The sequence below is a fragment of the Luteimonas endophytica genome (genome assembly GCF_029887875.1).
In the GTDB taxonomy this organism is placed as follows: domain Bacteria; phylum Pseudomonadota; class Gammaproteobacteria; order Xanthomonadales; family Xanthomonadaceae; genus Luteimonas; species Luteimonas endophytica.
On the sequence record NZ_JARXRM010000035.1, the window covers coordinates 109,608 to 221,951 of the forward strand.

The window sequence follows — 112,344 nt, forward strand, 5'->3', positions numbered from 1 at the left end:
ACTACGCCAAGCTGGCGGGACCGTCCGCGGGTTCGGTCGGCGCGCAGTTTCTGCCCGGCGCGGCGCGCGCGCTGTTCGGCGTGGCGGCGGGCGAACTGGCCGGGCGGCACGTCCCGCTGGAGGCGCTGTGCGGCGCCGCCGCCGCAGGCCTGCGCGCGCGGCTGATCGAGGAAGCGTGCCCGCAGCGCCGGCTGGAACTGCTCGAAGCGTTCCTGGCCGCGCGCCTGCCGCGCGCGCGCGGGCTGCACCCGGCCGTGGCCGAAGCGCTCGCCGGCCTTGCCGGCGGCGGTTCGGTGGCCGAGCTGGTCGCCTCCAGCGGCTACAGCCACCGGCATCTCACGGCGGCGTTCCGCGACGCGGTCGGGCTGACGCCGCAGCGGTTCCGCCGCGTGCTGCGGTTCCAGGTGGCGCTGGCGGCGCACCGCCGCGAACCGGGCATGCCGTGGGTGCGCGTGGCCCATCTGGCCGGCTACAGCGACCAGGCGCATTTCGTGCGCGAGTTCCGCGCCTTCACCGGGGTGAGGCCGGGCGACTACCGCCGTGCGGCCCCGGTGGCGCGACATCACCTGCCGGTCGACGCGGATCGGGTCGATTCCATTCAAGACGCCGGTCGCGCGCCCGGCTAACGTGCCGCATCGACCTACCGAGACACTCACGCATGGCCATCCACGAACTCTTCGCCTACCTCTGCGTCGCCGACACCGACGCCGCGATCCGCTTCTACTCCCGCGCCTTCGGCGCCACCGAGAAGTTCCGCCTCACCGAGCCCGGCGGACGCATCGGGCATGCCGAAATGGACTTCGGCGGCTGGACGGTGATGCTGTGCGACGAGTATCCCGAGTACGGGATTCGCGCGCCGGCCGCCGGCGCCCCGGCGGGCGTCACCCTGCACCTGCACGTCGACGACGCCGACGCCACGATCGCGCAGGCCCTGGCGGCGGGCGCGACGCTGGAGCGCCCGGCCACCGATGCCTTCTACGGCGAGCGCAGCGGCAGCGTGCACGACCCGTTCGGGCACCGCTGGCTGATCGGCCACAGCATCGAGGAGGTGGCGGTGGAGGAGATGCAGCGCCGCTACGACGCACTGATGCGGGCAGGGGGCGGCCCCTGCGCCGGCGAGGGCAGCGATTGAGGCTCAGCGCCGCGGCGGCCGCGCCAGCCAGTGGCGCAGCGCCGCGTTGGCCTGTCGCGTGACCTCGTCGATCCCCGGCGCGAGATCGACCGCCACCACATCGGCCTCGCCGGCCGGTGCCTCCAGCGCCAGCAGCTGGCTGTCGAGCAGGTCCGCCGGGGCGAAATGTCCGGTGCGCGCGCGCAGCCGCGCGCGCACCAGTTCCGGGTCGCCGGCCAGATGGATGAAGCGGGTGGGATAGCCGAGTTCGCGGAAACGCTGGCGGTGGCCGCGACGCAGCCCGGACCAGGCCAGCACGCAGCTCTCGCCCTGCGCGCGGTGCCGGCGCAGCGCGGCGCACAGGGCCGCGATCCACGGCTCGCGCATCGCGTCGGTGAGCGGCTCGCCGCGGGCCATGCGCTCGCGGTTGGCGGCCGGGTGGAAGTCGTCGGCTTCCAGCAGACGGAAATCCCAGGCCCGCGCCAGCCTGGCGGCCAGCGTCGATTTGCCGGAACCGCTGACGCCCATGGCGATCACCAGCACCGGCACCGGTTCGGCGGCGGCGTCGCTCATGCCGGGGGCAGGCGCACGTCGACGCGGTAGTCGCGGCCGGGGCGGATGCCGCCGATGCAGTCGCCGTCCAGCGGTTCGCCGTCGACCCGCACCTCGATCGCCGTGGCGCCGGTTCTGCGCGCGTAGCGCACGTCGAAGCGGGCGCCGCGGAACAGGCGCTCGGCGCGCGCCTGCGGCCATTCCGGCGGCAGTTGCGGCGTCACCCGCAGCCCCTCCGGCGCGCCTTTGAGGCCGAACAGGTCCTCGATCAGGATGCGGTACATCCAGGCCGCGGTGCCGGTGTTGAACAGCTGGCTGGAGCGCCCGGCGGTGCGCGGGTGCTCGCGCCAGGCGCCGCGGTAGTAGTTGGGGATGAACACCGGCAGCTGCCCGCGCTGCCGGTAGTCGGCGTCGTCCGGCCCGCACAGCATCCCCCGCAGCACCCGCCAGGCGCGCGCGGACTCGCCGGCGGCGTACAGCGCGTGGACGTAGAACGCCGCGGCGTGGTTGTAGACCGAGCCGTTCTCCGCGGTGCCCGGGAACTTCTGGGTGAGGCGGCCGACGTCTTCGCGCATCCCGGTGTACGCCGGCGCCAGCATCATCGCGCCGTAGGGGGTTTCCAGCTGCCGCTCGACGGCGGCGATCATCAGCGTGCGCCGCCGCGCGTCGGCGGTGCCGGCGAGGATCGCCCAGCTCTGCGGGTTGAGGTAGATCCGCCCCTCGGCATCATTCGCGACCCCGAACGCCACGCCATCGTCGGTGATGCCGCGCGCGTACCACTCGCCGTCCCATAGATGGGCATTGACCGCCGAATTGAGGTCGGCGACCCCGGCGCGGAACTCGGCTGCCAGGTCGTCGCGCCCGTGGCGTTCGCAGACATCGCCCCACAGGCCGAGCGCATGGGCGGCGGCCACCGAGAGCCAGCCGGACACGCCCTTGCCCCGGTGCCCGACCATGTTCATCGGATCGCACCAGTCGCCCTGGCCGATGTAGCTCAATCCGCGCGCGTCGCGTGCGGCCAGCAGCCAGCGCATCGCCCGGCAGATGCGTTCGAACACGGTGAGCGTCTCCCCCGCGCCGTCCTGGATACGCGCGTCGAGGATGCCGTGCTCGCCGGTCTCGTCCAGGTAGGCGCGCAGGCAGACCGGCAGCCAGACGCAATGATCGGTATGCGGGATCTGGTTGATGTACTTCAGTTCCGCACCCTCGGCCAGCAGGATGCCGTCGGGCATCGCGCCGCTGGGCTCCTGTTGCGACAGCGCGCGCAGGAACGCTTCGCGTGCGGCCTCCGGCGCGATGTAGCACATGCCCATGTGGTCCTGCAGGTAGTTGCGGGTCTGCGGGTCGGTGGTCAGGCGGTTGGCGTCGCCGTGGTAGTACACCTGGCGCGGCAGCCAGCGGTTGGCGAAGCGGTCCAGGTGCCGGTCCGGCGTCTCGATGCGCAGCACGCCGCGGCCGCGGGCGATGTAGGCGGCGTACTGATCGCGTGCCCGCGCGAAGCCGGCCCCGTCGAGATAGCGTTCGCGCAGGCCGGCGATACCGGCATCGTCGCGTTCCGGGGCCAGCAGGAAGCGGAACTCCTCGGCCTGGCCCGGCGCCAGCGCGATGCGGTACTGCAGCACGGCGGCCGGGGTTTCGTGCAGCGCCTCGCCGCAGCCCAGCAGCGCTTGCCGCACCCCGTCGGGGGCGTGCAGGCCGCCTTCGCCCTCGAACGCCTCGCGCGAGGTTTCGAACGCCACGGGTTCGCGGTCGTGCAGCAAGCAGGTCCGGTCCTTGAAGCCGCGCTGGCGCGACCAGTCCTCCACCTTCTGGTAGGGCGTCACGCTGCTCGCCACCACGCCGCCCAGGTCCGGCCGGTAGCGGGCGGACTGGTTCATCCAGCTCATGTAGCCGATCGGCACGTAGGGATAGACGCCGAGCCGGCGGCTGCGCCCGGACGGGTTGCTGACCCGGATCCGCCACAGCTCCACCGCCGCGTCCGCAGCCAGGCCCACTTCCATCTCCACCCGCACGCCAAGGCACTCGACCGTCCAGCGGATGTCGCTGGCCCCCACCGAGAACTCGAAGCGGTCGGGCTTCGCCCGCACCGGCTCGTGAGGCGCGGAGAAGATCTCTCCGCTCTCCTCGTCCTTCACATAGCAGAAGCGGCCCGGATGATGGGCGTAGTAGGGTTGCTCCGGCTGCATGAAGGTGGCGGCCTCGAGATTCGGCGCGTGGGTGTAGCGCGCAGGCTCGGGCTGCATGAAGCGCGCCACCGCGAAGCCCCGGCAGTTGACCTGCATCATCATCTGCCGATTCCAAAGAAAGCCCGCCGCCCGCGGCATCGCGGTCGGGTCGGTCAGCACGAAACGCTCGCCGTCGTCGGTGGCGCGTACCAGCATGCAGTGCCTCCGTCAGTCGCCGGCCTGTTGCCGGACCGACAGGTCCAACTGGATCCGTTCCAGCCGCGGGCCGCTGAGGTCGTAGAACCGCAGCGCGAACATCGCGACCAGCGCGAACGCCCCGGGCACCGCGGTCTGCAGCAGCACGATGCCGGTCTGCGAGGCGCCGCTCTGCGCCTGGTTGGCGGCGTAGCCCATCGCCGCCAGCACCCAGCCGACGCCGGCCGCGCCGAGCGCGCCGCCGAGCTTCTGCGAAAAGGTGGCCGCCGAGAACGTCATCCCGGTGGCGCGGCGGCCGGTCTTCCATTCGTTGTAGTCGGCGGCGTCGGCGTACATCGACCAGGTCAACGGCGACTTGGGCCCGAGTGCCAGGCTGATCAGGATATTGAGCAGGAACATGACGACGATCGCCATCGGCAGGTCGGCGCTGTCGCTGCGGCTGCCGTCGGCGCCGATCCTGACCACGCTGACCACCTGGCCGTTGGCGCCGTCGAGCGTGAGGGTGGGGCCGCTGCCCTCCAGGGCCACCCGTTCGCGGACGATCCAGAATGCGTTCTCGTGGCGGGTCCAGCGATAGCTGTCGCCGGTCCGTGCGGGCGTATCGAGCATCGCCTCGGCCCGCAGCGTCACCGGGGCGTCGCCGGAGACCGTCACCACGCCGTTGGAGTCCGGCGCCGGGACGAAGGCGTAGCCGATCGACAGGATGCCGACGATCGCCATGGTGACCATCAGCAGCCGCGCCTTGTCGAAATGCCGGGTCAGCCAGGGCGTGGCCAGCGCGCCCACCGCGTAGGCCGCCATCTGCAGGCCGATGTACGCGCCCATCAGGTCGGGCCGCTGCACGAAGTACTTGAAGTAGTAGGCCGCCGAGCTGCCGCGCAGCACGATGGTGATCATGACGATCATGGCCAGGGCGAACAGCACCACCCAGGGACGGTTCTTCAGCAGGTCGGCGATGTCCGCCAGCGGGCTGGTCTTCTGCGCCGGTGGCGGCGCGACCCGCTCGCGGGTGGTGAGGAAGGTGACCAGGAACAGCGCGGTGGCCACCGTGCTGTACAGCACCATCGTCAGCTGCCAGCCCCGCGCCGGGTTTTCGCCGCCGAACCAGGCCGCGAGGTCCGGCGTGGCGGCGCCGACCACGATTCCGGTGAAATAGGCGAAGAAGAAGCGGATCCCGAAGATCGAGCTGCGCTCGCCACCGTCGGCGGTCAGCACCCCGGCCAGCGAGTTGTAGGGGATGTTGACCAGGGTGTAGCAGAGCATCATCGCGCTATAGGTCGCGTAGACCCAGACCAGCTTGCCGGTCTCGCCCAGCTCCGGCGTGCTCATGGTCAGGATCGCCGAGCCCATCAGCGGCAGCGCACCGAACAGCAGGTAGGGGCGGAACTTGCCCCAGCGGGAGCGGGTGCGGTCGGCGAGGGCGCCGATCGCCGGATCGGTGAACGCGTCGATGATCCGGGTGGCCGCGAACATCCACGCCGCGGCGGAAGCGGAGATGCCGAAGACATCGGTATAGAAGTACAGCAGGTACGAGCCGATGATGACCCAATAGAAGTTGAACCCCGCGTCGCCGAGGCCGAACCCGAGCTTCTCGCCCAGCCCGAGCTTGGCGGTCCTGTCGCTCGCTGGACGCTGGCCGTCCGTTGCCTCGTGGCTGGCTGTCAATGCCGCTCCCGGGTCCGTGCTGGGCGTCGGCCCGGCCGTCTCCGTTAACGCTAACATGAAGCGCCCGGGATCACCGCCGGCCCGCGCGGCGCCTCCCGCGGCCTTCGCGGCCATGGGCCGCTCCCACGGAGGATGCGGGCCTGCACCCGTAGGAGCGTGCCATGCACGCGAAAGCCGGTGCCGTCCGCCAGCGCCCGGCAGCACCGCCAACCCGGTCGGCACTCCCGTGGCTTGCGCGGCCGTGGCCCGCTCCTATTGGAATCAGTCCCGTCCCCCTGGCGCAGGTGGCGCGCACCTGCCGCGCGGTCAGCGACGGCGTCGCGATCGCCGTGATGCGCTTGCAACGACCAGGGCCGCACCGGCCAGCGTGACCGCGTCCTCGACGGCGCCGGTGGCGACCTGGCCGTAGCGCGCCGTCGCCCGCTTGCGCAATTCGAAAGCCAGATACGCGGTGCCGACCGCCGCCGCTGCGCCGAGCGCAGCGGCGGCGGCGCGCTGCCGCCTCGGTGCGAGGGCGGCACCGGCGATCGCGCCGGTGGCGATCCGCACGGCGAGGCCGGCGGGGGCGATCCGGTCCGGCGCCGATCGCTGCTTGTCTCCCACCAGCTCGCGGCCGGCGATGGCGATCGCGCCGTGCGCCGCGAGGCGGTTCGACAACAGGCGCGGTGCGCCGTTGCCGACCGGCAGGGCACCCAGGCGGGCGGCGTTGGTCACCGCGGCGAGCGGCGTCATCGCACGCATTCCGGCGACGGCGCCCATCAGCAGCGAATGGATCAGGGCCATGTCCGGTCTACCTCCTCGCGCGCTTGGCGGATGATGGCGGGTGGCTGGTGGTGGATCGATTCGACCACCGCCGAGCGGCCAGTTGACGACATGGGATGTCTTCGCAACGAGAAGGGAAGCGCCACGGCCCGCGCGCGGCTCAGGCCGGCAGCGCCCGTTCCGGGGCAGACGTGGCGACGGGCGCGGTCTCCGCGAGCATCGCGTCGACCAGTGCGTCGACCTTTGCCTCCGCAGCGGCCACCGAGGCGAGCAGCCGCTCGTCTCCGAATTCCTCGTATTCGACCGCAATGCAGCGCAGGTCGTGGATGCCGATGAAGCCGAGCGCGGTGCGCAGGTGCGGATCGAGATGGTTCATGTGCGCCAGCGGGCCATCCTCGTCCATGCCGTGGCCGCCGCGGGACGACAGCAGCACGACCCGCCGCGGCCGGTCGGCCAGCAGCGGCACGTAGGGGTCCTCGCCGCGCCCGGGATCGAACTCCACCGTGCGGCCGATCCGGACGATGCCGTCGATCCATGCCTTGAGCGGCGCCGGCATGCCGAAGTTGTACAGCGGTGCGCCGATCACCAGCAGATCGGTCCCGATCAGCTCGTCGACCAGGGCGTCGCTCTCGGCCAGCCGATCGACCATCCACGGCTCGCGCGCCTCGCGGCGGGTGAACTCGGCGCGGATCCAGTCGTGGTCGACCAGCTGCGGCGGGCTGGCGCCGAGATCGCGGTAGCGGACCGGATCCTGCGGGCGGGCGGCGCGCCATCTGGCGACGAAGCGGTCGCTGAGCGCGCGGGTGTACGAACCATGCGGATCGATGCCGCGCCGGCCGGGGCGGGCGCTGCTATCCAGGTGCAACAGGTGGATCATCTTTGGCTCCTCGTATGAGTTACTGCCGCTCATGCTTGCGGCGGCGTGGGGTACGCTAGGGCCCTGTACGTACGCAGACAAACGATCTTTTTTGCCAGAATGAATTAGAGGAACTAACTCATGAGCCGACTGCCGTCGCTTTCGGCGCTGCGCGCGTTCGAGGCCACCGCCCGTCTCGGCAGCGCCAAGCGCGCCGCCATGGAGCTGTCCGTCACGCCGGCGGCGATCAGCCATCAGCTCCGTCAGCTCGAGGCCGAACTCGGCCAGCCGCTGTTCGTGCGCCGGCCCCGCCAGCTTCTGGTCACGCCGCAGGGCCGGGAACTGCAGCGCGCGCTGACCGGCGCGTTCGCCGCGATCGTCGCGGCGGCCGATCGGGTGCGCGCGCCGCAGCGGCGCAGCCTGACCCTGAGCGCCACGCCGGCGGTGGCCTCGCGCTGGCTGGTGCCGCGCCTGCCGCAGCTGCGCGAGGCGTGCCCCGGGCTCGACCTGCGCATCCACGTGTCGCACGAGCCCGTCGCGCTCGATGGCGTCGAGGCGGATCTCGCCATCCGCTACGGCGGCGGCCAGTGGCCGGGGCTGCGGGCGTCGAAGCTGTTCGACAACGTGTTCGCGCCGGTGTGCAGTCCGCGGCTGCAGTTGCGCGATCCGGGCCAACTGTCGCGGCAGACCCTGCTGCATTTCGCACCGCCTGGCGCGCGCAGCGCCCCGGTCGATTGGACGGCCTGGCAGCGCCGCGCCCGCGTTCCGGGGCTCGACCCCGGCAAGGGGCCGGTGTTCTCGGATGAAACCCATGCCATTTCAGCGGCGCTGGCCGGGCAGGGCGTGGCGCTGATGAGTCTGGCCCTGGTCGCCGACGAACTGCGCGCCGGCTCGCTGATGCGTCCGTTCGGCCCGGAACTGCAAGCCGAGCCCTTTCACCTGGTCCACCCCGAGGACGAGGGCGGGGATTGCTGGATGGCGACCCTGCGCGAATGGATCCTGAATCTGCCGCCGCTGGCCCTGCCACCACCGACGGGCGCAGCGCCCATGTCCGCGCGCGACGCCGTAAGCGCCGCGGAGCCGCAGCGCCGCAGCAGGCGGGGAGGGCGCGCCCGGGATCCGGCATAATCCGCGCCTTCTTCCCGCGTGGGCTTCCGATGAACAAGACGTACGCGCTGGCGATCCTGCTCCTTTCCGCGATCGGGGCGGCGGCCGCGCAGCAGCCGGTATTCGACATGCACGTGCATCTGCGCGAGGGTGCGGCGTCGGCCGCCGAGTACGAGGCGCAGCTGGCGAAGGCCGGCGTCGAGCCGACCGCATACGGCGCCATGTGGTTCGGCGGGCCGCACCAGGCGCTGGCGGGCCAGCCCGAACGGATCCGGGAGGGCAACGATTCGATCGTCGCGCTGGCCGCGGCCAACCCCAAGGTGCTGCCGATCGCCACCGTGCACCCTTATGACGGCGAGGCCGCCCTGGAGGAGCTGGAGCGGGTCGCGGCCCACGGGGTGAGGGTGCTCAAGATCCACGCTCACACTCAGCGTTTCGAGCTGGACGACCCGCGCGTGCTCGCGCTGGTGCGACGCGCCGGCGAACTCGGCATGGTCGTGCTCATGGACAATGCCAACATCACGCCCGGCGAGAGCGAGCACCTGTTCAACCTGGCGGCCCGGGCGCCCGGCACCAGGTTCGTGTTCGCCCACATGGGCGCACTGAACTTCCGCTACTGGAACATCCTGGCACTGGCGCGGACCGCGGACGGGTTCGGCATGGACAACATTCACTTCGACCTGTCGGGCCCGCTGCACCTCGTCGCGGATTCGCCGATCGAGGACGAGTTCGTCTGGACGCTGCGCAACGTCGGCATCGAAAGCCTGCTGCTGGGATCAGACCATCCGCAGATGTCGCTCGCCGCCGCGCTGGAGGCGCTCGAGCGCCTGGACCTGGACGAGGCGGAGAAGGCGGCCATCCGCTACGGCAACGCCGAGCGGCTGTTCGGTCTCGCGCCAGCCGGCCTGGACTAGTTCCGGCGGCGAGGGTGGTCCAGCTCGCCGGATCCCTGGCTCCCGCGCTTGTGGAAGTACACCCGTTCCGCCGCCCAGCGCAGCGGCGGCGAGTGCAGCAGCAGATCGAAGGGCCAGTCGAACTGGAGGCGGTCGTAGGCCCAGCGCAGCGCGCGCTTGGCGCGGAAGCGCGGCGCGGCCTCGACCGCGACCTGCTCCGGCGGGGGGGCGCCGTCGCGCAGGTGTGCGGCGATGGCGCGGCCGACCGCCCAGCCGTGTTCCCACGCCGAATGGATGCCGCCGGCGGTCACCGGCGAAACGATGCCGGCGGCGTCGCCGACCAGGATCGCGCGGTCGCGGGCCATGTCGAACACCGGGCCGCTGCAGGGGATCAGCCCGGCGCGGGTGTGGCCCGGCCTGAGATGGCGCGGCAGCCCGCCGGCGCGGCCGGCCCGCAGCAGGAAGCCGTCGATATCCGGCGCCCGCGCATGCGCCGGATCGTGGCGCAGCGCCAGCCCGGCCTGGATGCCGGTGGGGCTCTGCGCGATCCAGCCGATGTAGCCGGGCGCGTAGCGTTTGCTGATGAAGCAGTGCAGCGCCTCGGGCCGGGCCAGGACCGCGCCGGGGAACTCGTACTCGATGCCGTAGAGGAACTGGCGCACCTCGCCCAGCCCGCAGCGCCGCGCCACCCGCGAGCGCGCGCCGTCCGCGCCGACCAGGAAGCGCGTGGTGCCGACGCCGTCCACCCGCCAGCCGTCGCCGCTGCGTTCGCAGGCATTGAACGCGGCGCCCAGGCGCAGGTCCACGCCGTTGGCGCGCATCTGCTCCGCCAGCCAGCGCATGACCGCCGGCGTGTCGGTGGTGAGGAAGTAGTAGCCCGGGGCGGCCAGGGCGACCTGCTTCAGGCTCGGCGCGTACAGGCGCACTTCCTCGACCTGCCGGGTCATCCGCGACGGCAGCCGGTTGAGGAGGGTGCGCTCCGCCGCCTCCTTGACGATGATCCCGGTGGTGCGCAGCTTCTCCCCCGGGTCGCGCTTGCGTTCGAGCACGCACACCCGCAGGCCCCGCTGCGCGGCGGCGATGGCGCAGGCGGCGCCCGCGAAACTGGCGCCCACCACCACCAGGTCGGCGGCCGGCAAGGGTGAGGGATCGGCCATGCGTGCTCCGGCGAAAGGACATGCCGGGGACCATAACGATGCGGGACGAAGCCGCGATGGCGTCATTGTGAAGCGGGTTTGAAGTCCCGGGCGCCCGGTGGCCGCAGCCCCCGCGGGGGCTGCGGCCGCTGCGCGGCTGGCCTCAATCGAGCCGATGCTCCGCGAGGACGTCGCCCGGACAGGCGGGGCGGTCGAACCAGTCGACGACGACGGGTGCGAGCAGGTCCAGACGCATCGGCAGGCTGAGGTGGCTCTCCCCCGCGATCTCGAGATAGCGCGCGTGCGGGGCCGCGGCGGCCAGGGCGCGGCCGTGCGCGACCGGGACGTGGCGGTCGGCGCCACCGTGCACCAGCAGCGGGCAGGGCACCCGGGCCAGCGCCGCGCCGACGTCGACCGCGTCCAGCGGCAGGTCCAGGATCGCGCCGGCCTCGGCGACCGCCGCGTCGAGCGCCGCGTCGTCCATCCGCCACTGCATCCAGCGCCGCGCCAGGCGCTCGCTCCAGCCGGCGGGCGCGCTCTGGAGCATGTGCGGCACCATGTCGCGGATCGCGGTGCCGGCCACGGCGAACGATTCCAGTGCGACCACGCGCTCGGCTCCCAGGCGCGGGTCGGCGGCGGCGAACACCGCGGTGGCCGCGCCGTAGGAGACGCCGAGCAGGTGCAGCGGGCCGACGATCTCGCCGCGGGCGCGCAGCGCGTCCACCACCTCGACCACGTCCCGCGCTTCGCGCGTGCCGTAGCCGACCGGCGCCGCGTCGGACCGGCCGTGGTTGCGCAGGTCGATCGAGACCGTGCGGTATCCCGCCTCGCCGAGGCGCAGCGCCCAGGGCAGCAGCGAGTCGCCGGTCATCATCCAGCCGTGCAGCAGCACCACGGTACCGCGTGGCGGCGGCGCGGGCGCTGCCGGCACCTCGAACTGGATATCGGGGAACGCATCGTGCGTCCGGCCTGCCGGCCAGCGCGTGCGCACGCCGTAGTCGCCCGGGTCGATCGCGCGCCAGAACACCCGCGCGCCGCTGCCGGTGACGACCCGGCCGCTGCGGTCCGGCAGCCGCGCCAGCGCGGCTTCGATGCGATCGGCCGGCAACAGCGGCGAGGTCCCGCCAGGCGCGACCAGGTGCGCCGCCAGCGAGGCCGACGGGCCCGGCCAGGCGGGGAACCCCGCCGCCAGCAGGCAGGCGCAGAGCAGGAGGGTGGAGCGCAGCATCGCGAGGCGTCTTCGCAGGAACGGCCGCGCAGCCTAGCGATTGCCTGCGCGCGGCTCTATCGCAAATCGATGACACCGCGATGACAGCGACGCGGCCGTTCAGCCCGCCACCCGATGGCCGACGGTGCCGCCGCCGCGCCGGCCGCTATCCCTCGTCCAGCGGGGTCCAGCCATCGTCGTGCATGATCTCGATCGCGGCCGTCGGCACCGGTGACATCACCAGCAGTTCCCTTCTGCGCACCGGCCAGATCACCGCGATCATGGTGGCCGCGTCCAGGTCGTCGGCGTCCAGATAGAGCTTCATCGCGCCGGTGTTTCCGGGCCCCACCGCGCTCCAGGGCCGTTCGGCCAGGCCGTCGATGGCGAAGCGGTAGAAATAGTCGTAGTTGTCGTAGGCGGTGGCGGCGTCCAGGCCGGTGCTGAAGAACCAGCCGTTCTCGCGGTTCTTCGACAGGCACCAGGCTTCGGCCTCCGCCGCGAGGGTGCCGCTGGCGACCAGCCGCCGCAGGTTCGCCCTGGCCTCCTCCAGGCTCGCCGCCTGCCAGGGCCTGAAGCCGCCCATGGCGGCCACTTCGGCCGGGGTGCGCCCAGGCTTGCCGCCGCTGGCCCCGTCTTCGCCGCGGAATGCGTATGGCATCGTTTTTCTCCAGGTTGCGCCGGACTGCGCACCGGCGATTCGGCGGAACATTGCGTCGTTCCACCACAGCGAGAACGCCAGCGGCGCGCTGGCGTGAATCGCCCAATGCCGGCGCCGACTTGACGGTGCCGGGGCGCCACGCGACATTTGCCGGCGGTCGCGCCCGTCGATCGGCGGCGCGCACGCCCGGTCCGCCGGGGCCGGACCGACCCACGCGACGTCGAGACCGCGGGAGCGCTCGCCATGGACAAGCTGACCCGCCGCCGGTTCCTGGGCCAGACCACCGCCGCGATCGCCGCGGCGCCGTTCGTCAGCACCGGCGCCACCCGCGCACGGGCGCAGGAATCGCGCCGGCTCGGCTTCGCGATCTGCGGGCTGGGGCGGCTGAGCGAGGGCCAGATCGCCCCGGCCTTCGCCAGGACCAGGCATTGCCGCCTCGCCGGCCTGGTCACCGGCACGCCCGCCAAGGCGGAGGCGTACATGGCCAAGTACGGCGTGCCGGCCGACAGCGTGTATTCGTACAAAACGATGCACCGCATGGCCGACAACCCCGAGATCGACGTGGTTTACGTGGTCACCCCCAATGCACTGCATGCACGCGACACCCTCGCGGCCGCGGCTGCCGGCAAGCACGTGTTCTGCGAGAAACCGCTGGAGATCTCGGTGGAGCGCTGCCAGCGGATGATCGACGCCTGCGCCGGCGCCGGGCGGATGCTCGGCACCGCCTACCGCTGCCGCTACGACCCGCATCACTTGGAATGCATCCGCCTGGTGCGCGAGCGCGAGTTCGGCGCGCCGCTGGTCATCGAGGCCGGCTTCGGCATCGACGTCGGCGAGCCGGGCCAGTGGCGGCTGCAGCGCGCGCTGGCCGGGGGCGGCGCGCTGATGGACGTGGGCATCTATGCGCTGCAGGCCACCCGCTACCTGACCGGTACGGAGCCGCTGGCGGTCTCCGCGATGCAGACCAGGACCGATCCGGTCAAGTTCGCCGAAGTGGACGAGAGCATGGTCTGGACCGCCAGCTTCCCGGATGGGGTGGTCGCCCACTGCAGCACCAGCTACAAGGCCGCCGGCATCCAGCACATGCGGGTCAATGCCGAGCGCGGCTGGTTCGAGCTCGATCCGGCGTTCTTCTACAACGGCAACCACGGCCGCCGCAGCGACGGCCGCGAGATCCGGTTCCCGGAGATCGACCTGTTCGCCGCGGAGATGGACGACTTCGCGCGGTGCATCCTCGAAGGCCGTCCGAGCATGGTGTCGGGCGAAGAGGGACTGCGCGACGTGCGCATCATGCAGGCGATCTACGCGTCCGCGCGGACCGGGACCAGGGTGGAGCTTGCCTGAGATGGGGGGCGGCGGGCCCGGGCGCCACGGGGCCGGCAGGCGCGCCTGCGCCAGGCCCGGCCAGGCCAACCCGTACGAACGGCTACCATTCCCGGTCGCGCACGCCGATGGGGAGGACCAGTGACTTCATCGCTGGATGACGCCACCCGCGCTGCGCGGACCCCGACGCGCCGGCGCGTGGGCCTGGCGCTCGGCCCGCTGCTGTTCGCGCTGGTGTATTTCCTGCCGGCGCTGACCGGGCTGGAAGAGGCTCCGCGCGCGGTGCTCGCGGTGACGCTCTGGGTGGCGACGTGGTGGATCACCGAGGCGCTGCCGATCCCCGCCACCTCGCTGATGCCGATCTTCCTGCTGCCGCTCACCGGCGGCGCGGACGAGCGCACCGCCACCATGGCCTACGGCAACCCGATCGTCTTCATGTACATGGGTGGCTTCACCATCGCCCTGGCGATCCAGAAATGGGATCTGCACAAGCGCATCGCGATGGCGATCCTGGCGATGGTCGGCGCCGGCGGGCAGCGCATCACCCTGGGCATCATCCTGGCCACGGCGTTCCTGTCGATGTGGATCTCCAATGCGGCCACCGCGCTGATGATGCTGCCGATCGGCCTGGCGCTGATCGAGCAGATCCGCAGCGAGCGCCTGTACGAGGAGGCGGCGCTGCGGCGCTTCGCCAAGGGCCTGCTGCTGTCGATCGCCTACGCCGCCTCGATCGGCGGCCTGGCGACCCTGATCGGCTCGGTGCCGAACGCGGTGTTCGCGGCGGTGTCGCAGCAGAACCTCGGCCGCACGGTCACCTTCGCCGAGTGGTTCCTGTTCGCCTCGCCGCTGACCGTAGTGATGCTGGCGGTGCTCTACGTCTACATGACCCGGTTCAAGTTCCGGGTGCGCCCGGCCCGCGAGATCGGCAGCGGGTTCGTAAGCGATCAGCTGCGCCGGCTCGGGCCGATGGGATTCGAGGAAAAGGCGGTGCTGGCGGTGTTCGGCGCCGTGGGTGCGCTGTGGATCGGCGGCGGCTTCCTGCCTGCGGGGCTGCGGCTGTCGGACACCTCGATCTCGATGGTCGGCGCGGTCGCCCTGTTTCTGCTGCCGGCGCGGCGCGGGCGCGGCCGGCTGATGGGCTGGGCCGACATGCGCGACCTGCCCTGGGGGCTGCTGCTGCTGTTCGGCGGCGGGCTGTCGCTGGCGGCCGCCTTCGAGAGCTCGGGCCTGACCTCGTGGTTCGGAGCGCTGCTGGCGGGCCTGCAGGTGCTGCCGTTCGCGATGATCATGCTGGCGCTGGCCGCGATCGTGCTGGCCATGACCGAGGTGATGTCCAACACCGCGGTCTCCAACATGCTGATCCCGGTCGGCATCGGCCTGGCGCTGGGCATCGGCGCGGACCCGCACGCGATCATGGCGGTGATCGCGCTGTCGGCCAGCTGCGCCTTCATGCTGCCGATCTCGACGCCTCCCAACGCCGCGGTCTTCGCTTCTGACTACATCGCCATCGACGACATGGTGCGCGCGGGGCTCTGGATGAATCTCGCCGCGGTGGTTCTGATCAGCGCCTTCGTGCTGCTGTGGCAGCCGCTGGCGATGCCGGGCTGACCCGCCGGCGGGCGGCATCGCTGGCGCCCGCCGGGATCCGATCAGTCCGGGATCTCCGGTTCGACCAGTTGCGCCAGCAGCGTCAGCGATTGCTGCCAGCCGAGGTAGCAGTCCGCGGCCGGAATCGCGTCCGGCACGCCTTCCTGCACGATGTCGAGCTCGGTGCCGCAGGACACGGCCTTGAGCGACACGGTGACCGTCATCTCGCCGGGGAGCCCTGGATCGTCGAAGCGATCGGTGTGGCGGATGCGCTGGTTGGGCACCAGTTCGATGTACTCGCCACCGAAGCTGTGGCCATTGCCGGTGGTGAGGTTGGCGAACGACATGCGGTAGCGGCCGCCCACCCGGGCGTCCATCTCGTGCACGGTGCCGGTGAATCCGTGGGGCGGGAGCCATTTGCACATCGCGGCCGGGTCGAGGAACGCACGGTAGACGCGCTCGGGCGGCGCGGCCAGGACGCGGTGGAGGCGGATGGTGGACGGCATGGTGATTCTCCGAAAGCAGAGGACGGCCCTCTGCTTCGACGACGAACCGGACGGACGGGAATCGACACAGCCACGACCTGCCCTCGGCGCTGCCACCGGCCACGGGCGGCTGCGGTCAGCCGCGGGCATCGAAGGCGCCAGGTGGATGCGGTTGCGAGGCGCGGGCGAACCGGCGGCGGGCGCCAGCGGACGCTGGACGCAACGCTGCGCAGCCGGTCGGTACACTGGCATGATGCGTCGATCCATTTCGCCGGCCGCTTTTCCGCCGTTCCCCGCCGCTGGCGGCAACGGGTGAGGCCGGTGGCGGCTCCGACCCTCGCTGGCGTGCCCGCCAGCCGCGTGCAGCTGCCGCCGGGCCGCTGGGCGACGGTGCTCGATGCACTGTGCGATCGCTTCCCGACCATCTGTCGCGCCACCTGGACGGACCGTTTCGCCCGCGGCAGGGTGCTGGACGCGCGCGGGCGCCCGCTGGACGCCAGGGCGGCGCATCGCACGGGCATGGAGGTCCTGTATTTCCGCGAGGTCGCCGAGGAGCCGCGGATTCCCTTCGCCGAGACCGTGCTGCATGCGGACGCGCACCTGGTGGTCGCCGACAAGCCGCACTTCCTGCCGGTCGCGCCGACCGGCGCCTTCGTGCGCGAGACCCTGCTGGGCCGGCTGGTGCGCCGGCTCGGCAACCCGGACCTGGTGCCGCTGCACCGCATCGACCGGGCGACCGCCGGGCTGGTGCTGTTCTCGGCCGACCCGAGCAGCCGCGCCCGCTACCAGGCGCTGTTCCGCGAGCGCCGCATCGCCAAGCAATACCTGGCGCTGGCGCCGCCGCTGCCCGCGCTCGCGTTTCCGCAGCTGCGCCGCAGCCGGCTGGTGCGCGGCGAGCCGTTCTTCCGGATGCGCGAGGCGCCGGGCGAGCCGAACAGCGAAACCCGCCTGGAGGTCGCCTGGCGCGACGATCGCGCCTGGTGCTACCGGCTGCTGCCGGTCAGCGGCCGCAAGCACCAGCTACGGGTGCACATGGCGGCGCTGGGCGCACCGATCCTCGGCGACCCTCTCTATCCGTTGCTGCGCGAGCGCGGCGCGGACGATCCGTCGGCTCCGCTCCGGCTGCTCGCGCACGCGCTGGAATTCGACGATCCGCTCGACGGCCGCCGCCGCCGCTTCGCCAGCGCCCGCGAGCTGGAAGCCGCGGACGTGCCCGAAAGCTGAAGCCGGCCGCCGCGGCGTGCGCGGCCGTCTTCAGTCCGTCACCGGTCTGCCGGCCCGGTCCACCACCAGCCGGACCGGCCGCCCGCCGTGGTAGAAAGCTCGCGCGGTACAGCCCGGCGCCCGCGCCGGCCGCGTCAGTCCCGCGACGCCGGAAGCCCAGGGAGCGTGTGCGCCGGCAGCCGCAGGTCGAACAGGCGCGCGAACGCCTGCACCGCGAAGTAGAGCGCACCGAACGCGATCGCCGTCTGCGGGCGCCTGACCCAGAGGCCGTTCCCGGCCAGGCCCAGTTCCGAGACGATCGCGTAGGTCAGCCCGAGCCGCGGCACCGGCAGCAGCACGGTGAGCGCCACGCCCGCCAGATAGGCCATCACCGCCACCGCCCACGCCGACTGCAGCCGATGCCGCAGGTCGGGCCCCGGGCGTCCCATGGCGAGCGCGACCTTCGCCAGCAGCAGCCAGACGAACACCGCCAGCGGCCACCAGGAACGGGCCTCGGACACGAACGCGGCGATGAACGCCAGGTACAGCAGCGACATACCGCCGACGGTGCCGAGCCGGGTACGGCGCGGCACCCGTTCCGACAGCACGATGGCGCCGAGCACGGCGGAGGCGTGCACCAGCACGAACTCCACCACCATCACCATCAGTCCGGTACGTACCGCGCCCACCCCCAGCGTCAGCGGCGAGATCCAGAGCACCAGGAACCAGCCCGCGAGCGCGGCATCGGGAACGCTGCCCAGGACGCGCCCGGCCAGCGGTCTGGGCGCGGCGGGGGCCATCCTAGCGATGCCGCTGCCGGGCGGGCGAGGGCGCCACCTCGAATTCCCCGACCAGCACGGTCTCCGCCCGCTCGGCCAGCCGCAGCGTGACCTTGCGATCCCGTTGGGCGGGCGTGCCGAACCCGGTGCTGAGCCACAGCTGCAGGGTGGTGGCGCCGGCGACCAGCTGCTGGCGATCGCCGAAGAAGTTCGCTTCGACGCGGTAGGTCCCGGGCTTGGCGTCGCGCAGCGCGAATTCCTCGGGGCCGTAGCCGCCGGTGAAGTCGCGCGACATGCGCCCGCCCTGCCGGGTCAGCCGGTTGCCGTAGTAGGCCTTCTCGCCGTTCGGATCGGTGACCCACAGGTCCATGTCGCTGTTGTCGCTGTCCCAGCCGAGCACCACGCGCAGGTCCAGCGGCAGGTTGCGCAGCAGGCGCGGATCGAACCGGTCGGTATCGAGCGGCTCGGGCGCGGTCGCGACGATCGCGTTGAGTTCGGCCAGCGCGGTCTGCTCGATGTCCTGGAAGCGGCCGTCCCATTCGCCCTCGACCACCTGGTACAGCGCTTCGACGGCCTGCTGCCGCTGGCCGGTGGCCGCATAGGCCAGCGCCAGGTCGCGGTAGCTCTGCGGCTCCTCGGCGCCCATGGCCAGCACCCGCTCCAGCACCGGCAGCGCGAGGTCGGCGCGGTCGGCCTGCATCAGGCGGTAGCCAAGCACCCGCAGCACGTGGCGGTTGTCGAGGTCCATCTCGGCGAGATTGGACAACACCCGCAGCGCCAGCCCGGGCTGGCCGCGCTCGAACAGCAGGTCGGCGACGTCCAGATGGAAGGCGGTGCCCTGCGGCTGGCGCGCGCGCTCGTCGAGGTACATGGCGTACAGGTCCGCGGCGGCGGCCTGTCGCAGGCGCCGGGCGTAGGGCGAGTCCGGGCGCCACGGCTGCAGCGCGATGGTGGCCGCAGGTGCGGCGGGCGACGCCCCGGGCGCGGACACCGCCTGCTGCGGCCGCGAGCCTGTCGGATGGGCGCGGTCGAGGGTGGCCGGTTCCGGCGCCGCGCCGACCGGCGCCGGCGGAGGCGCGGATGCCTGCGCCAGCGGCCGGGCCGATGCCTCCCGCGCCGCCTCGTCGCGCGCGATCGCGGCCGTGGCGACCGCGGCGCCCTCCGCAACCTCGGCGTCGGCGTCGCCGAGCGCGCGCATCGGCGCTTCCCTGGGCGCCTCCTTGGGAAATGCACGCTGCCACCAGTCGGTGCGCTCGGCCCAAGCGGCGGCCACGGCATCCAGGCGCGCCTGCCGGCCCTGCCGGTGCTCGGCGCTCGCCGTCGCCTGCAGGCGCTCGAACGCGTCGCGCAGCGCCGCGGGCGGTTGGATCCGGTAGCGCACGTAGTCGGCCACGTCCTCCAGCACCAGCAGGGAGGTCTCGGGCGTGACCACGCCGAACCTGCGGCCGATGGCGGCGATGGCGGCGCGGTTGCGGCCGGGGTCGGCGCGCAGCGCCGCCAGCGAGAACCGCGCCCATTGCATCGCCGCAAGCCCGCCATGCGGCGCATCGCCGATCCGGACCTCGACCGGCTCGACCCGGCCGCCGCGGGAGAGCCGCAGGCGCAACCGCGCGGCGGGTTCCGTCAGCCGCCCCGCGATCCGCAGAAAGCCGTCCCGAGCGACCATCGATTCGGCGACCAGGTCGACCGCGCCCACGCCGTCCATCGAGACCAGGCGCGGCGGCGCGCGCAGCAGCGCGGCTTCCGCCGCCGCCAGGCCGCCGCTGTCCTCCAGCGCGATCGAGCTGCCGCGGTTGGCGGCGGCCAGCGCCGCCAGACGAACGCTGTCGCCGGCGCTGCCGGCGTGGATCGCGAACAGGCGCTGGGCCCCGCCCAGCGTCGGGAACGGCTGCGCGCCGTAGTTGAACAGGCCGTCGCCGAACAGCAGGTATTCGCCGATCGCGGGGTCCGGGGTCCAGCCGCCCGGGTTGGACGCGCCGTCGTAGACGGTGTCTTCCAGCGCACGGCGCAGTGCCCGCCAGTCGCCATCGGCGATCTCGAACGCACCGGCGACTTCCGCCGTGTCGCGCAGCCGGATGAGTTCCACCCGGGCGTCTCCTGCGGCCTCGAAATAGGCGTCCAGCAGCGCGAACTCCAGGTCGTGGGCGCGCCGCAGGCCGCTGGCGGAGCTGTCCCAGAGCAGGCCGATCCTGGCCGGCGGGGTCCTCGGCGGCGCCGTGTCGCCGACCGGGATCTCGGCCAGGAACCAGGTGTCGCCGTCGTGGACCTGCAGCCGCGTGGCGGGGGCCGTCGCCGCGGGGAAGCGCAGGGTGACGCCGCGCTGCGGGCGGAACGCGCTCCGCTCGAGGCGCAGCCGGTGGATGCCGTCGCGGCCGGTGGTCATCGCCCGGTCCCGCATCAGCCCGACCAGTTCCGGCCGGTCGCGGCCCAGCACCGACAGGTGGAGCGAATCCAGGCCGGCGGCGAACTGCAGCGGCACGGTCGCCGCCCGGCCGGCCCCGTCGCGCGTCAGCGGCTCGAGCAGGGTGACCCGTACCCGGCGGCTGCCGCCGGCCGGGAACGGATACACGCGCAGGCGGAAGAAGTCGCCCTCGGTCTGCTCGAGCAGGCCCGGATCGATGCCACGGCGCTGGATCTCCTCGAACACCTGGCGTCCGCGCGTCTTCTCCACCGGCACCGCGTCGCGCATCCTGCCGTCGATGTCCAGCGCGAAACCGACCACCTGCTGGCCGGGACGCAGCGGGAACTGCAGATTGCCCTCGAGCACCCGGGCATTGGGGTTGCCGAACACCATGTCGATGGTGGTGCGCGCCACGCCGGCGCCTGGCTCCACCACCACCGACGCGGACTCGAGCCGCACCGGAAGCTCTTCCGGCGCCACCCGGATCAACGGCGGCGCGATCGGCGCGGTGAGGTGGCCGCCGTCCTGGGCCGGCGCCGGCGCGTGGGCGAGGGCGGCGCACAGCAGCGCCGCCATGATCGGATGACGCATCGAAACCCCCGTTCCGGATCGGTGTCCCCAGGGCGAACGTACCCGAAACGCGAGTGGGGTTGAAGGATGCGGCGCGGCCCCGGGCAACGCCGATCGCGGGCCGCCGATCAACCGCGCGCCGGCAGCACCCGGGGATTGCGCAGCACCGCCGCCGACACCAGCGACACCAGGACTCCGACCGGGAAGATCTCCGCGAACGTCATCGGCAGCCGGTACAGCGGATTGCGATACATCCGCTCGAACCTGCCGGCCTGCTCCACCGCCTGCGCCAGCGCTTCCCCGGTGGCCCCGCCGGCACGCGCCCGCTCCACCATCATCCGTCCGAACAGGGCGGCGAAGTCCTTGTCGATCAGGGCCATCGCCAGTTCCCAGGCGGCGACGTAGAACAGGCCGGCCACTAGGCTGATGGCCAGCCCCAGCCCGAACGCCGGCCAGAACCGGATCACCCCGCCGCCGGCGCAGTCGCGATGGCGCTTGATGCCGACGAACACCGCCGAAAGCGCCACCAGCATCGCCGCGTAGCCCAGCGCCATGCCGTAGCTGGGAGGGGGTTGGCCGCCATAGGCGAGGCTGACGGCGAGCAGTGCGGAGCCGGCGACCAGGCCGGCGGCGACGCCGTACTTCAGGAAGGTGGGCCACATGGCGGTTGCCTCGCACGATGAAGGGACGCCGATTGGGCGACCGGCCGGCACCGGCCGCAATCGCCAAAACGGGTGATTTGGCCCGTTTTCGCCATTCCGGGTGGGCTCAGGGCACCAGGCCCAGCTCCCGTGCCCGCCGCAGGGCCTCGGTGCGGCGCCGCGCCCCCAGCTTGCCGAACAGCCGCGCGACGTGGGTCTTCACCGTGTTCGGCGACACGTGCAGGCGCGCCGCGATTTCCTTGTTGGAGTGACCGGCCGCGATCTCGGCCAGCACCGTCATTTCGCGCGGGCTGATGCCGAGCGCGGCCCGGGCCCGGGGGTTGCCGTCGAACTCCGGGCCCGGTGCGGCCCGGCGCCCCAGCAGCCGCGCGCCCAGCCACAGCCCGAGCGCCAGGAAGCCCGCGGCGAGCAGCAAGTCGTACACCTCCCCGGCGTGGCTGCGCGCCAGCCGCTGGTAGTCCAGCCCCTGCAGCGCGAGCGTGCCCAGGGCCAGCAGCGCACCGTAGAGGAGTGCGTGTTTCCACATGGCGCCCAGCATGCCTGCAAGCGGGCGCGGCGCAAACCGGCCCGCCGGTCCGGCCCGAGCGCCGCGCGATCCCTGTCGCCGGCTGCCGGCCCGGCCGGCCGCGGGCGCTCAGTCCGGGCGTGGGCGCGGGAGCGGGGCTTCGGCCGCGGAGCGGCTGGGCACGAGCGCGGTGACCTCGCCGTGCTCGTGCCGGACCCGGAACGGACCGGCACGCGGCAGCGCCGCGGCGGGCGCCCTTCCGACAGCGCCTCGAGCAGCGGCATCGGGTCGACCCCGAATTCCACCTCGCGCACGTCCCTGCCGAGGGTCGAGCGGATCACCGCGCTCTCGAACCCGGCCACCTCTTCCAGGTAGGGAATGGCCTGGTGGCGCGCGCGCGCGATCGAGGAACGCCAGCGCCTCGGTGCTGGCGAACTGCTGCGGCGGATGAGCCGCGGCATAGCCGGCGAACACCGTCTCGAACGCGTCGCCGCCGTGCGCCAGCAGGACCCGGGTGGTGAGCCGCGCGGCGCTGGCGACCTGGCCGGTGCGGGCGTTGAGCGCCAGTTCGCGCAGGATCCAGATTCCCGGGTCGTCGCCGAGCGTCGCAGGCGCTCGATCTGCCGCCGCACCTGATCCAGGCCGACCCGCGAGAGGTACGCCGGCAGCATCTCGAAGACGATCGCGCGCAGGGCGGGGAGGGCGGGAACGACCTCCGCGGCGAGAGCCATCACCTGGTCCGCGACCGGCCTGCAGTGCGCATCCAGCCAGTAGCCGCGGTGGAGGCTGCCGCCGGCGAGATGGATCTCCCAGACCCGCTCGAGCGGCAACCGGGCGAGCGCCTCGCGCACCGGCTGCCGGCCGTTGCGCTCGTTGACCCACAGGTTGTGCAGGTCGAGCAGCAGGCCGCAGTCGGCACGGCGCGCGACTTCGGCGATGAACTCGCCGTCGGCGAGCTCGCCGGGGCGCGGGCGCAGGTAGTTGACGTTGTTCTCGACCGCGACCGGTACGCCCAGTCCGTCCGCCATCGCGCGGAGGTTGGCGGCGGCCTGCGCGGCGCTCTTCGGGGTCTGCACCGGCGGCAGCAGGGAGCCCGCGTCGACCCGGCCTTGTGGTGCCGGCACCGCGTTGAAGCTGAGGTGCTCGCCCGCCCGGGGCGCCCGCAGCGTGGAGACCACCTCGCGCATCAGGCCCATGCGCCGGGAATCGGGCGCGAGCGTGCCGCCCACCGGCGAGGCCACGCCATGCACCAGCTTGCGTTGCGGCAGTGCGGCCAGCTGGTCCAGTACCCCGCTGTCCATCCGCATCGGCTGCCGCGGGTCCCCGGTCTCGAACCAGAAGAATTCGGGCTCGATCTCGATCCTGCTTGGAAACGTGGTCCGGACGGTACGCCGGACAGGGAGGCCGCGGGTGCCCGTCTCCGATACAGTGGGCGCCCCTCCCGTAGCGCCACGGACACCGCATGACGACTCCCCCTTCCGCCTATCCGATCGGCACGCCCGGCCTCCCGTGGGGCGCTGCCGAGGTGGCCAGCTGGCTGTCGCGGCAGACCCGCAAGCGCGGCTACGGGGAGGTGCTGGCGGCGATCGAGCGCCTGCGCACGGACTTCGACGTGGAGGAGTACGGGCAGCTGGACTACCAGGGCGAGCGCTACCCGCTGGTCGCGCTCAGGAGCCGCGGCTGGCGCGACGACCTGCCTGTCGGCCTGGTGACCGGCGGCGTGCACGGCTACGAGACCAGCGGCGTGCTCGGCGCGCTGCAGTTCGTGGAGCGGCACGGATCGGACTATGCAGGCCGGCTCAACCTGCTGGTCGCGCCGTGCGTGAGTCCGTGGGCTTACGAACGGATCCAGCGCTGGAACATGCATGCGGTCGATCCCAACCGCTCGTTTCGCGCCGACAGCCCGGCACAGGAATCGGCGGCATTGATGGGACTGGTCGCCCCGCTCCGCGAGCGGGTGCTGGTGCATGTCGATCTGCACGAGACCACCGACAGCGACGAATCCGAATTCCGCCCGGCACTGGCGGCGCGCGACGGCAAGCCGTACGAACCGGACGAGGTCCCCGACGGCTTCTATCTGGTCGGCGACAGCGCGGACCCGCAGCCGGCCTTCCAGCAGGCGGTGATCGAGGCGGTCGCCAGGGTCACCCACATCGCCGCGGCCGATGCCGACGGCCGGATCATCCGGTCGCCGATGGCGGCGCCGGGGGTGATCAACTATCCGGTCGCCGAGCTGGGGCTCTGCGCGGGCGTGACCCGGGCCCGCTACAGGACCACCACCGAGGTCTACCCCGACAGCCCGCGCACGACCGCGGAGCAGTGCAACGCCGCGCAGGTCGCGGCGGTCCGCGCGGCGCTCGACTTCGCGCTCCAGCGCGGTGGGGGCCGCTAGAAAAACCCCCTGCGGCGAGCCCCTGGAGTCCGCGGGCCGTGGCGTGCCCGGAACCATCGCGGGCGGATGCTCGCAAGCCCGAGTTCGCAAGGCTGTGACACGCCTGCATCTAGTCTGGAGGTTTCAGCAACGATAGAAAGGGCCAGCTCAAGGACCGCCTCGACGGCTTGATCTGGCTCCGCGCCATCGTCATGAACATCTTCTCGCCGGGCTACATCCGTGGGGAATCGATGCCGGGCGACCAGTCGTGGGTCGCCCGCGGCTTGCGCTACCCGGTCGACGACCGAGGCCGGGGCGGGGCGTGGGGGCGCATCGAGGCGCTTGGCGCGCCCTGGCCCCTGTTGAGGGCCTGCGTCGTCGGCTCGGCGATTCTGCTTGGCGGTTGCGCGGTCGCGCCGCGCGAAGCGCCGGAGCCCGGTTCCATCGTTGCCGAGCCGCGACAGCGGTTCGTCGCTGCCGGGCCCGGCGCGGCGGCGCCCGTCGTCGACGCGTGGTGGACGCGCTTCGACGACCCGCTGCTCACCGAGTACGTCGACCGCGCGGGGTTCCATCACCCCTCGGTTCTTCAGGCGGTTGCGCGGGTGGAGCAGGCGCGGGCGCAGGCGCGGATCGCCCGCGCCGACCTCTACCCGCAGGTCGACGGGCGCTTCAGCGCATCGCGCCAGCGCCAGAATCTCGCCGGCCTCGGCGTCGGAGCGTTGTTGCCGACGTCTCCCGGCCAAGGCGGCGGCGACACGGGGCAGGCCGCGGACCAGGCCACCGGCTTCACGACCGGCAGCTTCTCGCTCGACGCGAGCGTCAGCTGGGAACTGGATCTGTGGGGCAGGATCGGCGCGCAGAACGCGGCTGCGCGCGCCGACTTCCTCGCCAGCGCCGAGAATCTCAGGGCCGTGCGGCAGTCGATCGCGGCACAGGTGGCCCGATCCTATTTCGCCTTGATCGAAGCGCGCCGGCAGGTCGCCGTTTCCGAAGAGCGCGTCGGCGCCCTCGCGGAGATCGCGCGTCAGGTCGGCGATCGCGCCGATGTCGGCGTCGCGCCACCGGGCGACAAGGCCCTGGCGTTCGCCAATCTCGACCAGGCCCGCGCGGGGCTGGCGCAGCGGCGCGAAGCGTCCGAGCGAGCCGCGCGCGCCTTCGACACGCTGATCCGCGCCTGGCCGGATGGGGCCGTCGTCGCGGGCGAGGTCCTGCCCGAGGCGCCGCCGCCGCCGCCGGCGGGGCTTCCGGCCGGGCTGCTGGCGCGGCGGCCGGACGTCCGCGCAGCGCGGCTCGCCCTGGCGGCCGCCGGCTATCGCGAAGCGGCGGCCGAGCGCGCGCTGTTGCCGGGGATCAGCCTCACGGGCTCAGCCGGGACCAGCAGCAGCGAGCTTTCCAGCCTGCTCGACGGAGACTCCTTCGTGTGGAGCATTGCCGGCGCGATTCTCCAGCCGATCTTCCAGGGCGGGCGGCTGCGCGCGCAGGTCGAGGCGGCAGAGGGCCGGAAGGCGGAAGCCATCGCCGCCTACGCCGAGGTCGCACTGCAGGCCCTGTCGGAAGTCGAGACGGCGCTGGCGGTGGACGAGGTGCTGGCACAGCGGCAGCTGGCCCTGAGCAGCGCGGCGGAAGCCGCCGAGCGATCGGTGGCGATCTCGTTCAATCGGTATCGCGCCGGCCTCGAGCCGTTCATCACGGTCCTGCAGAGCGAGCAGACCGCGCTCGACGCGAGAAGCGCGTACGTCGCGGCCAGTCGCGCTCGCCTGGACAACCGGGTCGATCTGCACCTGGCGCTCGGCGGCGGTTTCGATGATCCGGCGATCCCGCCGCCACCGGTGGAGCAACCTCGATGAGGTTGCCCGCATGGGCCGTTCTCGCGCTGTTGCTTGCCGGCTGCGGCGATGCCGGGAAGGAGAATGCCTCCGGCACCGACGTTGCACCGGTCAGCGTACGGGTCGTGCAGGTGCAGGAGGCGCCAGTGCAGTCGTGGGTCTACGCGCAGGGCACCGCCCGGGCCGCGCGGCGCGAATTCCTCACTTTCCAGAACAGCGGGCGCGTCGCCCATGTGGCGCCCGGCCTGGAGATCGGCCGTCCGGTCCGGCGCGGGCAGCTCGTCGCCCATCTGCAACCGGATCGATCCGACGCCGAGCTGACCCGCGCCCGGGTCGAGCTGGCCAACGCGCGCGCGCAGGTCGCCGTGGGCGAAGCGGCCCAGGCCGAAGCGGCGGCGAGCCTGGAGCTGGCGCGCCAGACCTTCGCGCGCTTCGCCACCCTCCTCGATCTGGATTCTGCTTCGCAACAGGAATACGACGAGGCCGAGGCGCGGCTGGGCCAGGCCAGGGCCGCCTACGCGCGCGCGCAGGCCCAGCTTGCCGGGCATCGTGCGCAGGTGGACGCGGCTCGGGCGCAGGTCGACGTGGCGCGGGTGACGGTCTCCGAGTCGCGCATCGTCGCGCCGATCACGGGCGTGATCGCGCGGCTCAACATCGAGGAAGGCCGCTATTTCACCCCGCAACTGGTGCGAACGCAGAGCGAGCAGGCCGCACTCGACACCGTCCCCGTCGTCATCGTCGACCCCTCCAGCTACGAGATCTCCGTCGACCTGCCTTCCTACACCAGCCGCGAGCTGGAGGTCGGTGCCGAGGCGCTGATACGACCGAGCGCAGCGCCCGTGCCGGCCTCGCGAAAACCGCCGACGCAGGCGACCGGGGCCGGCAATGCTCCGCCCATCCCGATCGAGGAGTTTCGGATCTTCGGCCAGGTCCATGCAGTGAGCCCGGCGCTCGATCCCGAAACCCGTACCTACCGGGCGATGATCCGTACCACCCGGGGAGCCAGCCTGCTCCAGGATGGCGAGTTCGTTTCATCGTGGATCCGCGGCGCCCGCTCGGAAGACGGGCCGGCGGTTCCGTTCGAAGCCATCGGCTTCAGCGCCGGCGAACCGTATGTCTTCGTGGTCGATCGGGAGGCGGGCCGGGCCCGGCGGCGCCAGGTCGAGCTGGGCCTTGCGGGCAACGAGGTTCGCGAGGTGCTCTCTGGCGTTCGCACTGGCGAGTACGTGGTCACCGAGGGCAGGAGCGCGCTGGAGGATGGAGATCCGGTGCGCGTGATCGGGCGCGACCGGCCGGGTCGGAGCGATGGTGAGCAGGATGGCTGAGGCGCCGCCAGGGCCGGACAGCGAGGGCCCCAGGGAGAGCGAGGAGGTGCGCGTCGCGGGTCGCCTGCAGCGCTTCTTTCTCCTCAAGACCACCTTCGGCATCCTCCTGGCCCTGCTGCTGAGCGTAGGCGGATTCACGGCCTACACCCAGCTGGTCAAGGAGGCGTTGCCGGACCTCGAGATCCCGCAGGCGACCATCACCACCCAGTGGCCAGGTTCCGACCCGGAAACGATCGAGGAGCAGGTCACCACCGAGATCGAGGACGAGCTCACCACCCTCTCCGGGGTGAACTCGGTGAACAGCGCCTCGTTCGACAGCTACTCGATCATCATGGTCGAGTTCGAGGCCGATGCGGACGCCTCGGACGCGATGCAGCGCCTGCGCGCTGCCGTCAGCACCGCCGAGGCCGAGTTGCCCGCCGATGCGAACGCCCCCGAGATCGAGCAGATATCGGTGGACGATCGCCCGGTCATCACCATCGCCCTGTCCGGCGGCGCGGGCACGGCGGCGCTGAGCGGGCTGGGCAAGGAGGTGCAGGAGCGGCTGGAGCGGATCCAGGGAGTCAGCGAGGCCGAACTGGGCGGCGATCGCGAGGAGATCGTCCAGATCCTGCTGCAGCCCGAGCGGCTGCTGGCACTGGGCCTCTCGCCCCTCGAGGTGCGCGACGCGATCGGTTCGGCCAATCTCGAGCAGCCGTTCGGTGAGATCGAGAGCGCGCAGATCGGCGCCATCGTTCGGCTGGAGGGCCAGTTCCGCAGCGTCGAGGACCTGCGATCCCTTCCCGTTCGCCGCGCCGGCGGGGATCGCGCGGGACCGCCGGTCAGGCTGGAGGAAGTGGCGGTCGTCCAGCGTACGCGCGAGGCCGAGGAATCCACTACCGCCTACAGCAACCGCGGCGAGCCGTACCGACCGTCGATCGAGATCTCCGTGCGCAAGACCCCGGGAGCGGACACGCTCGAGATGATCGATGCCGTGCTCGAAGAACTACGGGCGATGCAGGAAGGCGAGGCCTGGGAAGCGGGCGTGCGCTACGACGTCATCCAGGACGACGCCGAGACGATTCGCGATTCGCTCGGCGACGTCTTCGTCAATGGGCTGCAGGCCATGGCGGCGGTCTTCGTGATCCTGTTCCTCGTGCTCACCTGGCGGGAGGGCCTGATCGCGGGACTCGCGATCCCGGTAACCTTCGCCGGCGCGTTGATCGTGGTGCTGCTGCTCGGCTACTCGCTCAACGAGCTGGTCATCATCGGGATGGTGCTGGCCCTGGGTCTCATGGTCGACGTCTTCATTCTGATGATGGAGGGCATGCACGACGAGATCTACGTGCAGAACAAGAGCTACGGGCAGGCGGCGCTCGCCACCGTGGACAACTACGCGATGCCGGCCTTCGCCGGCCAACTGACGACGATCCTGGCGATGGCGCCGCTGATGGCGATCGGCGGCGTGGCGGGCAAGTTCATTCGCGTCCTTCCGATCACCGCGATCACCTGCCTCGTCATCGCCTTCATCGTCGCTCTGCTCGCCGCGGTGCCGCTGTCGCGCTATCTGCTGGGCCCGGTCGCGCGAAAGCGCGGCGGGAACAGGAAGCGGCGCGCCGACCGGATCACCGAAAGCGCCTCGAAGTGGCTGAAAAGCTTCATCTGCGCCAGGGTGGTGGACAGCCGCAAGCATGCCTGGACCTGGGTCGGCGGCGCCGCGGCGGGATGCGTCCTCTCGCTGGTCGCCTTTTCGCAGATCCCGAGCGTGCTGTTTCCAAAGACCGATGGCGAAAGACTGGGTATCAATATCGAACTGCCTCCGGCGACCCAGCTGGACCGCACGCAGGAGGTCGCCGACGCGGTGGGGGAAATCCTGCGCGAGAAGGCCTATTTCGACAGCGTCATCAAGATCGCGGGCCGAAAGAGCCCTTTCATCCTGGTCTCGCCCGAGGCGCGGCTACAGCCGACGGAGGGCAGGAACTTCATAGGTTTTTCCGCCACCTTCGTCGATCGCGGCGAGCGTGATGCGCAAAGCTACGAGCTGGCGGACGGCCTGCGCGATGAACTTCAGCAGTACCTCTCGGCCCATGTCGCCGGCGCTTCGCTTCTGGTGGTGCCGGAGACGAACCAGCAGAGCACGGGAGAGCCGATCGAAGTCGCCTTGTCCGGTCCCGACATGCGCGTTCTGCAGCGGCTTTCCCAGAACGTGCAGGGCCTGCTCGAGCGCACCGAAGGCGTGGCCGACGTGCGCGACAATCTCGGCGATCTGAGCGCCGAGATCGCTCTGCGTCCGGATCGGGAAGGCCTCAGTTTCTACGGCATTTCGCAGCAGGAGCTGGCGGCGCAGGCGCGCTTCGCCCTGGGTATCCAGACGATCGGGACCTTCGCGGTCCCGGGGCCGACGGACGATCTCGACATCCGCATGGGCACCAACTGGCCGAGTCGTCAGGGGGATGCGGGCGGGCCCCGCCGCATCGACGAGCTCGACATGGTGCGCGCGTTCACCCCGCATGGACAGAGCGTGCCGATGCTCGCGTTGCTCGATCCGGTGCAGGGCGAGGCCATTCTCTCCATTTCGCACGAGGACGGCCGGCGTGCGTTGACCGTGCTCGCCGGCAACCAGGGGCGGCCGGTCACCGAGATCGTGGAGGAGATCCGGCCCGAGCTGGAGAAAATGCGGGACGACTGGCCATCGGGGTACGACTTCGATATCGGCGGGGAGGCCGAGGAAACGGCCGAAACGTTCGGCTCGGCGGGAATCGCGCTGGTGATCGCGTTGATCATGGTCTTCGGTGTCCTGGTCATCGTGTTCGACAGTTTTCCGCAGGCCTTCATCCTGCTCGTCACGATGCCGCTGGCGCTGATCGGCTCGTTCTTCGGGTTCTTCCTGTTCGGGATGGAGTTTTCCTTCTTCGCCATGGTCGGCGTGATCTCGCTGATCGGGATCGTCGCCAACGACGGCATCGTGATGGTCGACACGATGAACCGCCGCCTGGCCGAGGGAGTCGACAAGGCGCGCGCCGCGGCGCGCGGCGCCGCCGAACGGCTGCGGCCCATCCTCACGACCTCGGCGACCACGATCGCCGGACTGGTGCCGCTTGCGATCGGCAATCCCATGTTCCGGCCGCTGTGCTTCATGATCATCTTCGGCTTGGTCTCCGCGACGATCATGCAGCTGTTCGTCGTTCCCGCGCTCTATTTCCTGCTCACCCGCAAAGCGGGAGGCGGACGCGAAGCGCTCGACTGACCCGGCGCGTGGGAGGCCGGGGATCCGCCGCTGCCAGCGCCAGGCACAGCGCCTCCGTCTGCCGGTCCACCGGAAAGCGGCGCGCGATGTGCGGCGCGCGCGGTTCGCCCAGAGGTGTCCGGGCGCCGGCTGAGGGCGGGGCGGGATAGGTTCCTGCCGCGCGAGAATGCGGTCCGGAGCGTTGCCCCGGCCCCGCTGCCGGGAGCGCTCGCTGCTCTGGCCGCGGTCGCCGCCCCCGGTCGTCGTGCCTGCGGGCGGGCGGCATTGACCCTTTGGAATCGTCGGACTAAAGTCAGATAAATGGACGAAGACCAGATCCGCCGGGTCCGCAGCTTCAACCGCGCCGTGACGCGGCGGATCGGCGTGCTGAGCGACAGCTACCTCGGCGGTGGGCGCCCCCTGGCCGAGGCGCGGCTGTTGTTCGAGATCGGCCGGGCCGGCGCCGAGGTGCGCGAGCTGCGCACGCGGCTGTCGCTGGACTCGGCCTACCTGAGCCGGCTGCTGCGCTCGCTGGAGGCGCAGGGGCTGGTGGAGTCGAGCACGTCGTCCCGGGACCGCCGCGTGCGGCGCGCCACGCTGACCCGGAAGGGCCTGCGCGAAGTCGACGGCCTGGAGCGCCGCTCGCAGGCGTTCGCCGCGTCGATGCTGGCGCCGCTGGGCCGCGCGCAGCGCGAGCGGCTGGTGGCGGCGATGTCCGAACTGGAGCGGCTGCTGCGCGCGTCCGCGGTGGAGATCGCACCCGCCGACCCGGCCGGCGCCGACGCACGGACCTGCCTGGAGGCGTACTACCGGGAACTGGACGAACGCTTCGAGCGCGGGTTCGCGCCCGATCGCGGCACGCCACCGGCACCGGCCGAGCTGGTCCCGCCCCGGGGATTGTTCCTGGTGGCGCGCCTGGATGGCGTACCGATCGGTTGTGGCGGCCTGCGGACCCTCGAGCGCGGGACCGGGGAGATCAAGCGCATGTGGGTGGCGCCTGCGGCGCGCGGGCTGGGCGTGGCCCAGCGCATCCTCGAGGCGCTGGAAGCGCACGCCGCGGCCACCGGTCTGGGCACCCTGAGGCTGGACACCAACCAGGCGCTGCGCGAGGCGCAGGGGATGTACCTGCGCAACGGCTACCGCGAGATCCCCCGCTACAACGACAACCCCCATGCGCACCATTGGTTCGAGAAGCGCGGGCTGCGCCGCCGCACGCCGGCTTGACCTCGACCACGCTTGAGGTCGCAAGCTGGGGGCAACGCCAATCCGGAGGTCGAGCGATGCCGTCCAAGCTGCAGTTCCGCGATGCCTACCTGCAACGCCTGGGCCACGCGCAACCGCCGCCGCCCACGCTCGACACCCTGCGCGAGCTGCAGCAGCGGCACACCGCTGAGTTTCCGTTCGAGACGCTTTCGACCCTGCTCGGCGAGCCGGTGCCGCTGGACCTGCCCGCGCTGGAGCGCAAGCTGCTGCACGACCGGCGCGGCGGCTACTGCTACGAGCTCAACGGCCTGTTCATGGCGCTGCTGCGCGAACTGGGCTACGAGGTCCGCGCCCTGGCCGGACGGGTGGTGATGGACGGCGGCGCCGACGCCGCGCGCACCCACCTGCTGCTGCTGGTGACGGTGGACGGCGTGCGCCACCTCGCCGACGTGGGATTCGGCGGCCTGGTCCCCACCGCGCCGCTGCTGCTCGACGATAGGGGCGAGCAGGCCACGCCGCACGAGTCCTACCGGCTCGACCACGACGATGGCGAATATGCGCTGCATGCCCGGGTCATGGGCGAGTGGCGCCCGCTGTACCGTTTCGACCTGCAGCCGCAGAGCGCCGTCGACTGCGAGGTCGGCAACTGGTACGTTTCGACCCACCCGGCCTCGCCGTTCCTCGGTCACCTGCGCGCGGCCCGCACCGGCCCCGGCATCCGCAAGGTCCTGCTGAACGGCCGCTACAGCCTCCACCGCATCGGCGAGCGAAGCGAGCGGCGCGAGCTGCCGGATGCCGATGCGGTCCTCGAGGTGCTGGGCCGCGAATTCGACCTGCACCCGCCGCAGGACCCGGGCCTGCGCGAGGCGATCGCGCGGCGGATCGAGCAGGACCGGCTGGCCGAGGGTGCCGCGCAGCGGCCGCACGCAGCTACGGTGCGCGCCTGAGCGGCGGCAGCCGGCGGCGCAACACCTTGCCGACCAGCGACATCGCCTGCATCACCTTCGCGGTCTTCTGATCGGCCGGGAAGAAGGATTCGATCGCCAGCTCCGACAGGGTCACCTCGACGGGAGTGCCGAATACCGTGGTGGTGCTGAGGAAGGCCAGTTCCCCGGCCTCGCTGCGCAGGCGCAGGGGCACCGCGATGGCGGCCGGATCAGGGGTGTCGTCGTGTTCCGGGGCGGGATAGGCGAGCAGTTCCCGCAGCAGTTCCCCGAGCACCTCGTCGCCGCTGGTCTCCACCTGCCCGCGCAGGCGGTGGACGAGGTGGGCGCGCCACTGGCCCAGGTTGACGATGCGCGGTGCCACGCCCTCGGGATGGAGGCTCAGGCGCAGTACGTTGATCGGCGGCTCGAGCAGCGCCGGAGCGACGCCGCGGAGGAACGGCACCAGCGCGCGGTTGGCCGCCTGCAGCTGCCAGTGGCGATCGACGGCGAGCGCCGGGTACGGTTCGTGCCCGCGCAGCAGCAGGTCGATGGTGCGCCGTGCGGCCTCCAGCCCCGATTCTTCGAGCGCACGCTCGCCATAGACCGCCGCGTAGCCGGCCGCGGTGAACATCCGGTTGCGCTCGCGCAGCGGCACGTCCAGACGATCGGTCAGGCGCAACAGCATGGCGCGGCTGGGGAGCGAGCGCCCGGTTTCCATGAAGCTCAGGTGACGCGACGAGATGCCGGCCAGGCCGGCGAGGTCTTCCTGCGAGAGCATCCGCCGGCGGCGCCACTGGCGCAGCTGCTCTCCGACCGGGCGTTGCGAAGGAACGGGCGTGGACATGGCCCGGAACGATAGCCGATCGCCGGGCGTACGGGTCATTACCCGGCAGGTAATGGCGCACCGGACCGGAGCGGAGCAGCATCGGGCCAGTCCAAACAGAGGAGTCCAGCCATGTCGCTGCAGCGCGTCTTCGCCAATCCGAAGTTCCTGTCCCGGGTCCTGCTCGTGGACGGCCTCGCCACCGGCGCCACCGCCTTGCTGCTGCTTTTCGCGGCCGACCTGTTGGCGCCGCTCCTGCAATTGCCCGCCGGCCTGTTGCGCACCGCCGGCCTGATCTGCGTGCCGTTCGTACTCTGGGTCCTGGCGCTGTCCCGTCGCCCGGCCCCGCCGCACCGCGCCATGGCCATCGTGGTGGCGATCAACGTGGCCTGGGTGGCCGGCAGCGCATGGGTCGCCTTCGGCGGTACCTGGCAGCCCAGCGCTCTGGGCATCGCCTTCGTCTGCGCGCAGGCGCTGGCGGTGCTGGCCTTCGCCGAGCTGGGCTGGTTCGGCCTGCGCGCCTCGCGTCCGGCGCCGCCGGTGGCGGCCGCGGCGCGGTAGCCGGATCCCCCACTTTCGTCATGGGCCAGGGAGCGGAGGATGTGGCCACAATCGATGGCGGGGAACTCCCCCCGCCATCGGAGCTCCGCAATGCCGACCACCCGCCGCGACCTGTTCAAGCTCGGCGCGCTCGCCGCCGCCGCCGCTTTTCCCGCCAGCGCCGCCCCGGCCGCGACCCGGAAGGTGGAGCGGGCGGCGCGCCCACTGCGCATCCTGATCCTCGGCGGCACCGGCTTCACCGGTCCGTTCCAGGTGGAGTACGCGCTGGCGCGGGGCCACCGAATCACCCTGTTCAACCGCGGATCGCGGCCCTCGCCGGACTGGCCGGGCGAGGTGGAGCAACTGCACGGCGACCGCAACAAGGGCGAGCTCGGCGCGCTGGAAGGGCGCGAGTGGGACGTGTGCATCGACAATCCGACCAGCCTGCCGTTCTGGGTGCGCGACGCCGCGGACGTGCTGCACGGCAAGGTCGGACAGTATCTCTTCATCTCGACGATCTCGGTGTACGCCGACGGCTCGCGTCCGGGCATCGCCGAGGACGCGCCGCTGGCGGCCTACACCGGCAGCGACCCCATGGCCGAGACCATGGAGCGCCTGCGCGCGGACATGAGCCTGTACGGTCCGTTGAAGGCGCTGAGCGAGGCCGAGGCGCGCCGCCGGTTCGGCGAACGCACCACCATCGTGCGGCCGGGCTACATCGTCGGGCCCCGCGACGAGACCGACCGCTTCAGCTACTGGCCGCGGCGCATCGCCGCCGGCGGCGAGGTGCTGGTCCCCGGAGACGGCAGCGATCCGGTGCAGATCATCGACGGGCGCGACCTGGCCGAGTGGATGATCCGCCTGGCCGAGAACGGCACCACCGGCACCTTCAACGCGGTCGGACCGGACTACCGGATGTCCACCGACGCGATGGTGCACGGGATCCACGCCGTCACCGGCGGTCCGGTGCGCTTTACCCACGTGCCCGCGGAATTCCTGGCGGCGCACCAGGTCGGCTTCGGCGGCGACCTGCCGGTGTGGTTCCCCGCGGAGCACGCATACGGCGGCTATGGACAGGTCGACAACGCGCGTGCGCTCGCCGCCGGCCTCACCTTCAGGCCGCTGGCGACCACGGTGGCCGATCTGCTCGGCTGGTTCGCCGGGCTGCCGGCCGAACGCCAGGCCGAGCAGCGCGCCGGCATGAGCCGCGAGCGCGAGGCCGAGCTGCTGCGGGCGTGGCACGGCCATCGGCAGGCCGGTTGAGCGTCGCGCGGGCCCCGGCGCTGACCCGGGATTTACGCCGCGGCGCCCACACTGCCCGCCACGCCGACGACCGGGCCAGCCATGCGCACGCCATCCCAGATCCCGCACGACCTCAGCCGCCACGACCTGCCGGACATCCTGGGCACCATCGACGAAGAAGTCCGCCGGCGCTTCGGCGAGGGCAGGGTGGCCGACTACATCCCGGCGCTGGCCAGCGTGCCGAAGGAGCGCTTCGGCATGGCGCTGGTGACCCTGGACGGCGAGGTCCACGCGGTCGGCGACGCGCGCGAGCCGTTCTCGATCCAGAGCATGTCCAAGGTGCACACGCTGACCATGGCGCTCGAGGCGGTGGGCGACCGGCTCTGGCGGCGCCTGGGCCGCGAGCCCTCCGGCGACCCGTTCAACTCCCTGATCCAGCTGGAGCACGAGAAGGGCATTCCACGCAATCCGTTCATCAACGCCGGGGCGATGGTGGTGGCCGACGTGATCCTCTCGCACTGCGACCGGCCCGAACATGCGCTGCTGGACTTCGTGCGCGCGCGGTCAGGCAATCCCCGGATCGGGCGCGACGAGGAGATCTGGGCCTCCGAGCGGCGCAGCGGCTATCGCAACGTGGCGCTGGCCAATTTCATCCGCAGCTTCGACAACATCGAGAACGACGTCGATGCGGTGCTCGACTTCTACTACCTGCAGTGCGCGCTGCGCATGGACTGTGTCGATCTGGCGCGAAGCGTTCGGTACCTGGCCGCCGACGGACGCTGCGAGTCTTCGGGCGAGCGGGTCACCAGCGAGGAACAGGCGACGCGCATCAACGCGATCATGCTGACCTGCGGTACCTACGACGCCGCCGGCGATTTCGCCTTCCACGTCGGGCTGCCGGCCAAGAGCGGGGTGGGCGGTGGCATCGTCGCGGTGGTGCCCAGCGTGATGAGCCTGTGCGTGTGGTCGCCGGCGCTCGACGAGAAGGGCAACTCGCTGCTGGGCGGCTACGCGCTGCACCGGTTCACCCGCATGACCGGGCTGTCGGTGTTCTGAGGCGCCGCCCGCACCTGCCGGCGCTGCGCGATCCCGCCAGCCCGGTGCGGGCGCCGGTTCCGGTCCCGGCCCCCTCCCTGCCCATGCCGGCCGGGTTCTGGCAGGCTACGCTCCGACCACCTCCCCGGGAGCAATCATGGAAACCCAGGAAATCCACCGCGGCCGCCTGATCGACCACCTGCAGCTGGTGGTGCGCGACCTGGCCGCCAGCCAGGCCTTCTACAGCGCGGTGCTGGAGGCGCTGGAGCTGCCGATGGGCGGGACCGGCGATGGCTACTTCTGGGCCGACGAACTGTTCGTCTCCAGCCTCGACAGCGAGGCCGCCGCAGGCGAGCCGACCGGCCGCCATCACCTGGCCTTCCAGGCGCGCGACCGGGCGATGGTCGACGCCTTCCACCGCGCCGCGCTCGCCAGCGGCGGCACCGACCATGGCGCGCCCGGCGAGCGCCCCTACCACCCTGGCTACTACGCCGCTTTCGTGCTCGACCCGGACGGCAACAACATCGAGGCGGTGTACCACGGCGAGGCCCAGCGCAGCGCCGCCTCGGTGAAGGTGACGTTCTAGCGCCGACCGCTTCCGCCTTCGACGCCGGGTGCCGAGGCGCGCTCGTTCGACCCGAGATGGCGGGAGACGGCGTCGCCGAGCAGGGCCACGCCGACGAGGGCGAAGATCCACAGCGCCGCTTCGCGGGCGCCGCGCTGCAGGCGCTGGCGCCAGCGCGCGAAGCGCTGGTCGGCGCGGCTGCCGAGCAGGGCATGCAGTGCGAGCAGCGCCAGCGGCGGGGCGACGAAGATGGCGTTGTAGGCGAACAGCAGCGGCAGCCATCGCTGCGGACCGAGCGCTTCGGCCAGCATCAGCGCGATCGCGGCGAAATAGGGCAGCGCCGTGGCCAGCTCGACCACCGTCACGGTCATGCCGAGCACCACGTAGCCGGCCAGGTGCGCGCGAGCCGGGGCGTGCGGCTCCTGCGCCCGGTGCGCGGTCTTGGGCGCGAAGATGCCGTAGGCCAGCAGGGCCGCGCCCAGCAGCGCCTGCGCGGCCAGCGCCACGGGATGGTCCAGGGCATCGCCGAGCGCGTCGCGCAGCGCGCCGAAGCCGAGCATCATCGCGATGCCGAGACCGAGGTACGCCACCAGGATCCCGGCCACGTAGGCGAGCAGGCGCGGGGCGGCCTGGGGACGCGACAACAGCCACAGCGCCACCAGCAGCGCGGACGGGTTGAGACTGTCGAGCAGCGCGAGCGCCAGCAGCGCGGGCAGCAGGGGGGCTTCCATTGGGGGCGGGCGGCGGGGAGAAGCGGTCGATGATGCCGCGTTTGCCGCAGCAGGCAAGCCGGCGCGACGACCCCGGGCTGCCGCCGAGGCTGCTGGCGGCGGCGTGCCGAGCGATGCGTGCGCCGCGCTGGGTTCAGGCCACCACCCGGTTGCGGCCGCCATCCTTGGCCCGGTACAGCGCACGATCGGCGGCGTTGAACCAGTCCCGCAGCGTCGAGGAGGCGCCGCAGCCGGCCACGCCGATGCTGACCGTGGGACGGACATCGGGATAGTCGTCGAGACGGATCGCCTCCACGGCGCTGCGCAGGCGTTCGGCCACCGCGATCGCCAGCGGCTCCGGCGTCGACGGCAGCAGGACGACCAGCTCGTCGCCGCCGATGCGGCCGGCACGGTCGCCGGAGCGAAGCAGGGCGCCGACGGTCGCGCCGATCGCCCGCAGCACTTCGTCGCCGGCGGCGTGGCCGTGGCGGTCGTTGACGCGCTTGAACTCGTCGATGTCGATCAGCAGCAGGCAGGCCGCAGCCCCGCCCGGGGCCTGCTCGCGCAGGAGCTCCGCGGCGTGACGTTCCCAGTCCGCGCGTCCCGACAGGCCGGTGAGCGAGTCGGTCCGGTGCAACCGGTCCAGTTCGCGGTTCTGCAGGCCCACCTTGCGGATCAGCCGGTAGCTGCCGAGGGCGACCGAGGTGGTGTGGATCAGCAGCACCGGCAGGCAGGCGAGAATCACCGGCATCGGCGTCTCCGGATCGAACGCCCCCCCGGTGACCAGCGTGGCCGCGGCCATCGCGAGCAGCATTCCCGGCAGCGAGCGCAGCCACAACCCGCGGATGCCGGTGCTGATCTTGTCGACCGTGGTCAGGGTGAGGAGCAGGGCGCCGGGCAGCAGGCTGAAGTGCATCAGCGGCACCCACGCCCCCGCCAGCGCCGAGTCGACCAGCAGGTTGCGGATCTCGGCGCGGTACGGGTCGGCGCTGCGGCGGGCGAGCAGCCAGGCCAGCTGTGGCCACAGCAGCGCGGTGAACGCCAGGAACAGCCAGCTGCCGGGCGGCGCGCCCTGCAGGTAGAGCACCGTCGCCATCGGCACCCCGCCCAGCGCCATGCCGCCGGTCCGGAACGGCCGGATGCGGCGGTGCAGGGAGGTGCGGCTGCCGGTCGCTTCGGGGTTCATGCGCGGCCCTCTCCGGGGCCCCGGGGCCAGGATGCCGCCGCTCCGGCGCCTTTCCCGGGCCGGTGGCGCGGCCTCGCGGCGGCGCGGCGCGGTGCGCCCGCTCCGCTGCGGAACCATGCCGGCGCGCCGGTGTCAGATCCGGAGCCCAGCGATCGATGAGGAGTGACCATTGCGAACGCCCGATGCCACGTCCGCCACTCCCATGCAAGTCGCACGCCATGAATGACTGGTTCGCCAGCCTGAAGTCCATCGTCGGCCGCCACGAACCGGGCGACGACCCTCACGCGCTTCCCCGCGCCGCGGCGGCGCTGCTGCTGGAACTGGCGGTGACCGACGAGGGCGGCGACGCGGCCGAGCTCGACATCGTCCACGAGGCGATGCGGCGGACCTTCGGGCTGGGCACGGCGGAACTGCAGGACCTGCTCGACCAGGCCCACCAGGCGCAGCGCGAATCGGTGTCGCTGTACGAGTTCACGCGCCAGCTGCGGACCGGTCTGGCACCGGAGCAGCGCGCCGAGCTGGTGGAATGGATGTGGCGCGTGGCCTACGCCGACGCGCGGCTTGAGAAGCACGAGGAACACCTGGTGCGGCGGGTGGCGGACCTGCTGGCGGTCCCGCACCCGGAGTTCGTCCGCCGCAAGCTGCTGGCGCGGGGCGATTGAAGGCGACCGGCCCGGCCCGGAACCCGGGGGCCGACGGGCCGTGCCGGTCATCCTGCCGGCAACGACCAGCTGGAGTGGCTGCCCAGCGCGCTTCGGTGCGCTTCCAGCCATTGACCGGCGCGCTCGCGGCCCAGCGCGCACAGGGCGCCGAGCATCGCCGGGCGCGTGTCCAGTTTCGCCTTGCCGCCGGCCTCGGCGAGCGATGCGCCCGGTTCCACCAGGTGCAGCCGCAGCGACTGCAGGCGCCGCCCGAGCGAGGTCAGCGCCAGCTTGCCGCGGATCAGCTGCTGGTTGGTGGCCAGGGCCTCCAGCTCGCGCAGGAAGGTGGTGGAGAAGGTGAGTTCCAGCGCGCGGTCGGCGATCTCGCGGGCGCTGGTCGGCAGCCGCGGGCTTTCCAGCGGCTGCACCAGCACGCAAAGCAGGTCGCGCGCGCGCGCCTCGTAGACCAGCGGCGCCAGCGCCGGGTTGCCGGCGTAGCCGCCGTCCCAGTGGGCGTCGCCGTCGATCTCCACCGCCCTGAACAGCTGCGGCAGGCAGGCCGAGGCCAGCACCGCCTCGCACGTCAGCCGTTCGCCGGTGAACAGCACCAGCGCGCCATCGCGCACCCGCGTGGCCGCGACGTGGAGGCGGAACGGTGGGGCGGCGCGGATGCGCTCGAAGTCGATCAGCTCGTCGAGCAGGTCCGCCAGCGGGTTCAGCCCGAGCGGGTTGAGCTGCGCGGGCGTCAGGTGGCGGGTGAACTCGGTGAGCCAGGCCACGCCGCCCGCGGCCGGCGGCAGCCCCCAGGAGGCCAGCGCGCCTTTCTCGCCGATGCGCTGCCAGGTCCGGGCCAGGTGGGTGCGCGCGCCCTCGCGGCCGTCCTGGATCCAGCCGTGCGCCATCGCCACGGCGTTGACCGCGCCGCTGCTGGTGGCGCTGACCGCCTCGATGCCGAAGGCGGGCTCCTCGAGCAGGCGGTCGAGCACGCCCCAGGTGAAGGCGCCGTGCGCACCGCCGCCCTGCAGCGCCAGCAGCAGGTCCAGCGGTTCCGATCGCTTCCATGGGCCGGGCATGCAGCGTCCCCGCGGCGGGCGTCAAGGCGGTATAGCATGCCTACATGGCGACCGGCGCTGCGCGGGACGCGCTGTGCGCGAACACCCTGAGGTCATCGGCGGCGCAGCATCGGCTGCCGGCGCGGCGTAAGCTGGCGGCCGGCCATTCCGGTGCTCGCCATGAACATGCGCCCTTCCGCAGGATTCCTTCCGCTGTTGCTGCTGGCCGCCTGCACCGGCGGAATGTCGCCGGATGCCGCGCCGGCCGGCGCCGCGCCGGACCCGCTGGCGCAGATCGGGCGCTGGGCCCTGCAGGGCGCGACCGATCCGGGCGGGCGGCCGATCGCGGCGGTGCTGCCCGGTGGCCGCGCCGTGCACGCGCTGGTCTTCGACGGCGAACGCGTCGCCGTCCAGGGCGGTTGCAACCACGTCGGCGGCCGCTACCGCATCGAGGCCGGCGGGCGGCTGCGGGTGCTGGACATGCAGAGCACCCTCATGGCGTGCTCGGACCAGGCGCTGATGGACGCCGATGCCGCGGTCGCCGGGCTGCTGGAGGGCGAGGCGACGTGGCGCATCGCCGAAAGCTACCCGGAGCAACTGCGCCTCGAGCACGCCGATGGGCGCAGCAGCCGCTGGGTGGCCGAGCGCCCGGCGCGATGACCGTCGGCGCGGCGCCGGCACGCCGATGCCGGCGCCGGCGGCCGGATCACTGCCGTTCCGCGATCCAGGCGTCGATCTCGCGCTCCAGCACCGTCAGCGGCACCACGCCGGTGAGCAGCACGCGGTTGTGGAACTCGCGCGGATCGAAGCGCTCGCCGAGCGCGTCGCGCGCCTTGTCGCGCAGCCGGATGATCTCCAGCTGGCCGACCTTGTACGAGGTGGCCTGGCCGGGCATCACCACGTAGCGGTCCACCTCGGAGGGCGGGATGCCGTAGTCGATGGCCTGCTGCCGGGTCCAGCGCATGGCGTGCAGGCCGGTATCGGCGACCAGCCGGCGGGCGCGGAACAGTTCCGCGTCGAGTTGACCGAGCAGCCCTTCCGGATCGCCGTCGTACCAGCCTTCCTCGGCGGCCAGGCGCTCGGCGTACAGCGCCCAGCCCTCGCTGAAGGCGGAGATGCCGCCGAACGCGCGGGTCTGGCGGAACTTCGGCAGGTCCTGGTTCTCCACCGACAGCGCGATCTGGAAATGGTGGCCGGGCACGGTCTCGTGGTACACCAGCGTGCGCAGGCCGAAGTTGGTCAGCCGGTCCTTGCGCAGCGGCATCTGATAGACCCCCGGGCGGGAGCCGTCCAGCGGCGGAGCGGTATAGCTGGCGGCGGCGCTGGCCCAGCGGTACTCGGGGTAGGGGCGCGCGATCACCGGCGTGCGCGGGCGGATGTCGAACAGGGTATCGGAGCGCTTTTCGGCGTCGGCGATCATGGTGTCGATGTCGGCCATGAGCCGCGCGCGGCCCTGGTCGGTCTCGGGATAGGCGAGGTCGGCCTTCAGGCGGCCGATACGTTCGCGCACGCTGCCTTCGGTGCGACCGATCGAGCGCAGTATCGTGTCCATCTCCGCCTCGATCCGCGCCACCTCGCGCAGGCCGAGCTGGTGGATCTGCCGCGCGGTGAGGTCGGTCGAGGTGAACTGGCGCAGCCGCTGCGCGTAGGCCGCGGCGCCGTCCTCGAAGCGCCACAGGCCGGCATCGTCGGTGGCGTCGGCCCGCTGCGACTCGAGGGTGGCGATGGCCTCCCGCCAGGCGGGGTAGACGCCGTCGGCGACGATACCGGTGGCCTCCTCCACCAGCGCCTGCCGCGCCGCCTCGTCCACCTGGTCGACGCTCTCCAGCCTTTCGGCGAAGGTCGTGACCAGCGGGTTACCGGCCGGCTCGGGCGAGACGAACTGGCGCATCTGCGCGATCGTCGCTTCGAGGATGAAGCGGGGCGGCAGGATTCCGCCGGCCGCCAGCTCGCGGGAGCGCTGCACCGCTTCGCCCATGCGCGCGTCGAACAGGCGCAGCCGCGCCAGGTAGTTTTCGGCGTCGCCGGCGCTGCGCACCGGGTGCACCACGGTCATCAGGTTCGGCAGGCCGACGTTGGCGCCGCCGAACTGGTTGAGCGGGTACTGGTAGCCGCTGTAGCGCTCGCCCTCGACGTGGTTGCGCAGCAGCCACTCCAGCAGCTCCGCCGAGACGCGCTCGTCGTCGCTCATCGCGGCGCGGTCGAACCTCGCCAGCCGCTCCAGGCCCTCGCGCGCCAGCGCCACCGTCTCCCCGCGGAACTGCGTGGTCAGCGGGGTGAGCTGGCGGTCCATGCGCTGCTGCAGTTCGCCGTCGAAATAGCGGCTGCCGGTGGCGGCGGAGGGTTGCCTCCGCATCCACTGGTCGGAGTAGGCCTCGAAGAAGGCATCGACCGATTCCGCATCCCGCGCGCCTTCCGCGGCAGGCGCGGCCCGGGCAGCCTCCAACGCAGGCGCGGACGCGCAGGCGGAGAGCAGGGCCGTCATCAAGGCCAGTACCATCGCCAGCGCGGGCGGCGACGGGGGGGGAATCGTGATGCTTTGCCACGGCGGTCGCTCCGGCGGTCGGTCCGCGTCGATTCTACGCAGCCGCCGCGGCGATGGTCGATTACCGGGGCGGGGCTGCGGACGATCGCCTCACACCGACGCCAACCGCTCCCTGGCCGCCTCGCTCAAACCGATGAATTCGCATCCGAACTGATGGACCTGTCTGCCGCGCTGCCGCAAGCGCCGCACGTGGCGGACCCGCATCGCGACCAGCAGCGGCTCCGGGCCGGCGACCTCGATCTCGCAGCCGGGTAGCAGGTCTCCGCAGGCGAACGGCAGCTCGGTTTCGGAAGTGACCAGGGCCAGCCCGCCGCCGCAGATGTCGCGGATGGTGACGCGCAGCGCGGTCTCGCCGCCGGACGGTGCCCGGGCGTGGATCACGCAGGCCAGCGGCCCGCCGCTGGGCTCGCGGCGCGGCTCCAGGCGCCGCTGTACGTGCAGCAGCCGCGCGGGTAGCGGGACGCCGAGCGCCGCGGTGCCGGCATGGCGGCCGACGGTCATCTTCGCGGTGCCGAACCGCAGCAGCGCACCGGCGAGGGATGCCTGCAACGACAGGTGTCCGGCACGCAGCAGGCGCTGCAGCGGGCGGCGCTCGCGTGGCGCGCCGAGCCAGAGGGTGTCGCCATCGAGAGCCAGGGCCGGGAGCGCCAACCCGGAGATCCCGCCGTCGACGGTCGCCATCAGGCTGCCGCCGCCGGCGACGAGCCGCTGCAGAAGTCCGCGGATCGCGCGAGGGTCGCGCAGCAGGCATTTGTCGCCCGAACCGATGCCCGGCGGCTGCGGCGCGGTGCTGGAATCGGGGTCCTCCATGATCCCGATTACGGCCGCGGCCGGCACAACTGTAGCGGCCCGGCATGGCCGGTGAGCCGCGCGGGCGCCGCCGGCCCGAATGGCTCGATGCTACATTGCCGCAATGCACTCACCCACCCCAGGCCGCCGCGGCGTCGTTGTCCTGGCCGCGACCGCGCTCGCACTGGTGCTTTCCGGCGCCACCGCGGCGCGCGCGGAGGCGCGGCGGATCGCCCTCAGTTTCGACGACGCACCGACCGCGGATGGCGCGCTTTTCTCCGGTAGTCAGCGCACCGCGGCGCTGATCCGGGTCCTCGCCGACGCGGGCGTGGAGCAGGCGGGATTCTTCGTCACCACGCGCAACCTGGCCGGGCCCGCGCAGGCCCGTCGCCTGCGCGCCTATGCCGGCGCCGGCCACGCGCTGGCCAACCATTCGCACGGGCACCGGTGGTTGTCTCGCACCCCGGCGGTGGACTACCTGGCGGACATCGACCACGCGGCGCGGGCGCTGGCGCCGTTCGACGGCGTGCGCCCATGGTTCCGCTTTCCCTTTCTCGACGAAGGCGCCGACGCCGCGGAGCGCGACCGCATCCGCGCCGGATTGGCCGAGCGCGGGCTGCGCAACGGCTACGTCACCGTCGACAACTACGATTGGTACCTCGCCGCCAAGGTGGACGAGGCGGTCGGCGCGGGCAGGGAGGTCGACTTCGAAGCGCTGCGGGACACCTACGTGGACATGCTGGTCGGCTGCGTCGAGTTCTACGACGCCATCGCGCGGCGCACGCTGGGCCGCTCGCCCGCGCACGTGCTGCTGCTGCACGAGAACGATCTGGCCGCACTGTACGCGGGCGACCTGGTCCGCGCGCTGCGCCACGCCGGCTGGCGCGTGATCCGCATCGACGAGGCATACGCCGATCCGATCGCGGAGGCGCAGCCGCAGACGCTGTTCAACGGCCAGGGCAGGGTGGCCGCGCTGGCTCATGCCGACGGGGCGGCGGCCCGCGGGCTCATCCACGTCTCGGAGGACGAGGCATGGATCGATGCGGAGGTGGAACGGGCGCAGATCTTCGGCGTGCGGCCGGACGGCCGGTGACGGGCTCGGGAACCGTGGACGGTGGCCGGACCGCAGGGCGCGGGACCGTCGTTGGTGGCTGAAGCGCCCGCGCCCACCGCTGGCGAAAGCCGGCTGGTTCTGCTGGACGCGCTGCGGGGTTTCGCACTGTTCGGCGTGCTGCTGGTCAACCTCAAGAGTTTGTCGCTCTACGGTCTGCTGCCGAAGGCGCAGCGGCACGCGCTGCCGAGCGCCGCGTTCGACCGCGCAGCCGACCTGGCGACCTCGGTGCTGGTGGACGGCACCGCGATCACCCTGTTCTCGATCCTGTTCGGGGTCGGGTTCGCCATGCAGATGCAGCGCGGTGACGGTCGGCCCGGCCGCGTGCAGCGCTACGTGCGCCGGCTGCTGGTGCTGCTGGCGATCGGCCTGGCCCACGCCTGGCTGCTCTGGTGGGGCGACATCCTTCGCTACTACGCGATCCTGGGCTTGGCGCTGCTGCCGTTCGCGCGCGTCTCCCCGCGGCTGCTCGCAGTGGCCGGGGTCGTGACGGTGGTGGCGCTACCGCTGGCCCTGCAGCCGGTGGTGCCGCAGCTGTTGCCGCCGCAGATCGGTTCCGCCGAGTCCGCGGCGCGATCGCTGGCCGCGTTCGGGAGCGAACGCTGGAGCGACATGTTCGCGGGCAACTTCGCCCGCGACCTGCGCATGCGCTTCGCGGTCTGGATCCTGCCGGCCTATGTCTTCGGCCGGCTGCTCCTGGGCGTGGCCCTGGGAAGCAGCGGCGTGTTGTGGGATCCGGCCAACCACCTGCGCTTCTGGAAGCGCTGCTGCCTGGTGACGCTGACGATCGCGGCCGCGACCGGGGTCCTGCTGTTCCTGCACGAGCACCGGGAGCCGGCGACGGCCCTGCCATGGCTGCAGAGCGCGCCCGGCAGGCTGGTCTTGCGCATGCTGCGCAACCTCGCGCCGCTGAATCTCGCCGTGTTCTATCTGTCGGGGTTCGTGCTGCTGTTCCAGCAGCCGGCATGGCGGACCCGGCTCGCCTGGCTCGCGCCGGTCGGGCGCATGGCGCTCAGCAACTACCTGGCGCAGACGGTGGCCGCCATCGCGCTGTTCTACGGCGTTGGCCTGGGGATCGGCCCCCGCTTCGGCATGGTCGGCGTCTGTGCTGCCGCGCTGGCGCTTTTCCTGCTGCAGGCGGCGGCCAGCGCGTGGTGGCTGCGGCGGTATCGTTTCGGGCCGCTGGAGTGGCTGTGGCGCTCGCTCACCTACGGTCGGCGCCAGCCGATGCGGCGCGATCGGCCCCGCCCCGCGGAGCATCGCGCTGGACCCGATGGCGCCACGGCATGAGGGGACGTGTTCCCGGGACACCGACGCGGCGCGGATCCCCCGGCCGATCTGCGACCGCGGTTGGCGAAATTCGCACGTGGCGGTGCTACCAATGGAGACCGGGACGATAGCGGGCATGCGCGCGCCTCGTCGCGGGGCCACCGGGCGCCGGCACCGCGATCGGCGGGAGCTGGGTCCGGCGCGACGGCCGCCACCGCCGTCTTGTTCGCAGAGGAAGCAACCGATGCACGATATCGACGTGGCCGTCGCGGCCCAACCGGTCCTCGACCCGCAACTCACGCTCGCGCTCGCCCAGGCCTCGATGGCCGCCTACGCCGCCTTCGACGGCACCCGCATCGTGCCGCCGCCCGACTACCGGCTGGTGGCCTCCTGGACCGGCTGGGACGCCGGGCCGTTCGGCGGCGTGGAGGAGCCGTACGGCCTGCTGTTCCAGTCCGTCCGCGACCCGGGAACCTGCCTCTTCGCCTTCCGGGGAACCGACTCGGACATGGACGCGCTGAGCGAGGCCGATTTCGTCACCACGGATTTCGTGCCGGCGTCCGGGCGCCTGGACCCGGCGCCGCAGGTGTCCACCGGCTTCTACGGGATCTACCATGACAGGGGCGGAAACATGGCCGCATCGATGCGCGGGCAACTGTTCGCGCTGCTCGACCGGTTCCGGCCCGCCCGGGTGCTGCTCACCGGCCACAGCCTCGGGGCGGCGCTGAGCCAACTGTTCTCGTTCGACCTGGCGGTGAGCCGGCAGCAGCAGGCGACCAACATCAATTTCGCCAGCCCGATGGTCGGCACGCCGAGCTGGCAGCAGGCGTGGGCCGCCCACGTCGGCGCCGCGAGCGCCGTGCGCTGCTACAACTTCTGGGACTACGTGCCGACGCTGCCGCCCTCGCTGGCGGGCTACGTCCCGGTGGGGCAGGGCTTCCGCACCGCGTTCTACGTCCGCGAAGGGTGGTACGTGCACGAACTGGCGCGCCACTCGCTGGCCAATCTGCAGACCGTGCTCCAGCATGCGATGTGGCTGGATCCGCAGGCGTGGAGCGGCACCTTCCAGGATCACGTGGCGCCGCCGCGGCTGATGCAGAGCGACATCCCGCCGCCCGGCGCGCAGGTCCCCTGGGCCGACCGGGCGCGGGAGACGCTGGCGTTCGAACGTTCGCTGCGGGCCGCTGCGTGGGCCTCCTAGACCTGGGCCCGGCGTTGGATCGCGCCAGCGCCGTACCGCTGCCGCCGCCGTCCTCAGGGCTGGTAGCAGGCGCCCGACGGATCGTGCTCGATCTGGATCAGGGTGCCGCCGGCTCCGCCCCAGACGTTGCCGCCGGTGAAGATCAGGCAGCCATGACCCTGGTACAGCACCTGCATGCGCCGCGCATCGTCGCCGAAATAGAACGGGATCCAGCGCTTGCCGGATTCGTAGCTGTGGAAGCGATCGGGGGTGCCGTCCATGATCTCCTGGGTCTGCTGCATGTTCATGCCGATCCCGAGCCTGGCGAACGGGCTGCCCTCGCGCGGCGTACCGATCACCTCGCCGGAAAACGAGCCGTCCTGCGACTTGACCTCGCGCCCACGGGGGCTGCTGGACGCCTCCTGCGGGCTGGAGGCGCAGGCGGCGAGCAGAAGTGCGGATGCAGCGGTGGCGATGATGCGCAAGTTCGTCATTGGGTACGTCCTGTTCCTGTGGTCGGAGTGGCGGGCATCCGTGCGATGGCGCCCGCCGCCATCCTCCATGCGCGCCCGGCGCTTGTCCAGCGGGGGGACGGCTCGCGCGGGCCGGCGCTCAGGGCAGCTGGTAGACGATCCGGCATTGCGCGGTGTCGAAATTGGCGGCGCCCTCTGGCGTGTCCTTGCGCCGCCCCCGCACCAGCATCCGGGCGGTGGGCGACGCCCCCACCAGCCCCAGGAGTTCGTCGTGTCCGTGCCCGCCGCCGATCTGCATGTCGAACAGGAAGACGTGGTCTGCGCCGTCCGAACCGCGTACCGCGATGCCCATGTGTTCCGGATGTTCGCTGGCGTGGACCAGCGCGCCGCGGGCTTCGAAGGTCGCGGCGCCCGGCGAAGCGGGCAGGGAGCTGCCGTCATTGCCTTCCGCCGGCTCGGGGGCGAGCACGGCGAGCAGCTGCGGAGCCTCCGGCGGCAGTGCGATGTCCGCGCGCCCATCTGCCGGTTGCAAGAAGTGCAGACCCGCCAGCCGCTCGCGCAACGCCGCCTCGCGGCATGCGCGGTCCGGGCAGGAGGCGACCGTCCTCCGGAACGCCTCGCCGGCCGCGCGCCAGCATTCGGAAGCCGCGGCTTCGAGCCCGGCGGCCACCGCGAGTTCGTAGGCGAACAGCGTCTCCCCGAGCTGGTACATCACCTCGTGGCAGGCGACGTCGCCTTCGCGACAGCCGGTATCCGGATCGAGGGGAACCAGTGCCGGGGGCGGCGCTGGCGCCCCGGCGGCGACCCCGGCGGCCATGCCGGCCGCAAGCGCGGTGGCGATCCACTGGGGTGCGCGAAGTCGGATCCGGATCATGGCGTGCTCCGTCGGGACGCTGCAGGATGCAGCGGTGCCTGAATCATGACCCGGAAAACGGCGCCGGCGGCGGCCACCCGCCGGAGTGGCGTGCGCCTCCCGCGCGGTACGCCTTGATCCTGGTCATGTCCCGGCGCCGCGCCCCGCGCTAGCCTGATTCGCCATCCGCAGCGGAGCCCGCCCGTGGAGACAGACGTCATCGTCGTCGGTGCCGGCCCGGCCGGTCTGTGCCTGGCGCGCGCGCTGGCCGAGCTCGGCCTGCGCGTCGACATCCTCGAACGGCAGCAGGCCGCGGCGATCGCCGAGCCGGCCTTCGACGGGCGCGAGATCGCGCTCACCCATGGTTCCATGCGGCTCCTGCGCGAGCTGGGGGTCTGGCGCCATATCCCCGAGGCCGAGGTGGCGCCGCTGCGCGCCGCCCGGGTGATGGACGGCAGCGACGGCGGCGGTTTCCGGATCGACCACGGCCGGACCGGCCACGTCCAGCTCGGCAGCCTTGTCGCCAACCACCTGATCCGCGCGGCGGCGTGGGCGGCGGTGGACGGCAGCGGGTCCATCCGTACCCACGCCGGCGTGAGCGTGGCCTGCGTGGACACCGACCAGGCCGGAGCGCGGGTCCGTCTCGGCGACGGCCGGGTGTTCGGCGGCCGGCTGCTGGTCGCGGCCGACAGCCGCTTCTCGGAGACCCGGCGGGCGCTGGGCATCGCCGTCGAGTCGCACGACTTCGGCCGCAGCATGCTGGTCTGCCGCATGACCCATGCCGAGCCGCACCAGGGCACCGCCTGGGAATGGTTCGGGCGGGGCCAGACCCGCGCGCTGCTGCCGCTGCGCGAGGCACGCACCTCGTCCGTTGTGCTCACCGTGACCGGAGCCGAGGCGGCACGGTTGCGCGCGATGCCCGCCGGGGCTTTCGCAGGCGAGGTGCATGCACGCTTCGAGGGGCGGTTGGGCGCGATGGCCCTGGCCAGCACCGTCCACGCCTACCCGCTGGTCGCCACCTGGGCGCGCCGCTTCATCGGGCCCCGGTTCGCCTTGGTGGGCGACGCGGCGTTCGGCATGCACCCGGTCACGGCGCACGGCTTCAACCTCGGCCTGGCTAGCGTCGAGCGACTGGCGCAGGCGGTGCGCGATTCGCTGGCATGCCATGGCGACCCCGCCCACCCGGTGCTGCTGGCGCGCTATCAACGGCGCCACCGTGCCGGCAGCCTTCCGCTGTACCTGGGCACCCGATTCGTGGCCGGGCTGTACACCGACGACCGCCCGGCGGCGCAGCCGCTGCGCCGTGCGGTGATGGAAACCGGCGCCCGCCTGGCCCCGCTGCGCCGCGCGCTGGCCGCCGGCCTGATGGACGACGGCCCGGTCGACCCGCCGCTGGCGCAGCGGCTCTACAGGGGAGTGCGGCTGCTGGCGCCGTGATGGGCCATGGCTGTCGCGCGGGAACACCGATGTTGCCGATCCGTGGCACGATCGCCACCGAGCCCCAGTCAAGGAACGACCATGCGATCCGCCCTACGGCGCCCGATGCTCGCCATGCTCGCGATCCTGCTGGTCGGCTGCGCACCTGGCGAGGAGGCCGCCTCGGGATCGCCTGGCCCAGCGGGCGCCGCGGCCGTCGATGAGGCCGGATGGGACGAGTACCTGCAACGGGCCGCCGTGGCCGACAAGCAGGACGGCTGGGTCGCGCGCTGCCTGGCCTATCCAGATCTGCCGGGAAACGACTGGGTGCCGGGAGCGGCGCGAGCTCGCTGTCCGCTGCTGGTGGATGCGTCGCCGTCGATCGAAGAGCTCGGGGCCGTGCTCGCTTCGGAGGACGGCGCGGACCTTCTGGACCGGCGCTTCGCGGCCTTGCTCGAGGCGCAGGCGTCCGATCCCGGGCGGGACGAGTCGCTGTTCCTCGCTTTCAACGCCTTCGGCTCCAGCGATGAGAGCCGGCGCCTGGCCGCGCAGTGGCTCTCGCAGAAGCCCCGCAGTCCATACGCCCGTGCGGCGATGGGCAGTCACCTGGTGGCCGCGGCCGGCCGCTCGCGGGGCGACCGGTGGATCCGCGACACGCCGGCGTCGAACGTGCAGGCCATGGAGCGCCTGATGCGGGCGGCGATCCGGATGCTGCAGTCGGCGCTCGATCTGGAGCCACGGTTAGGCCCGGCCTGCGTGGACCTGATGGTGGCCGCGCGGCTGCTCGGCGATCGAGAACTGCGCGACTCCGCCACCGGGCACTGCCTGTCCGTTGCCCCGCTGTCGTGGAACGTCCGTTTCGAGCAGCAGCAGGCGCTCGATCCGCGCTGGGGCGGATCCTTTGCCGAGCTGGAAGCCTCGGTGGCGGAGCTTCGGCCACTGGCGGAGCGGAACCCGGCACTGGGCGGGATGCTCGCGCGTGCAGTGGGGCTGCGCGCCTACCTGGCCTACCTGGGCCGGCAGGCGCCGATCGAAGATCTCGCCCCCGAATTCGAGCGAGCGGCGCGGATCGCCCCCGACCCGATCTTCATCGGTGAGGCCGGGATGGCCGCCAGGGCCGCCAGGGACTACCGGAAGGCGCTGGGCTATCTTTCCCAGGCTCTGCGGCTCGCGCCGGCCAACACCCGGTTCCTCCGCGGTCGCGCCGAAGTACGCATGAAGCTGGAGGACTACCAGGGCGCGGTGGTCGACGCCCGGCAAGCCATGGTCGCGGGCGGTCCTACCGGTCACAACTACGCCGTCCTCGGCCGGTCGCTCTCGCGACTCGGGCGCACCGCCGAGGCCCGGGAGGCGTTCCATGCCGCGATGCAGGATCCGAACCAACGAAAGTGGGCCTTCATGCGCTGGTGCGAAACCTACATCCTCGGCGAGATGCAGCACGATGAGGCGCTGGCGTGTTCGCAAGGATTGGCCGCCGAGTATCCCGACGAAGCCGAAGCCCAGTTCATGCGCAGCGTCGTCCTCTACAAGGCGGGTCGAGCCGAACAGGCCTCGGCCGCCGCGGCGCGCTTCGCCCGGCTGGTGGACGAACGCCGCCCCCGGGAGCGCCAGATGGTGTCCGAGCTTGCCAGGATCTCTTCCGGCGAGTAAGCAAGGCGGTCGGGGGCGGGTCTCCGCCCGGCATTCGGCGGCTTCCCTGGGACCGCCCGCCCGCCTTCACCGGCGCGCAGCGCTGCAATCGGGGCGCCCGCGCAGCGGCCGCCGGCCTTCACCACGCGGCTACGCCGGGCCGGGACATCATGTTCGGCGACGGCGCTCGCACCCGGTCGCGACCCGTCGAAGCGGCGAGGTGCCGAAGATGCCCGAGCGGATCGAGGTGGGTTGCATGGTCTTCGTCGCCGACGGCGAGCTCGGCGTCGGCGCAGTGCGCGAGGTCCGCAAGGGCAGCGCCGAGCTGCTGGTGAATATCGAGAATGCCGGGGATTTCCTGATCTCCATGGAAGCCGTGCGCGACGTCCACTCCGGAAAGGTGGTCCTCGACGTCGCACGCTTGCCGGGGCCGGTGCGCGAGGCCCTGGGACATGCCCACGAGGCCGAGGATCCCGACTACTCCGAGCCCGGCGAAGGCGCGGCCGAGGACGACCTGTAGGGCCGCGACTCAGGCGTGGTCGGAGCGGGCGTGGGCTATATTTGCAGCCTGGCAGCGACGGGGGCGTGGTGAACATATCGACGCGCGCGGACATCGCGCTGATCGACCGCATTCCGGCGGTCGAGAAGATTCTCGCGATGGTTTCGCGCCTCACCGGGATGCGCTTCGCGGCGGTGGCGCGGGTCACCGACAGCCGCTGGATCGCCTGCGCGGTACGCGACGGGATCGGCTTCGGTATCGAGCGCGGCGGCGAGCTGCCGCTGGAGACCACGATCTGCAACGAGATCCGCCAGCACCGCGAGCCGGTGGCCTTCGGTCATGCGAGCGGCCATCCGCATTTTCGCGACCACCCCACGCCGAAGCTCTACGGATTCGAAAGCTATATCTCGGTGCCGATCTTCCGCCGCGACGGCGCGTTCTTCGGCACTCTCTGCGCGATCGACCCGGAACCGGCCAGACTGGACGACCCGGCCATCGTCCAGACGCTGGAGCTGTTCGCGGAACTGATCGCCACGCACATGGACAGCCTGGAGCAGCACGAACTCACCAGCGACGCGCTGCGCAGCGAGCGGGACACCGCCAGGGTGCGCGAGGAGTTCATCGCGGTGCTCGGGCACGACCTGCGCAATCCCCTGCAGGTGCTGAGCAGCAACACCTGGCTGCTGCGCGGCGAACTCGACGAGACCTGGGAACAGCCGCTGGAAGACATGCGCAACGCCTGCGCGCGGATGTCGGAGCTGATCGACAACATCCTCGATTTCGCCCACGGGCGCCTGGGCGGCGGGATCCCGGTGGTGCTGCGCGAGACCCCCGACCTGGGCGGCGTGCTCGAGGACGTCGTCGCCGAGGTGCGCGCCGCGCATCCGGGCCGGCCCATCGAGGCCGATCTGGTGATCGGCGGCCCGGTGCGCTGCGATCCGGATCGCGTCGCCCAGCTGTTCGCCAACCTGCTCATCAATGCCGCTGTCCACGGCGAGCCCCGCGCTCCGGCGCGGGCCACGGCGCGCGCGGACGGCGACGAGCTGGTGCTCTCGGTCGGCAATACCGGCCGCGCGATTCCCGAGGCGCAGCGCCGCCGCCTGTTCGAACCCTTCTCCCGGGGCGAAGCCGGAGGGCATGGACAGGGGCTGGGACTCGGGCTCTACATCGCCGCGCAGATCGCGCGCGCGCATCGCGGCACCCTGGAGGTGGAGTCCAACGACAGCAGCGGCACCCGATTCCGCTTCCGGATGCCGCTGCACGACTGAGGGAGGCGGGCGGTCGATGCCGCCGGTGCGGCCCGACCCGCATTCACGGCCATGCCACGCTGGTGCCCGTAGGGTGACGGCACGACGCGCGCCGCGCCCATGCGGCCGGCTCGCGGGACCTTTGCTAACGCCCTCCGGGCAGGAGAACGCGCATGATCAAGTGGGCCATCATTTTCGCCGTCATCGGCCTGATCGCAGGCGCCCTGGGCTTCAGCGGCCTGGCCGGCGCGGCCATGGGCATCGCTCAGTTCCTGTTCTGGGTGGCCATCGTCATCGCCGTGGTGCTGTTCGTGCTCGGCATGACGATCTACAAGAAAGCGACCTGAACCAGCCGCGTCCGGGCCACCCCGCCGCCGCGCCCGTCAGCGATCGAAACGCGGGGCGGCGCCTTCGGCGTGCAGCACCTGCACGCAGTCCGGCCCGGGCAGGGCCGGGGCGGCGCCGGCCAGCAGCGCCTGGATGCCGGCCTGGTCCGGCGCCGGGCCGGGCGCGAGCCCCACCCAGGCGTTCTTGCCGCCGCGCTTGGCGGCGTAGAGACAGCGGTCGGCCATGGCCACGCTGTCCTCCCATTCGCCAAGCGCCGGCCACTCCAGCGAGAAAGGCCATGGCGCGAAGCCGATCGAGCAGGTCAGCTCCAGCAGCACGCCCGGGCCCGCGCGGATCGGCTGCCTGGCGATCGCTTCGCGGATCCGCTCCGCCAGGCGCATGGCGTCCTCGATCCGGGTGAAGCGGCTGATCAGCAGGAACTCCTCGCCGCCCCAGCGCACCAGCAGGTCCTGCTCGCGGCACAGCAGACGCAGCCGGTCGGCGAAGTGCACCAGCACTTCGTCTCCTGCCTGGTGGCCGTGCTCGTCGTTGACCCGCTTGAAGTCGTCGATGTCGATCATGAAGAACGCCAGGCGTTCGTGCCCGTCGACCGCCTGTTCGAGCTGCACACGCAGCGCCGAGGTCTCGCGGCCGAGCCAGGCCTGCAGGTCGCGGCGGTTGGAAATGCGGGTCAGCGGGTCGCGGCGGGTGGCCACGTCCAGCTGTTCGTTGGTGCGGCGCAACCGCAGGTTGGCGTCCTGCAACTGCGCGGTGCGTTCCGCGACTGTCCGGTTGAGCAGTTCGATCCGGCGCCGCTCGCGGCGCACCGTGGCGCCGACCCGCGAGGTCAGCCAGGCCAGCAGCAGCAGCCCGAGCAGGACGTATCCGGCATAGGCCAGGCCGTGTCGCCACCAGGGCGGCGCCACGTCGATCTCGAGGGTCCGCGGCGGACCGAACTGGCCGTCGCGCCCTGCCGCCTGTACCTCGAGCGTGTAAACCCCGGCAGGAAGATGGCTCACCGAGAACTCGGTATGCGCCGATTGGGGCTGCACCCATTCGCGATGCAGCCCCAGCATCCGGTAGCGCAGCCGCGCTGCGTCCGGGGCGGTGAAGTCGATCGCGGTCATCTCGACCGAGAACACCCGATCCTGGTGGTCGAGGGCGATCCGGTCGGCGTAGACGATATTGGATCCATGGCGGAGCGATTCTCCGCCCGCTTCCCGCGGCATCACCCGCAGCGCGGTCAGCACCGGGCGCGCGGTCGGGCTGCGTGGCGGCAAGCCGCGCGGGTCGATCACGTCCAGACCGCGGGTGCCGCCGAAATACAACATGCCGTGGCCGCCGCGCAGCGCGGCTCCGCTGTTGAACTCGCGGTTGTTGAGGCCGTCGCGGGGGCGCAGGTTCTGGACGATTTCGGTGTCCGGGTCGAGTACGCTGAGTCCGTTGTTGGTACTCAGCCATAGGCGACCGCGGTGATCCTCGAGGATCCGGTAGACGACGTTGTTGAACAACCCGTCGCGGTCGGTATAGGCGCGCACCCGGCCGGCGTCGGGTTCGATGCGGAACAGCCCGCCGGAGAAGCTCCCCGCCCACAACGCATCGTCGCTCTCGTGCAGCGACCACAGCGACTCGTGCAGCTCGCCGGAGGTCGGCCGGAACGGTTGCGGCGTGCCGGCCGCATCGAGATACCAGAGGCCGTCCGCGTTGCTGCCGATCCACAGGGTGCCGCCGCGATCGCGCAGCAGGCTGGTCAGCAGGCGGCCGCGCAGCGGCGCCAGCCGCGGATCATCGACCACGCGTCCGTGTTCCATGCGGGCCAGGCCGCCGCGGGTGGCGACCCAGGCGGTATCGCCTTCCACCAGCAGCGTTTCGACCCGCTGGTCGGGCAGGCCGGCGACCCGCTCCGTGCCGCCGTCGCCGTCCCAGCGCCACAGCCCGCCGTGGGTGCCGATCCACCAGCCGACGCCGGGCGCCCTGTGGATCGCGCGCACGGTATGGCCGGCGAAGGGCTCCACCGCCCGCCAGGGCCGGGTGCCGCGCCGCTGCATGAGTCCCGCATCGGTGCCGAGCAGCTGGTGGCTGCCGTCGCGCCAGATCGCGCGCAGGCTGCTGCTCGGCCACGCGCCGATCGGGTCCGTGTCCGCCAGTTCGTGGCGGATCGCCGCCGACAGCGGCCTGACCTGGTAGAGCCCGGAAGTGTAGGTGCCGATCCACAGCGTCCCCAAGCCGTCCTCGTGCAGCGCCACCACCCCGGATCCCGGCGCGCCGTCGAGCGTCAGCCGCCGCGGTGGCGCCGCGCCCGGGCCAAGCTGGACGATCGCGCCGTTGCCGAAGCCGACGAGAATGCGGCCATCGGCCAGGCGCAACAGCGCGCCGATCGCATCCGGTGCCGGTTGCAGGGCCGCCATCGGGTAGTGGCGCAGGATCGAGCCATCGGCCGGATCCAGCAGGTAGAGACCGCGGCGGGCGCTGGCCACCCATGCGCCTTCCGGGCCGCGCTGCAGGGCGACGCAGATGCGCGCGTTCCCCGGCGCCGCCGCCACCTGCCGCAGGGTCTTGCGGGTCGCGCGCCACAGGCGGCAGCCGCGATCCAGCGCGAGTGCGGTCCCTTCCGTGGGTCCGGGCACCAGCTGGACCACGTCGCCGGTGGCACCGAGCCGGTCCACCCGGTCCAGTGCCGCGCCGACCCGGTCCACGCCCGCACCGGTGCCGAGCCAGGCGCCTCCGGCCGGGTCGGGGAGGATCTGCGAGACCCGCGTATGCGACATGCCGTCGGCGGTCGTCAGGCGGGTTCGCACCCAGCTGGGCAGGTGGACCACTTCCAGTCCGGCGTCGTTGGTGCCCAGCCACAGCCGCTGGCGGTCCTGTTCGAACGCCAGGGCGTCTATGCTGCTGCTCAGCAGGCCGCCCTCCGCCGCCGGCCCGCGCCGATAGACCTCGAAGCGGTGGCCGTCGAAGCGGTTCAGGCCTTCCTGGGTAGCGATCCACAGGAAGCCCTGATCGTCGCCCTGCAGCGCGTTGACCGTGGACTGCGACAGCCCCTGATCGGGCCCGTACGCTTCCAGGCTGAGGCGACGGGCCTCGCCCCCGGCCTGGTCGGCCGCCTGGACGAACGCTGGCGACCAAGCCGCCAGCGCCGCCAGCATGGCGATGCGCCAGGCTCGGCGGCGACGGCTGTCTCTCGGCATCGCGATGGCCGCCCCCGTTTTCGGCCGGACGCCGGATTCCCGCGCGGGACCGGCGGTGAACTGCGTCGATCACAGGATAACGGCAATCCGTCACACTTCTTGAATGCGTCGGGTCAGGGCCCTGCGTCCAGCACCCTCCGCAGCGGCAGTGTCGCCAGCCCCGCCAGAGCGGCCAGGGCGGCGGCAAGCGCGCAAGGTGCCGGCGGCTGGACCTCGAGCAAACCCGAGAGTGCCGGTACCTGGATCAGCGCGGCGCTCGCCAGCCCTGCCGCGGCGATCGCGCGCGGCGCCCGTCCGCGCAGGCCGGTCAGCGCCGCGAGGAACACCACGCTGCAGAGGAGCAGCACCGCCAGCGCCAGCGACCGCGCTGCCGCCGCGGGGTCCTCGCTTCCCCCGGCCCGCCCGCCGAGTGCGTATCCGGCCAGCACCGCGCCGGTGGCGACCGCACCGACCACCAGCGCCTCGGAGCGGTTTCGGCCACATCGTTGCCGCCGAAGCGCCGCCGCCGCTCGGCCACCTGCCCGGCGTTCAGCCCGATGCGCGGGTCGCTGCCTTCCAGAGGTTCGCGGGGAACGCGCCTGCTCGGCATCGGGGCATCCGTCCTGGGAGTGCCGCCTACTCTAAGCGTTCCGCGGGATGCTTCAGGAAGAGCCGGGCCCGGCATGACGCCGCCACACAAGAAGGCGGTTCTCCACGCGCGGGCCCACCGGCGGACGGATGCGCGCTTTCCGCGAAGTGGAGAAGAACAAAAAAAGGACGCCGCTTGCGCGGCGTCCCTTGTGGTTCGCGAGCGGGGAAGGTCAGTTCTGGCTCTCTTCCTTCTCCTCCGGCATCGTCACGTCCACGTCGGGAACCTCGATTTCGCGTTGCTCGGTGGTCACGTCGACCTCCGGGACCTCGACCGTCTCGGTCCGGGTCCCCACCTCGACATCGGCGGTCTCGACATCGTATGCGGGAAGCTGTCCACCCGTGGTTTCCACGTCGACATCGGGCATCTCGCCTTCCTGGGTCTTCTCGACCTGGCAGGCGGCCAGCGAGAGGGCTGCACCGAGGGCGGCGACCAGGGCGGTGGACTTGAAGATTGCTGGTTTCATGCTGGGTTCTCCTGTGGGCCCACGAAATGGACGACGGGGGCATCCTTGGCGATGGGCTGTTGAGGCGAAGTGATGGGCGCAGCAGCGAGGCTCCTCGCGTTCAGCTTCACCGGAGCGCCTGCGGCCCCTGGCGGACGGATGAAGGTACGTTCAGCCGGTGGCTCGGTCGGCCGGCGTCAGGAAGGATCAGGGCGCACAGCCGCGGCGGCCTCGCCGAGCGCCTCGCGCACGTCGTGGTCGGCCGGCGCGATCCCGCGGCAGCGTTCGCAGGTCAGCGCACCGGCCACTGCGGCATCAGCGCAAGCAGCGAGGCGCGCTGCAGGCAGGATTCCACTCCCCGCCACGCTCTCCACGAACACCGCCGCAGCACCGAGATGCGCAGGCCTCCTGTTCGTTCGCCTCGACGCCTTCGCCGCGGATGGTTCGATCGTCGCGGGCTCCGCGGGTTGGCCGACAGCGTGCGCCCGATAGCGGCCGGCCTTGATCGCGGTCGCTGGACGCTTTCCGCCGTACCCTCCCGCGATACATGACAGCGGAGAGGCACGATGACCAGGTTGGACAAGCCCCTGCGCCGCGAGGTCCTCGTGGACGGGCACAGCTATACCCTGACCATCGATCCGGAAGGCATGAAGCTCGTGCCCAAGGGCCGGCGCAAGGGCGTAGAGCTGGGCTGGCAGGAGATCGTCAGCGGCGACGCGGGCCTGGCCCTGGCGCTGCAGGCATCGCTGGAGGCGTAGGGGTCCCTGGAGCGCGTGCACGGTCTCTGCCGAAGATCGGCAGCGGCCGTTCGCCACGCGTATCACGGTGCCGGTTGCGCCACCGGGGAATCTCGCGGGTCGGCCGGCCGAAGCGGCCGTACAGCACGTCGATGCCGAACCGCGCGCGCGAATGAGCGTTGCGTCTTCCCGGGCCGGCGCGACATCCGGATCCGGCCGCTGCGAGCCGGCTGGCGCTCCCGGCGTGACCGGGCTCAAGAAACCGGGCGCGCGGCCGATCGAGTCAGCACCACGCGCTCACCCGACTGGAGTCGATCCCCATGACAGCCCGACCGACCGTACTGCTCTGCGACGATTCGCGCGCTCTGCGCATGCTCACCGCCAGGCAGCTCTCGGAAGCCGGCTTCGAGGTGGTGGCGGAAGCGGGCAACGGTGCCGAAGCGGTGGAGGGCTATCGCGCGCACCGTCCGGCGGTGGTGCTGCTGGACCTGGTGATGCCGCAGATGGACGGCAAGCAGACCCTGCAGGCGCTGCTGGAATACGATGCCGACGCCCGGGTGGTGATCCTGAGTTCGCTGGGTGCGAAGAAGGACATCGAGGACTGCTTGCGCATGGGCGCGGCATCCTATCTGCAGAAGCCCATCGACCCAGAAGCGATGGTGCGCGTGCTCCGCGGCGTCGCCGGCTGAGCGGTCTGGTCCAATACAGGAGGCGACACCCCATGGCGGCAAAGTTCCTTGGCCAGTACCTGCTCGAAGAAGGCCTGATCGACCGGCAGCAACTGCTCGACGCGCTCGACGCGCAGCGCGCATCCAATCCGGTGCTCGGCGAACTCGCGGTCGCCGCCGGCATGCTCGATGCGGAGCAGGCCGAGCGGATCAACGCGCGCCAGCGCAGCCAGGACCGGCGCTTCGGCGACCTGGCCCTGGAAATGGGCCTGCTCGGCCCCGAGCACGTCGCCGAGCTGCTGGAGCGGCAGCGCAAGGGGCGCCGGCTGTTCGGCGAGATCCTGGTGGAGCAGGGCGCGCTGACGGTCGCGCAGCTGGAGACCGCGCTGCGCAGCCACGAACACGAACGTGCCGATGCCGACAGGGCGCTGGAGCTCGGGGTCGCCGCGCACCCCGCGGGGACCGTGCTGGCAGGCGCGATCAATACGTGCACCCGGCTGTTCCCGCGCCTGCTGCACGCGCATTGCCGCTTCTCGAGCCTGGTGGAGGCCCCCGACGGGCTGGACGGCTGCAACCTGACCGCACAGGTCCGAGTGCAGGCGGAGCGGCCGCTGCGCCTGGCCGTGGCCTGCGACGACGCCACCGCTGCGCGCATCGCCGGCGCGTTCCTGTCGATGCCCGAGGAAGAATGCGACCAGGCGCTGGCCGAGGATGCGCTGGGCGAACTGGTGAACGTGCTGGTGGGCTACGTCACCCGCGATGCGCTGCCGGAGGACGCCGACTATCGCGCCTCGCCGCCCGATCTGGGCGAGCCCGCCAGCGAGCTGCTGGCGCGGGCCGATACGCTGGCGGTGTCGATGAATTCCCAGGTCGGCCGGTTCGTGCTGCTGGTCGCGGCATGAACGCGGCGTAGACAGCCCAACGGCGTAGGCTGGGGCGGTCCCATCAGGAGGATCGGCGATGGCCGGAGCCGCAGGCGCGATCTCGTTCCCATGGCGCCCGGCGGGCGCGCGGCGATGAACGTCGCGAGCGGCCTGACCGGCGAGGCCTCCGACCACAAGGTGGCGGCCGCGTTCGACGGCGTGGAGGCGGCGCAGGCGGCCGCCGCCGGCGTGCGCGAACGCCTCGCGCTGGGGATCGCGCAGGTGCGGGTGGTGGAACCGGGCCAGACCGGCCTGGACCGTGCCCTGGAGCCCGAGGACCGCGGCATCTTCCGCACCATCCTGCGCAGCCATCTGTGGCTGGGGATCGCCGGCGCGGTGCTGGGCGCGCTGGCGTTCGCGATCCTCCTGGCGATGGGCTTGCCGCTGATCGCCCAGTCGCCGCTGATGGCGGCGGGGGCGATCGTCGGTTTCGGCGCGGTCGCGGGGTTGTTCGCGGGCGGGCTGGTCTCGCTGCGGCCGGATCACGACCCGTACGTGCTCGAGGCGCGCGAGGCCCACGCCGCCGGGCGCACGGTGCTGCTGGTCCACGCGACCAGCGCGGAGCAATGCGCGCAGGCGCAGGAACTCCTCGAAGCAGCGGGCGGCGACACCATCCGCACCCTGTAGCGGGCGCCAGCGGCCGGCTGCCTACGGCCTCCGCCCACGCCGCCGGTCCAAGGCGTTCCCGAAGCTCGATCCGGCCCTCCCCGGCGGGATCGCGTGGCGACTGCCGCGCCGCCGGCGGAACTGCCCCGGCGTGCGTTCTCGACGAGTTCTTGACCGAGGTCAGCGCGGTCCGGGCGGAACGGGTCGAGCATGGACTGGCGGTCGGTGGACGGCCGCGCTGCGCCGGCAGGCGCCGGCCGGCGACTTCGTGGAGATTGCAATGGAATTCCATGTCGCGGTCCCGGGTACGCCGCCCGACCTCGCCGCCGTGGAGCGCGCGCTCGCCGCGCTCGACCCGGCGGCGCTGGTCGACCTCGATGCCGCTGGTGCAACGTTGCGGGTGTCCACCTCGATGGCCGCCGCGCAGCTGGCGGCGCTGCTCGGCAGCGTCGGCTGCGCAGTGGGCGAGGGCCAGGTGATCCAGCAGCCCTCGGTCTGCTGCGGCGGCTGCAGCGGATAGCGATCCCCCGGTTCCGCAGGCCGGGGCCACGCCCTTGCCGCACCGATGCGCGGCTGCTGGCCGCGACGGGCGTGCCCCGGGGGCGTGACCCCGGCCTGCGGGACGGCGCCGCGGCAGCAGCGTTCAGCGCGCCGGCGCCTCCGCGGCCAGGCACGCGGCCAGGAACTCCACCGTCGCACGCACCCCGGGCAGCTGTCCGCGCCGGTGCGGCAGCAGCAGCGTGGTGACGACGGTGCCGGCGCGCCAGCCCGGCAGCACCCGCAGCAGCGTGCCTGCCCGCAACGCGGGATCGCACAGCAGCTCCGGCAGGCAGGCGATGCCGAGCCCGGCATGCGCCGCGGCAAGCAGGACGGTCGATTCGTTGGCGACCATCCGGGCGCGCGGTTCGACCAGCACCGCCGCGCCTCCCGGACCCTCCAGCCGCCACGCGGTGTTGCCGGCGCCGGTGAGCAGGCCGTCGTGGTCGGCCAGTGCGTCCGGCGCGGCCGGCGCGGGGCGGCAGGCCAGGTAGGCCGGTGCGGCCACCAGGATCACCGGCTCCGCCATGACCTGGCGCTGGACCAGGCCCGAATCGGGCAGCGGCGCGGCGTGTGAGCGCACCGCGATGTCGTAGCCCTCCTGGACGATGTCGACGAAGCGGTCGCTCACGTCGAGCTGCAGCCGCAGCCGGGGGTGCGCGGCCGCCAGCCGCGGCAGGTGCGGGGCGAGCAACTGCTGCGCGACCGGCACCGAACTGGTGATCCGGCCCGGACCGCTGGGTTCGGCCTGGCGCGCCCGCACCGCGGTCTCCGCGGCCTCGGCCTCGACCAGCGCGGCGGCCGCGCGCTCGTGGAAATCGCGCCCCGGTCCGGTCAACGCGAAGCTGCGCGAGGTGCGGTGCACCAGACGCGCGCCCAGCGCGCGCTCGAGTTCCGCGACCCGCTTGCTGACCGTCGACTTCGGCACCCCCAGCAGGCGGCCGGCAGCCGCGAACCCGCCGCTGTCGACGGCCGCAACGAAGTACCGCAGGTCGTTGAGATTCAGCACGCCATCGTCTCCACGAGTGGACTTTGCGGCGCATTTTTACGGTCTACACGGCTGAAGTCCACACCAGTAGCTTTACAGGCGCCATCCCCGCGGAGACCGCAATGACCCCCATCCTGTTCTACGGCGTTCCATCCGGCTGCTCGTTCGGCAGCATCGTCGCGCTCGAGTGGCTCGGCGCCCCCTATCGCCTGTGCCGGGTGCGCATGCCCGAGGACGTCTCGGGCCCGGGCTACCGTCGCCTCAACCCGGTCGGCGAGACGCCGACGCTGCTGACCGCCGAAGGCGCGGCACTCAGCGAGAGCATGGCGATCCTCAACCACCTCGGCGCACGCGCCATCGACGCCGGCCTGGGTTTCCCCCAGCGCAGCCCCGGGTTCGACCGCCTCAACCAGATGCTGGGGTTTCTCAACACCAGCTTCTTCGGCGCGTTCTCGCCGCTCTGGTACGCACTCGAGCACGCCGTCGATGGCGCGGCCCGGCAGGCGCTGGTCGACTACGGGCGCGCGGCCGTCGCCAGGGCGCATGCCGATCTGGAGCGCATGCTCGGCGATGGACCGTGGCTGCTCGGCGGGCACCGCACCCTGGCGGATGCCTACTTCGTCGGCATCGCGCGCTGGACGGGCTATCACGCGGTCGTCGACCGCGCCGACTATCCCGGCCTGCAGCGCCTGTACCAGCGGCTCGAAGCCGACCCGGCGGTCGCGTTCGCCCATGCCGTGGAGGCGGGGCGGCCCGCGGGCGGCGGCCCGGGCTTCCAGGGCGAGGTCGGCCTGGACGAGGCGCTGGCGCTGGCGGCCGCCCCGGCCGGCTGAGCGCCGGCTCGCCGGGGCGCCCCGGGGTTGGGGGCGGCTTGGGTCTCCCGGAGTGGCAACGGCCGCGGCCAGGGATCACCATGGCGTCCCCCACGCACGGAGCCGCCATGAAGCAGCTGATCATCGCGTTGTGCCTGGCCTGCGCGCCGCCGCTGGCGGCCGCCGAGCTGGCGATCGTCGGAGCGACGATCCAGCCCGCGCCGGAGGCCCCGGCGATCGTCGGGGGGGCGGTGCTGGTGCGCGATGGCGAGATCGTGGCCGTCGGCGCCGCCGGCGAGGTCGAGGTTCCCGCCGGCGCGACCGTGATCGACGGCGAAGGAGGCTTCCTCACCGCGGGCTTCTGGAACAGCCATGTGCATTTTCTGTCCCCGGCGCTGCGCGCGCCTGCCACCCGGCCCGCGCCGGAGCTGGAGGCCGCGGTGCGCGAAGCGCTGACCAGCCGGGGCTTCACCACCGTGTTCGACATTTCCTCGTTCCACGGCGACGCCGCGGCGATGCGGGCGCGGATCGAGTCGGGAGAGGTGGCGGGTCCCGAGGTGCTGTACGTCGACGCGCCGTTCTTTCCCGAAGGCGGCACCCCGGTCTACGTCCGCGACCTGCTCGAGCGGATCGGCGCCCCGAGCGCCGAGGTCGCCGACCCCGCCCAGGCGCGCGAGCGGGCGCGACGCCAGCTGGCCGCCGGCGCCGACGGGGTGAAGCTGTTCGCCGGCGCCATCGTCGAAGCGGGGGTGGTGCCGATGGACGTGGCGATCGCTCGCGCGGTGGTGGAGGAGGCGCACGCCGCCGGCAAGCCAGCGTTCGCGCATCCGACCGATCTGGCCGGCCTGGAGGTGGCGATGGCCAGTGGGGTCGACGTGCTGGCGCACACCACGCCTTCCATGGGGGCATGGGATGCGGCGCTGGTCGAGCGGATGCGCGCGGCGGGCCTGGCACTGGTGCCGACGCTGACGCTGTTCGAGGTGGAACTGCGCCGCGAGCGCGCCCCGGACGAAGTACGCGAACGCGTCCTCGACGCTGCCGCCCGACAGCTCGGTGCGTTCGCCGCGGCCGGAGGCACGGTCCTGTTCGGCACCGACGTGGGCTATATCGACCACCTCGACACCCGCCGCGAATTCGAGTTGATGGCGCGCGCCGGACTCGACTGGCGCCAGATCCTCGACAGCCTGACCACCGCGCCCGCCGCGCGTTTCGGGCAGGGCGGCAGGAAGGGCCGGATTGCGCCCGGGATGCGGGCGGACCTCGTGCTGCTGCGGGCCGACCCGAGGGCCGATGTGCGTGGCTTCGCCGAGGTGCGCGCCACGATCCGCGCCGGCGAGCTGATCTATGCGGCCGCGGCCGCTCCAGGGGGCGGCGCCGAAGCTTCGGTGCGCTGAGCGGAGCCTCGGCGCGAGCGCGCGGAGCGCCGTGCTCCGCCCGCCGCCGCCGCTTCGCGCGTCGGGCGGAAGACGTGGGATGCGGGGAGCTAGCGCGGCCGCAGCGTCTCCGAACCGCTCATTCGCCGCCGGCGGGGGCCTGGCCTGCAGGTGCGGGCGCGGCGGCCTGCTTGGCGGCCTGCTTCTTCGCGCGCTTCTCTTCCTTCTGCTTCTGCTTGGCGATCTCGCGCTGGCGCTTTTCGAACGAGTAGTTGGGTTTTGCCATCGTTGGCCGCTCCGGGCATGGCGCCCCAGTGTAGGGCAGCGGGCGCGGACTCGCGTCGGCGCGGCCGTCTGGCATACGAATCAATGGGTTGAAGCGCGCATATGGGGCCTTCATGCGCCGCCAGGAAGAATCGGGGCTTCCCCGCCCACGAACCGAGCCCATGTTTCAGCCGAGCCGTTCCACGAGGGTGCCGCCAGCGTCGGGCGTTTCGCTCAACTCGGGCGAACGCCGGCCGATAACGGCCCAGGTGCGGAGTCTTCCGCCGTGCGGATGCGGCCGCCCCCGCAGGACGGAGAGGAGCGCGCTGCGTTGCGGCCACGATCGCCCCGCCGGTCGATGACGGGGTCCTCGGGTCGCGCCCGCCCCGCACTGACACCCGCATCCGCGGACGTCGATCCGCCTGCAGCCGCGCCCGCGGGTGCCGCGGCGCAGGACGGGCGGCAGGGTGCGCGTGCAGGCCTGTCGGAGCGGCGGCGTCGGCGCCGGGAGGGCAGGATGGGTTGGCTGAGGAACATTTTCGAGAAGCTGCGCGCCGACATCCGGCTGGCGATGATCTGCCTGCTGGGCACGCTCGCCACGGTCACGATCCTGCCGTTCGCGGTCCTTCGCGCGGTCAACGGCCAGTGGCTGGCCGCGGTGATCGACGTGCTGGTGGTGGCGGTGATCGCCGGCAGCGCGCTGTTCGCCTGGCACAGCGGCCGCACCCGGCTGGCCGGGTCGATCGTGGTGACGCTGGTCACGATCGGCTGCGTCGGCATCCAGGTCGCGCTCGGCCTCGAGGGGCTGCTGTGGGTCTACACGGTGATGATCGCCAACTTCATGATCGGGCCGCGGTTGCTCGCGGTGGCCGCCAACCTGGCGCTGATGGCGTCCCCGTTCCTGCTGCCGGCGGGGTTTCCCGCGCCCGACGCGCAGGCCACCTTTCTGGCGACGGCCGCGCTGGTGACCCTCTACGGGTTCATCTTCTCGTGGCTGGTGGCCTTCCACCACTCGCAGATGGAGGCGCTGGCCACCCGCGATGCGCTCACCGGCACGGCCAACCGCCGGGTGATGGAGGCCGAGGTGCCCGATGCGGTGGCCAGTCACCACGCGCGCGGGCTGCCGGCCGCGCTGGCGGTGCTCGACCTGGACCACTTCAAGCTGGTCAACGACGAGCACGGCCACGACGCCGGCGACCGGGTGCTGGTGGCCTTCGCCGAGATCCTGCGCCGCAACCTGCGCAAGTCGGACCGCCTCTACCGCTTCGGCGGCGAAGAGTTCGCGGTGCTGTTTCCGGCGACCGACCGCGACGGGCTGGAGGCGGCGCTGGGCAAGCTGCTGGAGCGGATCCGGGAGGAGCTGCGCGGCCCCTCCGGGCCGGTGCGCGCGTCGATCGGCGCGGCCATGCTGAACCCCGACGACGACTGGTCGAGCTGGATGATGCGGGCCGACGGCGCGCTCTACCAGGCCAAGCGCAACGGTCGCGACCGCATCTGCATCGAAGGCGATGGGCGCTGTTCGCCGGAGCGCTGCGCGGGCGCGCGCTGAGGGTGCGCGCCGGCTCGCGCTCGGCGATCCTGCCCTCAATTCCCGCGCCCGGCGGCCGATAGCGGAGAAGTCCTCTTCCGGAACCGTCCGATGCGCAGCGCCGAGCCTGCATCCAGCGCTGCCGATGCGACCATCGCCGCCGCCACGCTGCCCGATGTCGACGTGCCGATGCTGCGCATCGGCGAGAACGGCCGCATCCTCGCCACCAACCGCAGCGCCGCCGACCTGCTGGGGCTGGACGATGCGCCCGCCGCGGGCCCGCTGGAGCGCGTGTGGGGGCTGCAGCTGGCCGATTTGCAGGGCGAGGAGGGGGTGTGGAACGCGCCCGGCGGCGATCCCGCCAGCCGGGTGCGCTACCGCCGCAACGGCGCCGCCGGCTGGTGGCTGAGCCTCCCCGATCCGGACACCGCCGCGCTGCTGCGCGACGCCGCCCGGCTCGCCGGCGGCGACGCCGCGGTTTCCATCAGCGCCGCGTTCGCACCGATGGCCGCGCGTCTGGAAGCGGCCGCGGCCGAGCGCGCGCTGCTCGAGGAGACCGCCGCGCGGCTCGCCTCCTGCCGCCTCGACTACCTGCCGCCGGCCGAGCTCGCGGAACACCCGCTGGCGCGTCGTCTCGCCGCGGGGTTCGGCAACCTCTCCGAGGCGATCCGTCAGGCCGTCGAACTCTCGGTCCAGATCGCCGCCGACATGCCCGAAGTGCGCAGCGAGAACCAAGCGCTGGCCAGCCAGTCCGACGGCCAGGTGGCGGCGCTGGCCCGGGTGCGCGAGGTCGCGGCGGGATTGATCGCGGGGCTGGAGGCGACCAACCGCGAGGTCGCCGCGCTGCAGGGGCTGGCACGCGACGCCGACGGCCGCGCGGCCGAAGGCTGCGAAGCCGCCGGCACCCTGTCGGTGGCGATGCGCCAGGTGGAGGAGCGCGTGGCGTGCGCCAACGGCATCATCGAGGTCATCGACGAGGTGGCCTTCCAGACCAATATTCTCTCGATCAACGCCAGCATCGAGGCGGCGCGCGCCGGCGAGGTCGGGCGCGGCTTCGCGGTGGTCGCCAAGGAGATCCGGGCGCTGTCGGAACGTACCGCGTCGGCCGCGCGCGACGTGCGCGGCATCATCGCCGAGACCACCGAGGCGCTGGCCCACGGCAGCCGCTCGGCGCAGGCCACCGGCGAGGTCATCGGCGGACTCGGCGAGATGATGGCCAGGACCGGGCGGGCGATGGCCGCCGTGGCCGGTCTGGTCGACGGCCACGCTGCGGAGATCCGGGCGGTGGACGGATCGCTGGCCGAGGTGGCGGGCCTCGCCCACAGCAACCACCAGCACGCGCTCAGCGTGGTGGAGCGTTCCGGCGAGGTGCTGGCGCGCACCGACGTGCTGCAGGACTGCGTGGGGCTGTTCGAATTGCCCGCCGATCCACTGTGCGAGCCGCGCCACGCGCGCGTGCGCGGGCTCGCGCACGCGGCCGCCGCGCGGGTCGGTCGGGTGCTGGAAGCGGCAGCGGCCGAGGGCCGGATCGCCATGGACGCGCTGTTCTCGCGCGAGTACGTGCCGGTTCCCGGCACCAACCCGGAAAAGTTCCATTCCGCCTTCGACGCGCTCTGCGACGAGCTGCTGCCCGCGGTGCAGGAGCGTGCGGCCGCCGCCGAACCCTGGATCGTGTTCGCGATCTGCGCCAACCCGGACGGCTACGTGCCCACCCACAACCTGCGCTTCAGCCAGCCGCTCACCGGCGATCCCGCCCGCGACCTGGTGGGCAACCGGACCAAGCGGATCTTCACCGACCGGGTCGGCCGCAGCGTCGGCTGCCATACCGACGACTACCGGCTGCAGGTCTACCGTCGCGATACCGGCGAGATCATGTTCGACCTGTCGGTCCCGGTCTTCGTCGGCGGCCGCCACTGGGGCGGTTTCCGGGTCGGCTACGCGCTGGGCTGAAAACCGGCCGCGATGTGCCGATGACGGGAATCGGCGCCGCGCCCCGGCCGGCGCGGCGCCGGCCGTGCCAGCATGCGCGTGGAGGTGATCCATGCGCATCCCACGTCCCATCCCGATCCTGTCGCTGCTGCTGGCGGCGGGGGCCTGCTTCGCCGGCGGCGGCGGGCCGCAGCCGTGTCCGGCGTCCCGGGCGGACGGCCCGGAGACCGCGATCGTCGAGGTCTCCCTGGCGGGTGTCCCGGCGATCCTGCGCGTGCCGGCCGCGGTGGAACTGGCGCCGGTGTTGCTCTGGCACGGGTTCGGCCCGCCGCGCAGCGAACGCGAACTGATGGCGCTGCTGCCGCTGGACGACGTGCCCGCGGTCAAGGTGTACCTGGGCCTGCCGCTGCATGGCGCCCGCGCGCCCGCTGCGGGCGAGCTGGCACGGCGCCAGGCCGAGGATCTGGCCAGCGGCGTGTTCGAACCGGTGGTGATGGCCGGCGCCCGGGAGCTGCCCGCGGTGGTCGCGGCGCTGCGCGCCGCGGGCTGCGCCCGGCCCGGTGCGGCGGTCGGGCTGTTCGGTTTCTCGGCCGGCGGCGCGGCGGTGTTCCACGCGCTGGCCGAACGGGACGTGGCGGTGTCGGCCGCGGTGGTGCTCAACGCCTCCACCGGCCTCGGCGCCTCGGTGGACGCCTGGGAGCGGGCGACCGGCGGCAGCTATGCATGGAACGACCGCGCACGCGCCCTGGCGGCGCGGTCCGACGTGGTCTCACGCGCCGCCGACATCGCCGCCGGCGATCCGCCCCCGGCGCTGCTGATCGCGCACGGCGCGGAGGATGCGATGGTCGCCGGCGGCCATCCCCAGGCCGCGGAAACGGCATTGCGGCCGTACTACCGCGGCCCGCACGCAACGCGCCTGCAGCTGCAGGTGGTCGAGGGCATGGCCCACGCACCGGCGGGGTCGGCCGCGCTGGGCGCGCTGCAGGCGGAGGTCGCCGCCTGGTTCAGCCGGCACCTCGGCCCGGCCGGCAGCTGAGCCCGGCTGCCACCGCTCCACGCGCCGGCTCGGGATCGCGCGGGCCGCCCCAGCCGCGGTGCATTCCCGCCGCAGCAACGATGATGAGCGCCGCTCCGAGCAGCTGCACGGGCTGGAGGCGGTGGCCGAAGGCGAGTGCATCGACGACGATCGCCGCGACCGGATAGATGAAGGTGAGCGACCCGGTCAGCCGGGTCGGCAGCTTCTGGATCGCGCCGTAGAGCAGGATGTACATCAGTCCGGTGTGGACCACTCCCAGGGTCGCCAGCGCGCCCCAGCTGCGGGCGTCGGCGGGCAGGTCGGCGAAGTCCGCGAACGGCGCGAGCAGGACCGCGCCGACCCCGACCTGGACCAGGGCGATGAGCTGCGGAGGCGTGCCGTCGAGCCGCTTGGCGACGATCGCCGCCAGCGCGTACAGGAACGCCGCACCGAGCGCCAGCAGCACCCCGGCCAGGAACCCCGGCCCGACGTAGCCGGCCTCGGGCCTGGCCTGGACGATCAGCAGCACCCCGGCGAAGGCCGCGCCCAGCCACGCCAGCCCCGCGCCGGTCAGGCGCTCGCCGAACAGCAGCGCGCCCAGCGCCACCAGCATGAACGGCTGGGTGTTGTAGACCGCGGTGGCGACCGAGATCGAGGCGCGCGGGAACGCCGCGAACAGCAGCAGCCAGTTGGCCACGATCGCGGCCCCGCCGAGGGCCGCCAGTCCCAGCGTGCGCGGAGGCAGCCTGCGGCGCAGCAGGCCGCGTGCGCCGCAGACCGCGAGCAGCGTGGCGGCGCCGAACAGGCAGCGCCAGAACACCACGTCCTGCGGTGGCCGTCCGGAAACCACCACGAACCAGCCGATGGTCCCGAGAATGACCATCGCGACGCTCATCTCGAGCGTGCCCTGGGTGTGCTTTTGCATGATTCGACCCCGCGCGATCCGGGACTTATGATGTTGAAATGCAATGCCGGACAACAGCGGTTCTGGCAGCATCTTCCGCGAACTAGCTTTCTTTTATTAGGCAGACCAAGGAGATGGCCTGATGTCTTCGCTCGACGGTCTCGACCGCCGCATCCTCGAGGTGCTCGGCGCCGATGCGCGGATCTCGCTCAAGCGGCTGGCGGCCGAGGTCGGGCTGTCCTCGCCCGGGGTCTCCGAGCGGTTGCGGCGGCTGCAGGAGCGTGGGGTGATCCGCGGCTTCGGTGTCGACATCGACCCCGAAGCGCTGGGTTATCCGCTGCAGGCGATCGTGCGGATCCGGCCGCTGCCGGGCCGGCTGCAGCTGGTGCAGCGGCTGCTGGTCGAGATCCCGGAGTTCTGCGAGTGCGACAAGGTGACCGGCGACGACTGCTTCATCGCCCGGCTCCACGTGCGCTCGATGGCGCAGCTCGACGAGATCCTCGACCGCATCGCCGAACAGGCCGAGACCAGCACCGCGATCGTCAAGGCCCAGCCGGTCCGGCGCCGGCCGCCGCATCTGTGGGGCCGCGAGCCGGAATAGCGCCGTCCAGCCGCAGCCCGCCCTCGGCCTGGTGCAACTCACGGAGCCGGGCCGAGAGCAGTGCCAGGTTGGCCTCGGTAGCGTCGAGTTCGGCGCGGCGCGCGGGCGGCAACCAGCCGCGCGCCGCCGCGTGCAGGTGCTCGCGCTCGGCCTGCCAGGCGCTGGCGCGCTCGGCGCCCGAACGCGCCAGCGCGGCGCGTTCGTCCCGCTGGGGCAGGCCATACCCGCCGTCGCCGAGCAGCTGGGCAGGACGGCTGAAGATCCCCTGCCAGTGCAGCATTCCGGCGATCTGGTCGCGTCGCGCGGGGTCGCTCGACAGGTGTCGCTTGAGCGCGTCGCGCGCCCGCGACTCCTCGCGCCGCAGCGCGGCCTGCTCGAGCAGCAGCAGCGCGGCGGCCGCGCGCAGATCGGCCCGGCCCAGCCACGGCCGCCGCCGGGCCGCGGCGAGCTCCAGCCATTGCTCCACCCGCGCCTGCGGCAGGCCCAGGGACTGGCGGGCCACCTCGAACATCGCCTGGTAGCGCGCACTGGCGGAGGCGAAATAGTGGCCCAGGCGCTGCGCCCGCTCGCGGTCGTCCAGCACGGCGCTGTCGGCGATGCCGGCGCGCTCCAGCCGCCGCAGCAGCGCCGTCGGGGTCACGCTGGCCAGCCGCGCTCCGGCCAGTCGCGGCACGCCGTCGTGCAGCAGCTTGAAGGTCTCGACCGCGCAGTTGTTGCCCAGGAAGTAGTAGCGCCCGTCGTAGCTCCAGTGCAGGCGCGCCGCGCGTTCGAGCAGCATCGCGACCTCGTCGCGGCCGAGCGCCAGCGGGATCGACTGCAGGCCGCGCAGCTCGACCCCGGTGTACTCGTCGATCACCTGCGCCAGCGGCAGCACGTACAGCCGCGAGGGGTAGGAGCCGGTGAGCCCCCGCCAGCTGGAGATCTGCACGTCGTCGACGAAGGCGCGGAACGACAGCACCAGGTGATGCTGCAGGTCCAGCCGGCAGTCCGGGCCGGGCGCGCGGCCCGGGGCGCACACCACCAGCCGGAGCATGCTGTGGCCCCAGCGGCTCATCGGGCGGCCGTCGGGTTCGGCCAAGAGGTAGTCCACCGCGTGCACCCGTGCCGGATCGATCTGCAGCAGCGGGCTGTCGGCGCCCGCATCTGCCACCAGCAGCGGAAGCCCGGGCGCGCAATCGGCGACCGGCGGGGCATGGTCGAAATGCGCGGCGAAATGACGGTAGAGCCCCGGCCGCCGGCAGCCGTACCCAGGGTCGAGCAGGAAATGTTCCAGGTTCACCGCCACGAACTCCGCGGGGCTTTCCAGTTCGTAGCGGTCTGGGCTGCGGTCGGTGAACGCGTTGCGCGTACGCAGGCCCGCCCGGAAAGGCCGGACCTGCCAGCCGGCCAGGTCCAGCAGGCGCGGGTCTCGCGACAGGCCGCCGGCGGGCGACCGGTCGTGCAGGTGTGCGAGTTCGTGGATCGCGGCGGCCAGCGCGGCGCGGGTCGCCGGGTCGTCGACGCCGGCACCGGGCGGCCGCGCCATCCAGTCGTCCAGCAGCGCGCGATCGAGCTGGATCCGGCGTCCGCCGGCGCGCCCGTGCACGCCCGGCGGCAGATCGTCGCGCCATTCCAGTACGCCCTCCGCCGGCAGCGATTCGCGCCACCTGGCCGGCAGGCGCTGCAGCGACAGCTGCAGCAGTGCGCGCGCGGCGGCCTGGCGCGGCCCGGCCGCGCCGGCCACCTCCCACTGCAGCGCCGCGGCGGGCGCCGCCCACAGCAGCAGCGGGAGCAGCAGCGGCCAGCGCCGGAGGGCCGGCCGGCCGCGCGGTTTCACTGCGTCAGGATCGCCCGGGCCAGCTGCATGTCGCTGGCGTCGCGCGCCCGGTCGCTGCGCTCGCGCAGCAGGCGCAGCGCTGCTTCCAGCCGGGCGCCGCGGATCCGGCCATCGCTGGCGACGAAGCCGGCGGCATCGTCGCGGGCCTGCAGCACCACCTTGTCGTCGCCGGAGGTGCTGCCCGACGAGGCGGAAGACCCGCCCGAGGAGGCGCCGGCGGAGGTGCCGGCGAAGCTGCCGGCCGTGGCCGGCACGGAGCACGCGAGCAGGAGCAGGAAAGGGAGGAGTGCGGTACGGGGCATGGTTCGGGTCCGTTGGGGGGAAGGCGAGCGCCGGGACGGCGCAAGACTACCGGAACCGGCCCGGCCCGGTCCGCCCGTTGCGGCGGGTTCCGCGCCCGCGGGTCGTGCGGCGTTCATGCGCCTGCGGCGGCCGCTGGCCGGCTGGCGGCTGAAGCGGGAGGGGGTTTTGCGGGCCCGGATCCGCTGCGACCGGCCCGCGGGGCGTAAGATGCCCAGGCTGCTCGTGGTTTCGCGCGTCCCGCGGCCGTTCCGGTGCCGTCCCGCTCCCTGCCTCGCGCCTCCGTCCCCCCGCGGGACCCGGCCCAACGGGAGCCTCCGTGCCTGGCTATCAGACCCACATCCGCGTCCACGCCCTCGGCGATCGCGAGTTTCGGATCCGCGCCCTGGCGGACGTCCAGCAGTTCGCCGATCCCGACCTGGCGGCCGAACGCGCCGGGATCTCCTCGGCGCAATGGAGCCTGTTCGGCCAGGTCTGGCCGGCCGGGCGCATGCTCGCCGAGGCGATGGCCGGGCACGACGTCGCCGGCAAGCGCATCCTGGAGCTCGGTTGCGGCCTCGGCCTGGCCAGTCTGGTGCTGCGCGCGCGGGGCGCCGACGTCCTCGCCAGCGACCGCCATCCGCTCGCCGAGGTGTTCCTCGCCTACAACGCGGCCCTCAACGGGCTCGACGCGGTGCCCTACCGGACTCTCGACTGGGACGCGCCGGCCGGCGCGCTCGGTCGCTTCGACCTGATCATCGGCAGCGACGTGCTCTACGAGCGCGGCCATGTGGCCGCGCTGGCGGGCCTGCTGCAGCGCCACGCGCAGCCCGCCGCCGAGGTGCTGATCGCCGATCCCGGACGCGGCAACAGCGGCGCGTTCACCAGGGCGATGGTGGCGCAGGGCTACGTCCCCACCGAGCAGCGCCGGGCGATGGAGGCCGGCGAGGTGGCCCCGTTCCGCGGCCGCCTGCTCGGCTACCGCCGTGCCGCCGCCATCACGGCGGAGGTGGCATGAAGGGGGTCCCGCACCGCGAGGATCGCGAGGGCATGGAGCGAGAAGTCTCGTGCGCGCGCTGCGATGCGATCTGCTGCCGGCTCACCGTGGTGCTCGACCCGGAGGACCAGGTGCCCGGCCATCTGACCACCCGCACCGAGCGCGGGCTTGCGGTGATGGCGCGCGACGAGGACGGCTGGTGCGTGGCCGTCGATCCGCTGCGGATGTGCTGCACGATCTACGGGCAGCGGCCGGCGGTGTGCCGGAAGTTTTCGATGGGCGGCCCCTACTGCCGCGAGATCCGCGCCACCCACCATGGGCAGTTGCGGCGCGGCATCCCACTGACCATGTACTGAAAGCTCCACAGGAAGCCATGTCCAAACCCACCAAATCCAAGAGCAAGTCGCCGCATCCGCGCCAGGCGCGCAGCGCCGCCGAGGGCGGTACCGACAAGCGCGTGACCAGCGATCGCATCTCCGAGGATCTCGCCGCCTTCCGGAAGTCGGGCGGCCGGATCGAAGTGCTCGGGATCACCCGCGTGCTGACCAGGATCGACGGCGCCGGCGAGTAGCTGGGGTGCGTTCCCCGCGTGGCCGCGTCGGCCCTTCCGGCCGGCGGCGGTCGCGGGCGCGATGGCGTTTCGTTCAGCGCACCCCGGATATCCTGCTGCCGAGCGAGCCGATTGTGGAGGCGAAGATGGCCACCGGGTGGGCCGGCGACGGCGCCGTGCAGGACCAGATCGACGCGACGGTGAAGGATGGGATCCAGCGCGCCCGCAGCCGGCTGCGGCAGGGCCCGGGCCTGTCGCGCTGCGAAGAATGCGAGTCCCCGATCCCCGAGGCCCGCCGCAAGGCGGTGCCCGGGGTGCGCCTGTGCGTGGCCTGCCAGGAAGCCGAGGACCGCGAGGCGGGCGCTGCCAGAGGCTACAACCGCCGCGGCAGCAAGGACAGCCAGCTGCGCTGAGCCATTCCCGCAGTTCGGCGTTGCGGAATCGACCCGGCAGCGGTCTCAGCCCCTTGCCAGGAACGCCTGGTAGTCCTCGATGGTGTCGGCGACGCTGGCCTCGAACAGGCGCGCGCCGGCCTCGATGCTGGCCAGCGAAGGATCCGAGCCGATCCGCCCATCCGGAAACTTCTCCCGGTAGTCGCGGGCGTCGCCGAAATCGGCCACCGGAGCGAGCCGTGGGGTCATCGTCATCGGTTTCGCCCGGTCCGGATGGGCGTGCCAGGTCAGGGAGATTTCCGACGGGGTGGCGTGATGCCCCTCGCTGTCGGCAAACAGCTCGCGCGAGAGCCGCTGCACCCGGGCGCCCATGTACCAGTTGGCCAGCTTCAGGCGGAGTCCGGCGGCCTGGCCCGCGAAGCTCGCATCGGCGTGGATCTCGGCGAACGCCGCCTGGGCGGTGGCGACGTTGCCGCCGTGGCCATTGAAGAAATACACGTGGCGGAAGCCGTGGAGGGCGAGCGACCGCACCACGTCGCCGATCACCGCGATCAGGGTGGACGGGCGCAGCGCCAGCGAGCCGGGGAACGCCAGGTGATGCTGCGCCATGCCGATCGAAAGGGTCGGTGCGACCAGCGCGCCGATGCGCTCGGCCACGGCCTGGGCGACCACTTCGGGGCAGATCGCGTCGGTGCCGATCAGGCCGTTCGGACCGTGCTGTTCGGTCGATCCGATCGGCACGATGATGCCGGTCGAGCCGGCCAGATAGGCTTCGACCTCGGGCCAGGTGCACAGTTGCAGGCGCATGGGATCTGCCGGTGCGGGTGGGCGCCAAGCATACCGCCACCGGTACCGCGGGCTCAGCCCGCGGCGGGCTTGAGCGGCAGCGCGGTGCCGCCCTGCAGCGCGCGCCGGAGCGCGGCTCGCGCCAGCAGGCGGGTGGAGTCGAGCGTCGGCAGCGGCGAATTGGCGCCGTCGATCACCAGCGGCAGTTCGGTGCAGCCGAGCACCACCGCGTCGCAGCCGCGATCGCCCAGGCGCGCGATCGCCTGCTGCAACCGCCGGGTCGAGGCCGGATCGAAGACCCCTTCGACCAGTTCCTCCATGATGATGCCGCCGATGGCGTCGCGGTCCGCAGCTTCCGGGCGCACCCAGCCGAGCCCGCGCGCCTCCAGCTTCTCCGGGTAGACGGGGCCGTCCACCAGCCAGCGGGTGCCGGTAATGCCGATGCGCCGGTAGCCGCGTGCCAGCGCCTCGGCGGCCACCGCGTCGGCGATGTGCAACCACGGCAGCGGAGAGCGCGGCAGCACCTGCGGCAGCGCCTGGTGGATGGTGTTGTCGGGGCAGATCAGGAAGTCGGCGCCGGTACGCGCCAGCTTTTCCGCCGAGGCCAGCATCAGGTCCGCTACCCCGTGCCAGTCGCCGCGCTCCAGGCGGGCCACGTAATCGGCCAGCGGCGGCGTATGCATGGAGACCTCCGGATGCGCGTACCGCTGCGGCAGTGGCGCCCCTGCGCCGCTGCAGATGGCGCGGTAGCAGAGCGCCGCGCCCTCGGCGGAGCAGGCGACGATTCCGATGTGCTGGGCCATGCGCGGCGGGGCTCCTTGGCTTATTCGCGGGGTGCGTCGGGATCGAGCAGGTTGCCCGCGGTGGCGGCGTGATCGCGATCGATCTGGCGGTCGATGTGGTGCTCGGCGCGCAGGTCGGCGCTGGCGCCGGCCTCGGCTTCCAGTGCCGGCGCACCTGGGCGGGACGGCGGCGGCGCAGGCGCGACCGGATCCCCCGGCCCGCGCTGGTGCAGTTCGACCCGGTAGCCGGGATCGGGCATTTCGATGTGGTGCTTCAGGAACGCGCGCTTGAGCAGGCGGATCGCTTCGCTGCGCGCGGCTGCGAAGCTGGTGTTGCGCTGGTCGATCCAGGCGGTCACCCGGAGGACGGTGGTGGAATCGCCGAGTTCGAGAATCAGCACCGACGGCGCAGGCTCCTCGAGGATTCCCTCGATGGTTGCCAGCGCCTCGCGCCCGACCCGCTGGGCGTGCGACACCGAGGCACCGTTGGCGATCCCGACGTCGAAGGCGAACTGGCGCTGCGGGTTGCGCGAGTAGTTGAGCATCACGCCCTTGAACACCAGCGCGTTCGGCAGACGCAGGTGATTGCCGTCGAGCGTGACCAGGACGGTCGCGCGCGAGGTCAGCGCCGCCACCTTGCCCTCGTGACCGTCGATCACCACGTGGTCGTGCGGCGCGAAGGGCTGGCGCAGGCTCAGCAGGATGCCGGCGATGTAGTTCTCGGCGACGTCGCGGAAGGCGAAGCCGACCGCGATGCCGGCCACCCCGGCGGTCCCCAGCAGCGCGCCGACCAGCGCACCGGCGTCGAGCAGGTCGAGGGCGATCACCAGCCCCGCCAGCAGCGCTCCGATGCGGATCGCCTGGCGCGTGAGGTCGACCAGGAACGGGTTGCGCCGCATGCGCCGCTGCAGGCCCGGGCGCAGCGACAGCCAGCGGCCCACCCACCAGGCGCCGACGACGATCGCGCCGGCGACCAGCAGCAGCGGCAGTGCCGAGTAGAGGTTGCGCAGCCGCTCGACCGCTTCTTCGAACACCGGCGCGGTGCGGGTGCGAACGTCGGTGTCCAGCTCGAGCCGGTTCTCGACCAGCACCACATCCTGCGCCTGCTCGGCGATGGTGGCGGCCAGCTGCCGGCGCGCGTCGTCGGCGGCCAGCCCGCGCAGTGTCGCCACGCCGCCGCTGACCTCGACCCGCGACTTCTCCAGTCCCGGGATCACCGCCAGCCTTGCGGCCAGGCGTTCCTGCACCGCGCGGTCCGCATCGCGCAGCGCCGCCACCACCGCGGGATCGGCGGCCGGCGGATCGGCATCTTCCTGCATCGATGCCGGCGGCCGCGCCGACTGCGCCGGGGTCGCGCCGGCCCACTGCGCGAGGGCGAGGCCGGCCAGGCACAGCAGCAGGGCGAGGCGTCGGGGCATCGGTCCGATCGGCGGGGCGGGGCGCCAGTGTCGCCGCTCGTGCCGGTCATGGCAAAGCCGCCGCCATGCACGGCGGCTGCACGGAGGGTGGCGGATGATCGCGCCGCGATCGCACGGAGCGGACGGCATGCGCTACGAACTGTATTACTGGCCCGGGATCCCCGGACGCGGCGAATTCGTCCGCCTGGCGCTGGAAGAGGGAGGCGCCGAGTATCTCGACGTCGGCAACCACGAGAAGGCGGGCGGCATGGAATCGATCGCGGCCCTGCTGGAGGGCGACGGCGCGCGTCCGCCGTTCGCGCTGCCGGCGCTCAAGGCGGGCGGGCTGGTGGTGGCGCAGGTCGCCGCCATCCTGCAGTACCTCGGCCCGCGTCTCGGACTGGTCGCGCGCGATCCCGGCGCGGCGCTATGGACCCACCAGCTGCAGCTGACCATCGCCGACGCCGTGGCCGAGGCGCACGACGTCCACCACCCCGTCGGCATCGGCGCCTGGTACCGCGACCAGAAACCGGAGGCGGCGCGTCGCGCGCGCGAGTTCCGCGAACAGCGAATCCCGAAGTTCCTCGGCTACTTCGAGCGGGTGCTGATGCGCAACCCGAAAGGGCCGCGCTGGCTGGTCGGCGCGCGTCTCCTACGCCGACCTCTCGCTGTTCCAGCTGGTGGAGGGGCTGCGCTATGCGTTTCCGCGGACCCTGGCGGCGGTCGAGGACGACCTGCCGCGCCTGGCCGAGCTGGCTGCGCGAGTCGCGGAGCGGCCGCGCATCGCCCGCTACCTCGCCTCGCCGCGGCGGCTGCCGTTCAACGAGGACGGGATCTTCCGCCACTACCCGGAACTCGACGGCTGAGCCGGGAGGCGCGCCCGGCGCGGTTCACGGGCGCTTGATTGCGGATGCGGCACCCTGCGGCCGCGATGCGCGCCAGCGCGCACCCATACGTCTCGATTCCCCCGCGAGCGGAGCCTCGATCTGGCCACACCCGATCCCCAAGCCGAACGCCCTCCGGACGACCGCCCGATTGTCCTGATCACCGGCGCCGCCGGCAGCGTCGGCGGCTCGCTGTCCAAGTCCCTGGCCGGCGACTACCGGGTGGTGGGCATGGACGTGTCGACACCGGACGAGGGCGGCGACTGGATCGAGATCGACCTGACCTCGGACGAAGCCGTGACGGCCGCGGTCGCCGAGTTCCGCCAGCGTTTCGGCGGGCGGGTCGCGTCGGTGGTGCACCTGGCCGCCTATTTCGACTTCAGCGGCGAGCACCGGCCGCTCTACGACGAGGTGAACGTCGAGGGCACCCGCCGCCTGCTGCGCGCGTTGCGCGATCTGGAGCTGGAGCAGTTCGTCTATTCGGGCACGATGCTGGTCCACCAGGCCGCCACGCCGGGCGAACGTATCGACGAGCAGGCGCCGATCGCCCCGCGCTGGGCCTACCCGCAGTCCAAGGCCGCCGCCGAGCGGGTGATCGCCGAGGAACGCGGCGATACGCCGTGCGTGCTGTTGCATCTGGCCGGCCTGTACGACGAATCCACCGCGGTGCCGACCCTCTCCCAGCAGATCGCGCGCATCTACGAGCGCGACATGCAGGGGTTCCTCTACGCCGGCGACAAGGATGCCGGCCAGTCGATGATCCATCGCGACGACATGATCGACGCCTTCCGCCGCGTCATCGACCGTCGCCGGGAACTGCCCGACGCGCTGACCCTGCTGGTCGGCGAACCCGAGGCGATCGGCTATCAGGAGCTGCAGGACCTGATCGGCGGCCTGGTGCACGGCGAGGACTGGGCCACGGTCGGGGTGCCGCCGCCGCTGGCCAAGGCCGGTGCCTGGCTGCAGGAGAAGGCCGAGCCGCTGGTGCCCGATGCGATCGACAAGGGCAAGCCCCCCTTCATCCGGCCCTTCATGATCGAGATCGCCAGCGACCACTACGCGCTCGACACCGGGCGCGCCCGCGAGCTGCTCGGGTGGCAACCGCGGCGCTCGATCCGCGAGACCCTGCCGGCGCTGGTGGCGGCGCTGAAGCGGGACCCGCTCGGCTGGTACGAGGCCAACGGCATCACCCCGCCGCCGTGGCTGGAAGCGGCGGCCGCGAAGGTGGAGCGGCCCGAGGCCCTGCGCGGCCAGGCCGAAGCCGCGTTCCGCGCGGCGCACCGGCGCAACCTGTGGGGACCATTCCTGACCGCGGCGCTCGGCGTCTGGCTGCTCGCCTCGCCGCCGACGCTCGGCGAGGTCGCCGGACCGCTGGTCTGGAGCGACATGGCCAGCGGCGCCGCCCTGCTGGTGCTGGGACTGCTGACCACCTCGTGGCGCCTGGCGCCGCTGCGCTGGATCTCGGCCGCGGTGGGGCTGTGGGTGATGTTCGCGCCGCTGGTGTTCTGGACCGGCAGCGCCGCCGCCTACCTCAACGGCACCCTGGTCGGGGCGCTGGTCACGGGCCTGGCGGCGGCGCTGCCGCCGACGCCCGGCATCTCGCCGGTGGCCTCGCGCACCGGCCCGGTGATCCCGCCGGGCTGGGACTATTCGCCCTCGGACTGGCTCCAGCGCCTGCCGATCGTCGCCCTGGCGCTGCTCGGGCTGATCGTGTCGCGCTACATGGCGGCCTACCAGCTCGGCCACGCCGACGGGGTCTGGGAGCCGTTCTTCGACGTGCCCGGGCCGAAGAACGGTACCGAGGCCATCGTCACTTCGAGCGTCTCCGAGGCCTGGCCGGTTCCCGACGCCGGGCTCGGCGCGATGGTGTACGTGCTGGAGATCATCACCGGCCTGGTCGGCTCGCGCCAGCGCTGGCGCACCATGCCCTGGGTGGTGGTCGCGTTCGGCATCATGATCGTGCCGCTGGGCGTGGTCTCGATCACCTTCATCGTCATCCAGCCGATCGTGATCGGCACCTGGTGCACGCTGTGCCTGATCGGCGCGGCCGCGATGCTGCTGCAGATTCCCTACTCGCTGGACGAACTGATCGCCACCGGCCAGTTCCTGCTGCGGCGAAGGCGCGCAGGTCGCAGCCTGCTGCAGGTGTTCTTCACCGGCGACACCGACGAAGGCGACGCGGACACCCCGCGCACCGCCGAAAGGGCCGGCGAGTTCGACATGGGGCCGCTGCGGGTGGCGCGCGACACCCTGGGTGGAAACGTGGCGCCGCGCTGGAACCTGCTCGCCTGCATCGCGATCGGCGTGTGGTTGATGTGCACCAGGCTGACGGTCGGCGCCGAAGGCGCCATGGCCGACGCGGATCACCTGATCGGTTCCCTGGTCATCACCGCGGCGGTGATCGCCTTCGCCGAGGTCGCGCGACCGGTGCGGCTGGTGAACATCGGGCTCGGGGCAGCGTTGCTGGTGGTGCCGTTCGTCGTCGGCGCCGGCGCGGCCTCGCTGTGGTCGAGCCTTGTGTGCGGGGCGGCGCTGATCGCGCTCAGCCTGCCACGCGGCCCGGTGCGGATGCGCTACGGCGGCTGGAACCGGCTGCTGGTCTGAGGCGGGGCGCGCCCGCGCGTCGACGCGGCGCGGCGTCCGGCCGGGCGGCTTAAACCATTCCGCGCTGCGGAGCATCCAAGTGGATATGCTCAGCAGCGTCATGCCCGTCGAGGTCACCGAACCCGCCCACGCGAGTGCGCCGGACGATGCCGCGCTGGCGCGGGAGGCGGCGGCCGGCAGCGTCCAGGCCTACGAGCGCATCTACCGGCGCCACGCCCCGCGCCTGTACGCGCTGGTCTTTCGGATCTGCGGGCGCCAGGCCGAGCGTGCCGAGGACGTGCTGCAGGACACCTTCGTCAAGGCCTGGCGGGCGCTGCCCGGTTTCCGTTTCGACAGCGCGCTGGCGACCTGGCTGCAGCGGCTGGCGGTCAATACCGCGCTGATGGAACTGCGCGCCCGCGGCGGCATGGTCGACCGCGAAAACGGGGAGCACGACCTGGAGGCGCTGGCCGGGGCCGATGCGGGTGCGCGCTGCGCGGGCACCGGGCTGGACCTGGAGCGCGCGGTGGCCACGCTGCCGCCGCGTGCCCGCGCGGTGCTGGTGTTGCACGATATCGAAGGCTGGAAGCACCACGAGATCGCCGAGGAGCTCGGCATGGCGGTGGGTAGTTCGAAGGCGCAGCTGCACCGCGCCCGCGGCCTGCTGCGGCAGCGGCTTGGAGAGTCACGATGAACGAGCACGACGAGCGCGATCGACGCGACGAAGAGCTGGGGCGGCGTCTGCGCAGCCTGCCGCGCGAGATGGTGCCGCCGGCGCGCGCCTGGGCCCGGGTCGAGGCGCGGATCGGGGCCGCGCCGCTTCCCCGGGCGCCGCGCGGAAGCGACCGCATGTCCGGCCGCTGGCGGGCGGTCGCCGGCCTTGCGGCCGCGGCCTCGCTGGCGTTGCTGCTGGTATCGGTGCTGTCGCCGCGGCAGGCGCGGCTGCCCGCAGCGTCCCTGGCCACGGTGCAGCAGGCAGAACGCATGCGCGGCGAGTACCGCGCGGCGCTGGCGTCGGTGCCGGCTGAGGAGATCCCCGCCGAGCTGCAGCCGGCGCTCGCCGAACTCGACCATAGCGCGGCCAGCATCTTCGTCGCGATCCGGGAAGCGCCCGGCTCGCGGTATCTGCTCGATCAGCTGCAGCGCACCTACGCGCAGCGGCTGCAGCTCACCCGCCGCGCGGCGCTCGACGCCGCCGGCCTGACAACCTGACAGGAGAACGACCATGGATATCCTAGCCGCAAGGGCCCGCCCGCGCCGGAACTTCGGTGCGCTCGCGCTGCTGCTCGCCGCGTGTGCGCCGTTCGCAGCGCTCGCCCAGAGCGCCGTCGACGAGCGCCATCCGCTGGCTCCCGGTGGCCGCGTCGAGGTGGAGAACGTCGCCGGCGCGATCCGCGTCCAGGGCTGGGACCGCGACGAGGTGACCGTCGTCGGGACGCTCGGCGAGGGTCTGCGCCTGGAGGTGGACGCGAGCCGCAACCGCGTCCGGGTCCACGTGGTCTACCCGCGGGGTCGCCGCAACAACGGCGACGCCCGGCTGGAACTGCGCGTGCCGAAGGGGGCGGAGCTGGAGGTCGCTACGGTCAGCGCCGACGTCGACATCGCCGGGGTCGACCTGCGCCGGTTGCAGGCGCGCACGGTCAGCGGAGGGCTGAACGCCGCAGGCCGCGCGGGCGAAGCCGACCTCGGCAGCGTCAGCGGTTCGATCCGTTCGCGGATCGCGACCTCCAGGTTCGAGGCCGGCACGGTCAGCGGCCGCGTCGACGCCGGCGGCGGGCTCGGCGGCGACGTCTCCGCCGAGAGCGTCTCCGGCTCGGTCGACCTGGTCGCTGGCCGGGTGGAACAGCTGCGCGCCGAAACCGTCTCCGGCAGCGTGAAGATGCAGGTCGAGGCGCTCGCGCCCGGAGGCCGCATCGCCGCCGAGGCGGTGAGCGGCCGCATCACCCTGGAACTGCCCGCGAACGCGTCCGCGCAGCTGCGCGCATCCAGCTTCAGCGGCGACATCCACTCCTCCGTCGGGCAGGTGCAGCGCCGGCGGCACGGCCCCGGCCGCAGCCTCGACGCCACGCTGGGCGGCGGCGACGGCGACATCTCGCTGCAGTCGCATTCGGGAAACGTTCGGGTCACGCTCGGCGCGCGTTGAGCGCCGGCCGGGCGGACCAGGACGATCTTCGCGCCGCCGTCGCACCGGCGGCGGGAAGGTGGGGCGGATGCGGCCGTCGGCCGCGAGTTGTCGCGACCTGCGGTCACTGCTAGCTTCGGGTTTCCGGGGTCCGGTCCGTCAGGACAGGAGCAGGATGGAGGCCGAAAGCGTTGGCGCGGTGGCCCGATCCGAGCGCGTCACCGCGCTCGCCGGCGGGTTGCTGGGCGTGGCGCTCGGCATCGCGCTGGCCTACGTGGTGCTGCAGGACCGCGAGCGGCGGCTGGATGCCGCCGAACGCCGGGCGGAGGCGGTGGCCTACGGTATCGAGCGCCTGCTCAGCTACGAAATGCGCAATCTCGAGCGCGCGATGCTGGGCATCGCCGGCGACGCGGACCAGCTGTTCGCCACGGTTCCCGGGCAGGCGCCCGGGTTGCTGTCCCGCGCCGTCGCCGGGGTTGTGGCGCGGCACGGGGAGCTGGACAGCATCGTGCTGGTGGATCCGCGCGGCCGTGCCCTGACCGACGGCCGCGGCGACCCGGATTTCGCCGCCTGGATCGGCCAGGCCCGGCGTGCCACTGGCAGCGCGTTGCGCTTCGGCCACATGGAGCGGGGGCCTCACGACGAGTGGCTGCTGCCGCTGGCGCTGCCGATGCGCGACGATCGCTGGATCCTCGCGCGGCTGCGAAGCGCGGAACTGCAGCGGGCGGTGAGCGGCCTGGACAGCGGCGAGCGCGGCGTGGCGATGCTGCTCGACCACGACGGCAGGATCCTCGCCCAGGATCTCGACCCCCAGCGCCATGTCGGCACCTACATGGCCGGCTACGCGAGCGCGGAGCTGCTGCGCTCCGGGGCGACCCTGCGCGGCGAAACCCGTCCCGACGGCGTCCCGCGCATCGTCGCGCGGCGCGCCTTCGACGGCTACCCGCTGGCGGTCGCCGTGGGCCTGGCCGAACGCGAGGTGCTGGCCGCCTGGCGGCCGTTCGCGGGGTGGGCGCTGGCCTCCTACGCAGGCTACTGGCTTGGCCTGCTGGTGCTGGTGGGCACCATGCGCCGCGCCGACCGTACCCAGGCCACGCTGTTGCACGAACTGCGCGAAGGAACCGGCCGGCTGCGCCGGGCGCAGCGGCTGGGCGGTACCGGCAGCTGGGAGCTGGCGCGGGATTCGCGGACGCTGGTGTGGGAGGAACAGGTGGCCGAGATCGTCGGGCTCCCGGCCGATCGTCGCGAGATCGGCGTCGACGAATTCCTGGACATGGTCCACCCCGAGGACCGCGCCCGGGTGGCGGGCCTGTTCTCCGAGGCGCGGGAAGGCGGCGACCCGCTCGGTGCCGATTACCGCGTCCTGCGTCCGGACGGTTCGGTGCGCTGGATCGCGAGCCATGGCGCGGTGACCGCGGGCCCGGACGGCATCCCGCGGCTCACCGGCACGGTGGTCGACATCACCGGGCGCATGCAGGCGCAGCTGGCGCTGGCCGATGCGGAACGGCAGTTCCGGCTGATGTTCGAGCGCAATCCGCTGCCGTTCTGGGTGCTGGACGCGACCAGCAAGCGGTTCGTCGAGGTGAACGAGGCGGCGATCGCCCACTACGGTTACCCGCGGGGCCGGTTCCTGGAGATGTCGCTGGCCGACATCGAAGTCCCTGCGGAGGCCCCCACTGCGCCGGCGGTGGCGCTGTGCGATGCCTACGGCGATTCGCAGATCCGTACCCACCGCAAGCGCGACGGCACCAGGATCGAGGTGTGCACGCACAGCGCGGCGATCGAGTTCCAGGGGCGCGAGGCGCTGCTGGTGCTGGCCGAGGACGTCAGCCGGCGGATGGCCTGGGAGCGGACCCTGGCGTACCGCGCCACCCACGACGACCACACCGGCCTGCTCACGCTCACCGCGCTGGCGGAACGGCTGGACCTGGAGCCGGGCGAGGGCTACGAGATCTTCAGTGTCCAGTTCCCCGGGCTGGACCTGATCCGCGACACCCTCGGCCGCGAGGCCTCCGACGCGATCGTGCGCGCGGTCGCCGAGCGGCTGGACTGGCTGGCGCGCCGCTACGGCCTGGCCGCACACCTGCCGCCGGGTACGTTCGTGCTGGCGGTCCGCGGCGAAGGCGGCCAGGAGCGCGCCCTGAACGAACTGTGCGCCTCGCTGGCCGAGCCGGTGCGTGGCGGGGCGACCGTCCATCATCTCGAAGCGCGGATCGGCGTGGCGCGCCATCCGGCCGACGGCGAGCGCGCCGACAAGGTGATCGGCAACGCGGCGCTGGCCGCGCACCTGGTGGAGCGGGGCGGCACCGAGGTCGCGCGCTACGTCCCGGCGATGTCGGAGGAGGTCGGCCAGCGCCTGGCGATGACCGCCCGGCTGCGGCGTGCGATCGAGCGGCACGAGTTTCGCCTGCATTTCCAGCCGATCCGCCAGCTCCGGGACAGCGCCGCGGTGGCGATCGAATGCCTGCTGCGCTGGCCGCAGCCCGACGGGGGCTTCGTGCCGCCGCTGTCGTTCATTCCCCTGTGCGAGCGTTCCGGCCTGATCGTCGAGCTCGGCCGCTGGGTCCTGCGCGAGGCCGCCGCCACCGCGGCGCGGCTGGCGGCCGAGGGCCGGGGCGACATCGCGGTGGCGGTGAACGTCTCGGCCGGCCAGTTCGACCGCCGCGACCTGGCCGGCGAGATCGAACGGCTGGCCGACGAATTCGCTCTACGGCGCGGGGCGCTGCACGTGGAACTGACCGAGAGCGTGCTGCTGGAGCGGCCGGAACAGGCCATGGACACGCTGCGCCGCCTGCAGCGCCAGGGGGTGCGGGTGGCCCTGGACGACTTCGGGACCGGCTATTCGAGCATGTCGTATCTCAACGACCTCCCCGTGGATACGCTCAAGCTCGACCGGATGTTCGTGGCCAGGGTCGACGTCGACGCCCGCAGCGCGGCGATCTGCCGGGCGCTGATCGCGCTGGGCCACAGCGTGGGGCTCACCATCGTCGCCGAGGGCGTGGAGCACGAGGGCCAGCATCGCTGGCTGCGCGAGAACGGCTGCGATCAGGCGCAGGGGTTCCTGTTCGACCGGCCCCGGCCGTTCGAAGAGACGTTCGCGGCGCTGGGCGCGGGCCGCGGCCAGGGGCGGATCGGCGACGCGCAGGGGCGCTGAGCCGGCGCCTCACATCATCGCCAGCTCGACGTTGCTGAGCGTGCGGTTGTACTGGTCGCGCAACCGCACCTTGCGCTCCAGATCGGCGACGATGTGGCTGCTGAAATCGACCCCGGTGAGTTCCTCGGCCATGTTGATGCCACCCGGCGTGTCGACGTTGATCTCCATCAGCTTGTCGGCGACGATGTCGAGTCCGGCCAGATACATGCCGTCGCGGATCAGCTTGGGGGCGACGATCTCCGCCAGGCGCAACGCGCTCTCGTCCGGGACCGCCATCTCGATCTTGCCGCCCGCCTTGATGTTGCTGCGGGCATCGCCGCTGTCGTTGTAGCGGCGGAAGCAGGCGTACTGGCCCTCGACCTGCAGCGGACGCCCGTTGAGGGTGAGCAGTCGCAGGTCGCCCTTGCTGGCCTCCGGCAGGTATTCCTGGACGATCGCGTAGCCGTCGCGGGTCACCGCGTCGATCATCTGGTTGAGGTTGGCGTCGCTCTCCGGGGTCACCACGAACACCCCCTGGCCCCCGGAGCCTTGCAGCGGCTTGATGACCCCGTGCCCGTCGTGCTCGGCGATGAAGGCCTTGATCTCGTCCGGGTCCCGGCTGATGCAGGTCACCGGCCGCACCTCCTCGGGGAAATGCTGGAAATAGGTCTTGTTCGACGCATCGGTCAGATGGGTCGGATCGTTGAGCACGATCACGTGCTTGAGCGCCGCCAGCTGCGCGAACAGCAGCCCGCTGTTCGGTGCCCAGGGGCGCTCGTTGATCTCCTCGGCGGGATCGCTGCGCAGCATCAGCACGTCCAGCTCGTCCACGCAGATCCGTTGAACCTGGGCCTCTTCCCCCTGCAGGTCGGCCAGCAGCGCGTCGTCGTCCTGGTAGCTGTCGTGGCGGGGGACATGGGCGTGCGCGCGTACGGTGCCGTCCGAGTCGTAGATGAAGTCGGCCAGCCCGATCAGCGCCACCGAGTGGCCGCGGGCGACCGCGATCCGCGCCAGGCGGATGGTGGTGTAGTTGTTGCGTTCGGTGGCGATGTCGTTGATGACGAAGCCGAGCTTGATCGGCGGACCGCGGCGCGGGTCGCTCATGTGGCGGGTTCCTTGTGGCAGAGGGCGCCGACCGGAAGGGTGCGGCAGGCGGAGAGGCGCTCCGGGAAATCCGGCAGCGTGGTGTAGCGGGGCAAGAGGTCTGGCGGCGCCACCCAGCCTTCGTCGAGCAGTTGGTCGAGCACCTTGCGGTGGGTGAGCGCGAACTTGCCGACGAACAGGGGCTCGAAGTCGCCGCCGGCGTGCAGGTACTCGACCAGCTCGCACAGGCCGCCGAGGTAGACCGCGTCCTTGGTGAGCCCGCCGCCGCGCAGCGCCCGCACCGCCACGTCGAAGGCGTCGTCGGTGGGCAGGCCATGGGTTTCGTGCAGCACGTCGAAGATCGCCGGCACGCCCTGGCCGTTCACCGCCATCTCGGTGGCCAGCACCCGCGCGGCCAGCACCCGCAGGCGTTCGCCCGGAAGGTATCCGGCGAGGTATTCGGCGAGCACGCCCAGGCCCTCCTGCAGCGCGTCGTAGTGCGCCAGGCCGACCTCCAACTGGGTCAGGGCCTGGCGATGGCCGTTGTGCCGGGTGACCACGTGGGTGCCGATCTCGTGCTGCAGCAGGGGCTGCACCCGCGCCGCCGGCAGCCGCAGGTTGCCGTCGACATAGAAGGTGCCATGCGAGACCATCATCATCGAATTGAGGTCGGTATCGACCACCACGTCGGCGTGGAAGTCGGGCGCGCGCTCGCGGTACCAGTCCATCTCGGCGTTGACCGCTTCGAGGATCTCGTCGATGCCGGTATCGGCCTCGAGGGGCGCCCCCGGCCCCACGTCCTGCAGGATCCCGCGCGCCAGTTCCGACAGTGCCGGATCGACGCCGCCGAACAGGTCGAGGCTGGCGTTGACGAAGCCGTCGGTGTCGCGGAGGCGGACCAGTTCGAGCATCCGGTCCAGTTCCCTCTGCTTCTCGGCGAGCAGCCCGGACAGCAGCGGCGATTCGATCTCCTCGATCGGCAGCGCCAACAGCTCCTGCCGGGTCTGGTGCAGGTCGAGGTCCAGATCGATGTAGCTCAGCGGCGGGACCGCGGTGCGGCCGCTGGCCTCGAAGCTCTCCCAAAGGGCAGCGTTGCCGATCGGCGACAGCGCCAGCAGCCAGTCGATCTTCGCGTCGAGCCGGGCCAGCGCGTCGTCGACGCGCGCCGCCACCGGCGGCAGCTCGCGTACCGCGCCGCGCCCTGCGCTCAGCGACATGCGAGGAACTCCGGCCGCACCTCCGCCACCGCGCGGCGCCAGCCTGCGCGCAGATCGTCCAGCACGGACAGGTCGGCCTGGCCGGTCCACTCGTCCATGTAGATCTTCTTGAATTCCGGCGAGATCACACACAGCCGCTCGCCGAAGCGCGCATACAGCGATTCTGGGAAGTGCCCGCCGGTCGGGTAGCGCACGTTCTCCCGCACGTCGGGCGGCCGCCCGGCCACCGGCGAGGCCCGCAGCACGTCGCCCAGGCGCGCGAGCACGGCGCCCCAACGGGCATGGTCGGCTGTGGTCACCCCCAGTTCGATGTCGGGATTGCCCTCTTGCGGAGCGGGCGGCAAGTCGGCGCCGTCGCGGCGGTGGTTGTAGCTGTGGATGTCCAGCAGCAGCGCGCATCCCCAGCGCGCCAGCAGCTGCTCCACCAGCGCGTGCACCGTCGCGTAGAAGGCATCGTAGATCGCCAGCGACCGCTCCAGCTCCTCGCGCGGCAGCGGGCCGCGCCAGATCCGCAGGCCCCAGGTATCTTCCGGATCGGCGGACAGGGCCTTTTCGCGTGGACGGTTGAGGTCCACCTCGAAGCGCGATGTGCGCACGCACAGGCGGCTGTCGCCGACGTCCGTGAACAGGCCGGTGAGCGGATCCTCGTCGCGACGCAGCTGGGCGTCGTCGAAGGCGAGGTGCGGCCGCAGCGATTCGCGCATGGCGTGACCGTCGTGCAAGGCCACCGCCAGGATCGGGCCTTCGCCCAATACCAGGTCCCAATGCGGGCTGGGGTCGATCTCAGTCAGGCGGGGGGAGAGGGTGAAGTGGCCGCGGGCGGCGTCGTGTACGTCATCCATGCGGGAATGCTCCCACCGCCCGCATGAGACGTTCGTGAGCGCGCGGCGGCGCGCTCAAGCCGCATTCGGCAAGGTGAGGGCCGGGTGAGGAGCCGGCGGGCGGTCAGCGGTCCTGGCGCAGCCGGTCCAGCTTCGCCTGGTACAGGGCGCGGCTGTCGTCGTCGCCCAGTTCGCGCGCGCGCGCCAGGGCGCGGCCGGCCCGCCGCCGCTCGCCCATCAGCAGCCAGGTCCGGGCCAGGGCGAAGTGGAAGCGGTGCTCGTCGCCATGCAGGCGGATCGCACGGCGGTAGTGCTCGACCGCACGTTCGTACTCGCCGCGCCCCTCGTACTGGGTGCCGAGCAGGAACTGGTGGAACGGGTCGGCCAGCTGGGCGCGCTCCAGCCGCCGCTGGAAGTGCATGGCGTTGGCCTCGTCGCCGGCGCGCCGGAACAGCCCGACGATGTTGAACAGGGCGGACGCGTGGGTGGGGTCGAGCGCCAGCGCCTCGCGGTAGGCCGCTTCGGCCCCGATGGCATCGTCGCTGCGCATGCGCAGCACGCCCAGGTTGTTCCAGCTGGTGGCGTAGCGTGGATCGAGCGCGATCGCCTCCTCCATGTGCCTCCTGGCGGCGACCGAGTCGCCGGCGGCCATGAGTTCGGCGCCGCGATTGTTGTAGAAGTGGGCGAGGGCGCGTTCGTCCGCGACCTGCTCGGGGCGGTGCCGCGCCATCACTTCGGCCCGGCTGACGTCGACGGTCTTGCGGCGCTGCCCGAAGCGCACGCCTACGTTGACGTGGCTGGAGTTGTAGACGATCCCGCCCTGCTGGTGCCAGGCCAGCACCTGGTCGATCTCCTGCACATAGGCGTCGAGGCCGACCTCGCGCGCCAGCCCCGTGAACAGCAGCGCGAACGACAGGCAGTTGACCTGGCGGGTGCGCCAGGCATCGGCGACGGTATGGGTCGTGGAATTGCCGTATTCCAGCGCCAGGCCGTCCGCGGAGAACACGAACTCGACGAGCAGCTCGAGCCGCCGCGCACCAGGTGCCACCGAGCCCGGGACCCGCTGGTGCAGTTGCGCGCGCAGCTCCGGCGGGATCTCCAGCACCTGCGCATGGCTCGGCGGGGTGCTGTCGGGTAGAGGGATGGGCAGGGCGAGCAGCGCCGCCAGGGCCAGTTGCATCATGGGACAACCTCCGTGCGGCGAGGACCGTCTCCTGGATCGAGCCTACTCCTTTTTCGGTGGGGCGGCGCGGGTTTCGCATCGCTCCCATGCGGTCCGTCGGCCCCGCGCCGCCGCGCGTCGGCGCCGGCGCCGAAAGCGCAGAGACTGCATACCATGACGATGGCCCGCGGCTGCGCTACGCTTGCCCGCCCTTGCAGGCAGGCGAAACGAGCAGGACATGGCGGACGGAACGGGTGGAGGCTGGCGCGCATGGCTGCGCGCGCTGTTGCCGCGACTCGGCCCCGCTGCCCGCGACGCGGCGGGCAAGCGCCTGCGCAAACCCTTCGTGCGCCGCTACGGCCGCTACACCTCGCTGCAGTTCACGCGCCGGCAGACCCAGAGCCGGATGCTGACCGACGCACCCGACGTGCTGTTGATCGACTACACCCGCACCATGCTCGGAGCGTTGCTGCTCCAGCCGCGGCCGGACACGATCGGCATGATCGGGCTGGGCGGTGGATCGCAGGCCAAGTTCTGCTATCGCCACCTGGCCCAGGCGCGGATCGAGGTGGTGGAGAACAATCCCCACGTGATCCGGCTGCGCGATCGCTTCGGCATTCCCGCGGACGACGCGCGGCTGCAGGTGTTCCTGGACGACGGCGCGCGGTTCCTGCAAGGCCGGCGCGGGCGCTACGGGCTGCTGCTGGTCGACGGCTACGACGAGACCGGCATTCCCCCGCCGCTGTCCACCCAGCGGTTCTACGACGACTGCCGCGGCGCGCTCGCCGACGGGGGGGTGGCCGCGTTCAACCTGTTCTGCGCCGATGCGGAGGCGCACCTGGCACGCCTGCGCCGCAGTTTCGGCGCAGGACGCGTACTGGTCGTCGGGGAGGCCAACATGAGCAACCGCGTGGCCCTGGCCTGGACCGCGGCGGCGCCAGCGACGCGCGCGCCCGACCCGCAGCGCGCCCTCGAGGCGCTGCCGGCCGCGGCGCGCGCGGAGCTGGCACCGGTGTTCGCCCGGGTCGCCCGGGCGCTCGGAGCCTGAGCGCCGCTACTGGATCAGGTTCGCCTGCCGGGACGCGGTCTGGCCGAGCAGGCCGAAGTGGCCGTAGGCGTAGCTGTAGCTGGCGTCCTCGTTCCAGATCGATGAGGAATGGATCCCGCCGACGGTACACGCGCCGCCGTAGCAGACCACCTGGTCGTACCAGGACTTGATCGAATACACGCGGCTGCCGAAGCGCGACCCGTACAGCCCGTCGAGGAACGGGCTCGACACCGACAGTCCCCACCGGCCGCAGGTACTGGTCGCGACCGCCCAGGGCCAGGTACCGCAGGACCACAGCCCGCGGAACGCGCCGGCGATGCCCACGAACGCGTCGACGTCACCGGCCAGGCCGTTGTCGGCGATCTGGCGGGCGGCGAGCGTCGCCCCCATCGAATGCCCGATCACGTCGATGCGCCCGCTGCAGGAACCGGCGATCGCCTCGACCATGGCGTCCAGCACCGGCGTTTCCTCGCTGCCGTCGTGATCGTTGCAGGCCGCGCAACTGGCGCTGCCCCAGGCCGGGGCGAAGATCTCGCCTGCGGAATAGCCGCGCGCCAGCAGTTCCTGGCGGGTGGCGTCGAACTGCGAAGGCGTGCCGGTGTTGCCGTGGACCAAGACCACCGGGTCGCGGCACGCGGACCAGGCCGCCGGCGCGAACGCCAACGGCAGCAGTGCGGCCAGGCAGCACCTGGCTGGATTCATGGACATGGTTCCCTCCCGTTGCCGAAGCGCCGGCCGGCGGGTTTGCCGGAAACCGGCATGGCGGCTCCACCCTGGGCCGCGGTGCGGGGAAGTGGAACTGTACGAAGGGGCACCCCGGCACACGCCACCCGCCCGGATCCGGACCGCTGGCGCGGTGCGGCGTTGTCGTCAGCGGGTCGGGCAGGCGGCATCCTCGCCGGCGTGCTGCGCGCATACGCGGCTGCGGCACTCGATGCCGGCGAGGGTGTTGGCCTTCGGGCAGGCGCGCAGCTTGTCCTGGACCACCGGCGACCGCGCCGGCTGCTCCGGCGCTTCGCGGCCTCCACCCAGCGACGCGAGCGCCTGCGTGGTTTCGGCCTGGTCGCGCTGATCCTGGGCCTGGACCTGGGCTACCAGCGCATCCATCGATTCGTGCTGGCTGCCCGCCGGCGGATCCTGCTGGATGATCCGCAGCAGCGTGGAGATCAGGTCGGTTTCGGCGGACGGTTGCGCGGCGGCGGTGCGCGCCGCTCCGCCGCCGGTGTTCTGGACGCGCGCGCTTCCGGGCTGCGAACGCCGCGGCGCGGCGCCTGCGTCGACCGCGGACGGGCGCTCCGCGGTGGTGCCGCCGTCGGGCGATTCCACCGCGGCGATGCCGGCGAGCGCCGCACGGCTTTCCGCCGCGGCGGCGTCGCCGGCGGCTTCATCCCGGGTGCGGCCATCGTTTGCGCGCTCGTCCACGATCAGTGCCGCCTCGCGGCGTTCGATGGTACCGGCACGGTCCACCGCCGGCGCTTGCGTCTCGGGGGCGCTTTGACCGACAGTCTCGCGCCCGGGAGCGGAATCACCGGCGGTCGGCGCGCCCAGCCGCGCCGGGATCTGCAGGACGAGAAGGATGACCAGGATGGCGCCGGCCAGCATCACCACCCACAGCCACGGCCTGCGCGATGGAAGCGCCGCCGCCTTCGGCGGCTTGCGGTTTTCCATGTCGGCGAGGATCCGTCCGGGCGGCCGGGCGTCTGCCGGGCGGCGGTCGGTGCCTGCGACCAGGCTGGGACGCTTGAATTCGCCAGTGCTCAAGTGCAATCCCGCTCTTGTCCGGCCAGGGCCGGGGACAGTCCTTTCGCGCATTCTAGCCGGTGTCCCCCGAGCGTCAATGGCCGCCGGCGGACCGCGCCGCGCATGATCGTGCTGTGGCTGGCGCTGGGATTCGCCGCGGTCTGCGCGTTGCTGTGGCTACTGATGTTTCCCGAAAGCGGCGAAAGGGTCGCGGCGTGGATGGGGCGGCTGCTGCGCCGTGGCGGCGACCGTGCACGACGCGGCGGCCGCCGCGTCGCCGGCGGTGTCGGCGGGACCGGGCGCAGCGTGCGGGCCGTCGGGGCGGGGGCACTGGGCGCGTTGTCCCGGCACCGGCTGGTGCTCGGCGTGGCCATCGCGCTGCTGTGCGTGCCGCCGCTGCTGATCCTGGCATTGCGCCAGCGCGTGGTGCTCGAGGGGTTCTCCAGCCAGGACCTGTCGCAATCGCGGACCGCGATCGCCGAGCTGTTGCGCGGCGAGCGCCTGGTGCCGCCGCCGCCGCCGCCGCCGGCGGTCTTCACCACTGCCGAGGTGCGCCGGGTCAAGCCCGAGATCGTGACTGCCGACCGCAAGTGGGACCGCCTCAGTCCGGACCTGCAACAGCGGGTGCTGGCGATCTACCGGGTGATGCGCGATCAGTACGGCATCGAGATGGTCCTGGTCGAGGGCTACCGCAGCCCGGAGCGGCAGGCCGAGCTGATGCGCGGCGGCCGGGCCACCAACGCCGGGGCGTGGTCGAGCTGCCACCAGTACGGCCTGGCCCTGGACAGCGCGCCGATGCGCCGGGGCAAGCTGCAGTGGGACATGGGCGACGCCTGGACCAGGCGCGCGTATTTCCTCTATGGCGAGCTGGCGGTCCAGGCCGGGCTGGTCTGGGGCGGAAACTGGCGCAGCCTGAAGGACTACGTGCACGTGGAGATGGGCGAGGAATGCACCCGGGCCAAGCGCGCCAGGCGCCGCCAAGATGCGCCCGGCAGGTGATATGGACCGCCCAGTCCTGCTATCTTCCCCGTCCGGCCCGGGAGGGGCCGGTGTCCCGTCGGGACACCGAAGGATCGAGCGCAGCGCGCGCAGCTGGGGGAGCAGCAGGACCATGTCGCATCCTTTCACCGTGCCAGGCGGCCGCGCCGTTCGTGGCGGCGGCACCGTCGCAGGCGGCGTCTGGATGCCTGGCAACGCTCGCGGCGCCGCTCACACCGTGAAGCCGCCGATGCGCATGGCGCCGACGGGAATCTGAATCAGGGGACTTGGAATTTCCCGCGAGGGAAGGCTCAGGGAGCGAGGATGAAGTTGGCGGGGTTCTGGCGTACGGGTCTGGTCGTGGTGGTGGTCTTCGCCGTGGTCTGGCTGTGCGCGATCCTTTACTGGCGGACCACTGGCGCGGCCCCCAGCGGCGGGCAGATGCTGATCTGGCTGGCGGTGGTGCCGCTCGGCCTGCTGGCGGGATTCTGGGCGGTCGGCCGCGTGCGCGCCGCCCGCCGGCGCGAGCCCGCTGCCGCGCCGTCGGCCGCTCCCGCCGAGGCGCTCGAGAGCGATGCCGACCTCGCCCACCCGCCGCTGGACTGCCTGGCCGGCGCGGTGCGGCTGCCCTGCGGCAGCAGTCCGGACGCGGTGCTGGCCGCGCTGGAGGACGCGCCGCGGCCGGGACTGCACCCGAGCCTGCGCGACCGCGATGGTCTGCCGCTGTTTGCAGCAATGGTCGCCGAGCTGGAGACAGGCGCGGCGGCGGACGCGCTGCCGCAGTCGTTGCGGCCCGATCCCGAGCAGCTGCGCGCATTGGCGCTGCTGGAGTCCGTGGCGCTGGAGCTGTTCGATGCGCTCGCGACCCTGCTGCCGCCGCTGCCGGTCGCCGAGGAGCGCGTGGTCGCAGGGCTGCGCCGCCGCGAGAGCGGCGATGTCGTTGAGGTCGCGCGGGTGCTCGCGCTGCTGCCGGCGGCCTGGCCCGCCGCGCTGCGGCAGGCCAGCGATGGATGGCTGCGGCAGCTGGCGCGCGATGCCGGGCTGGATACGCGCAGGATCGTCCTCGAAGCCATCCCGGTGCAGGGGCCGGCCGACGTCTGGCGTCTGCTGGACCGGATCGGCACCGCCGGGGCAGGCGGACTGCCCTGGCAATTGCTGCTTGCCTGCGACTCGACGGTCGGCGAGCGCAGCGTGGCGGCGCTGGCCGCCGCCGGGCGGCTCATGGGCGGCCGCCGCGCAGAAGGGGTGTTCCCGGGCGAGGGTGCGGCAGGAATCCTGTTGCGGCAGCCGGGCAGCGACGCGTCCGACGCGTCCGACGTTGCCGGACCCGCCGTCGCCATGCATCGAGTACGCCTGTGCGCGGTCGAGCCCGACGCGAGCGCCCGCGCCGCGGCGCGCGCCAGTACCGCGTTGCTCGAGCGCGCGCTGCGGGCTGCATCGCTGGAACCGGACGCGGTGGCGCTGCTGCTCAGCGACGCCGACCAGCGCCCCGGCCCCGCCGTCGAGGCCGGCGCCGCCGCCGCGGCCGCCTGTCCGGAACTCGATGTGTCCCGCCAGGCGCCGGCGCTCGGCACGTCCTGCGGCCTGCTCGGCCACGTCGCGCCGCTGGCACTGCTGGCGCTCGCGGCCGCGCAGGTCCGCGCGGGCGGTCGGCCCGCCATGGCGCTCGCCGTCGCCGCCGGGCGCGAACGCGCCGCGGTGGCGTTCGCGCCGGCCCGCGACTCCGCCGCCGACGACATCTCCTCCCCCGAAGTCTCCGGCCAGGCGCCGGACCTCGCCGCCTAAACGGATCGCACCCGCAGATGTTCTACAGACTCAGGTACTACCTCACCGACTACCGCGTGCTGGCCGTGATCGGCATCGCTTCGGCCGCGGCGCTGATGTACTTCGGCGCCGAGGGATTGAAGCAGATCGGCATCTGGGCGCTGGTGCTGCTGGCCGTCGCCCTGCTGGTCTGGGCGCTGGTCTGGGTGGTGCGCCGGCTGCGCGCGCGCCGCGCCGCCAAGGGCCTGGACCAGATGGTCGAAGGCGAGGCCGAGCGCGCCGTGGCCAATGCCCAGCCGGCCGCCCGCGCCGATACCGAGGCGCTGCGCGAGCGCATGCTCGAGGCGGTCAAGGCGATCAAGTCCTCGCGGATCGGGGTGCTCAAGGGCAAGGCGGCGCTGTACGAACTGCCCTGGTACGTGATCATCGGCAATCCGGCCGCGGGCAAGAGCTCGGCGATCCTCAACTCGGGGTTGAAGTTCCCGTTCGAGGACAACCGCAGCAACGTCATCCAGGGCATCGGCGGCACCCGCAACTGTGACTGGTACTTCACCACCGAAGGGATCGTGCTCGACACCGCCGGCCGCTACTCGGTGAGCGTCGAGGACCGGCTGGAGTGGCTGACCTTTCTCGACCTGCTGAAGAAGCACCGCCCCCGCGCGCCGATCAACGGCATCATCATTGCCGCCAGCATCGCCGAGCTGTCCGGCAGCAAGCCCGAGTTCGCGATCGAGCTGGCCAAGAACCTGCGCCAGCGGGTGCAGGAGATCACCGAGCGGCTCGAGGTGTTCGCCCCGGTCTACGTGGTGTTCACCAAGGCCGACCTGATCGCCGGATTCACCGAGTTCTTCCGCGGCCTGGATCCGTCCGAGCGCGAGAACGTGTGGGGCGCGACGCTGCCGTTCGACCCGCAGGCCGGCACCGACGCGCTGGCCAGCTTCGACCGCCATTTCGACGAACTCGCCGATGGCCTGAAGGAGATGAGCCTGGCCCAGATGGCGATGCAGCGCGGGCGCGAGGTCTCTCCCGGGCTGTTGGCGCTGCCGCTGGAGTTCGTGGGCATCAAGCCGGCGTTGCGGACCTTCGTGGCGACGCTGTTCGAGGACAACCCCTACCAGTTCAAGCCGGTGTTCCGCGGCTTCTACTTCACCAGCGCGCTGCAGGAAGGCAACTCGGTGCACTACGCCTCCGAGCGCATCGGCCGGGAATTCTCGCTGCAGGGCGGGCCGCGCGCCGCCGGCACCGAGCCGTCGGGGCAGACCGCGCACTTCCTCAAGGACCTGTTCCGCAAGGTGGTGTTCGCCGACCGCCAGCTGGTGCAGCAGTACTCCAGCCCGCACCAGACCCGGCTGCGCTACGCCGTGTTCCTCGGCGCGGTGGCGGTGCTGGCGCTGGTGCTGGGGTTGTGGACCTGGTCCTATACCACCAACCGCCAGCTGGTCGCCAACGCCACCAAGGACCTGGAGCAGGCGGTGCGCGTGCAGGAGGACCGCGTCGACCTGCAATCGCGCATCGACGCGCTGCTGCTGCTGCAGGACCGGCTCGAGCAGCTGGCCCGCTACCGCGAGCAGCGCAGCGTGGCGACCCGCCTCGGGCTGTACCAGGGCGACCGCATCGAGGCCAAGCTGCTGCAGGAGTACTTCGACGGCATGCGCCAGGTGATGCTGGCGCCGACCGGCGCGCGCATCGAGACCTACCTCGGCGAGGTGGTGGCGCAGGCCGATGCGTTGGCCGAGCCCTCCCGCGGCGAGCATGCCGAACAGGAGAGCCTGTACCAGGAGGCGTCTCCGACCGATACCAACGACGCCTACAACGCCCTGAAGACCTACCTGATGCTCGGCGATCCGGGGCGTGTGGAGCGCGCCCACCTGGGCCACCAGCTCACCCGCTTCTGGCGCGGCTGGCTGGACGCCAACCGCGGCCAGATGTCGCGCGAGGACATGGCGCGGGCGGCGGAGAAGCTGATGAGCTTCTACGTCGCCCGCGCCGACCATCCCGCCTGGCCCCGGGTCGAGACCCGCGTCTCGCTGATCTCCGACGCCCGCGCGGCGCTGACCCAGGCCACCCGCGGCGAGCCGGCGATCAACCGCGTGTTCGCCCAGGTCAAGGCGCGCGCGGCCACGCGCTTCCCGACCATCACCGTCAACAGCCTGATCGGCGACGAGCGCAACAAGGACGCCATCACCGGCAGCTATGCCATCTCCGGGGCGTTCTCCCGCCAGGCCTGGGAGGACTATGTCAAAGGCGCGATCGACGAGGCCGCCAACACCGAGCTGAGCACTACCGACTGGGTGCTCGACACCACCGAGCAGAGCGATCTGTCGCTGGCCGGCAGCCCCGAGCACATCTCGCGCGAGCTGGCGGCGATGTACAAGCAGGAATACGCGCAGGAATGGCAGAAGTTCCTGCAGGGCGTGAGCGTGGCGCCGTTCGGCAGCTTCGATGCGGCGGTCACCCGCATGAACAGCATCGGCGATCCGCAGAACTCGCCGCTGCGCGGCCTGCTCGAGGCGGTCAACGAGCAGACCATCTGGGACAACCCCGCAGCCGCCGCCGATGGCGCGGACGAGGCGAAGGGCGGCTTCGTGGCGTGGTTCCAGCGGGTGATCCTGCGGCGCACGCCGTCGTCGGTGTCCTCGCAGGTCGATCCGGAGACGGGCCGGCCGGCACGCGCACCGATGGGGCCGATCGGCAAGGCTTTCGAAGGATTCGCGCGGCTGGTGTCCAAGCGCGACGGCACCGCGCTGATCGACAGCTATTTCCAGACCCTGGGCAAGCTGCGCAGCCGTCTCAACGCGATCCGCACCGAGGGCGAACCAGGCCCGGGCGCGCGCCGGCTGATGCAGGACACCCTGGGCAACGAGGGTTCGGAGCTCAACGCCGCGCTGGCACTGGTCGACGAGCAGATGCTCACCGGCCTGGACGAGGACCAGCGCAACGCGCTGCGTCCGCTGCTGCTGCGGCCGCTGACCGAGACCTTCGCCGCGCTGGTCCCGCCCACCGAGGCCGAGGTCAACCGGGTCTGGGCGGCGCAGGTCTACGAGCCGTTCCGCAGCGGCGTCGGCCGCCAGTTCCCGTTCGACCCGGGCGCGGACGTCGATGCCGCACCCGGCGACGTGGCGGCGATCTTCGGCGCTTCCGGCGCGATCGCGGCGTTCAACAAGGAGACCCTGGGCACCCTGGTGCTGCAGCGCGGCCCGCTGCTGGAGGCGCGGCGCTGGGCCGGTCTGGGCATCACTCTGCAGCCGGCGCTGATCAGCGGCTACGGCGACTGGGTCAGCGGCCAGCCGGGCGGAGCGGGGGCCGCCGACACCACGATCTTCGAGATCCAGCCGCAACCGGCGATCGGCGCGGTCGAGTTCACCCTCGACATCGACGGCCAGGTGCTGCGCTATCGCAACACGCCGCCGGCCTGGCAGACCTTCCAGTGGCCCAATCCGGGTGCGATCCCCGGGGTCAAGCTGTCGGCCGTGACCAGCGACGGGCGCACCGTGGAGCTGGTCAACGCGCCGGGCGGCAACGGCCTGGCGCGAATGATGGAACTGTCCACCGCGGTGCACCGCGACGACAGCAGCACGCTCACCTGGGAGAAGGATGGCGTCTCGGTCTCGGTGGTGATGCGGATCACCCGCCGTCCGGGTTCCGGGGGCGGCAACGGCGACTGGCAGCGCGGGCTGCAGCTGCCGGCGACCGTCGCCGGGCAGGCGGCGCGCGCGGCGGACGCGGCGGACGCGCAGGATCCGCAGGACGCGGAGGAGGGCGCATGAGCCAGACGGTTTCTGCCGCGGTCAGCTACTTCGGCAAGGTTCCCTCGCGCGGGGACTTCGTGCGCACCGCCGACAACCACCAGCTGATGGCGCTGCTCGACCGCTGGGCCGGCAGCAGCATCGAGCTGCTCAGCCAGAACCCGGACTGGAAGCGGCTGTACGACGAAGCGCCCGACGTGCACTACGCGTTCATGGGCTCGCGCAGCCGGCTGGTGGTGTGCGGGCATTTCCTCCCCAGCCGAGATGCCTCGCAGCGGCGCTTCCCGCTGCTGTCGGCGATCCGGCTGGAGGTGGGCAATCCGCTCGGCTTCATCGCCCGCAGCCCGATGGCCCTGAGCCGGGTCTGGGCCGGGCTGTCGCGGCAGGCGCGCAGCGCGGTGGTCGCGGACGAGGCGGCCGCGCCGCTGCAGGAGCTGGCCGAGAGCCGCTACGATCTCAGCATCGAGCCGGTGGCCTACGCGGCACCGTTCGCCGACTTCATGGAGCTGCAGACGATCGGCTCGCTGGAGCGGCTGCTGCGCGATTCCGGGCACCCCGACGTGGTACTGCGGCGCACCCTGCCGGCTCTGGGGCTGCTGTTGCAGCCGGTGCTGACCGGCAGCGGCGTGACCATCGACAAGGGCCTGGAACTGCCGCTGCCGCGCGACCCGCTGTACCGCCCGCTGGTCGGTGCGTTCTGGCTCGACATCGTCGCCGCCTTCGTCGCCCGCGGGGACTTCGAGCTCGCCGTGCTGGTGCGCGACGAGGACGCGCCGCGGATGATCGTCGGCTTCAACGGCGCCGACCAGCAGATCCTGCGCGCGGTGCTGGATCCGCAGGCGGCGGCCGAGCACCTGATCCGGGTCCAGGATGCCGAGTGGGTGGACGACCACCTGCCCGGCGACTACGCGCTCAACAAGCTGGCCAGCTACGTCGACCGCCACGACCTGTCGCTGAAGGCCGCGCGCGCGATCTTCGGCGAAACCTTCCTCGGAGCATGAGCATGCAGCGTCTCGTCGTCTTCCTCGCCCTGGCGCTGTGCGCCGGCACCTTGCCCGCGCAGGACGCCGCGGCGCCGGTGATCGCCGAGGGCGTGGTGCCGGACCAGGCCACCAAGAGTATGATCCTGGAGAAGCTGCGCGAACTCTACGGCACCGAGCGGGTGGTCGATCGGGTGCAGGTGGAATCGATCCCGGCGCCGCCCAACTGGGGCAGCTACGTCGCCAACATGATCGGGCCGGGGCTGCAGCGCGTCTCCGAGGGCAAGCTGGAGGTGAACGGCCAGAGCGTGCGCATCAGCGGCGAGGTGGTCAACGAAGCGCAGCGCCAGCAGGTCGCCAGCGAGCTCAGCCTCGCCAGCAACAGCACCTACACGGTCACCAACGGGCTGGGCACCGGCGGCTCCGGCCAGGGGCTGCTGGACGCCACGCTCGGCGACCGGATCATCGAGTTCGAGAGCGGCAGCGCGCGGCTCACCGATCTGGGGCGCTACATTCTCGACGAGATGGCGGAGAAGCTGCAGGAGATCGGCGAGGCCAGGGTGCAGATCGTCGGACATACCGACGACGTCGGCCAGCGCCAGGCCAACCTGGCCCTGAGCCAGGCGCGCGCCGAGGCGGTGCGTGCCTACCTGGTGGAGCAGGGCATCCCCCGCGACAACCTCAGCGTGCTGGGCAAGGGCCCCGACGAGCCGATCGCCGACAACGCCACCGACGAGGGCCGCGCCCGCAACCGCCGCATCCAGTTCCGGGTGCTCTGAGCGAACGGGGATCAGCCGCCGAACGACTCTTGGTTGCCGTCGATGTCCAGCAGCTCCTCGACCTGCGACAGGGCGTTGTCGTCCTTGATCACCCGTTTCAGCCACACGTGCAGCGGCATCTCGCCCCAGCGCGCCGCCTTGTCGGCGAGGTAGGCCACCGGACTGTGCGGCTCGGTGCGGCGGAAGAACTCGGCCACCTGGCGCAGCTGCGCGAGCGCCTGCCGGCGCGAGGCGATCGGCCCGCCCTGGCCGGTTGCGGCCGGCCCGCCCGCTTCGGTACCGCCGCCGGCCTCCACTTCGAATCCCTGGGCGGCAGCGCCCGCGTCGCCGACCAGCACCCCGGCGTCGCGCGCGAAGCGCTGCACGGTCTTCTGCAGATGTTCCAGCTGATCGCGCACCGGGGTGAAACTGGGACCGTCGGTACCGAGCCGTGCATCCACCGACAGCTGCAGCTCCTGCAGCGCCATCACGCAGTCCGGCACGTCCTGCATCAGCTGCAGGTAGAACTCGTGCGGGGTGTCGCGGCGCGCGGCCTCCATCACCTCGAGATCGGGTTGGCCGTCGCCGCCAGCGTCGCCGGCGCCGCTGCGCGCGTGCGCCGCCTCGAAATCGCCGAGCCCGAAACGCCCCTGCGGGCCCTGCGCGATCGGCAGCGTGCGCAGCCACTGCAGCGCGTTGGACAGCAGCCAGGTCAGGTTGCCGATGCGCTCCTCGTGGTCGCCGTCGGCGGCCTGCGGGTGCACCTCGTCCCAGTAGCGGTCGCAGAGCCCGGCCACCAGGCGGAAGCCGACCGCCAGCCCGGGGAAGCCATGGACCTGGGCGCTGGATTCGGCCAGCCAGGCGCCCAGGCGCAGGTCCTTGGTCCGCGTGCGCAGCAGATCCGCGCACATCCGCGAGGCGGCGGTCCAGTCGGCGTACTTGATATCGGTGACCCACTCGCCCTGCTCCAGGGTGGGGTCGTCGGCGCGGCGGGCTTCCTGGATCGCGTCGAATTCAGGGGAGAACGACAGGTCCTCGCCGGTCGGCGAGTCCTCGGAGATCGGGGCCAGCAGGTCTTCCAGTTCCAGCATGGCGATGCTCGGCAGATGGATTGTGGGACCGATTCTACAGAGTCGCCGGTCTTTCCCTATACTGCCGGTCCGCGAAGTTTGCTAAGTTGCGGGACAGGAAGTCGGCCGCCGCCGGACCGTCGCGAGGGTGTCGCTACGGACAGCGCGGAGCCCGGTCAAGCCACGGAGTCTGCGTGATGCACTCATTGGAAGACGTGCGCGATGCTCTGGCCTCGCTCATCCGCATCGACGATGCGACCCGCCTCTATCGCCTGGAGCTGCCCGACGCGCCCGCCGGCCTGCTGGTGGAACGCTGGCGCGGCCGCGAGGCACTGTCGCAAGGGTTCGAGTGGTGGGTGGACGCGCTCTCGCCCGATGCCGGGCTGTCGCTGGACGGCTGGCTCGGCCGGCCGGCGCGCCTGCTGACCCGGCTGGCCGACGGCGGCCGGGCCGCGCGCACCGGCCTGGTGCGCGAGGCCGCCTGCATCGGCACCGACGGCGGCATGGCCCGCTACCGCCTGTGCCTGGTGCCATGGACCTGGCTGCTCACCCAGGGCCGCCACAGCCGTGTGTTCCAGGAGCGCAGCGTGGCCGAGATCGTGGAAACAGTGTTCGCCGGCTACGCCCCGCTGGCGGCCTGGCGGCTGGGCGACGATGTCGGCCCGTTCCTGGCCCAGGCGCGGCCGCGCAGCTACTGCGTGCAGTACCGCGAGAGCGACTTGGATTTCATCGGCCGGCTGCTGGCCGAAGAGGGGCTTGGCTGGCGGCTGGAGGAGTCGGAAGACGACGCCTGCGGCCACCGCATGGTCGTTTTCGCCGACAGCGCCGGACAGCCCGAGGACCCGGGCTCCGAGCAGCACGGGGGCGTGCGCTTCCACCGCAGCGACGCCACCGAATCCCATGACAGCATCCTGGCTTTCGGCCGCCGCCGCGGCATTGGCGCCGGTCGCTTGACCCTGATCAGCAGCGACTACCGGACCTGCCAGGCCAGCAGCGCGCAGCTGCCGCTCGAGTCCGCCGGCGAGACCGATGCGGCGCTGGAAGCCTACGATCCCTCGGGCGCGTATGCCTTCGCCGGCTCCGGCGAAGCCGAGCGCCTGGCCGGCCTGCTTGCGCAGGCGCGCGAGGCGCGGCAGCAGGCGTGGTTCGGGCAGGGCACGGCGCGCAGCTTCCGCGCCGGCACCTGGTTCCGCCTCACCCAGGCCCCGGCCCAGGGCGAAACGCCCCCGTCCGAAGTGCTGATCACCCGGATCCACCATGCCGGCGTCAACAACCTGCCGCTGGACCTGCGCCAGGGCGTCGGCACCAGGCTCGGCCCGGCCCCGGCCTGGCCCCGCGACGCCGACGCCGACGCGGACGTCGTGGAAGGCGAACGCGCCATCCTCGCCCGCGCCGAAGCCGTGGGCTACGCCAACCGTTTCGAGGGGGTGGACCGCGAGCGCCCGTGGCGGCCGGTGCTGGCCGACGACACCGGCGCGCGGCTGAACCCACGGCCCACCGCGCCGGGCTACCAGACCGCGATCGTGGTCGGCGCCGAGGGCCAGTCCAGCGCCTCGGGCGCGCAGGAACTCCACTGCGACCGCCTCGGCCGGATCCGCGTGCGCTTCCACTGGCAGCAGCGCCCGGGCGAGGGCGAGGCGGCCGACAGCTGCTGGCTGCGCGTGGCGCAGCGCTACGCGGGCCCGGGCGTGGGCAGCCAGTTCCTGCCGCGGATCGGCCAGGAGGTGCTGGTCGCGTTCCTGGAAGGCGATATCGACCGACCGGTGGTGACCGGCGCGCTGTTCAACGGCCAGGGCGAGGCCGGCGTGGCGCCCACGCCGGGCGGCAAGTCCGCCGATGCGGATGCCGCGGGGGCGTACGCCCAGGCGGCGGACCACCGCTCCAGCGCCCAGGCCAACCTCGCCGGCGGCCATGCACCGCCGTGGCACGGCACGGGCGCCGGCGAGGATGCGCACCGCAACGGCGCTGCCCTGTGGGGCGTCAAATCCAAGGAGTGGGGCGGCGAAGGCCACAGCCGCCTGGTGCTCGACGACAGCGACGGCCAGCTGCGCCTGCAGCTGGCAACCACCCAGGCCGCCAGCCAGCTCAACCTCGGTCACCTGATCCACCAGGCCGACAACTACCGCGGCAGCTTCCGTGGCGAGGGCTTCGAGCTGCGCACCGACGCCTGGGGCGCGGTGCGCGCCGAGGCCGGCCTGTGGCTGAGCGCCTACGACAAGCCGGGCGGCACCCCGGCCGGCGATGCCGTCGGCCCCGTCGCGCTGCTCGGCCAGCTGCGCGCGCTGGGCGAAACCTTCTCCAGCGCCGCCGCCACACACCAGACCGTGCGCCTGGCCGGCCACGAGGGCGCCCACGCCGCCGCCGCTTCGCGCCTGGTCGACGATAGCGCCCCGCTGCAGGCCCTGCTGGCGAGCGCGAAGACCACCGTGCCGGGCGACGCGTACGACGCCGCGCGCGGCGCGGCCGCAGAGCGCAGCCCGGCCGCAGGCGAGAACCGCATCCCGCACACCGGCGACGCGCTGCTGGGCCTGGCCGCGCCGGCCGGCATCGGCCTGGTCGCCGGCCAGGGCCTGACCTGGGCGGTCGGCGAAACCCTCACCCTGGCCAGCGGCCAGGCCAGCCACCTGGCGGTGGCCGGCAACCTGCGCCTGCACGCCGGCCAGACCATCGGCATGCTGGCCGCCGCGGTCGAGGGCCAGTCGGAGGAATCCACGCTGAGCCTGGTGGCCGGCGAGGGAGAACTGGACTTCCAGGCCCAGAACGACCAGCTGAAGCTGCAGTCGAAGGAGCAGCTCAAGCTGGTCAGCGCCAACGCCGAGCTCGAGATGGCCGCCGGCAAGACCATCCACCTGGCAACAGCCGGCGGGGCCAGCCTGACCATCGAGGACGGCAACATCGTCGTCGCCTGCCCGGGGGAGATCCGGGTGCATGCGGGGAAGAAGAGCTTCGTGGGGCCGACGCAGCTGAGCCGCGAGATGAACGCCTGGCCGGAGACCAAGTTCGACGAGCGAGTGCGCGTGGTGTTTCCAAATCAGGAACCAGCCATGAACTATCGGTACGAATATGTGCGTGGCGATGGCGCCAGGATCCAGGGAGTAACCGACATGGATGGATGGGCGGACGTCCAGAAAGCACTTGGTGCCGAAACCTTCGTGATTCGTTTGCTCGGTCCAGCTGTCGGTTCGTCTGGAGGTACCGCATGACGGAAGCGACGCGCCAGGTCCCGACCGATCTAGACGATGATGGAGTGCCGCGTGCTCGCCTTGTAGCGTCGCCTGTCGACAATAAGCAACGAGCCGAAGTGACGGCTCCGCCGCCACGGGTCATCCCGGTCTTCTTCTTGCCTGGCATCATGGGCAGCAATTTGAAAGCCAAGGCAGGCCATCCTTTACTGGCTCCTGGCGAGTCGGTATGGCGTCCACCAAATGGCATCATCGCCGGATTGCGTGAGGTCCGAAAATGGTCCAAGCGAGGACCTGCGGATAGACAGATGGTCCTTGGTCCGGATTTGGCCGAGGTAGACGATAGCGGCACATATGAAGCCCGAGACTCTCTTCACGGGACCCAGGTGCCGAAGGATTGTGGTTGGGGTGAGGTGCATTGGGATAGCTATGGCAAGGTGCTCAACCATCTGCACAGGATGCTCAAGTACATTTTTGCCCGAGGTGGGTGGGGCGGAAAAGGGGAAATCAAGCCGGCGGGATTCTGGCCAGGCATCATCGAGGCCGACCGGGAGTCGTGGGGTGCTGCCGGCAGTCCTGCGCTAACAGAAGAGGATCTCAAGCAGCTCGCCAACGCTCAGTATCCCGTATACGCATGCGGCTACAACTGGCTCCAATCTAATGAGAAATCGGCCGATATCGTCGAAGCACGCATTGCCAAGGTCATCAAGGAGTGGAACGACAAGCCGGAGTATCGCTGCGACAAGGCGATTCTGGTAACGCATTCAATGGGGGGCTTCGTCGCGCGTGCGGCTGCAAAAAAAAATCCTGCGCAGATCCTGTTTGTATTTCACAGCGTACAACCGGCGGTGGGTGCGCCGGAAGCCTATCGGCGTATGGTTTGTGGTGCTCCTGGTGCCGATCCCTCTGATGGGTGGATTAAGAGAAAAGGAGATGAAGCGTTTGCAACGATCATCGGCCAGGACACAACGCAAACCACACCTGTACTGGCATGCGCACCCGGTCCGATGGAGCTTCTGCCTAACCACCTATATCCGGGAAAATGGCTGTATGTGGGATTAAGCGGCGCGGGAGGCCGGACAACGCCGACTTTAGAGCTCCCGGATGGAGATATCTACGATCTCTACAGGGAAGCTCGAGCATGGTATCGACTTGTCGATCCAAATTTTGTTGATCCGGCCCAAATGTATGCCGACTATAAAGATGGGCCAATGAGCAAGGTGCGTGATGCGATCAAGCAAGCCGAGCGCTTTCACAAGGAAGTGATGGGAAACTACTACCACACGCCTACCTACGCCCAATACGGATCAGATCGAGGCTACCCAACCGTTGGTGCCTTTGGCTGGGTTACGGATCATCCCGCTGGATTTGCACTTACGGAAGCTCAGCTGAGGCGCCCTGAGGCATGGGTGCGCCAGACTACCGGCGAAGCAGAATTGCATCTACGGCTGAAACACAACCACCAAAGTGTTGTGCGCGACATTCGCTTTCGACCAACCGGGCCAGATGCGCCCGGCGACGGTACAGTCCCTTACCAGTCTGGACGAGCGCCTGAAGGGCAGCCTGGTGTACGTGGCGTGTTCAGGACGCAGGGACATGATCATCAAGGAAGCTACGAAGACACGAGAGTGTTGCAACTGATGTGCTACCTGATCGCGCGTACGGTCAAGGAGCTGGCATGAACTCCTCGATTAAATGGCTGGTTGCAACGGGCTTGCTACTATCAAGCGGCCTGGGAGCAATGATGGTCTATTCGCGGGACGGACACCTAAGCGAAGAGATGACGGTGATGACTCAGGATAACGTGACGCATTGTGTCGGGCGGTTCTTAATTGATTTGCCTGCTACCACAAGTACGAGCTATGCACCTGCCCATATCAGTGGCGTAGTTATCAAGAAAATCCCGTACGTATCGCGAGAAGCCTTTGATGCTTCTGTGAAAGAGCGGCTGAGTCAGTTGGCATCTGAGAGCAATGAGTACGGAAATCCATCGCTTGAGCGCCAGGAGGAGTTCCGTGGCCGTGGGAGTAGCGGGATCGTCGCTTACTACGGGCGTTCGAAGCCTGACTATTGGTTTGAACATGGCGTTCGCGTTGAGGGTAGCGAAGGAGTCAATGTTGAAGCATGGGTTGCTCACGATACAACTGGGTACCATCTTTATGGAGAGCAGCTACATGCGGAACGGTCTAGCGATAACGCTAGGTCGCTCGCGACAAGATTGATGCATGCCGAAGTCGGTGAGGTACCAACTGAGCCGGGTTTCTGCATAGAGCGTGGAATCATTACTGATCCGCCCCTTTCAGGGCAACGTGAGAACGTCACTTTCTTTTTTGAGTTCAGGCAGTATCCAGACCTGAAGGGCAAGCTCACGAGCACGATGCCCGCGCAGCCGCCAGAATCATTAATTCGACGCATGAGCAGCAAGGAAGGCATCTCTGCCGTGGATCAAGCGCGTATCAGCACCTTACGTGAAGGCGGGCGTAGCGTTAACGGGATCGCCGGTGAGGAGGTGCTTGAGAGCTATGCAGAGGATGGCGGCAGGCACACTCGTCTGTTCTCTTGGGAAGCGCCCGGCAAGAAGGGTAGCCGAGATGAGCCGACGCTCTCGCTAGAGCTTGAGTCAGAAGAAGGGGGCAACGCCGTGGCCTCTTCGCTGAGCGACGATGATGCCGTTGCTCTGTGGGACGCCATTCTCGAGTCAATTCGCCTGCGGCCGGGGGCAATCTAGGAAACGCCTTTGCCCTCGCAGATGTGAAAGCAATGCTGTTCAATGCGGGGTCCTATTCGGAGACGCCTTCGATAGCGAATCCGTCGATTCTGCTGAGCCTCCGATCTGGTGAGCTGTTGCCGGGTGGCGCTCCTTCGAGGTTGGCACCGTACCGCAAGCCGACCGAGCGCCACGAAGGGCGGACCACAAGATGACGGCCTCGGTCGAGGAGACGCGCGCCGTTGCCATCTTGGCTGCCATCAACGCCTCAGTCCGGTCACGATGAGGTGCGTGATCACTGCGCCTGATTGGGGTGCCTCTTTCGATTTTACGCCAGCCATTGCTGAAGTAAGTGTCCGATGAGGGAATGCTATCAATCGGGTCTGTTGCTGATAGCCGCATTGTCTTGCGGAGGGTGCCATTCGAAGGAAGAGGGCGCCGACGCGGGTTTGCTTGCAGCGCCAGAGCTCCGTACTCACTGCGTAGGTCGCTTTCTCGTCGATCTTCCCGAGGACTTCAGGCGGGTCCACCTGGCTGCCGGTAGCACCGGGGATGCCACCTTCTATTTCGGCCATGATGCCGATTTCCGGACGGTGAACGTCACGGTCATCGCGCAGCCGGTCGACCAGGAACAATTCGAAGCGGCCGTGGCGGCGCGATCGGAAGAGCTGGCAAGCGGAACCAACTACGAGACCAACGCTTCGATGCTGCTTGGCCAGGAAGCATGGTCCCCCACCCAGACCCGGCTCAGCTATCACGCCAGCGTCGACGTCGCCGACGCTCAGGTGCAGGAGCTACACATGCTTGTCGGCGACGCCCATGTGGCGATCAGCACGACCGCATTCGATGCCACGCAGCACCAGGATGCCGAATCCAGGCTGCGCAACATGCTGGCGAAGGTGAGCAGGGTGGACGATCCGCAACGGGCCGGTCCAGGCGTCTGCCTGGGGGCCGTCGTGGTGGATGCGGGAAGCGACTACGAGGAGCTGCAACTGGGCTATCGCGCCGCGGGGCGGTCCCACTCGGATGTCCGATTCCAGGTCAGCCTCAATACCTTCCGCCAGCCGGACGACGAGCCCACGCTCATCGCGCGCGGCGAATCGAACCTCGCCGGCCTCGGCGTCAAGCCCAAGACCCTGAAGAAGGGCGAACGCCAGCTGGCCGGCATGGAGGGAGAGGAGTGGCTGGGCAGGTTCGAGGAGGAGGGCAGGCCCCAGCACGGATTCTATGCCGAGACCAATGTCCGCTCGCCCTCCCCGCGCGAGCCCAAGCTCATGGTCGAAATGTTCACCGGCGGCGAGGACGCCAGCGGCGAGCCGGCAGCGTCGTCGCTGAGCGAACAGGATGCCGTGCAGCTGTGGGACGCGATCGTCGAAAGCATTCGTACGCGACCAGGTGAGAGCCAGCCTCGTCCATGACGTGATGGTTGTCGGGGGGAGGCGGCCACACCCGGTGCTGCTTCTTTTCGGATTGCTTATGGCTCTCGGTGTTGGCTGCAGCCCTTCGCCGAATCAAGCGGGCGCCACGAGCGGTGCGGCGTCGATGAGGTCGCATTGTGTTGGGCGCCTTCTTGTCGATCTGCCGGAGTCGTTCGACTCGCGCTATTTCGAAGGCGAAGCCACGCTCTACTACGGGCGCACCGCCGATTTCGAGACCGTGGACGTACGGATCGCGAGCGCAGAAGTAGATGCCGTGAGCTTCGTCGCCGCCGTTGAGCAGCGCGCGTCCGAGATACAGGCGGAGAGCAACGAGAAAACGAAGGGATCCATGCTCGTGGCAAGGCACGACTTCTCCGAGCACAGCATCCTGCTCCGCTACCATCGAAGCGATATCTCCGATCGCTCCCACATTCATGAAGTGCACCTCTGGGTCGGCGGAGCCCATCTCGTATTGACGGCCGAGTCGTTCAAGGGCGACATGGACCTTGTCGAACAACGCCTCGCCGAGATCGCTCGACGTACGGCGACGTCTTCGGAAATGGAACGAACACGGCCGGGGTTCTGTCTTGGGCCTGTGATCGTGCATGCCGACAACGACGACGAGATGGCATCGTTTCGGTATCGGGATTCGCGCCAGAGCCATGCGGACCTGGCGCTCGAGATCGAAATCAGCTCCTTCGCGAGGGACGAAAACGATTCGCGATTGATTCGAAGAGTGGAGCGGAGTCTGAGGGGGTTCGGATTCCGACCCAAGGTGGTACGCAAGGGAGCGATCGAGTTGGCCGGCGTGACGGCTGAAGAGTGGCTTGGCTCGCACAAAGAAAATGGTGGGTTGAAGCATATGTTCAGTGCGGAGTCCTATCCGGAGACGCCTTCTAGCTCTAATCCGGGGATTCAGCTGAGCCTCCGGTCTGGTGAGCCGGTGTCTGATACCGCTTCGGGGTTGTCCCCATATCGCAAGCCCACCCCAACGCCGCGAAGCGCGAACCACGAGACAGCGGCCTCGGTCGAGGAGGCGCAAGCTGTTGCCATTTGGGACGCCATCACCGCCTCGGTCCGGCTCCAATGAAGGCGAGAGCCTTCGTGAATCCATCACCCTGGAAGTGGTTGGTTGCAGCGGCCGTCCTGCTGGCGGGCGGATCTGGCGGGGCGATCATCTTGCTCCGGCACGCGCCACTGGATGCAGAAGCGATTTCCCTAGGCGATGGTGCCGAAACATACTGCGTGGGCCGCTATTTCGTTGACGTGCCGAGAAACGCAAGAGCGATCTACGGTCCGGCGTGGATCTCAGGCGTTGACATCGAAACAAGGCGTCCAAACAAGGGGAGTGCGGGAAGGTTCGCGAGCCGGGAGCGCGAGCTACGGAGCGAAGCGGACCAGGAGGGAGCGCCTGTAATGACCCAGCGCTTCCTGCACAGGTCAGGCCGCTAAGACATACGCCTGGGCGGGTGTCTTCATGCCCAGCGCCTGGTGCGGGCGCCGGAAGTTGTAGAACTGGATCCAGTCGCCGATCACCCGCATGGCGTGCTGCTGGGTCTCGAAGCGGTGGCGGTGGGCGCACTGCTCCTTCAACGTGCGGATGACGCGCTCGACCATGCCGTTCTGCTGCGGGCAGTGCGGCGTGATGAACTCCTGCTTTAGGCCGTAGCTCCGCACCAGGCGCGTGTAGTGGCGGCTGGTGAACACCAGGCCATTGTCCGAGCGCAGCAGGAACGGCGCAGGCACACGGCCAAGCGTGCCGTAGCGGGTGATCAGGGCCTGCTCGAGGGCCGCGGCTGCGGTGGTGGCCCGGCCACTGCGCGAGAGCTGCCAGCCGAGCAACTGGCGGGTGTGGCAATCGATGACCAGGGCCAAGCTCAGCCAGCCGTCGCGCCCGCCCCAGACCCGGCACAGATCCGTGGCCCAGCGCTGGTCGGGTGCCGTGGCCACCGACGGAAGGGCTTGGATCCTG

General features: G+C 71.7%; 100 protein-coding genes and 3 pseudogenes (1 of these 103 cut by a window edge). 61 read left to right on the forward strand and 42 right to left on the reverse strand.

The genetic code is table 11. The features are described 5' to 3' along the window. Together QFW77_RS11710 and QFW77_RS11715 are read left to right on the forward strand one after the other, a co-directional pair. Positions 1–626 carry the 3' portion of an AraC family transcriptional regulator gene (locus QFW77_RS11710; RefSeq protein ID WP_280574899.1) on the forward strand. The gene continues 226 nt to the left of window position 1, outside the view, so the window shows 626 of its 852 coding nt (coding positions 227–852); its start codon lies beyond the left edge, outside the window; the stop codon is at positions 624–626. 32 nt (positions 627–658) lie between these two features. Beyond that, on the forward strand, positions 659–1,132 hold the full coding sequence (locus QFW77_RS11715; RefSeq protein WP_280574900.1) for a VOC family protein: 474 nt from the start codon (positions 659–661) through the stop codon (positions 1,130–1,132). A gap of 3 nt (positions 1,133–1,135) precedes the next feature. Here the strand turns inward: QFW77_RS11715 and QFW77_RS11720 are convergent, their stop codons facing one another. The 5 genes from QFW77_RS11720 to QFW77_RS11745 all read right to left on the reverse strand — a co-directional run bounded on the left by QFW77_RS11720 (position 1,136) and on the right by QFW77_RS11745 (position 7,348). Beyond that, entirely contained in the window at positions 1,136–1,684 is a 549-nt protein-coding gene (locus QFW77_RS11720) for a gluconokinase (protein ID WP_280574901.1), read from the reverse strand. Beyond that, positions 1,681–4,044, reverse strand: coding sequence for a GH36-type glycosyl hydrolase domain-containing protein (locus QFW77_RS11725; protein ID WP_280574902.1), 2,364 nt, complete (start codon positions 4,042–4,044; stop codon positions 1,681–1,683). Before QFW77_RS11725 ends, QFW77_RS11720 begins: the two co-directional genes overlap by 4 nt. Before the next feature lie 12 nt (positions 4,045–4,056). Then, positions 4,057–5,709, reverse strand: coding sequence for an MFS transporter (locus QFW77_RS19030; protein WP_331487956.1), 1,653 nt, complete (start codon positions 5,707–5,709; stop codon positions 4,057–4,059). Positions 5,710–6,015: 306 nt separating this feature from the next. After that, positions 6,016–6,492, reverse strand: coding sequence for a DUF4126 domain-containing protein (locus tag QFW77_RS11740; protein WP_280574903.1), 477 nt, complete (start codon positions 6,490–6,492; stop codon positions 6,016–6,018). A 139-nt stretch (positions 6,493–6,631) separates the two neighbouring features. Next, positions 6,632–7,348: an FMN-dependent NADH-azoreductase gene (locus QFW77_RS11745; protein WP_280574904.1), complete on the reverse strand. Its 717-nt coding sequence runs from the start codon at positions 7,346–7,348 to the stop codon at positions 6,632–6,634. Between the two features lie 120 nt (positions 7,349–7,468). Here QFW77_RS11745 and QFW77_RS11750 point away from each other — a divergent pair, with 120 nt between their 5' ends. Together QFW77_RS11750 and QFW77_RS11755 are read left to right on the forward strand one after the other, a co-directional pair. Beyond that, positions 7,469–8,455: a LysR substrate-binding domain-containing protein gene (locus tag QFW77_RS11750; RefSeq protein ID WP_280574905.1), complete on the forward strand. Its 987-nt coding sequence runs from the start codon at positions 7,469–7,471 to the stop codon at positions 8,453–8,455. A 29-nt stretch (positions 8,456–8,484) separates the two neighbouring features. After that, on the forward strand, positions 8,485–9,348 hold the full coding sequence (locus QFW77_RS11755; RefSeq protein ID WP_280574906.1) for an amidohydrolase family protein: 864 nt from the start codon (positions 8,485–8,487) through the stop codon (positions 9,346–9,348). On the opposite strand, the gene QFW77_RS11760 is transcribed toward QFW77_RS11755, so the two are convergent. The 3 genes from QFW77_RS11760 to QFW77_RS11770 form a co-directional block, all read right to left on the reverse strand. Next, the gene (locus tag QFW77_RS11760; protein ID WP_280574907.1) at positions 9,345–10,484 is read right to left on the reverse strand and encodes an NAD(P)/FAD-dependent oxidoreductase; all 1,140 of its coding nucleotides are present in this window, start codon (positions 10,482–10,484) and stop codon (positions 9,345–9,347) included. The two genes, QFW77_RS11755 and QFW77_RS11760, sit on opposite strands and share 4 nt — an antisense overlap. A 142-nt stretch (positions 10,485–10,626) precedes the next feature. Then, complete coding sequence (locus QFW77_RS11765; RefSeq protein ID WP_280574908.1) at positions 10,627–11,691, reverse strand: alpha/beta fold hydrolase; 1,065 nt, start codon at positions 11,689–11,691, stop codon at positions 10,627–10,629. 145 nt (positions 11,692–11,836) lie between these two features. Beyond that, on the reverse strand, positions 11,837–12,328 hold the full coding sequence (locus QFW77_RS11770; protein ID WP_280574909.1) for a hypothetical protein: 492 nt from the start codon (positions 12,326–12,328) through the stop codon (positions 11,837–11,839). A 243-nt stretch (positions 12,329–12,571) separates the two neighbouring features. Here QFW77_RS11770 and QFW77_RS11775 point away from each other — a divergent pair, with 243 nt between their 5' ends. Together QFW77_RS11775 and QFW77_RS11780 are read left to right on the forward strand one after the other, a co-directional pair. Further along, positions 12,572–13,672: a Gfo/Idh/MocA family protein gene (locus tag QFW77_RS11775; RefSeq protein WP_280574910.1), complete on the forward strand. Its 1,101-nt coding sequence runs from the start codon at positions 12,572–12,574 to the stop codon at positions 13,670–13,672. Between the two features lie 120 nt (positions 13,673–13,792). Further along, complete coding sequence (locus QFW77_RS11780) at positions 13,793–15,259, forward strand: SLC13 family permease (RefSeq protein ID WP_280574911.1); 1,467 nt, start codon at positions 13,793–13,795, stop codon at positions 15,257–15,259. 41 nt (positions 15,260–15,300) lie between these two features. Here the strand turns inward: QFW77_RS11780 and QFW77_RS11785 are convergent, their stop codons facing one another. Further along, the gene (locus QFW77_RS11785; protein ID WP_280574912.1) at positions 15,301–15,744 is read right to left on the reverse strand and encodes an SRPBCC family protein; all 444 of its coding nucleotides are present in this window, start codon (positions 15,742–15,744) and stop codon (positions 15,301–15,303) included. Positions 15,745–16,044: 300 nt separating this feature from the next. Here QFW77_RS11785 and QFW77_RS11790 point away from each other — a divergent pair, with 300 nt between their 5' ends. Next, positions 16,045–16,947, forward strand: coding sequence for a pseudouridine synthase (locus QFW77_RS11790; protein ID WP_280574913.1), 903 nt, complete (start codon positions 16,045–16,047; stop codon positions 16,945–16,947). A gap of 134 nt (positions 16,948–17,081) precedes the next feature. Here the strand turns inward: QFW77_RS11790 and QFW77_RS11795 are convergent, their stop codons facing one another. From QFW77_RS11795 to QFW77_RS11810, 4 genes are all read right to left on the reverse strand, one after another. After that, the gene (locus tag QFW77_RS11795) at positions 17,082–17,726 is read right to left on the reverse strand and encodes a hypothetical protein (RefSeq protein WP_280574914.1); all 645 of its coding nucleotides are present in this window, start codon (positions 17,724–17,726) and stop codon (positions 17,082–17,084) included. 1 nt (position 17,727) lies between these two features. Beyond that, positions 17,728–20,697, reverse strand: coding sequence for a DUF2135 domain-containing protein (locus tag QFW77_RS11800; protein ID WP_280574915.1), 2,970 nt, complete (start codon positions 20,695–20,697; stop codon positions 17,728–17,730). Positions 20,698–20,804: 107 nt separating this feature from the next. After that, complete coding sequence (locus QFW77_RS11805; protein ID WP_280574916.1) at positions 20,805–21,338, reverse strand: DUF4199 domain-containing protein; 534 nt, start codon at positions 21,336–21,338, stop codon at positions 20,805–20,807. Positions 21,339–21,444: 106 nt separating this feature from the next. Then, positions 21,445–21,864 (reverse strand): response regulator transcription factor, encoded by a 420-nt coding sequence (locus QFW77_RS11810; protein ID WP_280574917.1) that lies wholly within the window; start codon positions 21,862–21,864, stop codon positions 21,445–21,447. Positions 21,865–22,221: 357 nt separating this feature from the next. Between QFW77_RS11810 and QFW77_RS11815 the strand changes: the two genes are divergently transcribed. Further along, the gene (locus QFW77_RS11815; protein WP_280574918.1) at positions 22,222–22,479 is read left to right on the forward strand and encodes a hypothetical protein; all 258 of its coding nucleotides are present in this window, start codon (positions 22,222–22,224) and stop codon (positions 22,477–22,479) included. A 113-nt stretch (positions 22,480–22,592) separates the two neighbouring features. Here the strand turns inward: QFW77_RS11815 and QFW77_RS19135 are convergent. Beyond that, positions 22,593–23,150 (reverse strand): annotated as a pseudogene (locus QFW77_RS19135) (multinuclear nonheme iron-dependent oxidase); the annotation flags it as partial. Between the two features lie 155 nt (positions 23,151–23,305). On the opposite strand from QFW77_RS19135, the gene QFW77_RS11825 reads away from it, so the two are divergent. From QFW77_RS11825 to QFW77_RS11850, 6 genes are all read left to right on the forward strand, one after another. Beyond that, the gene (locus tag QFW77_RS11825; RefSeq protein WP_280574920.1) at positions 23,306–24,235 is read left to right on the forward strand and encodes a M14 family metallopeptidase; all 930 of its coding nucleotides are present in this window, start codon (positions 23,306–23,308) and stop codon (positions 24,233–24,235) included. Positions 24,236–24,402: 167 nt separating this feature from the next. Then, positions 24,403–26,061, forward strand: a complete 1,659-nt coding sequence (locus tag QFW77_RS11830; RefSeq protein ID WP_280574921.1) for an efflux transporter outer membrane subunit — start codon at positions 24,403–24,405, stop codon at positions 26,059–26,061. Beyond that, the gene (locus tag QFW77_RS11835) at positions 26,058–27,365 is read left to right on the forward strand and encodes an efflux RND transporter periplasmic adaptor subunit (RefSeq protein WP_280574922.1); all 1,308 of its coding nucleotides are present in this window, start codon (positions 26,058–26,060) and stop codon (positions 27,363–27,365) included. Before QFW77_RS11830 ends, QFW77_RS11835 begins: the two co-directional genes overlap by 4 nt. After that, a complete protein-coding gene (locus tag QFW77_RS11840; protein WP_280574923.1) occupies positions 27,358–30,591 on the forward strand; it encodes an efflux RND transporter permease subunit in 3,234 nt (1,077 codons plus the stop codon). The genes QFW77_RS11835 and QFW77_RS11840 overlap by 8 nt, the downstream gene beginning before the upstream one ends. A 300-nt stretch (positions 30,592–30,891) precedes the next feature. Next, complete coding sequence (locus tag QFW77_RS11845) at positions 30,892–31,794, forward strand: bifunctional helix-turn-helix transcriptional regulator/GNAT family N-acetyltransferase (RefSeq protein WP_280574924.1); 903 nt, start codon at positions 30,892–30,894, stop codon at positions 31,792–31,794. A 56-nt stretch (positions 31,795–31,850) separates the two neighbouring features. Continuing rightward, entirely contained in the window at positions 31,851–32,720 is an 870-nt protein-coding gene (locus QFW77_RS11850) for an arylamine N-acetyltransferase family protein (protein ID WP_280574925.1), read from the forward strand. Here QFW77_RS11850 and QFW77_RS11855 read toward each other — a convergent pair. Then, positions 32,704–33,543, reverse strand: coding sequence for a helix-turn-helix domain-containing protein (locus tag QFW77_RS11855; protein WP_280574926.1), 840 nt, complete (start codon positions 33,541–33,543; stop codon positions 32,704–32,706). The two genes, QFW77_RS11850 and QFW77_RS11855, sit on opposite strands and share 17 nt — an antisense overlap. A gap of 111 nt (positions 33,544–33,654) precedes the next feature. Between QFW77_RS11855 and QFW77_RS11860 the strand changes: the two genes are divergently transcribed. From QFW77_RS11860 to QFW77_RS11875, 4 genes are all read left to right on the forward strand, one after another. Next, entirely contained in the window at positions 33,655–34,083 is a 429-nt protein-coding gene (locus QFW77_RS11860; RefSeq protein ID WP_280574927.1) for a hypothetical protein, read from the forward strand. A gap of 90 nt (positions 34,084–34,173) precedes the next feature. Further along, positions 34,174–35,325 (forward strand): NAD-dependent epimerase/dehydratase family protein, encoded by a 1,152-nt coding sequence (locus QFW77_RS11865; RefSeq protein WP_280574928.1) that lies wholly within the window; start codon positions 34,174–34,176, stop codon positions 35,323–35,325. Between the two features lie 81 nt (positions 35,326–35,406). Then, a complete protein-coding gene (locus QFW77_RS11870; RefSeq protein ID WP_280574929.1) occupies positions 35,407–36,360 on the forward strand; it encodes a glutaminase in 954 nt (317 codons plus the stop codon). A gap of 136 nt (positions 36,361–36,496) precedes the next feature. Then, entirely contained in the window at positions 36,497–36,925 is a 429-nt protein-coding gene (locus tag QFW77_RS11875; protein WP_280574931.1) for a VOC family protein, read from the forward strand. On the opposite strand, the gene QFW77_RS11880 is transcribed toward QFW77_RS11875, so the two are convergent. Together QFW77_RS11880 and QFW77_RS11885 are read right to left on the reverse strand one after the other, a co-directional pair. Further along, positions 36,922–37,635 (reverse strand): GAP family protein, encoded by a 714-nt coding sequence (locus QFW77_RS11880; protein WP_280574932.1) that lies wholly within the window; start codon positions 37,633–37,635, stop codon positions 36,922–36,924. The genes QFW77_RS11875 and QFW77_RS11880 overlap by 4 nt on opposite strands. Positions 37,636–37,768: 133 nt before the next feature. After that, complete coding sequence (locus QFW77_RS11885) at positions 37,769–38,800, reverse strand: diguanylate cyclase (RefSeq protein ID WP_280574933.1); 1,032 nt, start codon at positions 38,798–38,800, stop codon at positions 37,769–37,771. A gap of 218 nt (positions 38,801–39,018) precedes the next feature. Here QFW77_RS11885 and QFW77_RS11890 point away from each other — a divergent pair, with 218 nt between their 5' ends. Next, positions 39,019–39,462, forward strand: a complete 444-nt coding sequence (locus tag QFW77_RS11890; RefSeq protein ID WP_280574934.1) for a tellurite resistance TerB family protein — start codon at positions 39,019–39,021, stop codon at positions 39,460–39,462. 47 nt (positions 39,463–39,509) lie between these two features. On the opposite strand, the gene QFW77_RS11895 is transcribed toward QFW77_RS11890, so the two are convergent. Continuing rightward, entirely contained in the window at positions 39,510–40,514 is a 1,005-nt protein-coding gene (locus QFW77_RS11895) for a patatin-like phospholipase family protein (RefSeq protein WP_280574935.1), read from the reverse strand. Positions 40,515–40,673: 159 nt separating this feature from the next. Here QFW77_RS11895 and QFW77_RS11900 point away from each other — a divergent pair, with 159 nt between their 5' ends. After that, on the forward strand, positions 40,674–41,153 hold the full coding sequence (locus tag QFW77_RS11900; protein WP_280574936.1) for an META domain-containing protein: 480 nt from the start codon (positions 40,674–40,676) through the stop codon (positions 41,151–41,153). A gap of 46 nt (positions 41,154–41,199) precedes the next feature. On the opposite strand, the gene QFW77_RS11905 is transcribed toward QFW77_RS11900, so the two are convergent. After that, positions 41,200–42,978 carry a DUF885 domain-containing protein gene (locus QFW77_RS11905; protein ID WP_280574937.1) on the reverse strand — a complete coding sequence of 593 codons (1,779 nt, stop codon included), beginning with the start codon at positions 42,976–42,978 and terminating at the stop codon, positions 41,200–41,202. Between the two features lie 150 nt (positions 42,979–43,128). Further along, positions 43,129–43,848 carry a flagellar brake protein gene (locus tag QFW77_RS11910; RefSeq protein ID WP_280574938.1) on the reverse strand — a complete coding sequence of 240 codons (720 nt, stop codon included), beginning with the start codon at positions 43,846–43,848 and terminating at the stop codon, positions 43,129–43,131. 103 nt (positions 43,849–43,951) lie between these two features. Between QFW77_RS11910 and QFW77_RS11915 the strand changes: the two genes are divergently transcribed. The 3 genes from QFW77_RS11915 to QFW77_RS11925 all read left to right on the forward strand — a co-directional run bounded on the left by QFW77_RS11915 (position 43,952) and on the right by QFW77_RS11925 (position 47,408). Continuing rightward, the gene (locus QFW77_RS11915) at positions 43,952–44,920 is read left to right on the forward strand and encodes a polysaccharide deacetylase family protein (RefSeq protein ID WP_280574939.1); all 969 of its coding nucleotides are present in this window, start codon (positions 43,952–43,954) and stop codon (positions 44,918–44,920) included. Between the two features lie 54 nt (positions 44,921–44,974). Continuing rightward, positions 44,975–46,228, forward strand: coding sequence for a DUF418 domain-containing protein (locus QFW77_RS11920; protein ID WP_280574940.1), 1,254 nt, complete (start codon positions 44,975–44,977; stop codon positions 46,226–46,228). Positions 46,229–46,451: 223 nt separating this feature from the next. Next, a complete protein-coding gene (locus QFW77_RS11925) occupies positions 46,452–47,408 on the forward strand; it encodes a lipase family protein (RefSeq protein ID WP_280574941.1) in 957 nt (318 codons plus the stop codon). Positions 47,409–47,461: 53 nt separating this feature from the next. On the opposite strand, the gene QFW77_RS11930 is transcribed toward QFW77_RS11925, so the two are convergent. Both QFW77_RS11930 and QFW77_RS11935 read right to left on the reverse strand, forming a co-directional pair. Continuing rightward, positions 47,462–47,881 (reverse strand): hypothetical protein, encoded by a 420-nt coding sequence (locus tag QFW77_RS11930; RefSeq protein ID WP_280574943.1) that lies wholly within the window; start codon positions 47,879–47,881, stop codon positions 47,462–47,464. A gap of 118 nt (positions 47,882–47,999) precedes the next feature. Beyond that, positions 48,000–48,734, reverse strand: coding sequence for a hypothetical protein (locus QFW77_RS11935; protein ID WP_280574944.1), 735 nt, complete (start codon positions 48,732–48,734; stop codon positions 48,000–48,002). 183 nt (positions 48,735–48,917) lie between these two features. On the opposite strand from QFW77_RS11935, the gene ubiM reads away from it, so the two are divergent. From ubiM to QFW77_RS11960, 5 genes are all read left to right on the forward strand, one after another. Further along, complete coding sequence (gene ubiM / locus QFW77_RS11940) at positions 48,918–50,150, forward strand: 5-demethoxyubiquinol-8 5-hydroxylase UbiM (protein ID WP_280574945.1); 1,233 nt, start codon at positions 48,918–48,920, stop codon at positions 50,148–50,150. 114 nt (positions 50,151–50,264) lie between these two features. After that, on the forward strand, positions 50,265–51,779 hold the full coding sequence (locus QFW77_RS11945; RefSeq protein WP_280574946.1) for a UDP-N-acetylglucosamine--peptide N-acetylglucosaminyltransferase SPINDLY family protein: 1,515 nt from the start codon (positions 50,265–50,267) through the stop codon (positions 51,777–51,779). Between the two features lie 208 nt (positions 51,780–51,987). Next, on the forward strand, positions 51,988–52,278 hold the full coding sequence (locus QFW77_RS11950) for a hypothetical protein (RefSeq protein ID WP_280574947.1): 291 nt from the start codon (positions 51,988–51,990) through the stop codon (positions 52,276–52,278). Between the two features lie 68 nt (positions 52,279–52,346). Next, on the forward strand, positions 52,347–53,525 hold the full coding sequence (locus QFW77_RS11955) for a GAF domain-containing sensor histidine kinase (protein WP_280574948.1): 1,179 nt from the start codon (positions 52,347–52,349) through the stop codon (positions 53,523–53,525). 152 nt (positions 53,526–53,677) lie between these two features. After that, positions 53,678–53,851, forward strand: coding sequence for a DUF1328 domain-containing protein (locus tag QFW77_RS11960; RefSeq protein WP_280574949.1), 174 nt, complete (start codon positions 53,678–53,680; stop codon positions 53,849–53,851). Between the two features lie 36 nt (positions 53,852–53,887). Here the strand turns inward: QFW77_RS11960 and QFW77_RS11965 are convergent, their stop codons facing one another. The 4 genes and pseudogenes from QFW77_RS11965 to QFW77_RS11975 all read right to left on the reverse strand — a co-directional run bounded on the left by QFW77_RS11965 (position 53,888) and on the right by QFW77_RS11975 (position 58,113). Beyond that, positions 53,888–57,019 (reverse strand): diguanylate cyclase, encoded by a 3,132-nt coding sequence (locus QFW77_RS11965; protein WP_280574950.1) that lies wholly within the window; start codon positions 57,017–57,019, stop codon positions 53,888–53,890. Between the two features lie 113 nt (positions 57,020–57,132). Continuing rightward, on the reverse strand, positions 57,133–57,474 hold the full coding sequence (locus QFW77_RS11970; RefSeq protein ID WP_280574952.1) for a hypothetical protein: 342 nt from the start codon (positions 57,472–57,474) through the stop codon (positions 57,133–57,135). A 41-nt stretch (positions 57,475–57,515) separates the two neighbouring features. After that, positions 57,516–57,683: pseudogene (locus tag QFW77_RS19140) on the reverse strand (hypothetical protein); the annotation flags it as partial. A 136-nt stretch (positions 57,684–57,819) separates the two neighbouring features. Then, positions 57,820–58,113 (reverse strand): hypothetical protein, encoded by a 294-nt coding sequence (locus tag QFW77_RS11975; RefSeq protein WP_280574954.1) that lies wholly within the window; start codon positions 58,111–58,113, stop codon positions 57,820–57,822. A 545-nt stretch (positions 58,114–58,658) separates the two neighbouring features. Between QFW77_RS11975 and QFW77_RS11980 the strand changes: the two genes are divergently transcribed. The 5 genes from QFW77_RS11980 to QFW77_RS12000 all read left to right on the forward strand — a co-directional run bounded on the left by QFW77_RS11980 (position 58,659) and on the right by QFW77_RS12000 (position 61,546). After that, positions 58,659–58,850, forward strand: coding sequence for a hypothetical protein (locus QFW77_RS11980; RefSeq protein ID WP_280574955.1), 192 nt, complete (start codon positions 58,659–58,661; stop codon positions 58,848–58,850). A gap of 299 nt (positions 58,851–59,149) precedes the next feature. Next, positions 59,150–59,518, forward strand: coding sequence for a response regulator (locus QFW77_RS11985; protein ID WP_280574956.1), 369 nt, complete (start codon positions 59,150–59,152; stop codon positions 59,516–59,518). A gap of 32 nt (positions 59,519–59,550) precedes the next feature. Beyond that, positions 59,551–60,399 (forward strand): cyclic di-GMP-binding domain-containing protein, MshE-related, encoded by an 849-nt coding sequence (locus QFW77_RS11990; RefSeq protein WP_280574957.1) that lies wholly within the window; start codon positions 59,551–59,553, stop codon positions 60,397–60,399. Positions 60,400–60,513: 114 nt separating this feature from the next. Next, complete coding sequence (locus QFW77_RS11995) at positions 60,514–61,047, forward strand: hypothetical protein (RefSeq protein WP_280574958.1); 534 nt, start codon at positions 60,514–60,516, stop codon at positions 61,045–61,047. A 259-nt stretch (positions 61,048–61,306) separates the two neighbouring features. Next, entirely contained in the window at positions 61,307–61,546 is a 240-nt protein-coding gene (locus QFW77_RS12000; RefSeq protein ID WP_280574959.1) for a hypothetical protein, read from the forward strand. Positions 61,547–61,669: 123 nt separating this feature from the next. On the opposite strand, the gene QFW77_RS12005 is transcribed toward QFW77_RS12000, so the two are convergent. Further along, on the reverse strand, positions 61,670–62,572 hold the full coding sequence (locus QFW77_RS12005) for a LysR substrate-binding domain-containing protein (protein ID WP_280574960.1): 903 nt from the start codon (positions 62,570–62,572) through the stop codon (positions 61,670–61,672). A 101-nt stretch (positions 62,573–62,673) separates the two neighbouring features. Between QFW77_RS12005 and QFW77_RS12010 the strand changes: the two genes are divergently transcribed. Both QFW77_RS12010 and QFW77_RS12015 read left to right on the forward strand, forming a co-directional pair. Beyond that, a complete protein-coding gene (locus QFW77_RS12010; RefSeq protein WP_280574961.1) occupies positions 62,674–63,384 on the forward strand; it encodes a glutathione S-transferase family protein in 711 nt (236 codons plus the stop codon). A 107-nt stretch (positions 63,385–63,491) separates the two neighbouring features. Continuing rightward, the gene (locus tag QFW77_RS12015) at positions 63,492–64,757 is read left to right on the forward strand and encodes an amidohydrolase family protein (RefSeq protein ID WP_280574963.1); all 1,266 of its coding nucleotides are present in this window, start codon (positions 63,492–63,494) and stop codon (positions 64,755–64,757) included. 118 nt (positions 64,758–64,875) lie between these two features. Here the strand turns inward: QFW77_RS12015 and QFW77_RS12020 are convergent, their stop codons facing one another. After that, positions 64,876–65,022, reverse strand: a complete 147-nt coding sequence (locus tag QFW77_RS12020; RefSeq protein ID WP_280574964.1) for a hypothetical protein — start codon at positions 65,020–65,022, stop codon at positions 64,876–64,878. Between the two features lie 495 nt (positions 65,023–65,517). Between QFW77_RS12020 and QFW77_RS12025 the strand changes: the two genes are divergently transcribed. The 3 genes from QFW77_RS12025 (at position 65,518) to QFW77_RS12035 (ending at position 69,493) form a co-directional block, all read left to right on the forward strand. After that, positions 65,518–66,549 carry a GGDEF domain-containing protein gene (locus tag QFW77_RS12025; RefSeq protein WP_280574965.1) on the forward strand — a complete coding sequence of 344 codons (1,032 nt, stop codon included), beginning with the start codon at positions 65,518–65,520 and terminating at the stop codon, positions 66,547–66,549. Between the two features lie 90 nt (positions 66,550–66,639). Beyond that, positions 66,640–68,478, forward strand: a complete 1,839-nt coding sequence (locus QFW77_RS12030) for a methyl-accepting chemotaxis protein (RefSeq protein WP_280574966.1) — start codon at positions 66,640–66,642, stop codon at positions 68,476–68,478. Positions 68,479–68,569: 91 nt separating this feature from the next. After that, positions 68,570–69,493, forward strand: coding sequence for an alpha/beta hydrolase family protein (locus QFW77_RS12035; RefSeq protein WP_280574967.1), 924 nt, complete (start codon positions 68,570–68,572; stop codon positions 69,491–69,493). Here the strand turns inward: QFW77_RS12035 and QFW77_RS12040 are convergent. Further along, on the reverse strand, positions 69,462–70,397 hold the full coding sequence (locus tag QFW77_RS12040; RefSeq protein ID WP_280574968.1) for a DMT family transporter: 936 nt from the start codon (positions 70,395–70,397) through the stop codon (positions 69,462–69,464). The genes QFW77_RS12035 and QFW77_RS12040 overlap by 32 nt on opposite strands. Before the next feature lie 121 nt (positions 70,398–70,518). On the opposite strand from QFW77_RS12040, the gene QFW77_RS12045 reads away from it, so the two are divergent. After that, complete coding sequence (locus QFW77_RS12045; RefSeq protein WP_280574969.1) at positions 70,519–70,977, forward strand: Lrp/AsnC family transcriptional regulator; 459 nt, start codon at positions 70,519–70,521, stop codon at positions 70,975–70,977. On the opposite strand, the gene QFW77_RS12050 is transcribed toward QFW77_RS12045, so the two are convergent. Continuing rightward, positions 70,919–72,793, reverse strand: a complete 1,875-nt coding sequence (locus QFW77_RS12050) for a DUF7844 domain-containing protein (protein ID WP_425603319.1) — start codon at positions 72,791–72,793, stop codon at positions 70,919–70,921. The two genes, QFW77_RS12045 and QFW77_RS12050, sit on opposite strands and share 59 nt — an antisense overlap. Continuing rightward, complete coding sequence (locus QFW77_RS12055) at positions 72,790–73,095, reverse strand: DUF2388 domain-containing protein (protein ID WP_280574970.1); 306 nt, start codon at positions 73,093–73,095, stop codon at positions 72,790–72,792. Before QFW77_RS12055 ends, QFW77_RS12050 begins: the two co-directional genes overlap by 4 nt. A 317-nt stretch (positions 73,096–73,412) precedes the next feature. Between QFW77_RS12055 and QFW77_RS12060 the strand changes: the two genes are divergently transcribed. The 4 genes from QFW77_RS12060 (at position 73,413) to QFW77_RS12075 (ending at position 75,032) form a co-directional block, all read left to right on the forward strand. After that, positions 73,413–74,090 carry a class I SAM-dependent methyltransferase gene (locus tag QFW77_RS12060; protein ID WP_280574971.1) on the forward strand — a complete coding sequence of 226 codons (678 nt, stop codon included), beginning with the start codon at positions 73,413–73,415 and terminating at the stop codon, positions 74,088–74,090. Then, a complete protein-coding gene (locus QFW77_RS12065; protein ID WP_280574972.1) occupies positions 74,087–74,425 on the forward strand; it encodes a YkgJ family cysteine cluster protein in 339 nt (112 codons plus the stop codon). Before QFW77_RS12060 ends, QFW77_RS12065 begins: the two co-directional genes overlap by 4 nt. A gap of 17 nt (positions 74,426–74,442) precedes the next feature. Beyond that, positions 74,443–74,640, forward strand: a complete 198-nt coding sequence (locus QFW77_RS12070) for a hypothetical protein (protein ID WP_280574973.1) — start codon at positions 74,443–74,445, stop codon at positions 74,638–74,640. Positions 74,641–74,765: 125 nt separating this feature from the next. Continuing rightward, positions 74,766–75,032, forward strand: a complete 267-nt coding sequence (locus QFW77_RS12075) for a DksA/TraR family C4-type zinc finger protein (RefSeq protein WP_280574974.1) — start codon at positions 74,766–74,768, stop codon at positions 75,030–75,032. 45 nt (positions 75,033–75,077) lie between these two features. Here the strand turns inward: QFW77_RS12075 and QFW77_RS12080 are convergent, their stop codons facing one another. From QFW77_RS12080 to QFW77_RS12090, 3 genes are read right to left on the reverse strand one after another with little or no spacing between them, the layout of a single operon-like run. Next, the gene (locus QFW77_RS12080) at positions 75,078–75,818 is read right to left on the reverse strand and encodes a creatininase family protein (protein ID WP_280574975.1); all 741 of its coding nucleotides are present in this window, start codon (positions 75,816–75,818) and stop codon (positions 75,078–75,080) included. 53 nt (positions 75,819–75,871) lie between these two features. After that, a complete protein-coding gene (locus tag QFW77_RS12085; RefSeq protein ID WP_280574976.1) occupies positions 75,872–76,600 on the reverse strand; it encodes an aspartate/glutamate racemase family protein in 729 nt (242 codons plus the stop codon). 20 nt (positions 76,601–76,620) lie between these two features. Further along, positions 76,621–77,997 (reverse strand): mechanosensitive ion channel domain-containing protein, encoded by a 1,377-nt coding sequence (locus QFW77_RS12090; RefSeq protein WP_280574977.1) that lies wholly within the window; start codon positions 77,995–77,997, stop codon positions 76,621–76,623. A 127-nt stretch (positions 77,998–78,124) separates the two neighbouring features. Here QFW77_RS12090 and QFW77_RS12095 point away from each other — a divergent pair. The 6 genes and pseudogenes from QFW77_RS12095 (at position 78,125) to QFW77_RS12120 (ending at position 86,719) form a co-directional block, all read left to right on the forward strand. Next, positions 78,125–78,842 (forward strand): annotated as a pseudogene (locus QFW77_RS12095) (glutathione S-transferase). A gap of 177 nt (positions 78,843–79,019) precedes the next feature. Beyond that, positions 79,020–81,464 (forward strand): vitamin K epoxide reductase family protein, encoded by a 2,445-nt coding sequence (locus QFW77_RS12100; protein ID WP_280575012.1) that lies wholly within the window; start codon positions 79,020–79,022, stop codon positions 81,462–81,464. A gap of 85 nt (positions 81,465–81,549) precedes the next feature. Further along, a complete protein-coding gene (locus QFW77_RS12105; protein WP_280575014.1) occupies positions 81,550–82,137 on the forward strand; it encodes an RNA polymerase sigma factor in 588 nt (195 codons plus the stop codon). Further along, the gene (locus QFW77_RS12110; protein WP_280574978.1) at positions 82,134–82,655 is read left to right on the forward strand and encodes a hypothetical protein; all 522 of its coding nucleotides are present in this window, start codon (positions 82,134–82,136) and stop codon (positions 82,653–82,655) included. Before QFW77_RS12105 ends, QFW77_RS12110 begins: the two co-directional genes overlap by 4 nt. Before the next feature lie 13 nt (positions 82,656–82,668). Continuing rightward, the gene (locus QFW77_RS12115) at positions 82,669–83,586 is read left to right on the forward strand and encodes a DUF4097 family beta strand repeat-containing protein (protein ID WP_280574979.1); all 918 of its coding nucleotides are present in this window, start codon (positions 82,669–82,671) and stop codon (positions 83,584–83,586) included. A 178-nt stretch (positions 83,587–83,764) separates the two neighbouring features. Continuing rightward, a complete protein-coding gene (locus QFW77_RS12120; protein WP_280574980.1) occupies positions 83,765–86,719 on the forward strand; it encodes a bifunctional diguanylate cyclase/phosphodiesterase in 2,955 nt (984 codons plus the stop codon). A 9-nt stretch (positions 86,720–86,728) separates the two neighbouring features. Here QFW77_RS12120 and QFW77_RS12125 read toward each other — a convergent pair whose 3' ends face one another. The 4 genes from QFW77_RS12125 to QFW77_RS12140 all read right to left on the reverse strand — a co-directional run bounded on the left by QFW77_RS12125 (position 86,729) and on the right by QFW77_RS12140 (position 91,002). After that, on the reverse strand, positions 86,729–87,802 hold the full coding sequence (locus QFW77_RS12125) for an ATP-grasp domain-containing protein (RefSeq protein WP_280574981.1): 1,074 nt from the start codon (positions 87,800–87,802) through the stop codon (positions 86,729–86,731). Next, entirely contained in the window at positions 87,799–88,998 is a 1,200-nt protein-coding gene (locus QFW77_RS12130; protein WP_280574982.1) for a peptidase MATCAP family protein, read from the reverse strand. Before QFW77_RS12130 ends, QFW77_RS12125 begins: the two co-directional genes overlap by 4 nt. Continuing rightward, positions 88,989–89,840: an N-formylglutamate amidohydrolase gene (locus QFW77_RS12135; RefSeq protein WP_280574984.1), complete on the reverse strand. Its 852-nt coding sequence runs from the start codon at positions 89,838–89,840 to the stop codon at positions 88,989–88,991. Before QFW77_RS12135 ends, QFW77_RS12130 begins: the two co-directional genes overlap by 10 nt. Before the next feature lie 103 nt (positions 89,841–89,943). Next, on the reverse strand, positions 89,944–91,002 hold the full coding sequence (locus tag QFW77_RS12140) for a tetratricopeptide repeat protein (RefSeq protein ID WP_280574986.1): 1,059 nt from the start codon (positions 91,000–91,002) through the stop codon (positions 89,944–89,946). Between the two features lie 217 nt (positions 91,003–91,219). On the opposite strand from QFW77_RS12140, the gene QFW77_RS12145 reads away from it, so the two are divergent. Continuing rightward, entirely contained in the window at positions 91,220–92,029 is an 810-nt protein-coding gene (locus tag QFW77_RS12145; protein WP_280574988.1) for a spermine/spermidine synthase domain-containing protein, read from the forward strand. A 6-nt stretch (positions 92,030–92,035) separates the two neighbouring features. Here the strand turns inward: QFW77_RS12145 and QFW77_RS12150 are convergent, their stop codons facing one another. Both QFW77_RS12150 and QFW77_RS12155 read right to left on the reverse strand, forming a co-directional pair. Further along, positions 92,036–92,737, reverse strand: coding sequence for an alpha/beta fold hydrolase (locus tag QFW77_RS12150; protein ID WP_280574990.1), 702 nt, complete (start codon positions 92,735–92,737; stop codon positions 92,036–92,038). A gap of 162 nt (positions 92,738–92,899) precedes the next feature. After that, entirely contained in the window at positions 92,900–93,790 is an 891-nt protein-coding gene (locus QFW77_RS12155; RefSeq protein ID WP_280574991.1) for a hypothetical protein, read from the reverse strand. A gap of 102 nt (positions 93,791–93,892) precedes the next feature. Here QFW77_RS12155 and QFW77_RS12160 point away from each other — a divergent pair, with 102 nt between their 5' ends. The 5 genes from QFW77_RS12160 to QFW77_RS12180 all read left to right on the forward strand — a co-directional run bounded on the left by QFW77_RS12160 (position 93,893) and on the right by QFW77_RS12180 (position 102,016). After that, positions 93,893–94,768, forward strand: coding sequence for a M15 family metallopeptidase (locus QFW77_RS12160; protein ID WP_280574992.1), 876 nt, complete (start codon positions 93,893–93,895; stop codon positions 94,766–94,768). A 303-nt stretch (positions 94,769–95,071) separates the two neighbouring features. Beyond that, the gene (locus tag QFW77_RS12165; protein WP_280574993.1) at positions 95,072–96,532 is read left to right on the forward strand and encodes a hypothetical protein; all 1,461 of its coding nucleotides are present in this window, start codon (positions 95,072–95,074) and stop codon (positions 96,530–96,532) included. A 17-nt stretch (positions 96,533–96,549) separates the two neighbouring features. Beyond that, positions 96,550–100,278 (forward strand): type VI secretion system membrane subunit TssM, encoded by a 3,729-nt coding sequence (tssM, locus tag QFW77_RS12170; protein ID WP_280574995.1) that lies wholly within the window; start codon positions 96,550–96,552, stop codon positions 100,276–100,278. Further along, positions 100,275–101,258, forward strand: a complete 984-nt coding sequence (tagF, locus tag QFW77_RS12175) for a type VI secretion system-associated protein TagF (RefSeq protein ID WP_280574996.1) — start codon at positions 100,275–100,277, stop codon at positions 101,256–101,258. Before tssM ends, tagF begins: the two co-directional genes overlap by 4 nt. Before the next feature lie 2 nt (positions 101,259–101,260). Next, complete coding sequence (locus QFW77_RS12180) at positions 101,261–102,016, forward strand: OmpA family protein (RefSeq protein ID WP_280574998.1); 756 nt, start codon at positions 101,261–101,263, stop codon at positions 102,014–102,016. Positions 102,017–102,027: 11 nt separating this feature from the next. On the opposite strand, the gene tssA is transcribed toward QFW77_RS12180, so the two are convergent. Continuing rightward, a complete protein-coding gene (gene tssA, locus QFW77_RS12185; RefSeq protein ID WP_280574999.1) occupies positions 102,028–103,086 on the reverse strand; it encodes a type VI secretion system protein TssA in 1,059 nt (352 codons plus the stop codon). Positions 103,087–103,262: 176 nt separating this feature from the next. Here tssA and QFW77_RS12190 point away from each other — a divergent pair, with 176 nt between their 5' ends. The 6 genes from QFW77_RS12190 (at position 103,263) to QFW77_RS19145 (ending at position 111,824) form a co-directional block, all read left to right on the forward strand. Beyond that, the gene (locus QFW77_RS12190; protein WP_280575000.1) at positions 103,263–106,268 is read left to right on the forward strand and encodes a type VI secretion system Vgr family protein; all 3,006 of its coding nucleotides are present in this window, start codon (positions 103,263–103,265) and stop codon (positions 106,266–106,268) included. Further along, positions 106,265–107,929, forward strand: a complete 1,665-nt coding sequence (locus tag QFW77_RS12195; RefSeq protein ID WP_280575002.1) for an esterase/lipase family protein — start codon at positions 106,265–106,267, stop codon at positions 107,927–107,929. The genes QFW77_RS12190 and QFW77_RS12195 overlap by 4 nt, the downstream gene beginning before the upstream one ends. Beyond that, entirely contained in the window at positions 107,926–108,975 is a 1,050-nt protein-coding gene (locus QFW77_RS12200; RefSeq protein WP_280575003.1) for a T6SS immunity protein Tli4 family protein, read from the forward strand. The genes QFW77_RS12195 and QFW77_RS12200 overlap by 4 nt, the downstream gene beginning before the upstream one ends. A gap of 338 nt (positions 108,976–109,313) precedes the next feature. Then, positions 109,314–110,372: a T6SS immunity protein Tli4 family protein gene (locus QFW77_RS12205; protein WP_280575004.1), complete on the forward strand. Its 1,059-nt coding sequence runs from the start codon at positions 109,314–109,316 to the stop codon at positions 110,370–110,372. Between the two features lie 58 nt (positions 110,373–110,430). Further along, entirely contained in the window at positions 110,431–111,462 is a 1,032-nt protein-coding gene (locus QFW77_RS12210; RefSeq protein WP_280575006.1) for a T6SS immunity protein Tli4 family protein, read from the forward strand. Continuing rightward, complete coding sequence (locus QFW77_RS19145) at positions 111,459–111,824, forward strand: Tli4 family immunity protein (protein ID WP_425603320.1); 366 nt, start codon at positions 111,459–111,461, stop codon at positions 111,822–111,824. The genes QFW77_RS12210 and QFW77_RS19145 overlap by 4 nt, the downstream gene beginning before the upstream one ends. Here QFW77_RS19145 and QFW77_RS12215 read toward each other — a convergent pair. Continuing rightward, the coding region (locus tag QFW77_RS12215) for an IS3 family transposase (RefSeq protein ID WP_280575008.1) at positions 111,813–112,344 on the reverse strand (532 nt) is incomplete at its 5' end. The genes QFW77_RS19145 and QFW77_RS12215 overlap by 12 nt on opposite strands.

Excerpts from the sequence above, each read along its gene's own strand:
- QFW77_RS11715 (WP_280574900.1), top strand. The coding sequence starts at position 659 with ATGGCCATCCACGAACTCTTCGCCTACCTCTGCGTCGCCGACACCGAC.
- QFW77_RS11720 (WP_280574901.1), bottom strand. The coding sequence starts at position 1,684 with ATGAGCGACGCCGCCGCCGAACCGGTGCCGGTGCTGGTGATCGCCATG.
- QFW77_RS11725 (WP_280574902.1), bottom strand. The coding sequence starts at position 4,044 with ATGCTGGTACGCGCCACCGACGACGGCGAGCGTTTCGTGCTGACCGAC.
- QFW77_RS11740 (WP_280574903.1), bottom strand. The coding sequence starts at position 6,492 with ATGGCCCTGATCCATTCGCTGCTGATGGGCGCCGTCGCCGGAATGCGT.
- QFW77_RS11745 (WP_280574904.1), bottom strand. The coding sequence starts at position 7,348 with ATGATCCACCTGTTGCACCTGGATAGCAGCGCCCGCCCCGGCCGGCGC.
- QFW77_RS11750 (WP_280574905.1), top strand. The coding sequence starts at position 7,469 with ATGAGCCGACTGCCGTCGCTTTCGGCGCTGCGCGCGTTCGAGGCCACC.
- QFW77_RS11755 (WP_280574906.1), top strand. The coding sequence starts at position 8,485 with ATGAACAAGACGTACGCGCTGGCGATCCTGCTCCTTTCCGCGATCGGG.
- QFW77_RS11760 (WP_280574907.1), bottom strand. The coding sequence starts at position 10,484 with ATGGCCGATCCCTCACCCTTGCCGGCCGCCGACCTGGTGGTGGTGGGC.
- QFW77_RS11765 (WP_280574908.1), bottom strand. The coding sequence starts at position 11,691 with ATGCTGCGCTCCACCCTCCTGCTCTGCGCCTGCCTGCTGGCGGCGGGG.
- QFW77_RS11770 (WP_280574909.1), bottom strand. The coding sequence starts at position 12,328 with ATGCCATACGCATTCCGCGGCGAAGACGGGGCCAGCGGCGGCAAGCCT.
- QFW77_RS11775 (WP_280574910.1), top strand. The coding sequence starts at position 12,572 with ATGGACAAGCTGACCCGCCGCCGGTTCCTGGGCCAGACCACCGCCGCG.
- QFW77_RS11785 (WP_280574912.1), bottom strand. The coding sequence starts at position 15,744 with ATGCCGTCCACCATCCGCCTCCACCGCGTCCTGGCCGCGCCGCCCGAG.
- QFW77_RS11795 (WP_280574914.1), bottom strand. The coding sequence starts at position 17,726 with ATGGCCCCCGCCGCGCCCAGACCGCTGGCCGGGCGCGTCCTGGGCAGC.
- QFW77_RS11800 (WP_280574915.1), bottom strand. The coding sequence starts at position 20,697 with ATGCGTCATCCGATCATGGCGGCGCTGCTGTGCGCCGCCCTCGCCCAC.
- QFW77_RS11805 (WP_280574916.1), bottom strand. The coding sequence starts at position 21,338 with ATGTGGCCCACCTTCCTGAAGTACGGCGTCGCCGCCGGCCTGGTCGCC.
- QFW77_RS11810 (WP_280574917.1), bottom strand. The coding sequence starts at position 21,864 with ATGTGGAAACACGCACTCCTCTACGGTGCGCTGCTGGCCCTGGGCACG.
- QFW77_RS11815 (WP_280574918.1), top strand. The coding sequence starts at position 22,222 with ATGGCCTGGTGGCGCGCGCGCGCGATCGAGGAACGCCAGCGCCTCGGT.
- QFW77_RS11825 (WP_280574920.1), top strand. The coding sequence starts at position 23,306 with ATGACGACTCCCCCTTCCGCCTATCCGATCGGCACGCCCGGCCTCCCG.
- QFW77_RS11835 (WP_280574922.1), top strand. The coding sequence starts at position 26,058 with ATGAGGTTGCCCGCATGGGCCGTTCTCGCGCTGTTGCTTGCCGGCTGC.
- QFW77_RS11840 (WP_280574923.1), top strand. The coding sequence starts at position 27,358 with ATGGCTGAGGCGCCGCCAGGGCCGGACAGCGAGGGCCCCAGGGAGAGC.
- QFW77_RS11845 (WP_280574924.1), top strand. The coding sequence starts at position 30,892 with ATGGACGAAGACCAGATCCGCCGGGTCCGCAGCTTCAACCGCGCCGTG.
- QFW77_RS11850 (WP_280574925.1), top strand. The coding sequence starts at position 31,851 with ATGCCGTCCAAGCTGCAGTTCCGCGATGCCTACCTGCAACGCCTGGGC.
- QFW77_RS11855 (WP_280574926.1), bottom strand. The coding sequence starts at position 33,543 with ATGTCCACGCCCGTTCCTTCGCAACGCCCGGTCGGAGAGCAGCTGCGC.
- QFW77_RS11860 (WP_280574927.1), top strand. The coding sequence starts at position 33,655 with ATGTCGCTGCAGCGCGTCTTCGCCAATCCGAAGTTCCTGTCCCGGGTC.
- QFW77_RS11865 (WP_280574928.1), top strand. The coding sequence starts at position 34,174 with ATGCCGACCACCCGCCGCGACCTGTTCAAGCTCGGCGCGCTCGCCGCC.
- QFW77_RS11870 (WP_280574929.1), top strand. The coding sequence starts at position 35,407 with ATGCGCACGCCATCCCAGATCCCGCACGACCTCAGCCGCCACGACCTG.
- QFW77_RS11875 (WP_280574931.1), top strand. The coding sequence starts at position 36,497 with ATGGAAACCCAGGAAATCCACCGCGGCCGCCTGATCGACCACCTGCAG.
- QFW77_RS11880 (WP_280574932.1), bottom strand. The coding sequence starts at position 37,635 with ATGGAAGCCCCCCTGCTGCCCGCGCTGCTGGCGCTCGCGCTGCTCGAC.
- QFW77_RS11885 (WP_280574933.1), bottom strand. The coding sequence starts at position 38,800 with ATGAACCCCGAAGCGACCGGCAGCCGCACCTCCCTGCACCGCCGCATC.
- QFW77_RS11890 (WP_280574934.1), top strand. The coding sequence starts at position 39,019 with ATGAATGACTGGTTCGCCAGCCTGAAGTCCATCGTCGGCCGCCACGAA.
- QFW77_RS11895 (WP_280574935.1), bottom strand. The coding sequence starts at position 40,514 with ATGCCCGGCCCATGGAAGCGATCGGAACCGCTGGACCTGCTGCTGGCG.
- QFW77_RS11900 (WP_280574936.1), top strand. The coding sequence starts at position 40,674 with ATGAACATGCGCCCTTCCGCAGGATTCCTTCCGCTGTTGCTGCTGGCC.
- QFW77_RS11905 (WP_280574937.1), bottom strand. The coding sequence starts at position 42,978 with ATGACGGCCCTGCTCTCCGCCTGCGCGTCCGCGCCTGCGTTGGAGGCT.
- QFW77_RS11910 (WP_280574938.1), bottom strand. The coding sequence starts at position 43,848 with ATGGAGGACCCCGATTCCAGCACCGCGCCGCAGCCGCCGGGCATCGGT.
- QFW77_RS11915 (WP_280574939.1), top strand. The coding sequence starts at position 43,952 with ATGCACTCACCCACCCCAGGCCGCCGCGGCGTCGTTGTCCTGGCCGCG.
- QFW77_RS11925 (WP_280574941.1), top strand. The coding sequence starts at position 46,452 with ATGCACGATATCGACGTGGCCGTCGCGGCCCAACCGGTCCTCGACCCG.
- QFW77_RS11930 (WP_280574943.1), bottom strand. The coding sequence starts at position 47,881 with ATGACGAACTTGCGCATCATCGCCACCGCTGCATCCGCACTTCTGCTC.
- QFW77_RS11935 (WP_280574944.1), bottom strand. The coding sequence starts at position 48,734 with ATGATCCGGATCCGACTTCGCGCACCCCAGTGGATCGCCACCGCGCTT.
- QFW77_RS11945 (WP_280574946.1), top strand. The coding sequence starts at position 50,265 with ATGCTCGCGATCCTGCTGGTCGGCTGCGCACCTGGCGAGGAGGCCGCC.
- QFW77_RS11950 (WP_280574947.1), top strand. The coding sequence starts at position 51,988 with ATGCCCGAGCGGATCGAGGTGGGTTGCATGGTCTTCGTCGCCGACGGC.
- QFW77_RS11960 (WP_280574949.1), top strand. The coding sequence starts at position 53,678 with ATGATCAAGTGGGCCATCATTTTCGCCGTCATCGGCCTGATCGCAGGC.
- QFW77_RS11965 (WP_280574950.1), bottom strand. The coding sequence starts at position 57,019 with ATGCCGAGAGACAGCCGTCGCCGCCGAGCCTGGCGCATCGCCATGCTG.
- QFW77_RS11975 (WP_280574954.1), bottom strand. The coding sequence starts at position 58,113 with ATGAAACCAGCAATCTTCAAGTCCACCGCCCTGGTCGCCGCCCTCGGT.
- QFW77_RS11980 (WP_280574955.1), top strand. The coding sequence starts at position 58,659 with ATGACCAGGTTGGACAAGCCCCTGCGCCGCGAGGTCCTCGTGGACGGG.
- QFW77_RS11985 (WP_280574956.1), top strand. The coding sequence starts at position 59,150 with ATGACAGCCCGACCGACCGTACTGCTCTGCGACGATTCGCGCGCTCTG.
- QFW77_RS11990 (WP_280574957.1), top strand. The coding sequence starts at position 59,551 with ATGGCGGCAAAGTTCCTTGGCCAGTACCTGCTCGAAGAAGGCCTGATC.
- QFW77_RS11995 (WP_280574958.1), top strand. The coding sequence starts at position 60,514 with ATGAACGTCGCGAGCGGCCTGACCGGCGAGGCCTCCGACCACAAGGTG.
- QFW77_RS12000 (WP_280574959.1), top strand. The coding sequence starts at position 61,307 with ATGGAATTCCATGTCGCGGTCCCGGGTACGCCGCCCGACCTCGCCGCC.
- QFW77_RS12010 (WP_280574961.1), top strand. The coding sequence starts at position 62,674 with ATGACCCCCATCCTGTTCTACGGCGTTCCATCCGGCTGCTCGTTCGGC.
- QFW77_RS12015 (WP_280574963.1), top strand. The coding sequence starts at position 63,492 with ATGAAGCAGCTGATCATCGCGTTGTGCCTGGCCTGCGCGCCGCCGCTG.
- QFW77_RS12020 (WP_280574964.1), bottom strand. The coding sequence starts at position 65,022 with ATGGCAAAACCCAACTACTCGTTCGAAAAGCGCCAGCGCGAGATCGCC.
- QFW77_RS12025 (WP_280574965.1), top strand. The coding sequence starts at position 65,518 with ATGGGTTGGCTGAGGAACATTTTCGAGAAGCTGCGCGCCGACATCCGG.
- QFW77_RS12030 (WP_280574966.1), top strand. The coding sequence starts at position 66,640 with ATGCGCAGCGCCGAGCCTGCATCCAGCGCTGCCGATGCGACCATCGCC.
- QFW77_RS12035 (WP_280574967.1), top strand. The coding sequence starts at position 68,570 with ATGCGCATCCCACGTCCCATCCCGATCCTGTCGCTGCTGCTGGCGGCG.
- QFW77_RS12040 (WP_280574968.1), bottom strand. The coding sequence starts at position 70,397 with ATGCAAAAGCACACCCAGGGCACGCTCGAGATGAGCGTCGCGATGGTC.
- QFW77_RS12045 (WP_280574969.1), top strand. The coding sequence starts at position 70,519 with ATGTCTTCGCTCGACGGTCTCGACCGCCGCATCCTCGAGGTGCTCGGC.
- QFW77_RS12055 (WP_280574970.1), bottom strand. The coding sequence starts at position 73,095 with ATGCCCCGTACCGCACTCCTCCCTTTCCTGCTCCTGCTCGCGTGCTCC.
- QFW77_RS12065 (WP_280574972.1), top strand. The coding sequence starts at position 74,087 with ATGAAGGGGGTCCCGCACCGCGAGGATCGCGAGGGCATGGAGCGAGAA.
- QFW77_RS12070 (WP_280574973.1), top strand. The coding sequence starts at position 74,443 with ATGTCCAAACCCACCAAATCCAAGAGCAAGTCGCCGCATCCGCGCCAG.
- QFW77_RS12075 (WP_280574974.1), top strand. The coding sequence starts at position 74,766 with ATGGCCACCGGGTGGGCCGGCGACGGCGCCGTGCAGGACCAGATCGAC.
- QFW77_RS12080 (WP_280574975.1), bottom strand. The coding sequence starts at position 75,818 with ATGCGCCTGCAACTGTGCACCTGGCCCGAGGTCGAAGCCTATCTGGCC.
- QFW77_RS12085 (WP_280574976.1), bottom strand. The coding sequence starts at position 76,600 with ATGGCCCAGCACATCGGAATCGTCGCCTGCTCCGCCGAGGGCGCGGCG.
- QFW77_RS12090 (WP_280574977.1), bottom strand. The coding sequence starts at position 77,997 with ATGCCCCGACGCCTCGCCCTGCTGCTGTGCCTGGCCGGCCTCGCCCTC.
- QFW77_RS12105 (WP_280575014.1), top strand. The coding sequence starts at position 81,550 with ATGCTCAGCAGCGTCATGCCCGTCGAGGTCACCGAACCCGCCCACGCG.
- QFW77_RS12110 (WP_280574978.1), top strand. The coding sequence starts at position 82,134 with ATGAACGAGCACGACGAGCGCGATCGACGCGACGAAGAGCTGGGGCGG.
- QFW77_RS12115 (WP_280574979.1), top strand. The coding sequence starts at position 82,669 with ATGGATATCCTAGCCGCAAGGGCCCGCCCGCGCCGGAACTTCGGTGCG.
- QFW77_RS12125 (WP_280574981.1), bottom strand. The coding sequence starts at position 87,802 with ATGAGCGACCCGCGCCGCGGTCCGCCGATCAAGCTCGGCTTCGTCATC.
- QFW77_RS12130 (WP_280574982.1), bottom strand. The coding sequence starts at position 88,998 with ATGTCGCTGAGCGCAGGGCGCGGCGCGGTACGCGAGCTGCCGCCGGTG.
- QFW77_RS12135 (WP_280574984.1), bottom strand. The coding sequence starts at position 89,840 with ATGGATGACGTACACGACGCCGCCCGCGGCCACTTCACCCTCTCCCCC.
- QFW77_RS12140 (WP_280574986.1), bottom strand. The coding sequence starts at position 91,002 with ATGATGCAACTGGCCCTGGCGGCGCTGCTCGCCCTGCCCATCCCTCTA.
- QFW77_RS12145 (WP_280574988.1), top strand. The coding sequence starts at position 91,220 with ATGGCGGACGGAACGGGTGGAGGCTGGCGCGCATGGCTGCGCGCGCTG.
- QFW77_RS12150 (WP_280574990.1), bottom strand. The coding sequence starts at position 92,737 with ATGTCCATGAATCCAGCCAGGTGCTGCCTGGCCGCACTGCTGCCGTTG.
- QFW77_RS12160 (WP_280574992.1), top strand. The coding sequence starts at position 93,893 with ATGATCGTGCTGTGGCTGGCGCTGGGATTCGCCGCGGTCTGCGCGTTG.
- QFW77_RS12165 (WP_280574993.1), top strand. The coding sequence starts at position 95,072 with ATGAAGTTGGCGGGGTTCTGGCGTACGGGTCTGGTCGTGGTGGTGGTC.
- tssM (WP_280574995.1), top strand. The coding sequence starts at position 96,550 with ATGTTCTACAGACTCAGGTACTACCTCACCGACTACCGCGTGCTGGCC.
- tagF (WP_280574996.1), top strand. The coding sequence starts at position 100,275 with ATGAGCCAGACGGTTTCTGCCGCGGTCAGCTACTTCGGCAAGGTTCCC.
- QFW77_RS12180 (WP_280574998.1), top strand. The coding sequence starts at position 101,261 with ATGCAGCGTCTCGTCGTCTTCCTCGCCCTGGCGCTGTGCGCCGGCACC.
- tssA (WP_280574999.1), bottom strand. The coding sequence starts at position 103,086 with ATGCTGGAACTGGAAGACCTGCTGGCCCCGATCTCCGAGGACTCGCCG.
- QFW77_RS12190 (WP_280575000.1), top strand. The coding sequence starts at position 103,263 with ATGCACTCATTGGAAGACGTGCGCGATGCTCTGGCCTCGCTCATCCGC.
- QFW77_RS12195 (WP_280575002.1), top strand. The coding sequence starts at position 106,265 with ATGACGGAAGCGACGCGCCAGGTCCCGACCGATCTAGACGATGATGGA.
- QFW77_RS12200 (WP_280575003.1), top strand. The coding sequence starts at position 107,926 with ATGAACTCCTCGATTAAATGGCTGGTTGCAACGGGCTTGCTACTATCA.
- QFW77_RS12205 (WP_280575004.1), top strand. The coding sequence starts at position 109,314 with ATGAGGGAATGCTATCAATCGGGTCTGTTGCTGATAGCCGCATTGTCT.
- QFW77_RS12210 (WP_280575006.1), top strand. The coding sequence starts at position 110,431 with ATGGCTCTCGGTGTTGGCTGCAGCCCTTCGCCGAATCAAGCGGGCGCC.
- QFW77_RS19145 (WP_425603320.1), top strand. The coding sequence starts at position 111,459 with ATGAAGGCGAGAGCCTTCGTGAATCCATCACCCTGGAAGTGGTTGGTT.